The sequence below is a fragment of the Bacillus cereus group sp. MYBK95-2 genome, from assembly GCF_051915225.1.
Lineage (GTDB): Bacteria > Bacillota > Bacilli > Bacillales > Bacillaceae_G > Bacillus_A > Bacillus_A cereus.
This window is the reverse complement of the sequence record NZ_JBQAEH010000008.1, coordinates 1-115,343: the sequence shown is the minus strand read 5'-3', so window position 1 is coordinate 115,343 and position 115,343 is coordinate 1. Positions and strand designations below refer to the sequence as shown.

The window sequence follows — 115,343 nt, the reverse complement described above, 5'->3', positions numbered from 1 at the left end:
TATACTAAATCAATATTTACATCACTACACCTTTTATATTGAATCATAATATAATTATGCCTCCAATTACTTATGTTAAAACCCTCTAACTATCTATTATTTACTACATTAATCTCATAAACACGTAAAAAAGCAATTAAATGCTCACATGCTCTTTCGCATGCTAGCATTTTAAAGATTTTTTGTTCTTCTTTCGTTTTATCATTTGCTTGATCTGAAGCAGCTTTTAAACAGAGAAATGGTTTTTTATTTATTTGACACACATAGGCGAAAGCTGCTACTTCTTGATCAACTGCCAATGCTCCATATACGGTATGGAGTAAATATCTCATTTCTGAACTACGAATACGTTGATCTCCGGATAAAAATGTACCGAAATGTATTGGATCATATGATCGTATTTTTTTTATTCTTCTTACAAGTGATTTTGTTGTTTCAATAGGTGCTGTTCTACCGTTATATAAATTAAAAACATCTTCCCCTGAGCCAGCTGCAGTAACATCGTGTTGTATTGCGTTTAGTGCCACTACAATATGACCGTTTTTCACCTTGTTTGATAAACTTCCGCATATTCCTGTCATAAACAACTCATCTGGCTGAAACTCACTAATTAACAATTGTACACAACTAGCGCAGCTTACTTTACCGACACCAGTAACAACTGATATAATTTCCAGCTCATTAATAGTATGAAAATGAAATTCCCAAGCTGCTCTTTTTTCAACACGTTCACTCGGATAATGTTGATGCAAATACGTCAGTTCTGGTTCCCATGCAGATACAATTGCAATACGTTTCATTACACGCTTCACTTCCCCTATTGTCATTTAAATAAGTTATCTATACTTTCTCGTTCATAATCTGGAATCCATTCTTTGTATTTCTTATATGAATCTCGTATTATTTCTTTATTCTTCGCAATTACTTCACATCCTCTATCATCATACATAAACATCACAATATCTTTCTTTGCATTTATGAGAAATACATCTGGATAAGAGATTTCTTTTTTTCGTCCAAATCGAAGATACAGATCAGAAAAATCCTCATGATTAGCAGCTTGTATCAGCGGTTCATATTTAATATCTTCCGCAAGACATTTAAAAGAAAATTGATATGTACAATATAAAGTGAAACTTTAATCAGTGGGGGGTCTTACTGCCAGGCAAATAGCGGGATAAATCTGCTTCTTCATCTTCAAATAAAAACGGTAACGTTTCTTATCTTATATGAAATCTTAAATCTCTTTTCTTAATATATTTATTGTATATATTTATTTTCTGTGAAGTTTTTATGTTTTCCTTTTTAAATCTATAAACATTTGTCACTACAAACACTACATCTTCTTTTGAAAATATGTCTTCAAAGTTGAGAAAAGTATTCCATATTTAAATCGTCGGTTCCTTCTACAATTTGATATTTATCTTTTCCGAAATCAAAATGTAAATGATTTTCCCACTGAGAATATAAGTAGGGTCCTAATGTAACTCCTGGAAATGTTTGATTCATATATTCTTTTAATTGCATTTCCTTGTCCTTTCTACTGTACAATTCTTTTTAAATCCCAATATGCTTCTTCTAGCCACGGATGTATAACTTTCAATGTATCTTTCCTTTCCCACAAATATGACATATATACAAAAGCTGCTTTTTCCAAAGATTTTCCCAATTCTTTTTTTATTTCTATTAAATATGGTGGTGTCCCTTTTTGATCCCATTCTATTTTATCTGCAACAAATAATACTAAATCCATCTTCGTTGCATGTTTACGCAACGTTGTATGGCAACAAATTGCATTTAAAATCTCTTCATCTTCGACTTTAAATATTGCTTTTGCGATTACCCTCGATAATTTTTGATGAATAATCATAGGAAACTTTCTTTCCGCTTCCACTATTTCTACACCAAATTCTTCAGCAACTGCAATCCGCTCCTCGTTTGGAAAAATGCCACTAATATCATGTAAATATCCTGCAATTGCTGCTTTTTCTTTATCTACGTGAAACTTTTCTGCAATCTTTTTTGCCTCATTTTCCACACGAATTGAATGTTTATATGTAAACTCTTTATTATATTTTAGTAGAAAAGCTTTAATATCATTGTCTATTTTTCCAGTTGGAGTAAATGAATATATATCATTACATAACATAGAAAATCCCCCTTATAACTAACTTTCATTATAATGTAGAATCTAAATATCCTTGTTATTTTATATTCGTTATTAATCTTTTTACTCCTTTTTAATACGTTACATGAAATTTTATACAGAATCATCGCTACAAGTACATAAATGTTTGATATTATAGTAATGTTGATGATTTGTAAGGAAAGGAACTACACAATGAATAAAAATATATTAATTATTGATGATGATAAAGAAATTGTTGAATTACTTGCTGTTTATTTGCGAAATGAAGGCTATAACATTTATAAAGCTTATGATGGCGATGAAGCATTGCAAAAGGTTTCTACATATGAAGTTGACCTTATGATTTTGGATATTATGATGCCAAAACGAAACGGATTAGAAGTTTGTCAGGAAGTGCGTGAAAATAATACTGTACCAATTCTAATGCTTAGTGCAAAAGCAGAAGATATGGATAAAATATTAGGCCTTATGACAGGTGCTGATGATTATATGATCAAACCATTCAATCCATTAGAATTAGTAGCTAGAGTGAAAGCTTTATTACGAAGATCCTCTTTCCAAAATGCTACTTCGCAAAAGAATGAAGATGGTATTATTCGTATTCGCTCTGTTGAAATACACAAACATAATCATACAGTTAAAGTAAATGGAGAGTACATTAAACTAACCTCTATTGAATTCGATATTTTATATTTACTTGCGAGTAATACAGGAAGAGTATTTAGTTCAGAAGAAATTTTCGAACGCGTTTGGAATGAAGATGGTTATGGTTCAAATAAGACGGTAATGGTCCATATTAGCAACTTACGAGATAAACTTGAAACAGTAATAAATGGAGAAAAATTTATTCATACTGTTTGGGGAGTTGGCTATAAAATTGAGAAATGAAGCATTTGATATATTAAAAGATATTCCTAAATGGAAACTTATTTTTTGGCTTTTATTAGCTATCACACTCACTCCTATTACTGAACTAATTATTTATCGCCTCGTTACGAGTGTAATTGAAAGTTCACTTACTCTAACCGAACTCGGTAAAGAATTCATTCGAATTTTTGGTTATGAAAAGTATAAAGGGATTAAAGAGTCTTTATGGATGATGATTGTATCTTATTTGTTTTTATTTTCTATTTTTTCATCCTATCTTTACATTTTTTATCGTCACGAGAAAAAACTTTATTATGAAACTTGTATAAAAAAAATGATAGAAGAAATTCGTTATATTGCAAATGGAAACTTCAATCATAAAGTTTCTATTGTAAATCATAATTATCTAGAAGAATTAGCAATCGGGGTCAATGAAATTGTTGAACAATTAAAAGTCTCAATTGATGAAGAAAGACAAGCGGAACAAGCAAAAAGTGAACTTATTACAAATGTATCACATGACTTACGCACTCCCCTTACTTCTATAGTTGGATACGTAAATTTAATCCATCATGATAATTATAGAGATGAAGTGGAATTGCGATACTATATTCAAGTCATTTACGATAAAGTAACTCGTCTTAATGCATTAATGAATGACTTGTTCGAATATACACGTGTTCAAAATAAAGAATTAAGCTTGTATTCTGTTCCTATTGATATTGTAGAGTTACTTGGACAATTAACTGTTCAATTCCGCATACAGGTTCAAGAAGCTAATATAGAATGTCGGCCTTCTTTCCCGTCTCAAAAGCTCATGGTATTAGCTGATGGTGACAAATTAGTGCGTGTGTTTGAAAATCTTATTATAAACGCTATCGCTTATGGAAGCGAAGGTCGCTATATTGACCTTACTGCTTATGAAAGTAATAATATGATTACAATTGATATAACAAATTACGGACAACCTATTCCTAGTACGGATTTACCTCATATTTTTGAACGTTTTTATCGCGTTGAGAAATCTCGCTCTACAAACACTGGTGGATCTGGACTTGGATTAGCAATTGCAAAAAGTATAGTCGAATTGCATAAAGGAACAATTGAAGTATATAGTGATGACGAAAAAACAACATTCACTGTAAAACTACTCCCATACAAATGTTAATATTACAAATAAAAAGTTCAATTTCTTACCATATAAGAAATTGAACTTTTTCCATAATTACCCTAAATTTAATAATCCTTTATAATTCTTTAGAAATTCTTTACCTTTTCTTTCTTCCTAATTAAGCATTCCTTTTTACAATACTATTATTGATGTCATAATAGGAGGATCGCTTATGCAATTCTTAAAGAAATTCGCTATTTTATTATTATCTTTTTTTATTACTGCACTTATCGTTTTATATTTTTATCTTTATGTAAATGGTCCGATTATTCAAGCTAAATCAGCTATTTTAATAAATGCTAATTCAGGTGAAATTGTTTATAAAAAAAATGAAGAAACCCCAGTACAATCAGCTGCTTTATCTAAATTAATGACAGAATATATCGTATTGGAGCAACTAAATGATAAAAAGATACAGTTAGATGACTTCGTACAAATAAGTAACGAAGTTTTCCGAGTAGAAACAAGCCCTATACAAGTAACATCGAATGATAAAACAACGGTTCGTGATTTACTTCATGCATTGCTACTGGCAGGGAATAATCGTTCTGCACTCGCTCTAGCAGAACACATTGCTGGAAATGAAGATAACTTTACAGTATTAATGAATAAAAAAGCAAAAGAACTAAAGTTATTACAACCATCTCCATTTCTAAACTCTACTGGAATTAATAATAATACAAATAAACAATCAACTACAACAGCGATAGACGCAGCTAAACTAGCAGCTAAATTAGTAAAAGATTTTCCAGATGTATTGAATATTACGAAACTAACCTCTTACCAATTTACCTTCAAAGATTCCCAGGTTTTCAATACGAATAAAATGATATATTCCCTTAATGAAAACATTAAACTTCAAGGTGTTGATGGCTTACAAACTAGTTTTTCAACTAACGGTAATTATAGTTTTGTCAGTACAGCAAAACTTGGAGATACTAGACTAATTTCAGTAATATTAGATGCAGATGAAGAAAACATTTCATTTATTGAAACAAAAAAGTTGCTACAGTATGGTTTTGATCCTTCCTCGTACTCTGCACTCCAAGCTTTTAAAGACGCCCTTACATCTTGGACAATATTGCTTCAGTTTAAAAATTTAATTATACAAACTATAATGATTTTTTTAATCATTACCACCTTAATGTTTTTACATATACGTCAGAAAAAATCCGAGGATTTCAATTAAGAAATCTTCTTATATATAGAACCGACTTGCGCTTGAGATGCAAGTCGGTTTTTAATTCTATCATCCTCTTCCAATCAAATTTGCTGAAACAGGTTGCAAGTTTAACTCCCTCGCCCATATAGATAACTGACCAATATGATAAATTTAATATCCCATTACATGTCTTAAAACCTATGTTTTTTGAGGCATACATCCATCTCTGTTTCCTTTCGTTGTGTTCGTTTGTTTAGTTTAAATGGGTTAATCTATTAATTCTATTAATTCTATTAAATCCAACAATTGAACTATTACACTTTAAAGTTCTACTCATATACTATAGTAGATTACTAGAAAGGAGGCTTAACTATGGATAGTTGCGTTGTATTTGTAAACGGACAACCTTTTTTAGTTCTTTCAGTAGCTGGTATTGAAATTGCTAGATTAGAGATTTCCCTTCAAGTAGCATTAGCTCTAAGAGTGCTTGGGATACCAATCTGTGATTAATTACCAAATTAATAAAAAAAGAGGGCATTAGCCCTCTTTTTTTATTTTCTTCTCACCTTTTCTTAAAAACAAACAAAATTTAAATTTTATTTTTTATATTGTAATGAAAATCCGAAAAATTAACCCATTTTATTCAATAAAAAAGAGCTCCACCCATACCTCATTATCCGTTTCTAAAAAATTAGAATTCGATTAATTACAAGAAAATTTAAATATACGAACGTTACATAAAATACTTGTTAGAATAGCTGTCCCTCACACTATTTATTTCGCCGACGTTATATAATCAAAGCACACAATGATTAACTTTTTATACGGCTTATTTTAAGTGTGCTAGCATTCTAGGCTAGATGATCATGACTGCAAAAAAAACTTCAAGTTCTCGTTTATATAAATCAGATAACGCTTTCACTTTTTGAATCGATTGATAATCTTTAAATTGCGGTTCTCTATCTTCTTATCCTTGAAGAGCACTAATCCAACTATACTCTACATCTACAATATGAAATAATGTTTCTAACATACCCCCAGTTTGCAAAGTAAATCTTCCTCTGAAAGTTGTTCACACCACTTAAACCAATCATCTCTTACTTGCCAATTATATTGAAATAAAGTGTACACATTTATCTCTCTCTTACTTCAATTATCCACCTAACAGCATCTGTTATACATTTAACCATTGACAATCACTTCTCTTCGGCCAAGTTCCTCTACAGCGTGATTAATTATTTCACTTACAGATAAAGAACCATCCAATATGATATCTGAATTCGGCTTAACAGTATGAATTGCCTCTAAATAAGCTTTTCTCGCATATGTCATGTAATGTTCCAAATCATTATGTATTTCATCTATTGTACCTTCCTTAAAATCTCGCAAAATCCTTCTAGCCATCGCAATATCTAAAGGCGTATCAATAAATATAGTTACATCAATGAATTTTCGCATCTCACTATTTAAGTATGCAAAAGGATAATCTACAATAATATAGTCTAAGGTATTATTTTGTATAAGTTGCTCAATATCATGAATTAATGGTGTTAATACCCACTCGTCGTAATTCGCCCCATCATCAATCCATTTACAAATATCAGCAGGAGAGTTATCAAATGTATAACTATCAAAATATAGAGCTTTTGAGTTTTTAAACTTATGCTTTAATCTTTCTGTAATTGTAGTTTTACCTCCTCCCGAAACAGCTGCAATTGAAATTATTTTTGTTTTATTATCCACTATACCCACCAAACCCCTTTATTAACATAACATAATTATAAATTACTATCGTTGCTACTTCTTCCATTCATATTCTAACATACTCATTTCCCATAAATTCCAATACGTTTCTCCTACTCTTTTTGACTCTCTTAATAAGCCTTCTTTTACAAACCCTATTTTTTCGTAACATGAAATGGCCGATGTATTAAAATCATACACACCAAGAGTTACTCTATGTAGTTTTAATTCGTCAAAAGCAATATGAAGTACTGCTTTCATCATATGTTTTCCTATAGAATGTCCTCTCATCTTCGTATTACCAACTAATACTTTTCCAATTCTAGCGGACTTATTAATATTATCTATTTGGCCAAGCGAAATATGTCCAATAACGTCTGAAGTCTCTTCATCTACCACTTTGAAAGCGAGTGTATTTGCACTTTCTATATACTTCTCTAATTGCTGTTCATCTAAAGGAAATGTGAATGCATTTCCTGACCATTGTATTAGAAATTCTTCGGAATTAATCCAATTTATTAATTGTTTAAAATCAGATTTCTTAAAGCTTTCTAGTTTAATCACTTCCTTGCTCCTTTCGTACATCATGCTTTATAACCTCAAACTTATTTCTATATAAAGAATATATTCTCCTTTTATATAAAATTAAAATAAAGCCATTCATGTGAATGGCTTTACAAAAAAGCAGCATAATTATGCTTTGTTTGCTACATCAATACCATTAAAATCAAAGTCAGCAGTAACCGTTGTAACCGGTGGGAAAATTGCTTCAATTTTGCAAATGGAAATAATTACTCCAACCGATCCAGGAATAGCCGCAAGCCTAACTACATCACAACTTACAGACGAAACAGTACCTACATAAGTACGTCCCTCTGTATTAATTTGAACTGTTCGATTAATTAATTTCTTAAGTTCATCTCTAATTCCTTGTACACAAGAATTATCACATTTCTCATGCTGTTCTTTTTTACACTCTTCGAATACTTCCCAACAATCATCTTGTTTACATGTACACTTCTTTTTACAATTATTAAATCGAGAACCCAATACCTCACCCCCTAATCCTTTCTATTAGTAAAGTATGTCCACTAGCTTAAAAGGGTACGAGGCAAACACATAAAAAGAAAAAAACAAACAATTGTACCAAACTTTCTTTTCATTATTCATTATAAAAACAGACTTCTCCTAATTAAAAGCTTTTTAATGAGCGGCCGTGAATTTAGTCCTACTCCATTTAATGTTTAGACACCACTTTCTAAAACAAACCTTTTTTCTTTTAAATAAGACGCCCCTTAAAAACACACTAGATTTCCCCATTAACTCACATATACATAGACTTTATTTGTGGATTTCCCATTTTTCATTGTGAAATATACATTTAAAAAGCGTACTCGAAAATAAGATATTATTTGTAATCAGAACATTTTCTTCAACAAGTGTTTATTGAAAAATACCATAACTAGTAGTAGTTCTCTCCACTTTCTCTTAAAAATTAGCATAGTTTGTATGAATTCTATATCGAGTAGAAGACACTCTATCATATAAAGATAAAATAGTAGGTTAATAAACAAGCCATTTTTTTATTAAAACATAGAATAATATGAACACTATTGAAAGGAGGTAGAAATAAATGTCCTGGAAAAATGATTGCTGGAGTTCTCAGAAAAAGCATTGTTGTGATGATTGGTGGAAATCTAAAGAAAAGCATCATTGTGATGATAATTGGAGTTCTCAGAAAAAGCATTGTAATGATGATTGGTGGAAATCTAAAGAAAAGTGTCATTGTGATGACGATTGGAGTTCTCAGGAAAAACATTGTAATGATGATTGGTGGAAATCTAAAGAAAAGTGTCATCGTGATGATGATTGGAGTTCTAAACGAAATAAGTGTCGTTGTAAATGTTTCTTTATTTGTTGCCTTTGTAAAAGAAAAAATTGGTAATATTTTTAATGTCAACGTAAAGGAAAGAATATGTCTTTTGGAACCAATCGGGCTTTTCCGGAAAGTTGATCCCTCACCTACTTCCTTGCTTTTGCTGAATTTTTAGATGGGGGCATTACTGCCCGGCAAATACTAGAATGTAATATATAAAAAGCTGACTGCTTATAGTCAGCTTTTTATATATTAACACGTAAAGGTTTAAACAGACATATAAGCAGTCACGCTTTGTCATCACCTTGTTGTTGTAAATTAGTATTTCTACATTGAATAGACATTCCATAATATCGTATTTTGATTAAAACTAAAAAACATACTTAACACTAATAGTAAAATTTTTCTTCTTCATCAAATTCACTTCTTTTCTTTTTATAAACATAAAAAAAAGGATCTCTATTTATATAGAGATCCTTTCTAACTTTATAATTTACTAGACTGTAACCCCTGAATAAACGGAACTACTTCAGGATTTACAAGCGATGATAAATCACCTAATTCTTTTCCTAAGTAAGCTGCTTTAATAACACGGCGCATTACTTTAGAATTACGTGTTTTCGGTAAATCTTCTACAACGTGGATGTCTTTAGGACACAACGCTTTTCCAATATGAGAGTTTACTAAACTCATTAATTCTTTCTTTAATTCTCCTGTGAATGTTACATGATCTCTTAACACTACAAAACAATGACAAACTTCACCTTTTACTTCGTCAGGTACACCAATTGCAGCAGCTTCGATTACATCGTTATGTTTCACAAGAATAGATTCATATTCAGCAGGTCCAATACGTTTACCTGCAATATTTAACGTATCGTCTGAACGCCCTGTGATGATATATTGTTCACCATCGTAAATGACCCAGTCACCGTGGACCCATTTATTTTCAAAACGCGACCAATATGTGTTTACGTAACGTTCATCATCTTCCCAGAAGCTTTTCGTCATACCTACCCAAGGTTTCTCTAAGCATAATTCTCCGACTTCATCTCGAATTGGTTTACCTTGATCATCCAGTACGACAGCTGCCATTCCTGGTAAAGATGCGTTAAAACTAATCGGTGCTATTGGCTTAATAAGAACATTACCGAAAATCCCACCAGAGATTTCAGTTCCACCTGAGTAGTTACAGATTGGGACATTTCCTTTTCCAACTGTTTCAAACAGCCACATCCATGGATCAGGATTCCAAGGTTCTCCTGTTGATGCGAATACTTCCAAACTCTTTAAAGAATGTTTATTGACATACTCATCACCTTTTGCCATCAATGCTCGGATTAACGTTGGCGAAATACCTAGATGAGTAATCTCATATTTATCAACTGTCTCCCATAACCGGTCTGCTTCTGGGAAGTCTGGAACACCTTCGTACATAACCATCGTTGCTCCATTAATGAGTGAACCGAATAATAGAAACGGCCCCATCATCCAGCCCATATCAGTTACCCATAATACACGATCACCTTGTTTAATATTCATTCCAAATCCTGCATCAAAAGCTGCTTTCAAAGGAAATCCTGCATGCGTGTGTACTGTTCCTTTCGGCTTACCAGTCGTTCCTGATGTATAAATGAGCATTAATGGATCATCACTTTGCATTTCCTCGGCATGTATGAATGGTTTTTCTTTTTCTAGCGTACTCCACGAAAAATCATAGTTATGTGGTGTAAAATCATTTCCTGCATGACGAACGATAACAACTTTTTCAACAGTTGGGCAATACTCACAAGCTTTATCTACTTCATCTTTTAAAGAAACAATTTTACCGCGGCGTGAAAATCCATCTGCGGTAATAATCATTTTTGAACCTGCCGCTTGCACACGTGTCATGACTGCATCAGACGCAAAGCCTGAGAATATTGGTGAAATAATTGCTCCGATTTTCATTACAGCTAGCATCGCAACAACTGTTTCTGGAATCATCGGCATATAAATTGTTACACGGTCACCTTTCTCAATACCCGCGTGTTTCAAACCATTTGCAACACGACTTACCCAGTTGTCAAGCTCTTCATATGTAAATGATTTTGAAGTTCCATTTTCCCCTTCGTACTGAAGTGCTGGCTGTATTCTCGTGTCTTCATCCGCAAGCCAGCGGGATAAAGCTGATTCTACAACGTTACATGTTCCGCCATTATACCACTGTGCAAACGGTGTACCATTTTCTAAATCTAACACGTCTGTATAAGGTTTCATCCATTGATAGCCTACTGCCTTTTCTGCCTCTCCCCAAAACCAAGCTGTTTCCTCGATAGATTTATTATAAAAAGTTTCATAATCTTCATATCCCAATGATTTCATCCAACCATATAAACGTGTTTTTTCCTTGTACTCTTCTGTTGGAAACCAAACTGCTTGTTTCAATGTTTTCCCCTCCTTAACTTTTTGAGCAAGAAAGCCCTAAATAGGGCTTTTAAACTGGATATACAGGATGTTTACGATCCGTGAATACTTGATATTTACTCATATACATTTCGAAACGTCCTTTTAATTCTTCACGTAAATTGTTTGGATGAACAATACCATCAATCACCATCTCTGATGCTAAATGATAAATATCAATATCTTTCTTATACTCTTCACGTTTTTCAGCAATGAAGCTAGCACGCTCTTCTTCTGGTAAAGCTGCAATTTTATTTGCATATACAGCATTAACCGCAGCTTCTGGACCCATTACCGCAATAGAGGCTGTCGGTAATGCCAGGCAACAATCTGGTTCAAATGCTGGACCTGCCATCGCATATAAACCAGCACCATATGCTTTACGAACAACGATAGAAATCTTCGGTACAGTTGCTTCACTCATTGCAGAAATCATTTTTGCACCATGGCGAATAATACCAGCACGCTCTACTTTTGTTCCAATCATAAATCCTGGTACATCCGCAAGGAATAATAATGGAATATGATATGCATCACATAAATTAATAAACTTAGCAGCTTTATCAGCTGAATCATGGAATAATACGCCGCCCTTCATACGCGGCTGATTTGCAATAATACCAACAGGCTTACCATCAATACGTGCTAAGCCTGTAATTAGCTCTTGAGCAAATAATTTTTTTACTTCATAGAATGAACCTTCATCAATAACTCTATTAATGAGATCTTTCATATTGAAAGGAGCATTTTGATTTTCTGGAATGATTTGTTCTAACGTTTTATCGAATTGTTTCGGTTCTTGAGGTGTAACCAATGGAGTCTTTTCTAAGTAGTTATTTGGAAAATATGAAATGTATTGTCTTGCTTGTGTAATCGCATCTTCTTCTGTCTTGCATAAAACATCTCCGCATCCTGATACAGAGCAATGCATACGAGCTCCGCCCATCTCTTCTAAAGTTACCTTCTCACCGATAACCATCTCAGCCATACGAGGAGATCCTAAATACATAGATGCATTTCCTTCTACCATCATTACAACGTCGCAAAAGGCTGGAATATAGGCACCACCAGCTGCAGAAGGTCCAAATAATAAGCATACTTGAGGAACTTTACCTGATAATTTCACTTGATTATAGAAGATTCTTCCTGCACCACGGCGCCCTGGGAACATTTCTACTTGATCTGTAATGCGCGCTCCAGCAGAGTCGACTAAATAAAATAACGGAACACGTAGTTTTTCAGCTGTTTCTTGAATACGTAAAATCTTTTCAACTGTGCGTGATCCCCATGATCCAGCTTTTACAGTAGAATCATTGGCCATTACACATGCAGTACGACCATGTATTTTACCCGTTGCCGTTACAACGCCGTCCGCAGGTAAGCCTGTTTGTTCACAGTTAGCAAATAATGCATCTTCTACATATTCGCCATTATCAAATAGAAGCGCTAAACGATCTCGAACAAATAATTTTCCTTTTGCTTTATTTTGTTCATGATACTTTGGTGCGCCGCCTTGTTTAATCGTTTCAACTCGTTCTTCAAATGAATTAGATTGTTGTTTTTGATCTAACATATTTACTCCCCCTTATACGTTGGTGTGCGTTTTTCCTTGAATGCTTGTAATCCTTCTAATCTATCTTTCGTATGGATTACACCTTCATACGCTTGTTTTTCCATTTGTAATCCGGTATGTAAATCAACTTGAATACCATTTGAAATTGCCTCTTTTGCTAATCGAACAGCAATAGGTCCATTACTAGCAATTTTCTCTGCTATTTCAATCGCTTTCTCTTCAAGTAAATTAGCTGGTACAACAAATTCTACTAAACCATATTCTTTTGCTTCTTGCGCTGAAATACGTCTACCTGTATAAATTAATTCTTTCGCTCTACCAACACCAATTAATCTCGGTAAGCGCTGTGTACCACCCGCTCCTGGTATAATTGCAAGTGTCGTTTCAGTAAGACCAAGACTTGCAGATTCAGCAGCAATTCTAAAATCACAAGCTAAACTTAATTCCGTACCACCACCAAGTGCGATTCCATTTATAGCAGCAATAACTGGCTGTGGTAATTGTTCAACCATCTCCATAGTCGTGCGAATCATACTAACAGCATGGCGAACTTGTTCCTCATTCATACCAGCACGTTCTTTTAAATCAGCACCAGCACAAAATGCTTTTTCACCAGCACCTGTTAGAATAACTACACGCGTATTGGACTCTTCACTTATTTGAGTTAATATGTTTTGTAACTCTTCTAATAACGCTAAAGATAATGAGTTTGCTTGTCTTTCACGATATAACGAAATCTTTACAACGTGAGGTGTTACATAATCAACTGAAATGTTTTGTAATTGTAGCATCTTCTCACCTACTTATCGTTTTATGTTGAAGCGCTCTATACACATGACTCGGTAATTGGATATTTAGCTTACTTTGAATAAATTGACTAGCTCGCAATAACTTTTCTTCGTCTATATTCGTTTGAACTCCTAATTTATGGAGCATATGTACTAGGTCATCAGTAGCAACATTACCTGATGCTCCTGGTGCATAAGGGCAGCCCCCGAGTCCACCACAAGAACTATCAAATGTTGTAATACCGTATTCTAATGATTTAACTACATTTGCTAGAGCCATTCCATACGTATTATGAAAATGCATGGCAAACTGCGAAGCATCATACTTCTTTAATAGATGTTCTAATACTTGTTCTACTTGTAATGGATTCGCTACACCGATTGTATCCCCAAGAGAAACTTCATAAATGCCGTATGAAAATAGTTGATTACATAATTCGTCAACTGCTGTGACACTTATATCCCCTTCATAAGGACATCCAAATACAGTAGAAACATAACCTCTTACCTTTTTCCCTTCGAATAATGCCTGTTTTGTTATATCTTCGATTACAACTAACGCTTCTTTAATCGATTTATTAATATTACTTTTATTATGAGATTCACTTGCTGATAAAAAAACATTCACCTCATCTACATTTTGCAAAAAAGCTCGTTCCAAACCATTTTGGTTCGGAACAAGCGCAGCATATGTAACATTTGGATCCCTTTTCAGCTCAGAAAACACATCATTTGCATCCGCTAATGCTGGGACCCATTTTGGGTGAACGAATGAGGAAACTTCAACATACGACAATCCTGCTTCTGTAAGTAGTTGAATCCATTTTACTTTATCTTTTGTGCCAACAATCTTTTTTTCATTTTGTAAACCATCACGTGGTCCTACTTCTTTAATGACAGCAAAATTAGGTAGTTTCAATTCGCTTCCCCCTATATCTCCCTATTCAATTTCTAATAATACATCTCCTTCATTTACAAAATCGCCTTCTTGCACATTAATTTTCATAACTGTGCCGGCTTCTTCTGAAATGATTGGAATTTCCATTTTCATAGATTCTAAAATGACGACATCCTGCTCTTCCTCTACTGTATCTCCTACTCCTACAACAATCTTCCAAACGTTTCCTGCCATCGATGCGTATACTTTCGTCATCATTTTTTCCCCCTTAATATTGTTAGATCTTATTTTTTAACGAGTTGTTTCGTTACAAAACCCGTTGTATAAATACCCGCTTTGAACACTTCGTCTTCCAAAACTTGCAGTAGCATTGGCGTGTTCGTTTTAATACCTTCTACTTTTAATTCTTCTAGAGCATCATGTAATTTCGAAATTGCTTCTTCACGAGTCTCGCCATGTGCAATGACTTTCGCAATCATTGGATCATAGAAAGGTGTAATCGTTACATGATTTTCTAAGAAGTGATCAATTCGTACATTTGACGGTAATGTTAAATCTGTAATTTTCCCAGGTGACGGGAAGAATGTTTTCGGATCCTCTGCATAAATACGAGCTTCAATGGCATGACCACTACGTTTTACATCATCCTGAGTAAATGATAGTTTCTCTCCACTTGCGATAAGGAGTTGCTGTTCTACAAGGTCTAATCCCGTAATTTCTTCTGTCACTGGATGCTCTACTTGTAATCTCGTATTCATTTCTAAGAAATAGAAATTTTTCTGATTATCTACAAGAAACTCAACTGTACCTGCATTTGTATAGCCAAGTGCTTTGGCAGCTTGTACAGCAACTTCTCCCATCGCCTTTCGTGTACCTTCATCTAAAAATGGTGAAGGTGCTTCTTCGATTACTTTTTGATTTCGGCGCTGTACCGAACATTCACGCTCCCATAAATACACTGTGTTACCATGTGTATCTGCTAAAAGCTGAATTTCAATATGATGCGCATCTGCTATATATCGCTCTAAATACATTTCCCCGTTACCGAAGAAGTTTTGCGCTCTTGTTTTATTACTTTCAAACGCTTTGGTGAGCGTTTGCTCAGTTTCCATCAACTGCATACCAATGCCTCCGCCGCCTGCGGATGCCTTAAGCATTAATGGATAACCAATTTGTTTTGCAATTTCAATTGCTTCTTCAGCAGTTTCAATATTTGTAGTAATACCTGGGACTACTGGGACATCTGCTGCTTGCATTGCGATACGTGATTCAATTTTACTTCCCATCTTCGTAATGATTTCTTCTGAAGGACCGATAAATACGATTCCTTCTTCTTTGCAGCGAACCGGAAAAGACGGATTCTCTGATAATAAACCATAACCCGGATGAATGGCTTCTGCATTTGTCTTCTTAGCTATTTCAATAATTTTTTCAAGGTTTAAATAGCTTTCTTGAACACGCGGTCCACCTACTAAGTAAGCTTCATTTGCCATTTTCACATGAAGGGCATTTTCATCTGCTTCAGAATAAATAGCAACAGTGCGAATGCCAAGTTTTTGACAAGTTTTCATAATACGAACAGCGATTTCCCCGCGATTCGCAATTAATATTTTTTGAAACATAGTGATTCCTCCCTTTTATCTACATCCTAAATGTCTAGCAATTACGAGACGTTGAATTTCAGAAGTTCCTTCACCAATTTCTAATAGTTTCGCATCACGAATATGTCGTTCAACTTCATATTCACGCATATAACCATATCCACCATGAATCTGTACTGCTTGATTCGCAATACGGCTTGCTGCTTCCGATGCAAATAGTTTTGCCATTGCCGCTTCTTTGCCGAAAGGTTTATCGTTATCTTTTAACCAAGCTGCTTTATGTACTAAATTGCGTGCTAGCTCTACTTCAGTCGCCATATCAGCTAATTTAAATTGAATCGCTTGGAAATTAGAGATTGACTTTCCAAATTGTTGACGTTCTTTCGCATATTGTAATGCACGTTCAAAGGCTGATTGCGCAATACCAACTGCCAATGCTGCGATTGAAATACGCCCTCCATCAAGTGTATATAAAAATTGTTTAAAGCCTTTATTTACATCACCAAGAATATTTTCTTTCGGTACACGAACGCCATCAAGTACGATTTCACAAGTATTAGAAGCGCGAACACCCATCTTATCGTAAGGACTTGAAATCGTTAATCCTTCACTCGTAGTAGGCACGATAAATGCAGAAATACGTTTTCTACCATTCTCTTCAATACCGTTGACAGCGGTTACAATAATTGTATTTGCATACTCTGCGTTTGTAATCCAACACTTCTCACCACTGATTACATACTCATCACCATCTAATACCGCTTTCGTTTGAGTACCACCTGCATCTGATCCAGCATTCGGCTCCGTTAATCCGAAGGCACCTAATGTTTTACCTGACGCCATCGGAACTAAATACTTTTGTTTTTGTTCTTCTGTACCGAAATAATAAATTGGAGAAGCACCTAATGAAATTGTTGCAGCATAGCTTAAACCGGTGCCACCACAAGCGCGACCAATTTCTTCAACTGCTAACGCATACGATACCGTATCGCCACCTGAACCTCCATACTCTTCTGGGAATGGGATGCCTAATAATCCTAGTTCGCCCATTTTTTGAAATGTTTCATATGGAAACTCTGCAGTTTTGTCATAATATACAGCTTTCGGTGCGATTTCCTTTTCAGCAAAGTCACGTACCATTTCTTTAATCATTTGTTTTTCGCGAGTTAGAGTAAATTCCATTCCGCTACACACCCCTTATCGAATATTGAGTTTCGACAGCGTGCGAGTTTCTACTACAAACATAACAACTTAAAAGACAAGAATATTAGTTAGACAATTGCTACAATTCTGTCATAACTTAATTTTAAAACAGATTCTGTACTAATGCACAAAAAAATTCCTACATTGTTCTACAACAACATAGGAGATTTTGTGTCGAATTATGTAATTTATTGTTTAATAATCTCTACCTTTTCCCGAATCAGAAATTTCTACTAATGCTTCAGGGTATGGTTCGAAATACGTTTGTCTTAATAAATACTTTTCATCAAATCGAATAGCCCATGATTTTAATATTGTAAGTAAACTACTAAGTGGTATTTTCTTTTCTGCATACTTTTGTAACAGTTCTATAAAATGATCTTTTTCTTGTTTTTTTAACTTTGTTTTAAAATATCCAAAAATGTGCTCGCATACATTTACATTCGATGTATAACGGGGCGCACGCATAAATAATTCATATAAAGTCTTCTCATAGTTTTCAAATACCACTTCAATCTTTTCATTTTTTTGATTTGCAATTATACGACCTAATTCCTTTTGTTTCACCTGATTATATGCCATAAATAAATATTTATTGTCCGACTGAAACGATACAAGTTCTTTCATATTTTTATTGTGTTTAATCATTTTGTAATATGCGATTGTAAATAACCTTGTAAAGAAATGCTCTCTAATAATAAAATTCGACAATCTACCTTCCTCTTCAATAGGAAGATGCGAAAATTTTTTTACTACTGCTCCGCCGAATAAGCCAGCTCCTTTTCCCTTTGCTGGCGCTTTTTCAAAACCAGAATAAATTTTCACATCACGCGTACCACAACTTGGTGAACGATTCTTTAAAATAAAACCATCCACATCCGGTATCGTTTGTAAAAAGTCATTTGAAAACTGCTCCATTTTTTCAGTTACATCTTCTCGTGTCGACGGTTGCACAAGTCTATTCTCACCATTTTCTTCTACAATTCGTATCGTTTCACGAGGAGTCCCCAATCCAATCTCCACTTCTGGACAAACAGGTATAAATGTAACAAATGGCTGCAAATTTCGTATTGTTACATCTGGAATCATCTCTCCATTATAACGACAAGCATCAAATTCTAAACATTTACTTACGACGATTGTAGGTTTTGCAAATTGTCGCATCTTATTACCTCCTTATTGCTAGCCCGTATAATATAAATTGTACTAAGATTAACATTTTAAGCAAAGTTTGATTCAGTTATTTTTATGAGAAATATATATCCAATGATATATTAACAATCATTCAACTCTATTTTCTATAAATGTGCGCCCTATTAATGAGGGTTTAGATATTGTGAAATGAATAATACACACATGCTTCGGAGAAATTAATGATTAAGAAAGGAGGGATTGTTATGAAAAAGAAATTATCATCTATCTTAAGTGTTTTAGCACTATCTATTATGTTTTTAGGTACATCTACGCAAGCTGAATACGATGGAAATAATATGAATAGAGTTAATAACACTGATATTTCAACTCGAGTAAATGACAATAACTTAGACAGAGTTAATAATGATGTAAGAACTCGAAATGTAAATACAACAAATGATTTAAATGATAATCGTGATAAAAATAATAATTGGGCTTGGCTTGGTTTATTAGGACTAGCAGGATTATTAGGTCTTAGAAGAAGAGACAAAGAAACACGCTGATTTAGAATGTTTTTAGTAAACAAGTACTTATTTATCAAAAATATATAATGAAAATAAATCGCCTTTTTAAAGGCGATTTATTTTTACTTAAAAGTAATGTATGTAATTCACATTTCAACGCTTAAATTCGTGGAGTTAATCCATACAATATAAATTGAATCGTATTTTCAATTTCCGCTTCATCATCCCATTTTTCTTCAGGCAATAATAAAAATCGTGTTAATAATAAACCTAATACAGCTGATAAAGTAAGACGTAATACGGAAGATGATGGTATTTCAATAATCTCTCCTTCTTCTTGAAATTTCACAATCAATTTTTTGAAATGTGAAAACAGTTCTGTTTCTATTAATTGCTGTATTTCATTTTTTAGTTCTGGTTGAAATGGTACTTCTTGAATTAATATTTTTATCATAGGAAAGTGTTTTTGAGCAAATTTAAATCTATTATGAATTACAACCCTTAAAAGACCTTCATATGATTCATACTCTGATTTAAATATTTCTTTTGCAAAGGTTTGTACGAAAAATGGTGCAGCGAACTTAGTTAAAGTTGGCATTACGACCGCTAGTAATAAATCTTTTTTCGTCTTATAGTAGCGGAAGATGGTTCCTTCCGCTACACCAGCACGCTTTGCAATTTCACTTGTTGAAGTTGAAGCGTATCCTTTTTCTCCAAACATATCAACAGCCACCTCTAATATTCGCATTTGACGTTCATTTCGTTTATCCGTATTAGTTGCAGCTATTAATTCCTCCAGCCAATCCTTCTGCATTTATAAAGCTCCTTTTTGTCATTATTATATTTTGCGATGTTTCTTTAAAGCAAATACATTTCCTACTGCAAATAATAGTGAAAAAAGTAATAATACAGTAAGATCTAATGCAATCTCTGTAAACCTTTGATTCCGAATCATCACTTGTCTCATTGCGTCAGCGCCGTATGTGAGTGGAAATACTTTCCCTAATATTTGTAGCCACTTATTCATAGATTCCATTGGAAACAATCCAGAAAAGAAGATTTGTGGCACAATAACAAGCGGTATAAATTGAATCATTTGAAATTCATTATTTGCGTATGCCGATAAAAACGTACCTAATGTTAGTGCAGTTAAAGAGAGCATACATGTAATAAGTAGCGTTAGCCATATGGAGCCAGCTACGTATAAATCTAAAATATAAACGGAAAAGCTTACGATAATAATGGATTGTATAAAGGCAAAGATTCCAAAACCAATAATATAACCTGCGACTATTTCCCATCTTCTTACTGGGGTGGATAATAACCTTTCTAGCGTACCACTTAAACGTTCTCTTACGAAAGATACACCTGATAATATAAATACAAAGAAAAATGTAAAGAAACCAATTAATACAGGACCAAGCCCATCAAACATCGTAAAGTCTTTAGAGCCATGTAAATAATTTACTTCAGGTTTCATAATCGATACATCATTCTTCTCTGTGCTTTTTTGCAATACTTGAAGTACAGCACGATTTTTTGACGAATCACTACCTTCCAACAGAAGTTTCATTTTTCCATTCTCTATACGAAATACTGCATCTACCTTTTGTTTTTCCAACTCAGAAATCGCCTTTTCCTTACTGTATTCATAAATTGACGCTTCTTGATTTTTCATCATTTTTACTATTTGAGCGGGCATATCAACAACAGCAATTTGCGGTATATAGTCTTTCTGTGTAAACACTAGTGACAAAAGCCAAAGTAATAACATCGGTGCTCCAAACATCATTGCTAACGAACGCTTATCTCGAAAAAATTGACGAATAATACGTATAATTACACCAGTAACTCTCATGATGGCACCACCTCTTCTAGCAAAAAGACATCTTCAATCCGTCCAGATGACACGCGTTTTTTCAATTCTTCAGTTGTTCCAACCGCAACTAGTTTCCCTTCTCTAATTAACCCTAGACGCTCACAAAATTCAGCTTCATCCATAATGTGCGTCGTTACAATAATCGTTGTGCCTTTCTTTTTAAGATCATAAAATTTTTCCCAAATCGTTTTTCTAAGAAGCGGATCTATCCCCACTGTAGGCTCATCTAAAATTAATATTTCTGGTTCGTGAAGGAGCGCTATTGCTAATGATAAGCGTTTTTTCATTCCACCTGAAAATTGTTGTACTTGCTTTTTCATATACTGAGACAATTGTACAAGTTCAAAAACCTCTGCAATTCTTGTCTTTTTACGTTTTCCCTTTAGTCCATACATCGTTGCTATAAAATCTGCATTTTCATATGCTGACAATTCTTCGTATAATGCATCCGCCTGAGCCATATAACCAATTCTTTTCATTTCATTTAAATTAGGCATATTAGTATTATTAACAAGCACTTCACCTTTCGTTGCCTCATTAATACCTGCAATCATTTTAATGAGCGTTGTTTTCCCCGATCCAGAAGGTCCAACAAAACCAAAAATTTCTGCTTTTTCAACTTGCAATGAAAGATTGTGTAACACTTCTTTTTTTCCAAAACTTTTTGATACAGTCCGTAAAATAATTGAAGGTTGTTGCACGTTTCATCCTCCTTTTCCAATAAAATGAGTGAGTACTCACTTTTATTTTACCCTTGCTTAATTATATGTCAAACTTCATTGATTAGTATGTATGTTTAATCAACGATATTAAACAATGAAACAGAGTCGACATTAGAATTTCATTTCCTAAAGTCGACTCTGTTTCATTTAAACTATAAATTTCACTTTACGTTTTTAAATTCATATACTTCCGAATTCTAGCAACATCTAAAGAATATTCAATAACTAATTGCTGTAACGGTAAAATAACTGTGTCAGGATATAAATGTGCATATTGTAATGTTTCTGCATATTTTTCTAACCTTTTTTCTAAATACTTTATTATTTGATCAGGATGACTTACTAATAAACATTTACAATAATAATGTATTTGTTCCTCAATCGCCGTGTATTCTTCAATTTCATATTCTTTATGCATGTGTACACCCCTTTAAGTTTTTTACATGAATTACTTATCACAATTTTCACTCGACAAATTTTAAGTTTTTTGATTATTTACACTATAACAAACAATCAGGGTCAAATTTTGTTACTTTATGTAACGTAGAAAATTTTTAACAAAATTGTAATGTTAACTCCTGCAAAATACATAAAATCTCTTTACTCACTTTTGTATAAAAAAATCGTACAGCTTAATTTAACTGCACGACTACAATCTCTGGCCTATTCAAAATTCTTTGCGGAATGATACTATTTCCTAATCCTCTACTCACTACCATTGATGTATTTTGTTCTACATATAAACCTGCTGTATATTTAGGTAAAACACCTTGATTTGGAGCAACTAATCCACCGATAAATGGCAATCTAACTTGTCCTCCATGAGCATGTCCCGATAAAACCAAATCCAACCTCTCATTCGTATATTCCTTTATAAATTCAGGCCTATGGGATAATAATACATTATATCTATCTGGCTGCATTTCAATTTTTGCTTTTTTAATTTCATCTATTATAATATTTCCTTCATCACGGTTTCCAGTACCAAACTCTGGATCATCAATACCTAGCAAGTTTATCTCTTGCTCACCCTTTCGAATGCCTACATGTTCATTTCTTAAAATATTGACACCATATTTCTTCAACTCTTTTTCTAAACTGTTATACTTTCCAGACCATTGTTCATGGTTTCCTGTCACAAAATATACAGGATACTTCTTTACCATTTCTCGTATTAATTGCATACTAACTTCTGCATCGTATGATTTACTGTCAATTAAATCACCCGTAATCGTAATAATATCTGGGTCTATACTTTTTATTTTTTGAATTAACACATCTTGATTATCGCCAAATTTTTTATTGTGTAAGTCTGAAATTTGTAGAATTTTATACCCTTTAAAAGAGGAGGGGATTTTACTAGAAGTTATTTTAACCTCGGTTATACTTATTAAATTGTTCTGTAAATATAAAAAGATTGTAAAACCTACTAATATACAAATAATCATTACAATTCTATTAATTTTCTTTTTCATATTTTCTCCTTTACATTCTCATCAAACACTTCTATATGCTAACTGAATAATATTATACTTTCTTGAAATTTATTTAAGTTAATAAAATAATGCAGTACATGAAATTTCGTATGAGATATGTCATATATATTCGTTATATTTTTACTTTTACCTTTTTAATAATAAGAATACAAAAACGACTCTTATCACAAGAAAAGAGTCGTTTTCTAACTTTATACTTTTAATAATTTTATGTTAAAAATGCGAAAACTAAAATACTATTACCTAAGAGCCTTAACTATAACTTTAGTTGCCTCTGCAATGAGTTGATTATCATAGGTAGCCTCTTTCTCATTTTTACTAGATAAAATTGCGATGATAATTGGTGCCCTATTTGGAGGCCAAACGATAGCAATATCATTTCTTGTCCCGTAACTGCCAGCACCTGATTTATCTCCAACTACCCAGTCAGTTGGTACGCCTGCACGAATAAGTTTGTCCCCTGTAGCATTTCCTTTCATCCACTCTGTAAGAATTTTACGTTTTTCAGCTGGAAGTACATTTCCGACCGTAAAAGCTTTAAGATTCGTAGCAATTGCTTTCGCTGTACTAGTGTCACGAATGTCTCCTGGAATAGCTTCGTTTAATTCTGTTTCAAAGCGATCAGACATAGTGATCCGATCCCCAATCTGCCTAAGCGCTTTTTCATATCCTTTAGGTCCGCCTATTTTATTAAATAAAATGTTCCCTGCAGTATTATCACTTGAACGAACAGCAGCCTCAGCAATTTCTCCTAGTTTCATTCCAGTATCTACATGTTTCTCTGTAACAGGTGAATAATCCACTAAGTCTTCTTTCGTAAATGTGATTACTTCATTTAATGTATCAATTGAGTTTTGCTGTAGTAATACTCCTGCTGCTAAAGCCTTGTAGGTTGATGCGAAGGCAAATCTTTCGTTAGATCGATAAGAGATTGTTTGATTTGTACCAGTATCAATCGCATATACACCTACTCGAGCATCAAATTTTTTCTCAAGTTGTGAGAACTCTTTATGCGTCGCCTGATTTTTATGTTTCACTTGTCCAGTCTTTTCTTTCGCTTCAACTTGCAGTGCCCCTCCTGTAAAAGCTTCTAGGCTTGTAATACTTAAACCTAATATACCAACGCATATTCCTATTTTTAGCATCCTCTTATTTTTCAAAATCATCATTCCTTCCAAATTTTTAGCACCTTTTTATACGTACACATAATAGACAATCACCGAACCAAATTTGTTCCATAAACTGAAAAAATTTATAGCTAGTATGAGAGTTATTAACAAAATAAGAGATAGTAGCTACGACGCCTCTATCTCTTATTTCATATTTCATTTTTTTACTTATAAATGGCTTTATATGAACAGGGTCTCTTCCCTGAGAAAAGTACTCTAATTTTGCTTAGAACTACCTGTACTAGTAGCTTCACCATGTATACGTTGCTGTTTTAAATCAAAGTATACATCTAATACTTCCTTTCCAATTATAGAATTAATTCCATTTTTATCATCATGAAGCCATGGAACTACTACGGAAAATGCTACTTCTGGATTATCATATGGAGCATATCCAACTAACGTTAAGTTGTAACATTCCATACGTTCTCCTTTTGCATTTCTACCAATCGGGTCATCTCCACCATATACAGTTTGGGCTGTTCCTGTCTTTCCTGCTGGTTTATATGGCGCGTTTTTGAAATATTTCACGCCAGTTCCATCACCTTCTTGGAATACCCATCTAAACCCTTCTTTTATCCGATCAATATGTTCTTTCTTCATATCAATTCGATTTAATACGACAGGCTCTATGGAACGTATAACTTTGCCAACCTCTTCTTTTATTGATTGTTCTCGTATTTCTTGTACAATTTGAGGTTGCATTCTATAACCACCATTCGCAATCGTTGAAATATATTGCGCTAATTGCAACGGCGTATACGTATCATACTGACCGATAGAAAAATCTAGTAAAAACCCAGGTTGACTATCTACTTTTCTCGTTTGCCCAATTATTTCATTCGGTAAATCAATACCTGTTGGGACACCTAAACCAAATTGCTTGAAATAATAGCGCATCGTATCAAATGCTCCTTGTTTAATATCCAATGAGCCATTTGGTACGTAATTGACTCCCGCAATTTTTAAAGCTGTCTGGAACATGTATACATTCGAAGATACTTGTAAAGCCCGTAAATCATTAATATTACCAAATCCGGATACATTCCACGATTTCTTAGCTTGTGTACCTTTAAATTTCATCGGCGCGTCATAAAATTGATCTCCTGGATGTATTGCCCCTGTCTCATATCCAGTTAATAAAGTAGCACCTTTTACAGCTGACCCTAGCTCATACGAAGTTGTCATGTTACCTAATGCCAAATCCTCAACCTCTCTTCTTCCTTCTTTTTCTACAATCTTTTTGCCTGCCATTGATAAAATTTGTCCGTTATTTGGATTCGTCATGACAACAAAAGCTCGATCGAGCAGTGGCTCTGAACTCTTAAAAGCTCTCAAGTTTTTCTCTATACTTTCTTCCACTTTCTTTTGTAATTCCATATCAATCGTTAATGTTAAACTATTACCACTTTTTCCTTTAGAGATTATTTCTGTGCTAACAATGTTTCCTGATTTATCAGTAATATTTTTCACTTCTTCTTTTGTGCCGTGTAATACATCTTCATATCGTTGTTCAATATAACTTTTTCCAACACGATCATTACGGTTATATCCACGTACTAAATAAGAATCTAAATTTTCTTTCGGTAATCCTTCTTCACTACTCGTAATATTTCCTAATACAGAACGAAATAAATTACCATTTACATAATTACGTTCCCAATCAACAGTTGCATCTACTCCTGGAAAATTCGCAAGGTTTTCACTTATCCGCGCATACTCTTCATCTGTTACATCTTTTTTAATAATTTGTGGTGTTAGTTGATAACCTGAACTCATTTTACTTTTAATAGCTAACACCTTTAAATCTTGTGCTGTTAATTCTGCTAATTCTACCTCTGTAACGCGACCTCTTCTTAAGTCTTCTATTTTTTTATCTAACTCTTTCCCCTCTATACCCTTTTCTTTAAACTTTTCTATATCTTTCTTAGTAATCTTTGTCTCCGCACGTTTCGAATTCAACTGCATCCAAAAATCTTTTTTATCGATATCTGTTAATTTATTTATATCTTGTTCAGGCATTTCAAGTACTTTCGCCAAGTCATTTGCTGTTTTTAAAATATCTTCACTCGTAATTCCCTTCACCCTTGTATACGTAATTGTGCGAAGAGATTTATTATTAACAACTGTTTTCCCTTCTCGATCTAAAATTTGTCCACGTGGAACTGGAATACTAGTTATTGCATTTTGACTACTTTCCACTTGGTTCTTATAAGCCTCTCCCTCAACGATTTGTACCTTTCCTAGCTGCATAATAATAGCTGAGAATAGTACAAATATGCAAAGGAACATTATATTTAATCGAATAGATATATATGTCTTCTGCTTCTTGCCTTTTTGTTCTTTCATAAATCCTCCATTTAACCCTTTCAGGAATTGCTACAAATACTAAAAGCATTCCTTATATATTAGATACCGATAATCGGTTATAAATATCGCCTCAATTTTTTGCTTAACCCTTGTACGCAACCATTCCTTTTCGTTTAGCTACGGAATTAATAACTCCCCCTTCTTGTTTTCTCTCTATTTTTTTTGCCACTTGCATTAGAAGTGCTAAACTGTATAATGACTCTTATTAATCTTACATATAAACTTGCTAGTAAATTTTCATGCTAATTATTCCTTTCTTCATGCTGTAATACTTAATAGACAACCTAAACAATAAAGTTGTTCCACATTTACAAAAAAAATAATTAAATATAAGATGAAATAGGCTACATAAGGGAGGGTTATATGTTACATACAAGAAGATGGAGATTTTTTGCGGTTCTTTCTATTGTAGGTTTGATTTTACTAATTTTATTAAAAATCAACTTCATTTCAATTACTATCGCAACTTCTTCAGCTGAAAGAGGAAAGATTTTTGATAAAAATGGTGTAATGCTAGCTACAAATAAGAAAGTTAAGTCTCTATATTGCACTTCTAATGAGGAAAAGCTATCGAAACAAGATACATCAAACACATTAGCTTTTTTCAACCAATTTTCAAGCGAGTTTCAACACGATATTTCTACAGAGAACATAAAATCTCAATTACAACAATCTTGTAAAAAGAAGACTATGAATGATATACCGTTATACTCTGATATAAATGAGAATGAACTTGCATTCATAAACAAAAACAAACCCAATAATGTAATAATTAAAGATGAATGGATTCGATATTACCCTAAACACGAAATTGGTTCACAAGTAATTGGGTATGTAGAAAATGACCTTAATTCAAAGCATATGGCTGTTGGAAAAAGCGGGATTGAGCTGCAATATGAAAATGATTTAAAAGGAAAACCAGGCAAAACTCTTATTTTTAAATTGAATAATAAAAAGTTCTTATGGAACATTCAAAAAGTACAAAAAGGAAAAGACGTGCGGCTAGCTTTAGACTCTGAGTTGCAGCAAAAGGCAGAAGAAGCATTAAAATCTCAAATTAAGAAAACACCTGATGCTAAAGCTGGTTATGCTGTAGTGAGCGATGCGAAAACCGGCGCAATTTTAACTATGGCCAACTCGGTAGTTTTTGATCCAAATATATTAAATACACATGTATCTTCTAGAAAAGAAAACATTAAATCTCTTTCGCAAAATAAAGCAATTCAAAAATTAAAGTATGGTGAATCTTATGTAAATATGGCTTCTACTATAAAACCACTCACTATTTTAATTGGATTAAACGAAAAGCTATTCCAACCCGAAGATACTTATTTAGATAAAGGTACTTTTCAGTATGATAATCAAAATAACATTACGAATGCGCCTGGAACACCAACAGGGGAGATTACACCGCGGCAGGCTATCATTAATTCATCTAACACATTTATGACAGCAAAAGTAGCTCTGCCCTTATTCAACCAAAATAATGGAAATATAGAAAAAGTGGCACATATATGGACAGATTATTTAATGCAATTCGGCCTACGTTCTAAAACTGGGATTGATTTACCCTTTGAAGAAGACGGACAATATGAATTCCATCCATCTAATAAATTTGAAAATGGGATTTCAGCTTTATTAAATGCCTCTTGGGGAGGAAATGAAGTGCATACTCCTCTTCAACTCGCTCAATATGCAGCAACTTTGGCAAGTAAAGGCGACAAATATAAACCTCAAATCGTAAGTGCGATTATTGGTCAAGATGGTAAGGAAACCAAAAAGTTTAAACCCATTTTAGAAAGTTCAAATCGTTACCCGATGAACTTTTGGAGTGTCGTGCAAGGTGGGATGAGTCAAAATATAGAGGAAATTAAAAAGTTGCCCTTTGACGTCGCAGGTAAAACAGGTATTACAGGTTTTCCAAATGAACAAGCAAGAATGATAAATCACTCTCTTTTCATTGCGTATGCTCCTACGGAAGATCCACAAATTGCCGTTTCTGTCGTTATCCCTGGTAGTAATTCAGAAAAAAACATTGCCGCTCTCGTTACATCAGAAATTTTAGAGTACTGGAATACTCTTCAAAAAGAAAATAAAAATAAAGAGGAAGGTTCACTTTAATGAACCTTCCTCTTTTACCATATAGAATCTATATTTATTATTTTCCATATACCTTCATTATTCTTTTCGAACATAAATGAATATTTAATATCAGTTAAAACATACTCTTTCTGTACATATCCAGTATTACCGTTAATTGTCGAAACTTTTATATATCCATTATTCTGTACTTTTTCTGGAATCCAAGCTTTTACCATTTCATTAGATACTTCATATAAAACTTGTGATTCTCGTTTTGGTTCAGCTAAAATTTTCGTTTTATTTCCAGTAACAGTTGCATATATAAAATGCGCTTGGTTTGGTTGGTTACTTTCTGTCAATCCACTTGGTACTTTATATACTTGCTTTGTATCTTTTGCAAACTCTCCTCCCATTGTAAGGGCGACTTGCAACTCATGAAAGATATCTTCATCAAACTTCAGTTCATCCTTCTTATAACTCTTCCCTTTAAATAGAACTTCATCATTTAACGCTTTGTACAAGTCATTTTCATTTTTGGAGTTCGTACTTTGATATAGTTCATTCATAAATTGTTTTAATGATGGATCTTGAGCAGACTCATCTTTTGTTTTAGGCTTAATTTGAGTACTACTTTGTACCGGTGATTTATTATCATCAAGCCAAGGTTGTTGAACAATGAAAAATAACATCGTACAAACCAAAACAACTACAATAGGTAATGCTTTTTTACGAAATGGTTTTTTATGTTTTACAAAATCCACTTCATTATTTTCGTATATAGACTGCTTTATTTTAGAAATAAATTCTTCTTCATCTTTACGATTCTCCATTGGGCCTTTTTTTATTTTTCTATACCAGTCAGGATTTTGTTTATTGTTCATCACTACTACCCTCCCCTATTAATTTTGAAACCTTACTTCTCGCTCTACTTAATCTTGATTTTACAGTTCCAACGGATACTCCTAATGTTTCAGCCATTTCTTCATAAGATAATTCATATTTTGCGTCCAATATAATTATTTCACGGTGCTTTTTAGGTAGTTTTAATACAACCTTCCACACATCATTCATTTCTTCTTGCTTAAAAAATTCTTGTTCTGCTGACAAGGATTGCTTATCGTCACTAAAAAATCCTATTAAAGATATCCTTTTAAAATAGGAGGATTTCAAATAGTTTATTGCCGTATTTCTTGTGATTTTTAATATCCACGTTTTAACAGATGACTCCTTTCGAAATGAATTCCAATTTTTAAACACCTTTATAAATACATCTTGCGTGATATCATCTGATAAGTGTGGATCTTTCGTAATAATAAATGAATAATTCCATACATCTTGCCAATAGTCTTTTATAACATAGTCCAGCTCATCATGATTACACTTTTCAATAAACGTCTGTTCCATTTCCACACCTCAAACTTATTTGAATAAACATAAAACTGCCCTCACTTTTATTATGGTTTCAATATATAGACAAGATACAAGTTTCATTTGTTCCATTGTTTATCTTTTTTCAGGCAGAATAATACTACTAAAAAACCAGTAAAGCATACAATGATAAAAATCCACTTACAGTAATCTATTTTTTAAATTTAACGTAACACTCCACTTATCCATTTCAATTTGCTATACTCTTCTATTTACCATTAGCAATGCCAACTTTTCAGAAATGAAAATTAAGATAAGGTATTAACTTTCTAGAGTCGCAGCAAAAAAGCATTCTCGACTAGAAAGAATGCTTTTTTGAAATTTAATTGTTCTATATTTCCCCGAATTTATATCTTTGAGTGAAGCAAACATATAATAAATGTAGTGAAAAAATTCACCTTATAATTAAGTATTATTTCTGAAATACATGTTTTATTTTTTCACCTGGAACGTTACTTCCTCCTCTTCCTTTTACATCTTCAATCATCATTGTAACAATCATGTCTGGCGCATTTGCATCGAAAGCTGCGAACCATCCCAGTTCTTTTCCGTCTGCTTCTTTCGACTCTTTCAGTTCTGCTGTACCAGTTTTACCAGCAAGTGTCACACCATCAACCTGTGCAATTCTCCCTGCGCCATCAGGGTCATTAATGACTTTAATTAATGCACTCTTTAATATCTCTTGATTCTTTTTAGAAATCACATTTTCTTTCCAATTCCCCGCTACTTTTGCTTCTTTTAAAAGGTGTGACGACGGAATATTCCCTTCATTCACAATCGGTGCATATGTTAATGCTAAATGAAGTGGCGTCATTAATACTTGTCCTTGTCCATAACCCGTGTCTGCTAGTTGAATATCATTTTTTATCCCATCTTTTGCAATGATTGAAATAGGAAGTTCGTATTCAATTGGTAATTTTTCATGAAATCCGTACTTTTTAAATTCATTTACATACTGATCTTTTCCCATTTTCAAAGCTTGTTGAGCAAAATAAATATTATCAGAGTACTTCATTGCCTTATCAAAATCAATTGGACTTGCATCCTTCACACGCGTTACATAGTAATTTCCCCAAGATGAATCTTTTGTCCACTTCAATCCTTGAATTTTAAATTCTTCCTTCGGATTTATTGTGTTTGTTTCCAAACCAATTGCACCTGTAATCGTTTTAAATACGGAACCTGGTACAAATGCTTGTGTGAAGCGATTCATCATTGGTAGTTTCGAGTCGTTACTCCATACTTCTCGTTGGGCTTTCGATGCTCCTCTAACTATAATATTTGGATTATAAGCAGGGCTACTTACAAGTGCGATTGTTTCACCCGTTTTAGGATTGACCGCTGCACTAGATCCTGCTTCAGTTTTCATCTCATTAAAGATTTTTTCTTGAATTGCAGCATCAATTGTTAACGTAACATTTTCTCCTTCTTTTGCTTCTTTTTTTGCTACGTTTTTAATCTCTTTCCCCTTCTCATCTTCTATAAATACGCGTCCACCCTTTTCACCACGCAATTTATTTTCTAACACTTTCTCTAAACCGGTCTTACCTACTAAATCATCTGCTTGATAACCTTGTTTTTGAAGTGATTTTAACTCCTCCGCATTCACCTTTCCTATATATCCAGTTAAGTGTGCCGCTGCTTCACCTAATGGATACGTACGAATATTTACTGGGCGAGATGAAACTCCTTCTAATTCAATATAATCATTCTGTCTGGTTCCCTCTTTTAAAATGCCAATTGGTACAAAGGAGTCTGGTTTTATCCATTTCGCTGTGAGCTTTTGTTCGACCTCTTCTATAGACATATCAAGTAATTGTGCTACTATTTCTTTCGTTTGCGCTGCTGTTTCGCCTAGTTTCTCTGGAATAATTCCAACCTCAGTCGCTTTACCATTCGTTGCAAGCCCTTTTCCATTTCGATCATATATTTCCCCGCGTTTTCCTTGCTCTACTTGCATACGTACTTTGTAATCTTTTTTCATACCTGGGAAGATGAAGTCTGGCGTCCAATCTATTTTCCAAGACTCTTTATCTTTCACAAGTTTTGCCTCATGGATGAATGAAACTGGTCCTACATCCGTATCCATCTTAACTTCAAAAAGAAAAAGCTCTTTATCTTTCGTATTCTCTCCTTTCATTTTAACTTTTAAATTATTAGCTCCAATCCCCTCATAGATTTTTTGATATTTTTCTGTGAATTCTTTTTTAGAAATCGATTTTTTTGCATGATCTGATAAATGCTCATACATATTTGCAAATTTTTTATCATTCCATAAATTGATATATTCTTCAAATGCTTGTTTTGGCGGTTCGTTTTTATTACAGCCTACCAACATAACCGCGAAACAAACGAAAAGCAGCATCCATAATTTTTTCAATTCAATCTTCTCCCTTAGTTAAAAATGATGATTTCTTTCTTAATTTATTTAATAAAAAATGTTTTAACGCTTAATAGACAGTGAAAGTAATGATATTGTTCCATATTTACAAAAAACTAAAAAAGAGTGATAAGAATTCCGTAAATTTGGAATCCTCATCACTCTCGTTTGATATTGTGCAAATCATGAATATGAAATAAGAATTTCTAGTTTTTAAAAATAATTTCAATTTTCTAACTAACGGGATAAAAATCATGTATTTGTTCTATTTTTAATAATTCATAAATTCGTTGAAATGTTCGCATCAAATTCATCTGATGTTTTGGTATCTATTTTTCTCCCATCAATTGTCATCTTTATTTTTTGTTTTTGGTTTGCTGTTACCACCCAAGCGTTCGGTAAATAACGATCTTCATGGGATAATGTAGACGGTGAATTTATAACCTTTCCTCCTAAATATAGCGTAGCAGAAGAACCTCCATCCATTGCCATTGCATTTATAGCTCCTTTTTCATATAGAATATCTTGACACTCTTTCAACGTAGCTCCTATACTATGTGTCTGTCTACCGTCAATAACTAGAAACATAATTGTACCATCTTCTTTTTGGGCCATAATACTTCTTGGAGCCGACCCCCAACCGCCATCTCCTTCTGTAATCATTTTTTCTCCATTTACAATTAACTGTGGCATAAATCCAGCTGCGGAAACGACTTGTTTATCCAACAGTTGATGGGTAGAATAATTTCCTGTTATCATTTGACCAAACTTTGTTAATCACGTAATAATTGTAGGGGCATTTCTATCCATATTTGTATCAATAGCTTTCCCATTTTCTATCACAATTCCAGTAGCAACATTTCCTCCACCCCTTCCTGTTTCATCAGCAAATCCACTTGCATTCACAGCAACAAGTGCATGATTACGTTTTGCCATTACACTAATTTTTTCTCCCCTGTTAGCACCCTGTGTTCCTTGATGGCTAACAAGTTTAACATTGAAAGGATTACTAATTGTGACTAACTTTCCTTCGAAAAGAAAGCGACTATCTTTATTACTTTTAATCGTTTCTACATCAATTTCTAATGGCTGATTTTTTAATTCTTCTAATCTTTTTCCTACTATTTTTTTATAAATATGCTCATCACTGTTTGACCATTTTGGATGATTAATTCTATCTTGCAGTTTATCTAGTTCCTTTTGGGATAGGAATGTATATTTCGCATATTGTGGATGCTGAGAAGTTAATATACTCCCAGCGATTGTTATACGAAGCTCTCGGCCATAGCTAGTTCCAAATAGTATTCCTACGCCAATAATCATTAAAATAGAAAATAGAAGCAAAATTCGTTTGAAGATTTTTCTTAGATGTTTCATAGTTTTATCCTCCAGCATTCATTACATTCAATAAATCCATTAAAATATTATTTATCTAAAGACAAAAGTGTTTGATTTCCTCATGCCTGAATTCCCCACTATGTTTTAGCAATTAAGGCAACATACTTATTCCAGATTTCGTTTTTTCAGTGTATATTTATAAATTTAATAACGTTTTTGCAACCATGAAGTAAATTATTAATCCTGTTCCGTCAACAAATGTTGTAATAAATGGACCTGAAACAACTGCAGGATCTAGTTTTAATTTTCTTAGAATTAAAGGTAAAACAGCTGCTACAAGAGAAGCCCAAATAACAATAAATAATAAAGTAATTGCTACAACTTGCGCAACTTCTGTTCCAACTCCTAACATATAAGCACGAATGAGCCCAGCTATCCCAAGTGCAAGTCCTAGAAGCATACCAATTGCAAATTCTTTTTTCATTACACGGAAAATGTCTTTAAATTTCAACTCTCCAATACCAATTGCACGAGTAATTGTTGCTACAACCTGTGTTCCTGTATTCCCTCCAGTACCTACTAATAATGGAACAAAGAAAGCAAGGGCAACTACAGTTTCAATTTCGTCTTCAAAATACTTTAATACTGTACCTGTATATGCCTCAGCAACAAAAAGAAGTAATAACCATGGTAGACGTTTTAGGAAAATGCTCCAAATACTAGCTTCAAAGTAAGATTGATTCAATGGTTCACTTCCGCCTAACTTTTGAATATCTTCTGTAGCTTCTGCTTCCATAACATTCATTACGTCATCAAATGTTATAATACCAATCATTTTATTATTTGCTGTTGTGACAGGTATTGCTGCTAAATTATAATTCAGTAGCTTTTTTACAACTTCTTGTTGGTCAACTTCAGCGTGTACTGAAATTACCTCTTGCATCATGATAGTAGATAATATCTCTTCATCTGCTGCTAGTAATAACTCATGTATGGAAACGATTCCCTCAAGATAACCATAACTATCAAGAACATAACTATAAGATATTGATTCTACATTTTCAGAGTGTTCCCTAATATACTTCAATGTCATTTTTACTGACCAATTTCCTCTAACTGCAACAAAATCACTTGTAACAAGACTTCCTGCCGTTTCAGGTTTGAAAGTCATTAATTTTTTTACGTTATGTTTTGTAATTTTATCTAGATACGCCATTAATTTAGCCTGTTTTTCCGGATGAACCGCTAGAAGTAAATCTACTAATTCATCAATCGGTTGTAAATTTAGTAACTTTTTAGCTTTATTTTCAGATAAGTGAATTAAGATATTATACTTTTCTTCTGCACTCATATATTGAAGAACTTTAGAGCTTTTTAATACAGGAATCGTATTTAGTAATATGACTTGATCTTCAATTGAAAACTGTTTTACTTCTTGCGCAATATCATACGACGGAAGACGTAAAACTTTCTCTGCATCCAAGTTATTTTTGGTTATAAGTAATTCCTTTAATAATTTCTTCATGTTAACTCCTCCTCATATTGCTAAGAGAGACTCTAGAGTTTCATGAGTGGTTTTGTTTTATTTTATCTGTCTTAAATTTTTTATTAGAGCAATAATAGTTACATTGCAATCAATTCATTAGTTAGAATTACCTCCTTTTTGAATATAGACAAGATAAAAATAAATAACATTAAACAGAAAAACCTTTACTCAAAAAGGAGTAAAGGTTTTTTCACAATACAAATAAATGATTATTAAGACAGCTCTGCCGAAATCACAGAGGTGCCTTTCTATCAAATCGTATACCACTCCCTCGTTGAGTTTTAGCACTGTATAGCATAGGTTTTTATAACCAGCTACATTAAGAAGGGCCTTAATCCGACCGTTCCTGTTGACCCATTGGCGTCTCTCGACATTTTTGGGCAGCAGCGTTTCTCTATACAGGAGCCTCACCTAACAAAGTTTATTGAATTACTTCAAAATTTAAACCAGAATTTAATATTTGTCAACTGACTTTCAATTCCATTCATAAAAAAATCTTTTATAGAAAATGAAATTATATTTTATTATAAATTTAAAATCCCCCTTAAAAAACATAGAATTCAAATAGATTTAATTCGAAGAAACGTAATAAAACATATGAAACTTATTGTTTTTAATCAAATTCCAACTTTATAACAAAAGATGAATAATTAGTCATTCTGTATATCAAAAGAACATTCACAAAAAAATCTTCTTTTATGATTAAAATCTTCTTTACTGTTTATCAAATTTATATGGTTAAACTACTTAATCAAACGATACACTACAAGTCAAAAATATGTACTTATACAGAATGATTACAGACATTTTTTTATATCATTTCTCAAAGGACTATAAAGCAATAAAACAAATAAAATTAGCAATATGGTTGCTTGACAAGCAAAAAAAATATATTTATGCTTGCTACACGAAACAAACACATAAAATTTATATTGCTTAACCTGTTAGGTGAGGCTCCTATGCAAACACAGGCTATTGCCCAAAAATGTCGAAAGACGCCAATGGGTAGAACAGGAATTGTCGGATTAAGGCTCTTCTTAAGATAGCTAAGTAATGAATTTTCATTACTTTACGTTGTATAGTGCCAAAGCTCTACTAGAGGGAAAAAAGCCTTATTTAGTCATGCCATTTTGAATCCCTCTAGTTACATACTAGGGGGATTTTTGCGTAAAAAACAGGGAATAAGCGATAGAATCTTCCTAAACAAAAGTCATATTTAGTAATTAACGAGAACAAGATTTTATTCATTAGCAAATGTAATATTATGTTTTGTTTTAAATCAGGAGGATATTAAAATGAAAAAAATATTAAAACTCGATTATCTATTGCTCCTTCCTCTATTCATAACATGTACTTTAGGTATTATCATGATGTATAGTGCAAGCTCCATTGTCGCTGTTCAACATTACGGTTATAACAGTAGACATTTTGTTGATTCTCAATTAACAAAGCTACTTTTAGGAACAATAGGATTAATAATTTGTGCTTTACTCCCATATGAAATATGGAAAAAACGAATAGTCTCAATCTGTATTATGGTTGGGGGGATTTTTTTATTAATTATGGTTTTATGGAAAGGAAAAGTGGTAAATAATGCTCAATCATGGATCTTTGGAATACAGCCAGCTGAATTTCTTAAGTTAGGAACAATCCTTGTAACAGCCCGTTTTTTTGCATTGCGACAAGAACAAGCTAAAAATAACTGGAGTGGTATCGGAAAACTTTTATTTTTTTTAGCTACAATTTTTTTTCTTATCTTTAAACAACCAAATTTAGGATCTGCACTTTTAATATTAGGTATAAGTTTTAGCATATTTCTTTGTTCAGGAATAAATATAAATCTACTAATCAAAAGAACTACCATCGGTTCTATTTTATGGTTACCTATTTTATATTATTTGATTCAATATAGTTTATCAGAAGTTCAAAAGACACGTATTACTACGATTTTCAATCCCTTTCTTGATGCGCGAGGAAATGGATACCAGCTTGTAAACTCTTTTATTGCCATGGGCTCTGGAGGAATCACTGGTCGTGGATTTGGAAATAGCATACAAAAAACAGGTTATCTTCCAGAACCACACACTGATTTTATAATGGCAATAGTTTCTGAAGAACTAGGATTTATTGGTGTATTTATTCTATTGGTTGGAGTTTTGACTATAGTACTTCGCTCCTTAAAAATTGCACAATTATGTGTAGATCCATTCGGCAGTTTTATAGCAATTGGTATAGGATGTATGATTGGTATGCAATCAGTTGTAAATTTAGGTGGTATTACGGGACTATTTCCTCTTACAGGTACTCCATTTCCATTTGTAAGTTTTGGTGGAAGTTCTTTAATGGTGAATTTAATAGCAATAGGAATATTGCTTAATATCTCAATTTTCAATAAAATAAGACTTTCTCCTTTTTAAAATCTATTGTACTATAGTCATTTTTGTTACATTTAGAGAGATTATACAGGCTTTCATAATGATTTGATCAAACTGTAGATTTATTAATTTTAAACGAACATTTAAAATATTTTATAGCATAGAATAGACAGTATACAGTAGACACCACTAATATCTACTAGGTGAATAAAAAGAAGGAGAAAATAAATGACTCTAAATATAAATAGAGTATTCCCACGTAATTGGTATGCTGTGAGTTATGTAAAAGATATAAAAAAGATTCCAGTAAAAAAAAGAGTTGCTGGCAAAGATTTTGTATTATATCGGGATGAAAAAGGCGAAGTTCAGGCTCTATCACCTTACTGCCCTCATCGTGGCGCTGACTTATCACTGGGACAAGTAGTAAATGGTAAACTAGTCTGTCCCTACCATGGTTGGGAGTTCGATAGTTGCGGTACTTGTGTAAGAATTCCATCCCAACCCAATAAACCTATCCCGAAATTTGCTCATACCTTCTCATACCCTGTAAAAGAAAAGATTGGGTTGATTTGGATATACCCTGATAGTGAGGAAACTCCACCTGAATGGCAAACTTTTCATGTAATGGAGAACACTCCTTTTAAACTCTCTTTCTTCCACGCCACTTGGAATGCACACCTTACTCGATCAATCGAATCTGTGCTGGATATTGCTCATCTTGCTTATGTACATAAAAAAACGATTGGTAGAAAAACAAAAACCGAATCAACCAATTATAAGCTGGAGGGAACACTGGATCAGTTTATATTCTCAAATGGTGATGCTTACCTTGAATACAAATTCCCACATCAGTGGATGCTTCACAGTGGCAAACAGGAGAATGAGTCATTTATTCAGTATATTACGTTTACACCAATTGATGAAGAAGAGACATTAATTATGGGATATACCGGAAGGACATTTTTAAAGTACTTCCCTTTACTAGACCAAATTTTAGCTAAATTTAGTTTAAGAGTACTAAAAGAGGATCAAATTATTGTAGAAAGTCAACATCCTAGACCTATACCAGAAGCTTTAAAAATGGAGGCCCATGTTCATGCAGATATGGCTCAAGTTCAGTTTAGAAAACGTTGGTTTCAGTTTTTACAAAATGGGTCTTGTTTTTCACTTGATTAAAGGCACGTAACGCAGTATTAAATATAGGTGTAGTGATGTTGATAGACGGTGGATGCTACCCCATCGCCATCAAGCTAAAATTTTATAGTACCCCCTGAACCCAATTTTGTACTAACTCGTAACAAAAAATCCCTTCAAAAAAGAAAGGCGCCTATGCACCTTTCTTTTGTAATGCATTCTCACTCTCTTAGCATTCAGAATCCCTTATGAATCACTTTAATGCATCATTGTACGAACCTAATTACCCTTTAGAAAAGTAATAATTTGTCTCCTTACTTTTCAGTAACATATTTCCTCTTATTATTAAAAATAAGTCGTTTCTACTTAATATTTTTACTATAACTCTAACTAGTGCTAACCAAAGGATCATAATAAGCCAAATATAATTTATTAATCACGTTTAAAGTACATAAGTCTGCACTGATTGAAAATGCAGAACCAGCATTAATATCGTTTAGCGTATTTGTAATCCGCTAACGACTTAAATCACCTTATTTCACTCTCTTCGGTAAAGCTGAGCCTGAATGTTCAATTACTGGATGAACATAAACATTAATGTCAGCATTACTAAAATAATTTTCACCTTGATCCCAATTCTTACTTATTTTCTTTCATTCTTTATAATTATTCCGCTTATATACTTCTCCTAATGCTAATACATCCACCTTATATTTTTTTTGAACAAGCTTTATTGATTTTTGAATCCTTTGCTCCATCTCTTTTGAAATATCCTTCGTTAAGCGTTTTTCATCCATAACTTGTTTATAATCGCTAAAATGCAACTCCGCCAAAGTACCTTCGAGAAACAAATGAATATCAAACTTCGGTTTTGTAGTATTTTCAGTAAAAACCTTTATTTTTCGGTGTAATTTATGAATTTCATATGTAATAAGCTGATTCTTTTCACGTATGGTAAAATAGCCCCCTAATTTCTCACCAATTACAAAGTTCATTCCAGTGTTTGTTCTCCGTTTAACATTCCAACACACTTGTTATCTTTCCCATGAAACAATGCAGCCCCATCCATTTCTATCCCTTGTTTTGTTGGCCTTAAGATAGGTAGTACAAAACTGCGTTTTGAAATTATCTTTTCCTGCACATCACCAATTCTTGCCGCCTCCACCATTTGAGCGTTTTTGGGAGGATGTTCAGCTAGCATATCAATATACTGTGCCGGTAAATTTTCTGGTTTTGCACTTTGTTTCAAGATAGCTTCTGCATTTTTTTTCAGAAACAAATAGACGGATGTTTCTTCTCATTTCATGATCACGAATATATACATCTAGCGTATTCTGTAAAGCATTAGGATTCGAGAGTAATTTTTCAGAAAAAATAATTCACGACTAATTTTTTTTAGCAATAATTCGTATTTGTTCAAATACACTATCTGCTTTTGCACTCACATTAATATAATTATTCCCTGCCCCTTTTCCACCTTGCTGCGCTAACTTACTGGGAAGTACCATCTGATACGTCCCTTTCATAATTGGATTTGATTTCTTTTCCTTAACAATATCGTAAGACGCACCTACTACAAATCCTCTTTCTTCTATCTCCACTAACTCAGAGCAACCACTGTATTTTTCTGTTTAACTGTTGGGAGTCAGCTCATAATGAAACATATTTTTACATAAAAGACTTTCGTATATAAATTTTTCAAATGATTTATTAGCGAATTGTTGACTAATATCACTTTTTTGAGTGAGTAATTTTTCAGATTGATGATGTAATGAATTTTGTTCGTTTCTTTTATGTAAAATATTCTAGTTTTGCATTAGGAAAGAACTGTTTCATATAGGAATACAGATAGTTTTTTATATCCTCTTCTTCTTCTTTTTGATAAATGTATTTTCCGATTCCATATTTCCCCCATTTATACCTTCTTTTCTCTTCATCTAATTCTAGTTTTGTCATCGGGTAGTTTTTTTCAATTACTCTCTTAGCTGGCTTTGTAAAACGATGTTGAATAAATTCAAATGTAATATCATCCCGTGCATCAAGAGGTAATTCAGCATTTAGGCGTTCAAACATATGATAGTATCCTTCCTTCCAGCCTTCATGCAGGTAAATAGGAGCTACAATGAAACCAAGAGGATATCCAGCTCTAGCTACTTTTCCTGCTGCCTCAATTCGTTTAGCTAAGGGAGAAGTTCCTGGTTCAAAGTTTTTAATCACATAATCAGCGTTTACACTAAAGCGCAATCTTGTTTTTCCATTATGTTTAGCATCAAGTAAATGATCTACATGGTGGAATTTCGTAACAAATCTCAATTTCCCATATTCAGATTCTCCAAAATGCTCAATGGCCCGTTTAAGGGTATGCGTTAAATAATCGATTCCTACAATATCTGAAGTACACGACGCTTCAAATCTTGTTACTTCAGGTGCACGCTCTTTCATGTATTTATCAGCAGCATCTAAAATTTCTTCAACATTTACATACGTTCGTATATAAGGCTTACTTCCCATCGTTGTTTGTAAATAACAATAATGACAATGCCCCATACATCCCGTTGCAAAAGGAATTGCATACTCTGCTGAAGGCTTGGAAGTATCAAATTTCAGTGTTTTTCTAACACCAACAACCAGCGTGGATTTTGCTACTCGATACTTTTGAAAATCGTTATCCCCTGGCAAATCTCTTACTTGATTATGGGAAGTAGTATGTCGAATTTCAACATCCATCTTTGAAAACTTCTCAAACAGCTCTTTTCCCAAAGGATAATCTAATGCTTTCGGTTCAAAATATACGAGCTTAGGCATAAATGGCTTATTCATTCAAACATCCCCTCTGAAATATCACCATAATAGTAAGTGTAAGCTTGGTTTGCCTCATCTTCGGTAGCATATATAGCCATCTCATTTGTTAGTGGATAATACGTTTCGTAAAGAAATAGTGCTAATTCATTAGGTCTTTCAGGATTATTTACAACTGCTGCAGCTTGTATGTTAGCTACGTCTTGAGTATGAGGATTTCGGTAAAAAATATAAACAATGTCACCAGCATGATACGTATTACTTTCAGAAGAAAATTCCATTCCATCACCATCTCATTTCATAAAATTCAATGCTCACAGTTTTACTTTCTAATTTCCTTGTAGTGTAACTATTTAATTACATTGATAATGATTACGCCATACAAACATATTTTGAAAAATGAATAATAAATGTATTCCCAAAAAGGCAAGCATATATCAATGCTTGCCTTTCGTTCTAACGACGATGTTCAACAAGATCGATTACACCTAAAACGACGTGTGCTAAACCAAAACCAAATACTGTATTTGCAATCATTTTATTAGTTCCACGAGTTTGTTTAAGAGCATAACCTGCTGCTGTCACTGCTGTACCTAAAGCTGTTGGAATTAATCCTTCACGAATGTCCACAGTGATGCCTCCTTGTTTCGTAGTTAGTAAATTTGTTTTAATGACTCGAAGTAAAGTATTAAAACAAGTATTAGTATTTTTCTTTTTAATAAAATTATGTGAAATTCTTATGAATAATATTTTAAATCCATAACAGCTATAAAGATTGAAAAAATTATTAATTAACAAATAAGAAAATATCTTCAAAACGTATTTTTATATGAAAATTTTATACCTCAGACAAAAAAATCTTTGCGAAAATTCTCTCCATAAAAAGTGCTCCTAAATTTATATATATAGGAGCACTTTTTATGAAACACTATTCTTTATTTGCTTATGAACCACTTTATTATAATAACCATGCTTTACAACTTGCCTAAAATCATCTACCTCGATATCCATTCTTTCCGCAATATCTACAACAATTGTATTTTGTAAAACATTCACCACAAATCCCATTAATTTCAAATTATGTTTTTTACGATATGAAAATTCAACGTAATCCCCAAGTGTTACTTCTTTATTATGTTTCATTTGGCGCCCCCTAAATTATCGATAATTATACAATAGTTTCCCCCTTTTTTACTTCTACATACGGGGTCACCAGTTTATCATTTTAGCCAATTCATCTCCCACCTACTTATTTTGCGTTCCTTGAGGAAGGGGTCTTCTTGGCTAAAATGATAAAAAAAGACAAACTCTCCAATGTGAGGAGTTTGTCCAAAACCATGATTTCTTTAGTTTAACAATATAGAATTCAGTTCCGATAAGAATCTTTCTTTTTTCCATATCCCACGGTTTTTGCATCGATACTAACAATAGTGGATTAGAATAATGACTTAATACTTGCTAGGACAGTAAGAATACCTATAATAATGACAAATACATTGCTAGATTTCCCTTTGTATTTAGCAAGTACTGATACTTTATGGATTGCATACATTGGTAGTATACATAAGATAGCAGCAACTAGCGGACCGCTAAGGGCATCAATGATTCCAAGAATACTTGGATTTGTATAAGCAACATACCAGCATGTTAATACGACAAAAGTAAGAATTATTGTCTTAACTGTTTTTTCTCCTATATCTTTCCCACGTTTTTTACTGGACTTGATAATCATGTCACGCATTACCTCATACGCTCCTATATAATGACCAAGGAACGACTTTGTAATAGCCACAAATGCAATGATAGGAGCTGCAATAGTGATTACTGGCGAATTAAGCTCATTAGCAAGATATGATAGGATTGACAAGTTCTGTTCTTTTGCCACCTTAAGATCATTTGGAGTTAAACTTAAGGTACTGCTCCAAACAAAGAACATAACAACTGCGAATGTCATAATATAACAAACTTTTTGTATTTGAGCACATTTAGCATCAGTAGCATCTATTCCATACGTAGCTCTCTGTTTCATAACAAATGACGAAATCATAGGCGAATGATTAAACGAGAATACTATGATTGGAAGTATCATCCATATTGTTCCTAAATATCCTGTTCCTGTTGAAGCAGTAGAAACAGCTGAAAAACTAAGCATTGACGTATTCCACTGTGGAATCAAAGATATTGCGATAAAAAGTAGAGAAGCTATAAAAGGATACACTAGCATGCTCATGATCTTTACAGTTATATCTTGACCAAAATTTAGTATAGCGATAAGACCGAGTACTAAAACAAGCGATAAAATGGACCTTGGAGGCTCCGACATGTGCAATTGATGCACGATAAAGCTACTAGCGGTATTTGTAAGTGCGACCGAGTACATCAGCACGATCGTATAAATGGAGACAAAATATACAATATTAAAAATGATACTTGCCTTATTTCCAAAATACTCTCTTATTGTACCTGTAATCCCCTCATCGGCAGAGTTCGAAGCGTAAATCATTTTAGCAAGCGCCCTATGTGAATAATACATAACAGGATATGCAAGTATGGTAATTAACAGCAATGATAATAAACCACCTGAACCTGCATTAATCGGTAAAAAGAGTACTCCTGCTCCAATTGCTGTTCCAAAAAGGCTCAATGCCCAGGTAGTATCCTGTTTATGCCACTTTTTAGGGTCTAGATATTTCTCATTTTTTACTGCAGTGTTATCAGCTTGAAATTCTATGTTTTTTGCAGTATTCCCATCCATATAATAATTCCTCCTTGTGTCCTATTCTTAATTCTCTTTTTAAGATATAGGAATATAGACCGTTCTTGAAAAATGAATAGCTTATATAGTGCCCCACAACGAATATCCCCCTTCTAAGTTAATAAAAATCAAAAAATTAGCGAAGCATCAACCTGAAGGGTTTCTTACCACTTATAAAATATTTTAATTATATAGTAGTATATTTTATTGATAACTCCCCCAATATACAGACATCCTTAGGCGAACAATAGAGTAAATATTGTTAAAAACTTCACAATATACTCGATAACTTATTGATTTGATTGTTTCTCCCCAAAGATTTTATTTTTAATGGCAATTCCTGTAGGTGTAGCTGCAATACCACCTAAACCTGTCTCTCTTAATTCGCGAGGCATCTGTCTTCCAACTCTATACATGGCTTCAATCACTTCGTCAGCATTGATGAGATTGTTTACGCCGGCTAATGCGATGTCCGCTGCTGCTAAAGCATTTGCCGTTCCAATGGCGTTTCTCTTTACACAAGGAATTTCTACCAAACCAGCGACCGGATCACAAACTAAACCGAGTAAATTTTGTAATGCAATCGAAAAAGCTTCAGAAGATTGCTGTGGCGTTCCACCCGCAGCTTCTACTGCAGCTGCAGCCGCCATCGCTGAGGCACTTCCTACTTCAGCTTGACATCCTCCATACGCTCCTGAAATACAAGCGTTGTTTGCGACTATCGTTCCAAATAACGCTGAAGTGAATAGAAAATGAATCATATCTTCATGACTTAACTGCAACGTATCTTTAATACTAAATAGGACTCCCGGAATCGTCCCACTCGCACCTGCTGTTGGAGTTGCACAAATAGCTCCTAATGCAGCATTTACTTCATTAACACCGATAGCACTTTGAATCCCTAACACCATCAAATCTCCAGAAAGAGTTTTCCTATTTTCTCGATAGTTTTTAATTTTTACAGCATCCCCTCCGGTCAAACCTGTTGGAGAAAATACACCGTCGCCCTCGATACTTTTATTTATTGCATGTTGCATAGTCGCTAAATTTCGTTCCATTTTACTCCATACTTCTTCATAAGAAGTTTTAGTTTGTTTGATTTCCTGTTCGATTGCTAATTCATAAATTTGCTTTTGGCTTTTATTAACTGCATCCACAATTTCTTTTATGGCCATATACATATTTTTCACTCCTTAATGTGACTAAAGAATAATAAGATTAGCTATATTGCTTAAATCTCCTAATTCCTTCTGAGCATTACCTGGCAATATCGAATCCAAAGCGAATGCATATAAATATTTTGTTTTATCTTCCAAACTATGAAAGTTGTTAATTTCCACATCATATTGTTTAAAGATCCTGCGTAAAACAAATTCAAAGTCAGCTCTTTCTGAAATCGCAATAACAACTGGCAATGGCCCCTGCAGATTTAAGCTAAATCCATCAATTTCAACATTTTTGACTTCAATCAACCCACCACCGACCGAAATACCCATTACTCTAATACTTCGACTTTCATCCTCTGCATATACATCTGCCGTATTTGGATGACCAGCAGGACTATTACCCAATTGTTCAATAAAGGTAATGTCAATTCCCTTAGACTCTGCTATTTTAATAGCATCTGGCACTTTGCTGTCATCAGCAGCTAAGCCTAATATACCAGCAATAATTGCAAAATCAGTTCCGTGACCTTTATGGGTTTCAGCAAATGATTCATAATACTTTACCACAACTTTTTTGGGAAGACCTTGAAATAATTTATTAGCAACTGTTCCAATAGCCAAAGCACCTGCAGTATGTGAACTTGAAGGGCCTATCATTATGGGCCCAATCACATCAAAACAACTTTTGTATTTAACAATCTTTTTTTCTTTAATAGATGCTACATTCATGTTCATATAAGCACCCCCATAATTTATTATTTTTAGCTGTAGTTGAATCTAAGTTATTAGAATGATCGATTCAAAACAAGTTTTGTTTGATAACGCTTTCTTTATTGAGTTGAATAAACTTCCCTTCTAATCCGCTATCCTCCGTATAGTAATCATATCAGTATGTCCAATTTTAAAAAATTACTGGCAAGTTCTTTAGAATTTTTAATCCAAAACGAGGTTTGATATTTTCTCTAGAGGTAATAAATTGTGTCTCGACGCCCTCATTATAACTTGTATATTTATAAGTTTAATCTTTTTTTATTTTTAGAAAGATTGAATAGACAGAATTTTGAATAGGTAATAAATTACACTTAGCATGTAGCAATTGTGTCCTTTGTTTGAAGCTGTATTAGTTAGTAAAAAAGCAAAAATAACACAGAGTTCCTTTCATAAACACATTGATTATATTGAAAAATCATTATAAAGATACTTATATTGTCTTTTGTTTGAACATCTTATTTTGAAAGGGAAACCTGTTGCAATAAATAATTCATTCATATGAAAAGAAATACATTAATAAAATTTAAAAACGTTTTAGTATATTAATTATACATTTTGCATAAATATTAATTATCAAAAAAAACTAACTTCTTATTAGGATCTTAACATAAAGGATACATTCCAAATAACAATGGAGATTCTGCTTTATCAATTTCTTTATACGTTATATTTCCCTCTTTACCTGCAACAGCAACTTGTACTTTTTCATTTGTTTTCACATCTTCTGCACCTATTGCACCACCCGCCAATAATCCTGTACTTAACAGACTATCGTGAACGAAAGTTAGAGAGTTATGGAACAAAATATAATGTGTATGTACATACATTTCTTTTAAAAGAAGTTTTGTAGTATGCAGCTGAATTAAAAAAATATAGATTTTTATGACTCTTTTTAGGGGATATAGCAAAGTGAAATCTTTTATATGCACATTGCTATACCGAACTAGATTTCAGCATAGTATTTTTTTGCAACTCATTGATTTTTACCAAACACGTATAAAAACCAACAATATGAAATTAAACGACGACGTAAAGAATGTATTAATAAATACAGTGCGGGCAGCATCTTCTTTGGTGGTTTTTCCGCTCTCATGACCTTTGATCATGGTTTGAGACAAATTCCATGCAAAATGAATAAGAGAATGGCCAATATGATGTTCTGTTGAGGTTGCGATATGTTTTAACATGGCAACCTCCGCCTGAGATTCTAAACGGAAACCAAGTGTTTCTTTGTTGTAGACAATTTCATCTGTAGGATCAAAGAAAGATGCATTGTATTTCGTGTGTAAGCTTCTTAGTGTAGAATAATCCTCTATATTGCTTATCAGTTTATTAACCTCGTCAATCGTATCTGTGGTCGTGAAGTGTTCTTCTTTATTCACAAAACTTTTCCGATCAAATAAACGAATTGGGTAGTTATCGAGTACACCTCCGTCTACATAATAATCTTTATCCCATTCCACAGATTTAAAAAAGAATGGGATGGACATCGAAATCCGCACAGCAACTACTAACGGGACATCAGGTGTCGTTTCGCGAGAAAACGTACGAAGCTGGTGTGTAGAAACGTTCGTTCCTTGGAAAAACACGTCTTTTCCTGTTTTGTCATACAACTGCTGAAAAGTTGTGTCCTTACTCCCTGTCCACTTTTCAACGATCTTTCCTACCCACTCAGTGAAGAAATCCCCTTTATAGATACCAAAACCATCAAAAAATAAACGAATGTTATCTTGTACAATCGAAAAATCATCATCTTTAAACGCTTTGAAATTCATGTCTTTGTGGATTTTTACAAGATCTGCGAATGGAATGGAATGGAAAGACCTAAAAGTAATGCAGTAATCGCTCCTGCTGAAGTCCCTCCAAATCGTTGTATTTCTGGTAAAATCCCTTCTTCATTTAGTGCACGGATGGCACCTATATAAGTGCTTCCCTTTACCCCGCCACCTTCAAATACTAAGTTACGAAATGGATATGCCATTATATACCTCCAATAAAGAAATTTTCGATCTGTTATAGTATCGGAAGTATATTGAAATATATTCCAAATGGTATTAAGAAAGTTTCATGTCCTCCGATACGTATGGCCGAATTATCTTGATTCAATGGATGAATTGTTTGAAAGAGAAGAAATTTGCTTGGAATGGTAATTTAGTAGGATAGGAAACAGGAAACGGAGCGCATCTTTGGATGCACTGAATAATATCCCCTTTTGAAATCGTATATAACGTAACTTCTTTTCCGATGTCCAAGTAAAATCACGAGTAAGAAATCAAGGAATAATCTACATTTCATAAATCCCTCACTCTCTTTAACATACAATTCAGTGAAATAATTTGTTTCAAATACGTAGAAATATGGTTTAACCAGCAATCAATGATCAGGTCTTCTTACCCTAAGTAAACCTAAATCTATTTGTCTCCATACAGAAAGGAATAAATAGTTTTGTTCCTATTCATGAAATAGTACAATATATGCAAAATTGCATATCTAATTAATTGCTTTTAATGTTATATTTTAATAGCGATGAATGCTATTATTTCATAAGTTGTCAACAAGCGTTATGTATGTATGAGAAAAAGGAAGGAGCCAAATAGGCCCCTTCCTTTTTCTACTAATTAACTAAATTACTCTCTGGTAAAAATTTAAATAGTAATGCTCATTTACAGGCGTCTGATTATGCATTAAACATGCTAACTTTGCTTGCTGTCGGAAAAATTAAAAACGATAGCATTAAGCTATTAAGAGACAAAAATTCATCAACACGAAGACAGATTTGTCTTGGCTAGATAAATTTGGTGATAAATACAGGAAATAACTCTTACGATTCAATGATTCTTTTTCCTGCCTTCTACCCTTGCCACTTCTGTTTCATGACTTGTAAATAGAGATCTTCAAACTCGTTAAAATGGATGCGAAAAACATCTAATGTATCGATATAAGCAGAAATCACATCTTTTTCATTAAAATGGATACCTTCCTGTGCTAAGTCATAGCTATCATTAAGGCTGTATAAATCAAAATATTCTTCTTCCCAATACAGGCCTCTATTTACTAGTAATCGAGTAGAGCAAGTAATCGCTTGTTTAATATTCCATTTCTGAGCTACTAACTTTTCATTTAAGACTGAAAGAAGGATGTTTACCAAGGGTTTTTCATCAACTATGCGGCTATATGACAGTAAAGCCGATTCTATATATATCAGCTTTGCTTTAGACATTAAAGATATCTCCATAATTTCATATGGCGGGTGATCACTTGCTTCAATCAACCTATCGCACCATGAAATAACCTCCTCTCTATTCCAAAGTCCGCAACCTAGTCCTAATGCATACAAGTGGGCTAAAGTTTGATAAGATTTCAATATGTTTCACCTTCAATTTAACTGTATAGTGGTATTGCATTCATTTTGGAAATAATCACGCTTAGTAATAAATATAATAAGCTGCCCAAACGGACAGCTTATTTGCATTAAAAACACTATACATGAACTTTTGCTTTTTTTCGACGCACAAGCCACCAAACTAAAGATAGCAGTACTAGGGGAAACGGAAATACCTGAATAAAGAAAAATACTTCCCAAAAATCGTGCATCGTACTACCAGGGGAATCTGTTGCCATCCCGCCAATAAAAAAAGACAATGGAATGACAAGTATATTTATACCTAAACTAATCATTAGGAATGATAGATTCTTCTTCCAGATTACTGGTAATGCAGCCACGATTAATAAAACCAATGCAGTACCCAGTATAAGAAACAGTGCTCCAAATAAAAATACAAAGTATAAAATAGCATTGATTAAAGGTTCCACAATAGCCCTCCTAAGGATTCATTCTATAGAAACACTCATGTTATTTAGAAAGTCAGGATGCTATATCTCTTAGTTGTCTTTCAATTTCTTCATCGCTATAGTCTTCATTTATCTGCTTAGAATACTTAATCTACTTGCTTATATTCTGGACTGCGTTAGGACATATGTTTCTATTGTACAACCAGCTAGCAAGAAACCCACACTTATCCCTGCTAATACGGTACCTTTAAAGGCTCTGTTCATATTCATTTGCCCCTTTTATCTTTTCGTATTTTTTCTTCATCCATAGACAGTCCATTATGAACGTTTTCATTATAAGTATTGTCTGCTGTTACTGTTTTACTTTCCTTACTATCTGTTTCGGCACTGATTGTTCTCGTTTACCGTTTCAGTATTACGCTTCAATTCACATTATCATCACATAAAAAGGACATACCTATTCATATATACCCCTTTATTATTTTATATTGAAATAAATAATGGTTCAAAGTTATTTTGTGAAAATCATACAAAAATTAATAATTCATCGATTACCCAACAATAGATAATATGGATAAAGAAAAAATACTAGAGAATATCACATTGTAGTAGTCTCTAGTATCTTTTCATAGTATTTTAGCGGCTATGCAATACGGAGGGATAAAAAAGGACCTCTTATGGAAAGATAAGAGGTCATCAAGAAGATAAAAATGTTGTATTTGAAACACGCGAGTTTCTAATTCACATCATAACACAATATATTCATATATTCAATATATACATTTAAGATAAGGGATATTACATCATTAAAGATTACGGTGAACCAGGAGATAGTGCTGAAAATGAACCTACTTTGCGCAACATTTTGAATAATCTTTGCAGCTGCTACATCAACGGGTAATTTACTGTATTTCCAATCTAGAGAATCAATTGTCCAATCCCATACTTTTAAAACTAGTGCAATAGATCTTTTTAATTACATACTTAATTTATTTTTTAATGTCCAATATTTTTCTCCATTAGCTTCAAAAGAGAATTCTACCCATCCATTTGGATCTTCACGATAAATAAAGATGGTTGTTCCAGGGGTTACTGTACCAACTTTATTCTCCTCGACAGCTACATCTGGTCTACTTTTAATTTTTAAATTAAATGGATAAGGTACCTGGTAGTAAGCAGCTGATGATACAACATTTGAGCTTGAACCGTCTGCATACATTTTATATGGAATTTCATTCGATAACGCGTCGACATCTAATGTTTCAGGATTCTTTGGTAATTTTTTTGCATATGTATAGTCTTCTACATGAAACGGTTTAATACGTTCCATAATACCCGCAATTTTCTTAGCCCAGCCTTTATCTGATGCATATTTCACATTCATGCCAGTTAATGTTGGGCCGTTATAATACATACCACTTTCTTCTAAATATCTTTCTCGTACATAATTAGCGTTATAAGCAATGCTATCCCCGTAGCTTGGTAAATATTTTGCATATTTAAACGGATCTCCATCATATGCACGTAGACCGAATAGATTATGTTTTTGATATGCGATTTCTGATTTTCCGTATCCAGATTCTAAAATCGCATGCGCTGCTAAATAATGAGCACTCACGCCATATTGATTTTGCGCATTGATAAAATCTTGCCCATGTCCAACTAAAGGACTATCCGAGTGATATTTCGCAATAAAACTATCAATCTCTTGAGCTGTAATTTTCGAAGCCACTGTTAAATTTAAATCTTCATATGAGGTAGCAGTAATAACCTCTTTTTCATCGTTTAAATTTTGTTGTAACATATCTGTTTTTGCAGTAAGTTGAGCAGCTTCAGCACGTGTTATAAATCTATTTGGTTGCCAACCGTTCTCGGTACCATTAGAAATTTTTAAATCTATTAAAATATTGGCATGTTTTTCTCCCCAATGCCCTTTTAAATCTTCAAATCTAACCTGCTCGTTATGATTTGCTGTGCTTTGTAGTTTATATGCATTTACTAGCATGGTAGCCATAGCAGCACGAGTTACTTTTCCGGATGGATTAAAGATTCCATTCCCTTCACCTTTAACAATACCAGCTTTTTCAGCAGCAGCAATATAAGGAGTAGCCCAGTGATTTTGTGAATCTGTAAAAGATGGTTTTGCATTAGGATCAATTTGTATCCCTAAAACTTTTGTCATAATTTTTGTAGCCGAAGCTCTGTCTAAGGAGTCATTTGAACCAAAAGTTCCATCTGGATAACCATTTAATACCTGTTTATCAACTAAATAGTTAACGGATTTATCAGCCCATGTAGGAACATCTGGGAATTTATGAGTATCTGCTAAAATATTAGAAGAATAGGATAATATAGCTCCTGCAAGGATACCTGTTGCAATTAATTTGTGCTTCATTAAAATAAACACCTCTACCATTGTATTTATCAAATTGAAATTTTCTATTTTTATATTTACATGTTTGTAATAATAATAAAATCGTATTATCACGCATTCAATTTGATGTAACGAGTATAGTTACTTATATACACAAGTGTCAATGAATTTATTTTACAAAAACGCATAATTTTTACATTGTTTTGTAATTGAATTATGTATAAATTTTGTAGAGGACCTTTTGATAGATTTTACCTGAATAAATCTCTTTAGTTGTTAATTTGCCAATCTTTCTTGTTTACTATTAATCAATTAAAAAAAGAATTTTTTTTGTTTAAGAGCTACTTTAAAATCTTAAGTTGATGGATGTGTGAACGTACCGCTACTAAAATTCTTGCTTTTAAATCATTATTACTGTATTATATTTACGTATCAATATAAGGATTATATTATATAAAAAGGAATCAAATCTATAAGTAAGATTTAAATCCTTTTCGAAATCAAAAAGACTTTGTCAAAATCTAATATAATTTATGCTTGTCTTTTTAATATGTATCTAGTAAAAACATATTTTTTATCCATAGAATTCTGTTTTCAATGATAGGAATTAGTGTTCTAAACAAGAAACCGTACAAAGTGATCTGAAAAACCTGAGAGATATTGTATGTAGTTTGCTCATCTCCAGATACTACAATAAAAGAGCCTTACCTTTCTAGGCAAGACTCTACTAGTTTAGTTGTATACTATTTACATGATAACTAAGAAACAGAAAACATATAATACCAAATAACAGCACCCTATTACTCCTCCTACAGCTAATACCTGTTTAACCCAACTCTTAAATTTTTGATTACTGTAAATCGCTTGCACTCTTTCCATATTTCCTCCTATTAAGCAGAACCCTTAAAGACTCTCACCTCGCTATAGTACCATTAAAAAATGAATAATAGAGATCTAATGTATAAATATGCAATATTGCATACGAAAATGTATTGTTATAATTGTAAGCGCTTACTATAATAAGATTATAAAGATTTATTACATCTTAATACGAAAAAGAGGAGAGAATAATATGGAAATCGCAATGGCAGTTTTAAAATTTATAGGTGGAGCAATCCCATTAATTCAAGAACTACTAAAAGCATTTATGTAAATTCACTATTTAGCAATTATTTATAAAAATTATTATACAAATGATCTGTATATCAAAAATGAATTGGTTTACAGATCATTTGCGTGATCAAGGTCCCTTTAACATGACTAAGGGGCCTTTTTAAAATTTTTAAATAATTAAGGTTACGTCACATCACCATCAAGTTAGCAAAATAAAACGAAACTTTAACTTGATGGTGATGGGGTAACAGTTGTGATTTAGAGATAAGATCAGATTATACAAAGTTTTGCACGTCAGCGATACTGAAAATAAACTTCGCCTTTAGTAGCAAGAATCCCCAATAAAGATAGTCAACTTGCCTATTTAGGAATAAGAGTGTCAATTTAAATGATGCATTCTGAAACACTACTCTTCTTCTAAAATAGCGTAATAATATTCATCCCACCATTCATTCCCATGTGGTATACACTTCCTGAAATAGCCTTCTCTTCTCATTCCAATCTTCTCCATCACTCGATATGATGGGGTATTTTGTGGTTGACATGTAGCTATAATCCTATGTAATTTCATTTCCTTAAAGCCATATTCCAATGTAGCTTGTGCTGCTTCAGAAGCATATCCTTTATTGAAATATTTAGGATTGAACACCCAACCAATCTCATATGTATGCTCACCAAAATATTTATGAAAAACTATATGACCAATCAGAATATCTTTATCAATTAATACTACAGGAAAGTTCTTAGCGTTTTCACCAATGTTTTCATTCACAAAGTTTCTTGTATTTTCTTCAGTAAAAACCCCTTCAGGTATGTATTTCATAACATTGATATCTGATGTATACTCATGAACAGCTTGCCAATCTTTGAACTCAAATTTCCGTATTAATAACCTTTCTGTTTTTATAAACATTTACTTTTCCCCCTCAAAAAATTACAACTATATTTGAAATCCACATTTAACCCTTAAAACAAAAAGAACTTGTAGGACTCTCTACAAGTTCTTTTTAGTTTAAGGTGAATATACGAGCCAAACAAACTATCTTACAGATTGACTGTAGAAACTTTAGGGGTAATGCTTTGACAAATATATTATATAACAAATATTAACATCCACAGGATTTATTTTTGAAAATTATGTGAATTAAGAAAGGAAGTAGTTTTTTCTTAGATATTATTGTTAATAACTGGGTATCATTATATTTCATTCTGCAACTTATTTAGAAGAGCTATGTACATTTCGAAGAAGTTCTTCAATAAGTTTTGTTTTTTCATTTACCTTTGTGGCATATGTGAAATCACCATAACAATATGGATACCTAAAATTATTTTTATTTCCACCACAAGTATACATCGCTGGATTTTGATCAACTTTCATCTTAGAAAACTTTTTGGCTGAATCCTCCGAGTGTTGTTTAACTTCTTGACTAGCAACAAAATCAATATAACCTGGCCCCATATTATAGCTTTGAATAATTGTATCCATGCTAACATCCTTGTCCGTTCCATATTTGTACATTTTAGCAAAGTGTTTTACCCCTTGTTCAATGCTCAAGCTTGTCTCTTGAATTTCATTTGGCTTTAATCCAAGTGATTCGGATGACTGCATAGGATCGTTTCCCTCACCTCTACTCTCTTGGTACATAATTCCTAATAAAAATGCTGTTTTCTCTCCTAAATTATATTTTTCTAATTCTTTCTTCAAGGTAGATTCATATTGCAATACACGTTTTTCGGTGGCTAGCGCTTTATTTTTTTGAATATTGGTTTTATGATTAAAATATAGCATTCCAAGTATTATTCCTAAGCCTAAAATACTAATAAGGAACACTTTTATAATTTGTTTTTTACTTGTATCCTTCATATATTCCTCCTCGTATAAAAAATTTAATTTTTCAAAGGTAATTGGTTATTTACAAACTATGTAATGAACATCTATCTCCCGCCCTTTTTAGACTCAAACATCAATACTTTAAGGTTTTAAGTTTAATATAAAAATTTAAAGATAAGGTAAAGATAAGATAAAGATAAGATAAAGGGCATTTTTTATACGTACTTTAAAAGATATTGGTACAAAGGGGTATGTGGGGAAATTTGTTGATATAAATGGATTTAGTAATAATGGAAAGGTTAACGTACAAATTATTAATTATGGAGGTATCATTCCAGAAGATTTACCCTATCTTTTCAATATGCTTTATATAAAAACTACAACATAACATATAATAAAAAACGGCGAACCCTCCACCTAGGAGAATCCACCATCACAAATAACTGATTATTTCACACCTAGTTTTTTTGCTTTCTTAGGGATCCCGTCTTCCAGCACTTCCTCCCAAGCTGTTACACCTTTTTATCTAAATGATATACACGTAGGAATGCTTCTTTACGAAGATTCTTTTGTGCGATAAATTCTAACTCTTTTTCTTTACCTTCCTTATCAAAACCCGATAATGTATATTCATACTCCTTTCCCATCACTTTACCATCCATAGATTTTGAAACTCCTCCTTTTCCATCCATATTAATTTGAACGTAATATTCATCTTTACCCATACGGTTGATATCACACCCTACTAAAACACTTGCAAATACAACTTCCTTATTTTTTACGTACCTGTATATTTTTATCTTGTTACTCACTTTTATTTTTCTTTCTTAACTAACTTATTTAAGATAATCTCATATAAATTACTTAACGAATTAATGCTATTTGCGACATAAAAAAAGAGAGGCGTCTGCCCCCTCTTAGAAGTGAAATTCAACTTGCTGTTCTTTTGTAATTGTCTCATCCCCCTCAGGATTAACTGTGTCGCTAAAGAGTAACTTAGCTGATATAATCTCCTCAAGCTTACTCTTAATGAATAGACCTACGCTACCTTCTTTCTTCACCTTCCCATAGAATTTGTTAGCATTCTCATCTTTCTCCTAACTAAGATCTTTTACTTTTACTAATTTCATATGAGAAATTCCCTCCAAATGTACACACTAAGAATGAGATTTGATAGAAGATACTTGTCTACATTTTGACTTTTCCTATTAAAACTGGAATATTTGGTCAAATGTATTAAACACGCAAATAACTTGATATCGTATCTCATGATTTTAATAATGATTCTGTTTTTCATTGTAGTAAGGTTGTTTATCTCATATTGAATTACCTTTCATTTTTCTTACAAGTTCGCAATATTTTTGAAAATACAGTTTATAAAGCCGAGAATTATTATTTTTTGAGAGATAGCATTGAGGAGTTTTTCATATGCACTGTACTATACGGTACTAGATTCCCGTACAGATTTCATTTACAATTCATTGTATTTTCTTTACCATTTACCAAGTTAAAATGGAACAAATTTATTACTTAGAGTGTCTATTATGTGTACCCCTAAAAATATGAAAGGACTTATTATTCCCCAAAGTAAAGTGATGTAAAAAAGTGTGTATTGAGATACTTCATTTAAATGTTACGAGTTTAATACTTTCACAGGTAAACTATAAAAAAAGAAACACCCTAAACAGCAACTGTTCATTCATATAAACGCTTTGGTTCTGCTTAGCCTGTTAAAATTCAACTTCAGAAGTATCGGTATCCAACACCCGCTTTAATTAACATCGGTATTTAAAATACCAAAACAAAATCCATATATCGTTGAAAGAGGTTGAAAATTCATGTACGTTTTAAACAAGTTCTTTACCTACAAAAAGATTGTACCTGTCGTATTACTTTCATGTGTAACACTAATAGGGTGTTCTAATAGTAATACTCCATCTGGACCACCTAAGCAAACAAAACAAATAAAGCAAATTAAACAAGAAAATACAGGTCATGATTCTTTTGCTAAGCTTGAAAAAGAATATAATGCTAAGCTTGGTATTTATGCTCTGGATACAGGTACAAATCAAACTATTGCTTATCATTCAAATGATCGTTTTGCATTTGCCTCTACATCTAAATCATTAGCAGCGGGAGCTCTTTTACGTCAGAACTCAATAGAAGCTCTTGATGAAGGGATTACGTATACGCGTGAAGACCTTTCTAATTATAATCCAATTACAGAAAAGCATGTGTATACAGGAATGACGTTAAAAGAACTTGCAGATGCTTCTGTTCGATATAGTGACAGTACGGCACATAATTTAATTCTTAAAAAGTTAGGTGGTCCATCCGCATTTGAAAAAATCTTGAGAGAAACGGGAGATACGGTTACTAAATCTGAACGATTTGAACCTGAATTAAATGAAGTACATCCTGGAGAAACGCGCGATACCAGTACACCAGAAGCGATCGCTAAGACACTTCAATCATTTACATTAGGATCTGCACTTCCAACAGAGAAACGTGAATTATTAGTAGATTGGATGAAGAGAAATACGACTGGAGATAAGTTGATTCGTGCGGGCGTACCAAAAGGATGGGAAGTAGCTGATAAAACAGGCGCAGGATCTTATGGAACAAGGAATGATATTGCAATTATTTGGCCACCAAATAAAAAGCCAATTGTTCTTGCCATCCTTTCTAATCATGATAAAGAAGATGCAGAATATGATGATAAGCTTATTGCAGACACAACTAAAGTCGTATTAGATACTTTAAAAGTTACGAATAAAAACTAATAAATTAATAGTTTTCCGTGGTTAGGGGACATATTCTCTAATAAGAGTAACCATACATGAACGTCAAATGATGCTAAAAAAAGAAAAAACACGCAGTTCCATTTGGAATTGCGTGTTTTTATTTTGCTAATTTATTTTGGATAACCGCTTGTGTCATCCAGTGCTGATTGGTTTGCACATGGTCTTTTCGAACAAATGCCCCTATGGATTTTGAAAAATCATTATAGTGAAACGCATCCGTTAATCTAAGTACATACCCCTCCTGAATCCCTCCAAAGAGTGAAGTACCGTTGTAGCACAAACGAATTACCTTTTCATTATAGGGGCCACGATATAACACTGGAACGTGTGCAAGGCCTAACTTTTTACACCATGCAACTGCTGCATCCCACGATAAACATTCATTTTTCTCATTCTATATTGAAAAGACATAAAAATAGGACGTCAGTGCTGTGTAGTGAATGCCATGACAAGCATACACATTTTCACCACATATCCTCCAGCCTTCTGGAATTCTATCCCCCCATACTTCCTTGTAACGTTTTTACCCATGTTCTCGATGGGTTATGACCACTTGATAACGACCTTGCATGAATAGCATCTTTATAAAGAGATGTATTTTCACCATCTAACTTCGTACGATTAATTACTTCCTGTAGTAGCCTTTCTACTGTATCTATTTTTATCTCATTTGGTTTTCTCAATATTCTTTACTTCTATTTTTTGATTGTTATAACTGGCACTTTCTTGGTATCAGAAATTTCACTGTAACCATAATAAAGCAGAAAAAACAATAAAATAATTGTCCAAATAAATATAAACACTTTATAACTATACTTCATATGAAAAACCTCATTTTCCCTATATAAGTGAATGTACATACACCTTATAAATCCTATTACATAAATTATTGGATATTGCAGTAGTAGAGAATCATTAAGTATTAGAAATTGTTATTCATAAACACATCCAAGAAATCTTCAAAAAATATCATCTAGACATTTTAACATTTCATAAAAATGCCCAGATAATATTTTTACGTTTAGCTAAGTAATGCTTATTATGTAATAAATCCTTATCTCTATTTCACCTTAATGTTTATATGTACAAGAGTCTGTGTAGCAACTAGGCTGTACTTTAAATATGTACTCAATTGTGTGTGGGAAAGGAAGCACATTTTATTTAAAGTTGTTACTTTGAACCCTTTAATTAGTTGGTAGTCTTCTTCATTCAGACAGAAAGGAAATTTAAAGTGTGCACGTATTTTCAACTCAGACTCTTTACTACACACACTCCTATACACATAAAACATCTATACCTTTCGTAACATTAAGGAAACAAAAGGAAATGATATAGAAATAATTATAACATTTCGTAACAAACTTGTAACACAAATGTAACACAATACATTTAATCGTACAATACTTTTTTAGCTAATTATCAACAAAGCATTGTTAATATCGTTCAAATTTAATAATGTTCCCATAAAGTAATACATATTGTTTGTGAAGTGTTTTTTCAAAATATAACGAAACCTACCATGACGGAGGAATGTTAATTCAATTTAAGAATAAATGGATTGATACCTTTCTAGCTTTTGTATCCCAATCATAGTATAGAGAGGATTATGGTTATCCAATAAATATATGTGAACATATACAAGCTAAGCCTTCTAAATAATTACTGTAACTAAAAAAACAAGTAATTATACTTGTTTTTTAGTTTACTTTCCAATATCGCAACAGTTTTATGTGCTCTCTTTTCCTGTCTACATTATTGGATGCATATCTTACTAAAGATAGCTTCTTTTTTTATGATTCTATTGAAGTAATTAATTGCTGACGTTCTTTATCTCTATAAATTTTCATTTCATGTTTAAACTCGTAATTTCCTACTTCAAATCTAGCCCATTCCTTACTTGTCCAATATACTACACCTACATTTTCTCTTAAGATTGCAAAACACACATCCACTAATTCATCTTCGTAAAATGGAGCTTCTTTTGCTAATTCAAAAGCAAGCACTTTTGGATCCTTAGTTTTAATTTGAAGTTCCCTAGAGGTTTGCCCTAAATACTGCCATGGTGATGGTATTGATTGAACTTGGGCATTTCCCCTATCTTGAAACTGTGATGGAGAATCATTTGTTGAAGCAAATGTAGGTTTACTTACTCCTATTGCTGTTCCTAAAACAACAGAACCAATAATAAGTTTTTTAATCATTTTTTCAGCTCCTTTAATAATTTTGGATATGCTTCATTTTTATACCACGTTCATGGTCATGTAAATGAAGAAAATTTGACATAATTATACATTTTTCTCGAAAAATGTATATTAATTACGCACCTTAAATTTACCCAAAACAAAATTATTGGTTTAACAAAACTTTTTTGTCATAAGTATACACTTTTTGTATAAAAATTAGTTTTTAAAATATTTGCATACTTATTGATAAAGCTTCCTGCTATCCGTTATTCGAAGCCAGTTTATCTCCACCTACTCACTTCACATTCCTTGAAGAAGGAATCCTCTTGACTAAAATGATAAAAAAAGTTTGGGATTCCCCCAACTTTTTAATACGTCTATTGTCTGATTAAACCTGTAGATGTAACCCGATATGTTCTTTTCTTTCCTATATATTCCTGTTTTCCATTCTCAAGGTTAGTTAAAGTCGCTCGTGTTTTTTCCTTCGCCACTTCCCCTTCTATATGAGTAAATTCTATATAATCTCCCTCTTTTACAGGTACTGTTTGGGTTTCAGCATTTTGTTGTCTATTTCCCATAATTTCCTTATTGTACAAAACGCTACCAGATGAATTCTGGACTTTAATACTTGCATATGTGCTATTGAAATAAGAATGCGGCACACCAGCTTCTAATTTGATTTTCAGCTCTTCTGCTGTTTTATTATAATCTACTTTTGCAATTTCTCGATCACTATATCCTTTTAGGGACCATGCAAATTGGTTCCCTACTAAAATATCAGAATTTCCATTTGTAATTTCTACTTTTTTCTCTACAGTTCGATCAAGTATGTCTGTTAATGTAATTTTAGCAAAAGCCGTTTGAGGCAATTGCATAGTTTGACTTACCTCAGTTTTGTAAGACTTAATATTATCGATTACTTTCAAAGGTTGTCCCATTAACTTTTCATTGTCATAGATTTCAATTTTCCCTTTAAACTGTGGAGTACTTTGTTCTTTCAATTTCCATGAAACATTTAATTTTCCATCTTCAAAGCGAGTATTTTGAATATCAAAATCTAAATTTCCCATTTCTGGTTGACTAGGCTGATTTATATTAAAGGTTTTTCCAGTACCAATAGTTGATTGAGTATTTCCTCCTGCCCTAACCCATAGATATTCTGAAGTTGCTCCTCCATCGTATTGATAGGACGTATCATGTTGCCCAGAGATACGCTGATTATTCCAAGAATTCCATTGTTTATCTGAAACTTTTCTACTGTATCCATTTTTAAGACGTGCTTCTCTTACATCTTGTCCATTACCAGCCCAGTCCTCTTGAAACATCGATAAACCAGAGTTAAATGCCACATTTGCAACTGGATGATCCATAATAGCAACTAACTTCCATTGATTTAATTTATTATCTTTTATCCACTGGCCAAACTTTGTATGGCCATCTTCTTGCCAAGAACGTAGAGTCATTCGATACCATTCACTATCTTTCCAATTATAAGTTGTTTGTACCTTTAGACCTGTTCCTTCTCCACCAAATCTACTGGCTTCTGAAGTCGGCGATAAATACTCAGCTTTTATTGCTTGGTTTGATGCTATTGGATCCCAAAGCGCAAAGTGAAGGGTACGTTTACCGAATTGATCAAAACCACTTTGTTGTTGGAAGCCCGCATAACCACCACCTTCTCCTCCCTGATTCCAGTTATGCACAGCCCAATATGTATAAGGTGCTGTTTGGACTGGTGACCAGTCTATGCTAATAATATCTGAAGCAGCAGTATTCTGTGGTGTTACATAAACTGATGGGGCATGAGATCGGGTTGCTGCCTCTGTACTAGAAATTGGTGCTCCATACATTGACAACATGGTACAAGCCGTTGAAACCATAACAATTTCTTTTATTTTTCCCCTTGTTTTTACTTTAAACATAACTTCCTATCTCCTTTTAAATTATTTTAGTTACATTGAATAATAACCCTATATATCCCTTTAAACAAATTACGTAATAAAGTAACATTAGCTTTAAAATCTAGATATATTTAATGTTTTTTTCACTGCTATTACTAATCAAATTATAGTATTTTGTATTAAAATCGTATGATTTAGGACTAAATATAAAGTGAAAATTTTATAAAATTTCATAAATATGTAGTTTTAGATATTTATGATGAAAGACCCACTAAATAACTTAATTGATTTTATGAAAGATTTCCTTACTTTATTGATTACACTATTAAACCTAGAATTGTTTACCAGAAAAATGTTATGTAAACTTTTAATTTGTCGATTAGAAAAAATAGTTTATCTATTTGCTGATATCTTATCATTAGTTAGAAAGAGCCTACTTAAAAACGTAGACTCCTTTAGGTATCCAAACGTTACATATATAACAAACATAAAAAAATAACATCGAATTCTTCTGTTAGTTTATTTAATATTTAATGACGTAGATAATGTATTCCAAGGTGCATTTGTAGATGTATTTTGATATTTAAATTGCCCATTTTGCTGTCCTGAAGCATCCCATTTATATTCCCATCCATCCACTGTTCTATCCCCATTTATATCAATCATCTTAGAATCTACTTTTTTTAGTTTTTGACCACTCATTTGAGCAATTGGATTTCTACCATATCCCATTTCATTTGTATAAATGTATAAATAGCTCCCTCCGTGATCTTTAGCTGTACTTAAATTATTAGGACCAATAAATTCAACCCCGCCTAATTGAGATTCAACTTTTACCACATTTAATGATGTTAATGGTGGTGCAGGTGCTGCGGATACATCAGTCGCTAAGCCAACTGTTGCTCCCACTAATAATGATGAAACTCCTATAATCATTCTTTTTAGCATACTCTCATCCCCTTTCAATTTAATACAAATTGATTCTATCATAATAATTTCATACATTTCCTTCCCTTTAAAAGAGTTAACAAAAAGTACCTATTTACATATGAAATTGTGCATATTCATTGCTTTTTACCATTTATACTTATCATAAATCATACTAAAGCATAATTAGTTCTCTCCCCTAATTGACTTACTACATTTGGCCCCATCTCAAGGTGACTATTCTAAGAACTAAAAAATGGTACATAGTTCACTGGTTTAACAAACAAATAATAGAATTGCAAAGTCAACTTAATTTAAGTTGGCTTTTCCTCTAATATTATAAGCAAGATCCACCACTTGCATCAATTAACTCACCAGTTATCCAACGACTGTCTGATGATGAAAGAAAACCTACAATATCAGCTATATCATTAGGTTCTCCCCACCTATTAAAGGTCGATAAACCTGCAGCATATTTTTGTCCATCTTGGTTGCCCAATGTCTCAGCATTCATTTCTGTGTTAATTATGCCTGGGAGAATTGCATTTACTGTAATACCACGAACACCAAGTTGTTGAGCTAAAGTATGAGTGAGTGTATTTATTGCCCCCTTAGATATACTGTAGGCAAAAACACTTGGGGAGGCTACCCTTGTGACAAAAGACGAAATATTTATAATCCGTCCCCCATCTTTTAAACGTGGCAAAGCCTTCTGAATAATGAAAAATGGAGCTTTCACATTAATATTCATAACCTCATCAAAAGACTCCTCTGTAGATTCCTCTAATGTTAAAACCTGCCCAATTCCAGCGTTGTTTACAAGGATATCAAATGTAGTATTGCCTATATATTTTTGAAGAGATTGATCCATCATTGCATACAAGTTATTAATGCCATTAAAAGTACTTAAGTCTGCACGAATCGCAAATGCGGAACCGCCATCTTGTTTAATTTTATCCACTACACTTTCTGCTTCTTCGTTTCTTTTACTATAGTGAACAACGACTAACGCACCAGCATGTGCCAAATGTAATGCAATACTTCGGCCTATTCCTCTACTAGCCCCTGTTACTAATGCAATTTTCCCCTTCAATTTATTCATCTCATCATCCCCTTGTTTAAAAAATTCTACTTAGTTATATCACAAGATACCCTTTGAAATGTTGCTCACTAATTTGATATCCATAAAACCAAAAGGCCCACTCATAATTATAAGAGTCGGCCTTTTCACTTCACATATTCATTTGCTTTACATACAGCCTCTCTAACTGTTGTGTACTTTGTACTAAGTATAATAAAGACTCTAAATGGTATTATAGGTAAAGCCAACTTAAACTAAAGTTAATTCATATACATTTTGCTTAGAGTCTCTGCCTTTAAACAGTTCGTTTAGGATTCTATGCATATATTCAATAAAATTTCAGCAATGCCTGTATTTTTCATCTTTCATATTTTTCTTTGTTAGCTATGAGCATACTTATAAAACTCTAAAAACTATTTGATAATCTTTTAGAATCTAACTTTCTTTTAATACTATTTGCTATTTCTTCAATATTTTCATTTAGAAAGAAATGATTACCTTCAAAAGAATGAAAAGTACACGTTTTACTTGTGTATCGTTCCCATTTTATTACTTGATCATATGTAGTAAATTCATCATTTTCCCCATTAAATATAAGAAAATCAATATCACATGGTTGTGTATTTTTGTCATGAATATACGTCTCAACGATTTTAAAATCTGCTCTTAGAATAGGGAGAAAAATCTCCATTAATTCTTCTGATTGCAGTACCCCAGATGGTGTACCTCCCATTGCAATAACTTCTCTTTTAAATTGCTCATTAGAAAGATTATGTCGGATATTTTTTATTTTACTATTTGGATGATTTCTACCGGACAAAACAAGAAATTCAGGCGATACGTTTTTAGAATCTTTTATTTTTCTGGCTAATTCATAGGCAATCAAACTTCCCATGCTATGCCCGAATAGAATGTAGGGCGAATCATCTATCTGCATAACTATTTTATTGTAGACATCATTTACTGCCTCTTCCATACTTTGGTACAAGTTTTCTTCAATTCTATATCCTCTACCAGCTAACTCTATCGGAACTACCTCAATATATGGATTAAAGTGATTTTTCCATTTTGCGTAACTAAACGCAGATCCCCCAGCATGTGGAAAGCAAAAAAGTTTAGTCTTCTGCATTGATTTTCTCCTTACTTTCAAATTTGTATATATTTTGGCAAATTGCATAAATGTCTTTAATTATTATCTCTTGCGGAAATTCATCCCTTGTTGCACAAGCAGATAACTTATAATTTGGATCAATGTTATACTGTTTAAAGTAAAAATTCTTAGGTATATTCTTGTATAAAATTAAAGTTCGTGATTCTTTTTTTATAGAGAATGAATTTAATTGGGTATAAAGCCCTTTTCCAATCGTTTTTATATAGCTTTCTTTTAATGTCCATAAATCATAAAAATAGTTAATTTGTTCATCAGAATTCATATTAGATATATCATAAAATTCATCCGCTGAAAAAAATTCTTTTGCTAATTTAAGCGCCTCTATCTCTGAAACCTTTTCTATATCAATACCCACATTAAAATTAGCAGTAGTACAAACCACCCATTCTCCTGAATGTGACAGATTAAAATGAAAGTCAGAAAAATTTTCAACAAAAGGTTTTCCATACTCATTATATTTAAATCTAATTTCTTCATTATTAATTTTATACTTTTGGCAGATTAGAGATCGGATTAGTAAATCCCCTATCAGTGTCCTATTAACGTCGCATGAGTTTAATAAACGCTTCATTCGTTCTTTCTTCTCATTTGAAACCAAGTTACTAAGTTGCTTAAACAAATGACTTTCAATATTCTTTGGTATTTTCACAGCTTGAATGTGTATGATAAATCACTTCCTTTTTTTAAAGATGGCTTCATATATGTGCGTTACATAAATTCAAATTAACTTTATTAAATTGCAAATACAATAGAAAAGGTGCATATTTACATATCAATGAAAATATACACCTTTTCTCAATAATATCATCAAAGCATTAGTTTCTATTACAAAAAATAGAGAGGATTTACATCATTCTATGAGCAACTCATATAGGTTTCTATGTCTCTATCAAGTAAATTTTCCATTATCCTCTTAAAAATTAATACTCTTGATATATTCATTATTGCCTACACTTTATTTGCAGTTATTGGGCTGCCCTTTTCATTCATAGCGTTGCATCTTTTGCACTCTCTACTTTTCAGTTAATGAAAGGGATGTTTCTTTTATCCCTTCAAACTCATTTAATAGGTACTTAGCTATCTTTTCAACTGCGGGGAAGTCTACTATTTCCTCATGTGATCCAGGGACAGAATACTTATTTACTCTTCCTTTTAATAAAGGTCCCCAATCTGTAAACAACTCTTTTCCTTCCTCAGCACTAAAGTAGAGAACTTCTCCAGAGTATGGGATTAAATCATGATCTGCCATTATGTTCAGGCATTTCCTATGAGCATTGATAACTTGCTTCAAATTCATAAGATCTGCATCAGGCGGGAGTACTCCTTCCATAATTAATCGCTCTACAAGCATATCTTGTTCATGGAAGAGGCCTTCCCCCTGCTCAGTAAAATCTCTAGAAATGAAATGCTCATATATATATGAGAGCATATCCTCCGTTGTTTTATAGTCCTGCTCTGAAGGTACTTTAGTATCCATTAGTATCAACAACTCAACTTCCTCACCTTGATTCTTTAGTACAGTTGCGATTTCATAAGCAATCGCACCGCCTAAAGACCATCCTCCAAGACGATATGGACCTTCTGGCTGAACACGTTTGATTTCTTCAATGTAAAGTTGAATTACTTCCGGCAAGGTCAATTCATCAATTTCTCCCTTTTCTATAAGAGGATTCTGTAAACCATAAAATGAACAATGGTTCTTAAGTAATCTTGCTAGTTGAATGTAACAGAATACATTCCCCATAAACGGATGAACACAGAAGAAAGGTCTTTTCTCTGATTCTTGTAGTGGAACCAGCGCTGATACAGATTTTGTCATATCATGCTTATCACGAATAAGGCATGCGATTCCTTCCAATGTTGGATTCTTAATCAATGTAGACACCTTAATCTCTTTTCCAAACTTCTCCCTAATTTTTGAAACTAATTTAATTACAAGGAGAGAGTGTCCTCCTCTATTAAAGAAATCATCATTTACATAGACATCTTCTATCTGTAACACATCCTGCCAGATTTTAATCAACTGATATTCAATTTCATCCCTTGGAATGATTGGTGTAGAGAAGTTATTTTCTCTATGAATAGTTAAATTGTTCAATGCCTTTCGATCAACTTTGCCATTTGTTGTAAGAGGAATCTCGTCTACCTTAATAAAGTGTGCGGGAACCATATAATTTGGTACTTGTGTCTTGAGATACTCACGCCACTCATGCATACTACCATCTCCAACTACATAAGCAACCAATCTCTGCTCTCCTAATTTATCCTCTGTTGCCAAAACTACTGCTTCTTTTACCAATGGATGCCTCTCTATACTCGCTTCAATCTCTTCAAGTTCAATACGAAAGCCCCTAATTTTCACTTGATTATCAATTCTTCTCAAGTAATCTAAATTACCATCAGGTAAATAACGAACCAAATCTCCCGTACGATATAAACGCTCTTCTTCATTAAATGGATGACGGATGAATCGCTCTGCTGTTAATTCTGGGCGATTCAAGTATCCTCTCGCTATACCTGCACCCCCAATATATAGCTCACCTGTTACACCAACTGGAACAGGTAACAAATTTTTATCCAATACATAAGTTTGAACGTTCGGCAACGGACGTCCAATTGTTACTCTCTTACTATCTTTTTTGATATGATAGCATGTTGCATCAACCGTACATTCTGTAGGACCGTATACGTTATAAAAATCAATTTTTTCGGTCTCTACTAGCTGTTCCCATAATGACGGCATAATTGCTTCACCACCGACTAATATCTTACTTGGTACATGAACATCAGCACTTATTTCTAGCAATCCTCCATCTATAAGTAATTGAAGTAATGAAGGTGTCATATCAAACATTTCCAATTTATTCTCCCTAATATAAGACACAAATCGTTCCGGATTAGTGCGAACTTCACTTGGGATAATATATAAACTTGAACCATACAGCAGCATTTGTAATTGCTGAATAGATACATCAAAGGCAATTGACGCATTCAAACCGACGCACATATTACTAGGTATCTCATGTGAGAAAACTTCTTTTTGTAAACCATATGATAGGTTTATTACAGAATGATGCTGTACTAAAGCCCCCTTTGGATTCCCTGTCGAACCAGAAGTGTAGATAACATACGCTAAGTTTTCCCCTGTTACCTCACATATTGGTGAAAGTTTGCTTTCTTGAGAAAGCATCGCTTGGTCCCTATCTAGGCAAACTGTCTTAATGTCTTTAGGTATCCAGCCTAGTAATACTTCATTTGTAACTAACACTTTAATTCCTGTGTCTTCTAAAATATATTGTAGGCGGCTTTCCGGATTCGATGGATCTAATGGAACATAGGCTGCTCCAGCCTTCCAAATTCCCATGAGACCAACAACCATCTCAACTGAACGCTCAAAGCAAAGGCCAACTAATGACTCTGTCCCAATTCCACATTTCTGTAAATGATGGGCTAATTGATTAGCTCTTTCATTCAGCTCTCGATATGTTAGTTGCTGTTTTTCATCTACCACTGCCAACGCGTCAGGCGTACGATTTACTTGCTCTTCGAATAGTTGATGGATTGCATTCTCACGTGGATAGGATATAGTATTATTATTCCATTCTTCCAATAGCTTTCTTTGTTCAGCTTCCGTAATATATACTAGCTCCGATAGATTTTGATCAATGTTTTTGAGCATTTGCATTAACACTTGGTGTAAATGACCCAGCATTCGTTCAATGGTTACTCTATTAAACTTACTACGGTCATACATTAACTTTAACGATAACTGGATTCCTGGAACTACAGCTAACCCTAATGGGTAGTGGGTTTGTTCTACCCCTTCCAATTCACCAATTTCCAGATTTTCTGAAGACTCCTCTTTCACTGGATAATTTTCAAACACATATAAACTATTGAACAGCGGTATTCCTCTAGGAACTTCACTCCACCCCTGAATCTCTGTCAAAGAAGCATACTCATATTGTCTTCTTTCTATCTCTTCCTCTTGTATCTTCTGCAACCAATCTATTAATTTTATATCATCCACCAATTGAATTCGCGTCGGTGACGTTGTAATGAAAGGACCTACGATGTTTTCAACATCAATAATCTCCGTAGAACGCCCTGAGCTTGTTACACCAAAAACAATGTCATTTTCCCCACTATATCGGCTCATGAGATATGCCCATGCACCTTGAATTACTGTACTCAAAGTAAGTTTATTGCGTTTCGCCCATCCTTGTAACGCTTGAGTCTGCTCTTCTGATAAATACGTAACCTTCTCTGTGTAACCTTTTTCTTCCTCTTTACTTTCTAAGCCCAGCAAAGTTGGCGCAGTAAAACCTTTTAGCTTCTCTCTCCAGAATTGTTCCGCCTGCTCCTTATCTTGCTCTCTTAACCATTGGATATATTTCTTATATGGTGAGGACTTAGGTAACTTCACAGCTTCTCCATTCATTCTCTTCTGATAGACTGTAAGTAATTCATTAAATACTAATGGTAAACTCCATCCATCCAGTAAAATATGGTGATGGGTCCAAACAATCCGATATTCTTCCTCACCTTCTTGAATGACTGTTACCCGCATCAATGGTGCTTCATCAAATTGGAAGGCTTGTTTTCGATCTAATGCCAAAAAGACTTTTCTTTTTTCCTCTATCTCTTCACTTGTCATTGTACGCCAGTCTTCTTTGTTCACTTTAAATGGGATATTTTCATACACCACTTGTACAGGTTCTTCAATTTCGTCCCATACAAATGCTGTACGAAAAATTTCATGCCGCTGAATTACAGATTTCCACGCCTGCTCAAATGTAGGAATATTCATTTTTCCTCGAATCATAAAACTCAATTGCACTATATACGGTGCAACATGTTCATCCCCTTGGTCATGCAATGTGTGGAAAATCATACCTTCTTGCAAAGGTGATAGTGGATATAAATCAGTAATCTGATTGTTCTTTCCGCGATGCATTTTGTTTAGTACATTTGTCAAACCTTCTTGGCTAAGATTAGCCATTGCAAAATCCGAAATGGTCAGTGCAGATTCTCTATCTGAAAATTGAATCAATGTACTCAGTTGATATAGCATATTCTGTGCAATACTTTGAATCGTTGATTTGGCAAATTGTCCAACATTGTATACCCAAGTGAACTGAAGTTTTCCATCGGTTACAACCCCAATTACATCAATTACATGCGATCGCTTGGAACCGGCAGCATGATCTAAACGCTTAAATTCATTCTCCGGAATAAACATTGCATCGCTAGAAAACATTTGGTCAAATTGTCCAAGATAGTTAAAACTAATAGACGGTGTATATTGGGAGCTTAATTGCTCACACATTGTTGCGTTCATGTAACGCAACACCCCATAATCAACACCCTTATTAGGAATTTTGCGAACTTGTTCTTTAACTGCTTTTAATGCTGCAATTGGCGTATGAGCACTAGTAATATTTAAATGAACTGGGTAAATACTTGTAAACCATCCCACAGTTCTCGATAAATCAACATCTTCAATAATCTCTTCTCGACCATGTCCCTCTAAATCTACGCTCAATATCGGCTGCCCCGTACATGCTGCCGTAGCTTGGACTAATGCTGCTAATAATACTTCATTGATTTGGACACGGTGAGTGCTTAAAGTCTCTTGCAATAACATACGGGTCTCATTCTCATTTAACACCACAGTAATTTCCTCAGTTACTGCGCTTACTGGATTACTTATAGTACCATCTACCGGCAATTTAACTACGTCTTGTTCAGCCTGCCCCTCCCAGTAATGTAGCACTTCTTTTGATAGTCCAGTTTCAGCGTAATGATGTAATTTCTCCGACCATTCTTTAAAAGATGTACTCTTCATAGGTAATTGAATTTTCTGCCCTTGGACTACTTGCGTATATGCTGTTTGCAAATCTTCCAATAAAATTCGCCAAGAAACACCATCCACGGCTAAATGATGAATTGTCCAAAATAATCGGCCAGCGTGCTCACCTTCATCAAAATACACCATTCTCATTAGCGGACCATCATGTAAATTCAAACTTTCTTGTGCAACATTAATCTCTTTTTGAATAACCTGATGCCAATCCGCTTCCGGCACTTCGTCTAATGAAATGACAGTAAGCATCAATTGTTCTTCTATTCCTTCATTCCACTGTTTCCAAGCCCCATTAGGTAAACGTTCATATCTTAAACGCAGAGCATCATGATGAAGTAGAAGGTTACCTGCCGCCTTTTCCAGTGATTCTATGTCCAATTTCTCTTTCGTTCTAAAGAACATGGATTGATTCCAATGATGTGGGTTAGGATGATTTTGTGCAAAAAACCTTTGCTGAATAGGTGTAAGTATCGTCTCTCCAGTTATAATTCCCTGTTCAGCTTGTACACCTTGTTCTTCTTTGACTACTTGCGCCAACTCAGCAATCGTTTGGTGTTCAAATATTTGTTTTGGTGTCAATTGTAAACCAGCTTGCTTCGCGCGCGCGACAATCTGAATGCTAAGAATTGAATCTCCACCAATTTCAAAGAAGTTATCATTCATACCAATACGTTTTGAACCTAGCACACGTTCCCAAATGATAGAAAGCTTATGTTCACGTTCATTTCTTGAGGCCACGTATCCTTCTTGTGTTCCTTGATAATCTGGTATAGGTAACGATTTCCGATCAATCTTTCCATTTATGGTTAGCGGTAATTCTTTCATTTCGACAAAGTAGGAAGGTATCATATGGATTGGCAGTTTTGTTTTAAGATACTCTCGCCATTCTTCTAAACTGCCTTCGCCCACTACATAAGCTACCAGCCTCTTATCTCCCGACTGATTTTCCCTAACCATTACAACTGCCTCTTTTACCAAGTCATGCTCTTGTAAAGTCGACTCAATCTCTCCAAGTTCAATTCGAAATCCTCTAATCTTCACTTGATTATCCATTCTTCCTAAGTAGTCTATATTACCATCAGGAAGATATCTCACAAGATCACCCGTTCTATATAACCTCTCGCCTTCTTTGAATGGATGAGAAATAAATCGTTCGGATGTTAACTCTGGACGATTCAAGTACCCCCTTGCTAGACCTGCTCCTCCGATATAAAGTTCCCCCATTACACCAACTGGAACTGGCAACCTATTTCTATCTAATACATAAGTTTGGATGTTAGGCAATGGACGCCCAATTGTTACTCTCTTACTATCTTTTTTGATATGATAGCATGTTGCATCAACCGTACATTCTGTAGGACCATATACATTATAAAACTGGATTTTATCAGTCTCTACTAGCTGTTCCCATAATGACGGCATAATCGCTTCACCACCAACCAGTACCTTACTTGGAACATAAACGCCATCGCACGTTTCTAACAATCCGACATCTATAAGTAATTGAAGCAATGAAGGTGTTATATCAAAGATTTCTAACTTATTCTCCCTAATATAAGCTACAAACTGCTCCGGATCACTTCGTACTTCGCTTGGAATAATATACAAACTTGAACCATAAAGCAGCATTTGTAATTGCTGGATAGATGCATCAAAGGCAATTGACGCATTTAAACCGACATGCATGTTAGATGGTATCTCATGTTCGAAAACCTCTTTTTGTAAACCATGCGACAAGTTTATTACAGAATGATGCTGTATCAAGACACCCTTTGGATTCCCCGTCGATCCCGAAGTATAGATAACATACGCTAGGTTTTCTCCTGTTACTTCACATTTTGGTGAAAAAATGCTTTCTTTTGAAATCATTGCCTGATCCCTATCTAGACAAACTATCTTGATTTCTTTAGGTATCCAATCTTCCAATGACTCGTTCGTAACTAATACTTGAATTCCAGTGTCCTCCAAAATATATCGTAGGCGACTTTCTGGATATGATGGATCCAATGGAACATATGCTGCCCCAGCCTTCCAGATCCCCATAATACTAACAATCATCTCAACTGAACGCTCAAAGCAAATTCCAACTAATGATTCAGTCCCAATCCCACATTGCTGAAGATAGTGGCCCAATTGATTAGCTTTTTCATTTAGCTCTCGATATGTTAACTGCTGTTTTTCATCTACCACTGCTACCGCATCAGGTGTACGATTTACTTGCTCTTCAAACAGCTGATGAATCGTACTTTCCTGTGGATATGCTACAGTATTATTATTCCACTCCTCCAACTGTTTTTGCTGTAATCCTGATAATATAGGCAACTTAGCTAATGATTTATCAGGATTCTCCACGATTACATTCAACCAGTTCCCAAAATGTTCAGCCATGGATTCAATAGTTAAGCTGTCAAATAAATCAGTTCTATAAACAAAAGTAAGTAATAAACCCTCTTCCACTTCTGCAGCAGTTAAACTTAAATCAAACTTAGCGATTGGAGCATTACTTTCCATTACTTCTATATTTCTTCCATGTAGTTCTGGTAGCTTCTGTCCCGTATTTTGCAAAGTAAACATGGTTTGGAAAATCGGAGAATGGCTTGTATTTCGTTCAGGTTGGATAACCTCTACAATTTTCTCAAACGGAACATCTTGATACTCATACGCTTTCAATGCTTTTATCCGTACTTGAGATAACAACTCTTGAAATGCCGGTGCATTACTTAAATCAGCTCGATAAACCAAAGTGTTGACAAAGAAACCAATTAGCCCCTCAATTTCTCGATAATTTCGATTTGCAATTGGGCTGCCGACAATAATATCCGTTTGTCCCGTATAACGAGCAAGGAAACTTTGATACGATGCCAATAAGGTCATGAAAAGTGTGGCCCCTTCTTGACGACTTAGTTCGTTTAATTTATCCAGTAATGAGCGTGACAACAAAACATTATGAGTTAATCCATGGTGGGTTTGCACTGGCGGACGCGGACGATCCATTGGCAACATTAAGACTGGTAACTCACCAGATAATTCTTCCTTCCAATATGCAAGTTGTTGATATAGTACTTCATCTTTCAACCAGTCTCTTTGCCACTGAGCAAAATCGGCATATTGAACTGGTAGTGGTTCCAGCTCTGCTTGTTTTTCACCAATCGCATTCTCATAAAATGCCATCCATTCTTGAAGCAAGATTTCCATCGACCACCCATCCGAGATAATATGATGCATATTACACAGAAGAATCCATTCTTCTTCTGAAATTCTTATGAGTTTCCCACGGAATAATGGCCCTTGTTCTAAATCAAATGGAGATTCGACTTCAGTTTGAATCCATTGCTCCAACTTTCTTTCTCGCTCCTCTAATGAAAGCTTAGTTAAGTCCATTTGCAGAAGCGGACGGAAAACGTACGGTTGAATCTGCTGCACAGGATGGCCATCCTCTTCATAAAATACAGTCCGCAAAGATTCATGACGCTCTATCAACTGATTCCATCCCAACTCCAATGCCTCAGGTAACCAATTTCCTGTAAGACGGCATACCATTGGCATATTATAAAGTGCACTATTAGGTGCAAATTGATCAATAAACCATAAGCGCTGTTGGGCATAAGATAGTGGAATATTTTCCCCTCGTTCCATCGGCATCAATGGTGGAATTTCTCGTTTTTCGCTCCCCTTACGTAACTGATCTATTCGTTTCGATAATGCCTCGACCGTTGAATATTCGAACAGTTCACGTACTGGCAATTTGAGTTGAAAGACTTCCTGTAAGCGTGAGACCACTTGTGTAGCAAGTAGAGAGTGACCACCGAGCTCAAAGAAAGAATCCTGAACATCAATGTCTCTTATTCCTAGCACTTGACTCCACACTGAAGCAATAAGTTCTTCCAGCGGAGTTCTTGGGTATACAGTATTTTCAGCGAATTGTTCACTAAGTATAGGCAATGCCTTCAAATCAAGTTTTCCATTCGGTGTAAGTGGTAAAAATTCCATCTCAATAAAGTTTGTTGGAACCATGTAATTAGGTAAATGTGTTTGTAGATGTTCTCGCCATTCATGGACACTTCCTTCACCAACTACATAAGCTACTAATCTCTTATCACCTTGATTATCCTCTCGCACCAATACAACTGCTTCTTTCACAGAAGAATGCGCCTGCAAAACAGCTTCTATTTCTCCCAATTCAATTCGGAAACCACGAATTTTCACTTGGTCATCTATACGTCCATGGAACTGGAGATTACCATCAGAAAGATAACTTGCTTTGTCTCCTGTGTAATAGAGACGTTCTCCTGACTTGAAAGGATGTGGAATAAATTTTTCCTTTGTAAGATCCGGACGATTAGCATATCCACGTGCAAGACTCTTCCCTCCAATATAGAGATCTCCAATTACGCCAATTGGTACTAGCTGAAGATGAGAATCTAACACATAAACTTCTGTATTTGCAATCGGTCGACCAATCGATGGCGTACCTGTTGTCACTCCTACAGGTACATAACAATCTGTGGTAACAACGGTATTTTCCGATGGACCATACTGATTAATTACCACAAAAGGAATATCGTTAGATGGGTACTGCGTTAATTGATCCCCACCAGTAATGATAAAACGAAGATCCGTTTTATCTGGCCAAGATAATTTCAAGAGCCTTTCCAGAATAGGCGTAGGTGCAAAGCTAGCTGTTATTCGTGAATCAATGAGCCAGTCCCTTAGTGCTTCTGGATTAATTCTCAGTTCCTCTGTTGACAAGTAGAGTGCTGCGCCAGCAGTTAGATACGGCCAAATCTCCTGCACAGCCGAATCAAAAGCAACCCCTGCAATCTGAGTCGCACGATCCTCTGCTGAAATATGATAAACTTCCTGATGCCAAGAAACCATATTCATTAATGAGCGATATTCAACCATGACACCCTTCGGTTTTCCTGTAGAACCAGAGGTATAAACAATATAGGCTAAGTTCTCTGGATTTATTTGACGTGTAGGTGCGATTACGCTTTCCACCGTTAATTCTTCTAACCTCACCATTTCGACGTGTGCGAAATGGCCTTCTTGTCCTTCCGCCGTCACTACAAATTGAATCCCTGCATCTTCAATCATGTATTCTAACCTTGATTTTGGATACAACGGATCTAAAACGACATAAGCTCCACCAGCTTTTAAAATGCCTAGTAAACTTACCATTAGCTCAGCTGACCTCGGAAGATAAACCCCTACCACTGACTCTGGGGCTACTCCCTTTCGCTGTAAAACATTTGCCAACTGATTTGCTTGTGTATCCAGTTCACCATAAGTCCACTGTTTTGTTTGATCAACTATCGCAATCGCATCAGGACGCCTTGCTACTTGCTCCTCAAATTTGTCGCAAATAAGACCCTGATAAGACATTTCCATTACTGTGTCATTCCATGTTTCTAATAACAAAGTACGCTCGGTTTCTGATAGCATGCTCAGGTCATGCAACGGATTTTGTGGGCGATGAGAAACTTCATGTAGCCATTTCTCAAAGTGTCCTGCCATCCGTTCAATAGTAGTAGCATTGAATAAATCCTTATTGTACTCAAAAGTAAAAAGTAATCCCTCTTCCGTCTCAGCTGCCATTACACTTAAATCAAACTTTGCAATTGGACTATGGCTTTCTATCATTTCAATACTTCTACTAGATAACATCGGAAACTCTTGTTTCATATTTTGCAAGATGAACATAGTCTGGAAGATTGGCGAATGACTTGTACTTCGTTCCGGTTGCACAACTTCTACAATTTTTTCAAATGGAATATCTTGATATTCATACGCCTTCAATGCCTTTTGACGAACCTGATATAGTACATCTTGAAATGTCGGCCTACCACTCAAATTAGCTCGATAAACCAGCGTGTTAACGAAGAAACCAATTAGTCCTTCAATTTCTCTATAATTCCGATTCGCAATTGGGCTTCCGACCAGAATATCTTCTTGTCCCGTATAACGAGATAGAAAACTTTGATATGCAGCTAAAAGCGTCATGAAGAGTGTAGCCCCTTCTTTTCGACTAAGTTCATTCAATTTATCATGTAGCCTGCTTGGCAGAACCATAGTGTATGTCGACCCGTGATGAGTTTGTATTGCGGGACGCGGGCGATCCATAGGAAGTTGGAGTACAGGAAGCTCCCCAGACAATTCTTCCCTCCAATATTGAAGTTGTTGATTAAGCACCTCCTCCTTTAGCCATCCTTTTTGCCACTGAGCAAAGTCTGCATATTGAACCGGTAATGGTTCAAGTTCCGCTACCTTTCCATCCGTTGCTTTCTCATAAAATGCCATCCATTCTTCAAGTAGGATTCCCATTGACCATCCATCTGAAATGATATGATGTAGAGTACAAAGGAGTATCCATTCTTCCTCTCCCACATGCAAAATACTTGTCCTGATTAATGGACCCTCTGTTAAATCAAATGGCACTTCTGTTTCTTGTTGAATTAAACGTTTAACTTCTTCTTCTTGATCTTCAGAAGAAAGCATAGTTAAATCCGTTTTCGGAATTGATTGAAAAGCATACGGTTCAATTTGCTGTACGGGTTGACCGTTCACTTCGTGAAAGACCGTCCGCAGTGATTCATGACGTTCTATTAGTTGATTCCATCCCGTTTCCAATGCTTCAAGTAGCCAATTCCCTGTAAGGCGACATACCATTGGCATATTGTAAAGGGCACTATTAGGTGTAAATTGATCAATGAACCATAAGCGTTGTTGGGCATAAGATAGTGGGATAGCTTCTCCTCGTTCCATTGGTATTAGCGGCGGAATCTCTCGTTTTTTATCTCCTTTACGTAACTGATCTAATCGCTTTGCCAGTGACTCCACCGTTGTATATTCAAATAGTTCACGTACTGGTAATTCAATTTGAAAAATTCCCTGTAAACGTGACACTACTTGAGTAGCTAGTAGTGAATGACCACCGATTTCAAAAAAGGAATCCTGAACACTAATATTTTTTATTCCTAACACTTGACTCCAAACGGAAACGATAAGCTCCTCCACTGGTGTTCGTGATGAAGTAATATCTTCACTTATGAACTGTTCTTCTAATTCCAGTAAGGCTTTCCGATTCACCTTACCATTTGGAGTGAGTGGCATACCTTCAATTTTGAAAAAGTATGCCGGAACCATATAATGTGGCAGTTGCTTCTTGAGATATTCACGCCACTCTCCAGTATCCCCTTCACCCACTACATAAGCTACTAACTGCTTATCTCCTGGTCGATCTTCCTTCACCAACACGACTGCCTCTTTTACAGATGAGTGATCATGTAAAGCTGCTTCAATTTCTCCCAATTCAATTCGGAATCCTCTAATTTTAACTTGGTTATCTATTCTTCCAATATATTCTAAGTTACGATCATTCATATATCTCACCAAGTCACCCGTTCGATATAATCGTTCCCCGTCCTTAAAAGGATGCGGAATAAAACGTTCAGTAGTTAAATCCGGTCGATTGAAGTAGCCACGTGCCAATCCTACTCCTCCAAGGTAAAGTTCCCCTGCCACACCAATCGGGACCACTTGTTGATATTGATCTAACACATACAACTCTGTATTATCAATCGGACGACCAATCGGAATAAGCATTGGTTCTTTTTCTAAATCACAATCGTAATAAGTCACATCCACAGTTGCTTCAGTAGGACCATACAAGTTAATTAACTTTGTTTGCTGAACATTGTAAAAGATCCCCTTAAACCGGCGAACCTGCTCAGTGTTTAACGCTTCTCCACTAGTAAAAACTTGAATTAAAGACGATACATCCCTTTTCGAATTATATAGTTCCATATAATCTAAGAAAGTAGATAACATCGACGGAACAAAGTGCATGGTGGACACGCGATATCGTTCAATATACCCCTCAATCACCGCAGGATCTTTCTCTCCTCCTGGTGGAAGTAAACAAACACGTGCTCCTACAAATGACCACCAAAATAATTCCCATACAGAAACATCAAATGAAAACGGTGTCTTTTGTAGGATTGTATCCTCCCCGGACAATGGGTATTTTTTCTGCATCCACTGTAGGCGGTTGATAACGGAATGATGTTCAATCATTACCCCCTTTGGATTTCCCGTCGAACCCGAAGTGTATATAATATAGGCTAAGTTATTTGCTGTTACTCCACTTACCGGAGCTAAATTACTCTCTTTAGAAATCATCACTTGATCCCGGTCTAAACAAATTGCTTGAATATCTTTAGGTAACCAGTCCTGTAGTGCCTCTTTTGTTAACAGCACTTGAATTTGTGAATTCTCCAAAATATATCTCAGGCGGTTTTCAGGATAACTTGGGTCCAGTGGGACATAAGCCCCACCTGCCTTCAAAATCCCAAAGAGACCGATAATCATATCAGGAGAACGTTCAATACATATACCAACCAATGATTCAGGTCCGATACCTCGTTTTTGTAGAAAATGTGCCAATTGATTCGATTTTTCATTTAGTTCTTGATACGTTAGCTTTCCACCCTCATAAACTACCGCCACTGCATCAGGTGTCCGTGCAACTTGTTGCTCAAATAGCTCATGAATCATACAATCATGACCATAAACTACGTCCGTATCATTCCATTCTTCTAAGAGTTGTTTTTGCTCAGTATCCGATAACATTGACAGCTTTGTATATGATTCATCTGGATGATACGTGATTTCATTTAGCCAGTTCTCAAAATGTCCTGCCATACGTGCAATGGTACTACTATCAAATAAATCCGTGTTGTATTCAAATGAGACGAATAGACCTTCTTCCACTTCATAGGCAGTTAAGCTCAAATCAAATTTAGCAATAGACATATTACTTTCTACCATTTCAATACTTCTATCAGGCAAATCTAGTCGTTCTTGTTTTATATTCTGTAGCGTAAACATGGTCTGAAATATAGGGGAATGACTCATGCTTCGTTCAGGTTGCACAGCTTCTACCATTTTTTCAAATGGTATATCTTGATATTCGTAAGCTTTTAACGCCTTTTTCTTTGTTTGGTTCAAAATCTCCCGAAAAGTAGGGGTGCCACTCAAATCTGATCGATAAACCAATGTATTAACAAAGAAACCAATTAATCCTTCTACTCCCTTATGGTTCCGATTTGCAATCGGGCTACCAACTAGAATATCTTTTTGTCCCGTATAACGAGCGAGAAAGCTCTGGTATGCGGCCATTAAAGTCATAAATAAAGTGGATCCTTCTTGTCGACTTATATCCTTCAATTGACTGAGCAATTTATAAGGAAAAATCACATGATGCGCAGCCCCAGAGTAAGTCTGCTTAACCGGTCGAGGTCGATCCACTGGCAGTTGTAAGATAGGAAGCTCACCAGACAATTCTTCCTGCCAATACGTAAGCTGACGATTTAGTACATCACCTTGCAACCACTCCTTTTGCCACTTCGCAAAGTCTGCATATTGAATAGATAATGAACTTAATTTAGCAGGATTTCCGCCTGTTTCTTCTTCATAGAAAGCGAGGCATTCATTCATGAATATACCAATGGACCAAGCATCAGAAATAATATGATGCATCGTACACAGTAATAACCATTCATCCTTCTCTAATTGAACAAGCTGATTACGAATTAAAGGACCATTCATTAAATCAAATGGTTCTTGCGCTTCTCTCGCAATTAAACTATCTACCTCTTTTTCTTTTACTTCTAGAGGAAGTTGAGAGTAATCCCTTACAGGTAATGCTCTAGGAAGGAATTCGACAATTTGTTGCACAGGCTGTTCTCCTATTTCTTTAAAAACAGTTCGTAATGATTCATGACGTTCAATGAGTCGATTGAATCCCTTCTCTAATGCTTCAGGTATCCAATTTCCTTTTAGATGCCATACTGTTGGAATATTATATAAAGAACTGTTTGGGTTAAATCTGTCCATAAACCACAAACGTTGTTGTGCATAAGACAACGGGAGTGCTTCTTTATTCTCCTTTTTTTGCATTTGCTTCTGAAGCCATGCTCTCTTCTCAGGAGAAAGTGAACTCAGCTTTGCAAGTAAATCACTTCTCATTTTTTTACCCCTTCCTCAATCAAATTACTCTCGAATATCCCATATGCTTCTTCCTCTGATAGCTCTTCTAATTGCTTAAGCAGTTCTAATAATTCTTCATCATTACTGACTTCTGCTTCTTTTTGAATATAGTCTTGAAGACTTACATTCTCCTTACTATCATTCTGCATTTCTTGATTTTTGTTATAGAGCAATTGATCAATCTGTTCTGCCAATTGCTGCACCGTATGAAATATAAATAAATCATGCAATGGTATCTCGATTCCAAAAGCCTCTTTAAGATTGGAAACAGCTTGCGTAGCAAGTAATGAATGTCCACCAATTTCAAAAAACGAATCCTGAATTCCGATGTTTTCCATACCTAAAACTTCATGCCATATCGAAACAATTGTTTTTTCCGTAGACGTACGAGGGGCAATATAACAACTCGCTATCTCCTGCTTCTCTGGTGCTGGTAAAGCCTTCCTATCAATTTTCCCATTAGGAGTGAGTGGAAATGCATTTAATCCAACAAAATAGGATGGAATCATATAATTTGGTAGTTGATCCTTGAGATAATCACGCCACTTTTGAGCATCCCCGTCTCCTACAACATAGGCGATCAAACGTGGATCGCCAGGATAATCTTCCCGCACCATTACAATAGCTTCGTTAACTAATATATGCCTTTGTAATGCCGCTTCAATTTCTCTTAGTTCAATCCGGAACCCACGAATTTTTACTTGATGATCAATTCGTCCAACATACTCCAAATTTCCATCTGGTAAATACCTTACTAGATCTCCAGTCCGGTATACTCGCTCTCCTTCTTTAAACGGATGCGATATAAAAAGATTTTGCGTTAAGTCAGGGCGGTTTAAATATCCACGTGCTAACCCTGATCCACCAATGTATAGCTCACCAACTACACCAATTGGAACCATTTTTTGTTCGGCACTTAGTACATATACTTCTGTATTGAATATTGGTTTACCAATTGGTGGTACCCTATGCATGACACCCTTTTCTAATTCCATATACGTGGAATACGTAGTATCTTCGGACGGTCCATATAGGTTGTACACCTTTTCGATTGTACTTCTCTCGTATAAATCTTGAACAAGCGAATATGGCAATGGTTCTCCAGCCAAATTCATCACCTTTACCGAAGAAGGGATTGTTTTTGCTCGAACCAGTTCCTTCGCTACCGATGGCACAGTATTAACCAAAGTTACACCTTTGGTAGACAACTTCTCTAGATGTAGAGCATTTTCAGTGACAATCACCTTACCACCCATCGTTAAGGGAACAAATAATTCAAAAACGGATAAATCAAAAGATAGCGAAGTTGAAGCTAACACTCCCGCTAATTCCTTTCGGGAATACGTGCGATGCGCCCAATGAATCATTGTTACTGTATTCCTGTGCTCAATCATTACTCCCTTTGGATTTCCAGTGGAACCTGAAGTATAGATAATATAGGCTAAGTTATCGCCCGTCACTTCACTCGTACATACTGTAGTTACTTCTTGTTCTATTTCTGCTCGATTACGATCAATACAAATCACGTTGACGAATTTAGGTATAACCATTTTTTGTTGTAACTTTTCCTGTGTCACCAGTACCTTTATTTGAGCATCTTCTAAAATGTACTGCAGTCGACTTTCCGGATACGCTGGATCAATTGGGACATATGCTCCTCCCGCCTTCATAATTCCTAAGAGACCGACAATCATCTCAGATGAACGTGTAACGCAAATCCCAACTAATGATTCGCATGTTACACCATTTTTTTGTAAATAATGTGCCAACTGATTCGAGCGTTCGTCCAACTCTCGATATGTTAGTTCTTCATCTTCGCACACTACTGCAATTGCTTCTGGTGTTTTTTTCACCTGTTCTTCAAACATTGTATGAATCGTACTTTCTTCCATATCTATAAAACGCGATTTATTCCATCCCTCTAGTAGTTGCTTATATTCTACTTTCGATAACATATTCAGTTCTGATAATACACATTTTGGATGAGAGACAATTTGATTTAACCAATTTTTAAAATGACTTGCCATACGTTCAATAGTTGTATCATTAAACAAATCAGTATTATATTCAAAGGTTAGTGATAATCCTTCTTCCGTCTCAGAAGCAAATAAACTCAAATCAAATTTGGCAACAGAAGCATGGCTTTCCATGAGTTCCATTTGTCTTTCAGATAGCTGAAGAAATTCTTGTTTCGTATTCTGTAAAGTAAACATAGTTTGGAATATTGGTGAATGACTTGTATTCCGTTCAGGTTTTACGAATTCTACCACTTTCTCAAATGGGATGTCCTGATACTCGTATGCTTTTAGCGCTTTTTTTCTTACCTGCGACAATAATTCTTGGAACGTCGGATTTCCACTGAAATCAGCTCGATAAACCAACGTGTTTGCAAAGAATCCTATTAATCCCTCAATCTCTTTCACATTTCGATTAGCGATTGGGCTTCCAACTATAATGTCGTCCTGTCCTGTATAACGAGAAAGGAAGCTTTGATACGCTGCCATCAATGTCATAAATAAAGTGCATCCTTCTTGCAAACTTAAATCTTTGAGCTTTTCCTGTAGGGAATTCGCCACTATTAAGGACTGACTTGCACCACGATGGGTTTGAACTGCAGGTCGAGGACGATCCATCGGTAATTGTAAAACCGGTAGTTCCCCAGATAATTCTTCCTTCCAATATTGAAGGTGCTGATTCAAATTCTCCTCTTTTTGCCATTCCTTCTGCCACATGACAAAATCTGCATATTGGATAGATAACTCCTTCAATTCCACTGGTTTTCCGGTTAGTGCTCCTTCATAAAAAGCCATCCATTCTTCAAGTAAGATTCCCATTGACCATCCATCTGAAATAATATGATGCATCGTACAAATGAGAACCCATTCTTCCCTGTCCACTTTCAATATTCGTGTTCGAATCAGAGGATCTTGTCCAAAATGAAATGGTTCCTCCGCCTCGTTTTGAATAAGGCGTTTCATTTCTCTTTCCCTATCTTCCAAAGAAAGATCTGTTAGATTCGTTTGAGGAATATGTCTGAACACATGAGATTGAACCTGTTGAAAAGGTTCACCCTCTTGTTCTAGAATTGTCGTCCTTAATGATTCATGACGCTCCAACAATTGATTCCATCCGACCTCCAATGCTTCAATTGACCATTTACCTGTTAAGCGACACGCTGCATGAATATTGTACATAGCACTATTTGGCATTAATTGATCAATAAACCATAGACGTTTCTGCGCATAGGAAAGTGGGATAACTCCTTCTCGTTTCATAGGTACAAGAGGAGCAACCTCTCGTTTTTTATCTTCTTTTCGTAACTGATTCACTCGTTTCGCCAATGCTTCCACTGTATCGTGCTTGAAAAGTTCACGTAATGGAATTTTAATTTGGAACAGTTCTTGCAATCTAGAGACGATTTGAGTAGCAAGTAGTGAGTGCCCACCACGTTCAAAGAAGGAATCCTGAATACCAATATTTTCTGTTCCTAACACTTGACTCCAAACCGAGGCAATAAGCTCTTCCGATGGCGTCCGGGGTAGCACATTTAAATCTTCAATAGCTTGCTCATCAGGTGCTGGCAAGGCCTTTCGGTCAATTTTCCCATTTGGAGTAAGCGGGAAATGTTCTAACTCTATAAAGTGCGCTGGAATCATATGATTCGGTAATTGTTTTTGTAAATACTCTCTCCACTCTTGGGTATTTCCATCGCTTATTACATATGCAACCAATCGTTGATCATCTGGACGATCTTCTCTAACTAATACGACAGCCTCTTTAATAAACGAACATTTTTCTAAAGTGGCTTCAATTTCACCTAATTCAATCCTAAAACCACGCATTTTGACTTGATGATCCATTCTACCTATAAATTCTATATTTCCATCAGTTAGATATCTTACTGAATCTCCTGTTCGATATAGTCGTTCCCCCAATCGAAATGGGTGCGAAACGAATTTTTCAGCAGTAAGATTCGGACGATTTAAGTATCCACGTGCTAAACCAGCACCACCAATATATAACTCACCCTCAATTCCTATTGATTGCAAGCGTTGATTTTGGTCTAATACATATAATTGCGTGTTCTGTATTGGCTGCCCAATAGAAACAAATTCTTGATTAGGCTGAATATCAAATGCATTGACATAAATAGTGGCTTCAGTTGGCCCATAAAAGTTGGTTAATTTCACTTGTCCACTATAATCCCATTTCTGTTGAAAACGTCTAACTAACCCTGAACTTAGTTCTTCTCCACCAGAAAATACATGGCGTACGGACGAACAATTCATGTTCAATTCAATATGATTGAAGTAATCTAAGAAAACAGATAACATCGAAGGTACAAATTGAACTATAGTAACCTGATGTTGTTTAATCACTTCAGCTATAATAGAAGGATCTTTTTCTCCACCTGGAGGTAGGAAAGATACACTTGCACCAACATGAATGCCCCAAAACAATTCCCAAACAGAGACATCAAATGAGAATGGCGTTTTCTGCAAGACCACATCTTTTTCAGAAAGCGGATATTTATGTTGCATCCATTCTAGATAATTAATTACTGAATGATGCTCAATCATTACTCCCTTTGGATTCCCTGTAGATCCTGAAGTATACATAACATACGCTAAATTTTCTCCTGTTACACCACTTATACATGGGGTTGTTTCTTCTTTTTCAATTGCAGTGTAATCTTTATTCATACAAATCGTTTCTATATTTTCAGATACAAACAAATTTTTAGAATTTTCTTCCGTCACTAGTACTTCGATTCCAGCATCCTCTAATATATATCGAAGTCGACTCTCTGGATAAGTAGGGTCAAGTGGAACATACGCTGCTCCTGATTTTAGAATACCTAATAACGCTATCATCATTTGTAATGAACGTTCCATATATACCCCAACTAGAGACTCTGGGCCTACACCATGCTTTTGTAAATAATGAGCTAACTGATTTGCACGCTTCTCCAACTCTTTATAGGTAATTTGTTCATTTTCGTAACTAGCCGCGATTGCTTCCGGTGTTTTTTTTACTTGCTCCTCAAACATCGTATGAATCATGCCTTCAGCCGAATAATTAACTTGAGTATAATTCCATTCCTCTAGTAACTGTATTTGTTCTTCTTCTGTTAAATGAGTAATTTCAAATAGTTTTGAATCTAGGCTCTTCGTCATCTGAATTAATATTTGCAATAAGTGATTCTGAATCAGATTTATTGTTTCTTCATTAAAATAGCTTCGATCATACATCAACTTTAAAGTAATTTTCTTACCGGGCATTACAATGAGTGTTAAAGGATAATTTGTTTGTTCCGTGCTTTTAACATCTAGTAATCTTAAATCATCATTTCTCTCACCTTGAATTGGATAATTTTCAAACACATACAAGGTATGAAATAAGGAGCAATTTCGCGGAACCTCACTCCAGCCTTGAATATCTATCAACGAATTATACTCATACTGTCTTCGTTCCATTTCTTTCATTTGTATTTTACGAAGCCAATCTACTACTGATGCACTATCCGTTAATCGAATTCTGGTAGGTAATGTGTTAATAAATAGCCCCACCATATTCTCTGCTCCTATTAAATCAGTAGGACGTCCAGCACTAGTTACGCCAAATACGACGTCACTGTCACCGCTATACCTACTCAGCAAATAAGCCCATGCACCTTGTACTAACGTATTCAACGTTAATCGACTATTTCGTACCCACTTTTGTAAACTCTCAGTAAGTTCCTCAGATACTTGATAAGCAAACTCTCCATAACCCTTCTCTTGTCCTTGATCCTTTCTTTCCATTGCTAATGGAGTAGGTGCATAGAATCCTTTTAATTCTTCTTTCCAAAATTCCTCTGCTTGACTTTGATCTTGTTTATTTATCCATTGGATATATTTTTTATAAGGAAGAGATTTAGGAAGATTCAACAATTCTCCCTTTATCATCTTGAGATAAACTTCCATCACTTCACTAAAGACCAATGACACACTCCATCCATCTAGCAAAATATGATGATGTGTCCAGATAATTCTCGTTTCCTCTTTTGCTTCTTTAATCGCAGTGACTCTCATCAATGGTGCTTCATCCAATAAAAATCCTTTCCTACGATCTGCAGTCAAAAACTGTTGTAATTTCTTCTCCTTCTCCTCATGCGAATAGGTACTCCAATCCTCTTGATGAATAGTAAAAGGAAGACGTTCGTAAACTGCTTGTAGAGGTTTTTCTACTTCTTCCCAAACAAATACTGAGCGCAGAACCTCATGTCGTTGAATAACATATTCCCAAGCTTTTTCAAAAGTAGCAACATCCAATTGCCCCCCGAGCAAGAAACCTACTTGTACAATATAGGAAAAAGAATGTTCATCATCTTGATCGTATAAAGTATGAAACAGTATTCCTTTTTGCAAAGGTGATAAACCATATATATCAATAACGTCTCCCATTTTTACACCCTCTTCTTTGTTAATTTAAGTAATACTTTGCTTAAGCTTTCTTCCGTAAGATCCTCTGCATCAGCAAAATCTGATACCGTAAAAGCAGACTCTGTTGTTGGTTTATTTATAAGTTGACGGAGATGCCTTAACATACCATCTGCTATCACTTGAATTTTTAATTTAGAAAACTGTTCCCTACTATACATCCAAATAAAATGTAACTTTTCATCTTTCACCATTCCGATAACTTCAATTAGATGAGATGGTTTGGAATCTGGAGCATGATCTAAAAATGTAAATCCTGTCTCTTGCATAAACAAAGAGTCCCTTGAAAACACCTGATCAAATTGGCCCAAATAGTTAAAGCTTATTGAAGGCTTTTGCTGATAAAACGGAAGTAATCCTTTATTCAAGTAACGTAAAATACCATAGTCAACTCCGCGATTTGGAATTCGACGTAATTGTTCTTTGACAGCCTTTAACCCTTCAATAGGTGTCTGAGTTCCTTGAAAATTGAGATGAACGGGATAAATACTCGTGAACCAGCCCACTGTCCTTGATAAATCAATACCTTCAATCATCTCTTCTCTTCCGTGTCCTTCTAGATGAATAGAAACGGTTTGCTGATTTATACAATCAACGATAGCTTGTCCTAATGCCGTTAATAGTACCTCATCAATCCTTGTCTTATGAGTGACTAGAACTTCGTGTAACAATGTTTGTGTTTCTTCTATTCCTAAAGTCCTCTTCACTTGATCAATCGATTCTTCTGTTGTTTCTTGTATTGGATAGTCCATTGGAATTTTCATCGTTTCTTTTTCTACTTGTTCATTCCAATAATTTTGTACTTCTTTTGAAATCCCCGAATCACTGTATGTCTGGAGTCGTTCAGACCACTCTTTAAAAGATGTACTTTTCGCAGGTAAGCGAACTTCTTGACCTTGTTTCATCTGGTTATATACCACCTGTAAATCTTCCAATAGAATCCTCCATGACACTCCATCTACTACTAAATGATGAATCACCCAGAATATTCGATCATTTCCAGTCAAGTTATCTTCAAAGTACACTACTCTCATTAACGGACCAGTAACTAAATTGAAACTAGCTTGATTAATGTTCATCTCTTCTTGTATTATTTTATTCCACTCTTTTTCATTAACTTGATTACGTTTTACAACATGGAGTACTGACAGCTCATCAGTCCCTTCATTTCTCTGCCTCCACGTTCCGTTTGGTAACTGTTCGTACCGGAAACGTAAAGCATCATGATGTTTCAGTAAATTTAATATCGCTCCCTCTAGTAATTTCACATTCAATCTTTCTTTTACTCTTAAAAGCATTGATTGATTCCAATGCTCTGTATGTGGATGTTCTTGCTCGAAGAACCAGCACTGAATTGGAGTAAGAGGCACATCACCTATCACAATTCCCTGCTCCGCTTGTACTCCCTGCGTTTCTATAGCCACTTGTGCCAGCTCAGCGATAGTTGGGCATTCAAACATTTGCTTTGGAGTAAGTTTTAACCCCACTTGACTTGCTTGAGATATGATTTGAATACTGAGAATCGAGTCGCCACCAATTTCAAAGAAATTATCATAGATTCCCACCTTTTTAACACCTAATACTCGCTTCCAAATAGTAGTCAGTATCTGTTCGTTACTATTCCGAGGGCCAACACATTCACTATTAATCTGCTTTTCCTCTGGCATAGGTAAGGCCTCACGATCAACTTTACCGTTAGCTGTAAGTGGAATAGCTTCCATCGCCACAAATCCCGAAGGAACCATATAACTTGGTAGTTTCGCTTTAAGATACTCTCTCCACGCATCTACATTTCCATCTCCTACAACATATGCTACTAATCTTTTATCGCCCGGCTGATCTTCTCTTACAATTACAACTGCCTCTGTTACAGATGCATATGTATTTAAAGTAGACTCAATTTCCCCAATCTCAATTCTGAAACCACGTATTTTAACCTGATGATCAATTCTTCCACGATAATCTAGATTCCCATCTGGCAAATACCTAGCTAAGTCTCCTGTCCGGTATAATCTTGCTTTCGGATTACTACTAAATGGATGAGATATAAAACGCTCTGCTGTTAATTCAGGTCTATTTAAATATCCACGTGCCAATCCTGCTCCACCAATATAAAGTTCACCATCAACACCTATAGGAACAGGTTGTTGATAAGCGTCTAGTATATACACTTCTAAATCGGGAATCCGCTTTCCAATATTACTTCTTGAAGCATGCTGCACATCATCTAGAGTAATTGGATAATATGTAACATGAACTGTAGTTTCTGTAATTCCATACATATTAATTAACTGTGGTTTTTTCTCCCCATACCTTTGAAACCACGGTAACAAGCCAATAGGTTCTAACGCTTCTCCGCCAAATATCACGTAACGCAGCTGCAAATTTTTATTCTTATCTTCTTGTTCACACACTCGTATTAATTGGCGGAATGCGGAAGGTGTCTGATTTAGAACTGTGACTTCTTCCTCCACCAATAATTGATAAAAATCCTTAGGTGATCGACTAATCCAGTACGGAACAACAACTAATTTTCCACCATATAATAACGCTCCCCAAATTTCCCATACTGAGAAATCAAATGCATACGAATGAAAAAGCGTCCAAGTATCTTTTTCATTAAACTGATACAAACAATCCGTCGATTTAAATAACCGTATAACATTGTGATGCTCTATCATAACACCTTTTGGATTTCCTGTTGATCCCGAAGTATAGATCACATATGCCAGATTTTGGGGACCGACACTAGAAACCGGAAAAGTCTTACTTTCTTTCCCAATCTCATCTTGATCACAATCCAGGCAAATCGACTCAACATTTTCTGGTAACCAGTTCAATTCTTTTAAACTTTCTTGCGTTACGAATAACTGAATGCTAGCATCTTCTAAAATATATTGAAGTCGCTGCTCTGGATATGTTGGATCAAGTGGAACATAAGCCCCACCAGCCTTCAAAATTCCTAAAATACCTACAATCATTTCGAGGGAACGTTCAACGCACAGTCCAACTAAAGTATCAGGCCCTACTCCCTTTTTCTGCAGATAATGAGCTAACTGGTTTGCACGTTCATTAAGCTCCTTATAAGTAATTTTTTCTTTTTCATACGTAACTGCAATAGCATTTGGATAAATCATCGCTTGCCGTTCGAACATTTCATGAATAGTTACTTGAGGTGGGACATCCAGTTTAGGATTGTTGAACTCAACTAAACTTTTTCTTTTATCTTCCTCAGAAATGATTTCTATTTCAGCCACCTTCTGCTTTGGGTTTTCAAAAATATTTTCCAGTATCACTAGCATAACGTTAAAGAATCGTTCTATCTCTTCCTTAGAAAATAGCTCCTCACGATAATCAATATGTACATGTAAAGAGTCTATATCAATTAGATTTTCAATATGAACTGCAAAATCTTGTACTTCTTCACGGTTTGGAATCCATAGTGAGTCACCACTTTCATCACGATCCCTATAATCAATCGTAGTTCCGAAAAGTCTCACATTACTGTTATTCTCTTTATTAATCTGCTTTAATAACAAATCAAATGGATATTTCTGGTGTCTTAATGATTTACTTTGTTTTCTGGACACTCTACTAATAAATGAAAGTACTTCTTCTTCTGGATCAATATCCATTCTTAAAGGAACTGTACTCACCATCATTCCAATCAATTTTCGTTCCATTTTAGTCATACGGTTGCCGTAAGCCATTCCTAAACCAATATCAAGCGATGAGGTCCACCGATACATGGACAACGAAAAAGCAGCAACAAAAAGAGTATATAAACTATTTTTGTAATCTTCAGAAAATTTTTCTATCTTTCTCTTCAAATGTTCCGTTAATATAAACGTCTCACGTGATGCTTTTGTACTAACTTGGTACGTATTATAAGGCTTCAATCCAGTCACAGATGGCAGTGTTTTAAATTCCTCTAACCAAAATTTTTGATCTTTTTGAAAGCGACTACTATTCAAGTATGTTTGTTCGTTGGTCAGAAATTGAACATATGAATTTTTAATTTCGCCTTCCTCATTCTCGTTATGCATGTCATGATAATATTTTGCAATCTGCTCAGTAAATATTTGAATTGATAAACCATCCATAATAATATGATGAACATTTCCAAAGACTGCACATTCATTATCGTTTAATTTTATTAAAGCGAAATAGTATAAATTTGAATTAAATAATGTAAACGTTTCTTTTGTTTTCTGCTCAATCCATTCCTCAAGCAAATTTGTATTCTCCACATTACTGAAATCAAAAAACTCAAATTCTTGTTCTTCATGTTTAGTAAAATATTGTTTCGGTTCCTGATGCCCATTTTCTTTTAACCTAATGCACAGACCGTCATTTTCACTGATAACGCGATTCACAACTTGGTTTAATTTTGAATAATTCATTTTTCGATGAAGTTTAAATAAAAATCTTAAATTACATATTCCTTTATCAGAATGAACGACTTCTGTATACCATATTCTTCGCTGCGGGTGGCTTAATGGATAGCATTCCTCATTGGTCATAAAAATCTTCCCTTCAAAAATTATTTGCTCTTATAGGTTCGTGTTTATGTTTAGCCCATAAATATTTCTGCAGTGAAACTCCAATTACTCCAATAATAACAAGCCCAATCCCTCCATAAACATAGAGTTGAGTTACTCCAAACAAATGCACTAATGGACCACTCATAGCAGGAGAAATAATTAGAACTGCGTTTGTTAAACTGCTTTGTATACCAAATACTCTTCCTACTTGATCTTGATCGGATTCTATTTGTAAAATGACTTGATTAGATACAAGCATCAGCCCACTTCCGATACCAGCGATAAAACTAATTAAATAAGCTAAAACGAAGACCGTACCGGGCGTTATCAAACCAATCCCCCCAAAACCAATTCCCATTAAAACCATACCTCCACATACTACCCAGCCATATTGAAATTGTTTTAATTTCTGAGTTAGTAATGCACCAAGTATTCCGCCAAGACCAATAATAGAAATGATATATCCCATTTTACTTTTATCATGTGGGAATAAGCTCTTAAATAAAGTTGGGAATTGTGAGTCTACTAATTGTAATACCGCCATGGCTATTGTAACGAAAATCATGGTTGATAATATTATCCGATTAGATAACACATAACCCCACCCTTGTACCCAAGCGGTCCAAGTACTTTGTTTTTGCTGTTCAACAAATTCTTTCGATATAGTTTCTTTAAATTTTATTGTGGGTATGAGAACTAAGGTAGCTAATAAACAACTTATAGCTCTTATAATGAGGCAGAACTCTGGTTGAAACCAGCTCAACAACATGCCCCCTATAAGGGGGCCTACTATCTTGGTACCCTGCTCTACTATTCCGTTGATACTTACTGCTTTAGTAAGCAAGTCCGGGGATACAATCTGTCTTGTTAGTGTTTGCTGTGCAGGATAATAGAAAACAATAAAAATGGAACGAATCATTAATGCCACTAAGAGCCAGTGGATATCTTGTACAAATAAAAGAGCAATTGTTATTAGACCAACCATTAGATTACAGAACATCATAATTGGAATTTTTCTAAAACGATCTGCAATAACACCTGCCCATGAGCCAAAAATAATTCCAGGAAGTGCATATGCAACAGGAATCAATCCAATCATAGTAGGATCTACTTCCCATTCAAACCCAACTATAGTCATAATCGCTAACATATCAATAAAAACACCAAGCATAAGCAATGAATAGGCAGAGAAAACTTGTAAATAAACCCTATTTCCTAATAGGCCTTTTGAATCAGTAGTTTTCATAAAAGCAAGCTCCTTAGGTTACTAATATAAACGCTTTTGCGTATAAGGTACCTCTTTATTAAACCTAATTAATCATTATTGACATCTCACCTAGAATTTAACTTCGCCAAAACTCAAACCGGTCTTATTTTTCATATATTTAAAATAGTCAGACAAACGAAAGCGTACCTATTTCTTCATTTTTATATCAACTGTTACAAAATATATCTTTACCTTACACTAATAACAGCTAAACGTTGCCTTAATATAACCCTTTACAGTCGTTTACACATTCAATTCACATCCTTTTTAAAGTTGGCTTTTTTCTATCTCAAATACTATCACACAAATATTTCACCTACTATATTCATAAAGTTGAAATATTTGAATCAGAAAATTCGGATAAAAAACCAAATCCACAAATCATAACAAACTATTATTTATTTATATTTTCATTTTATAGATAGCTTTAACCATAAGGGTATCAAGAATTAAGTTTTTTAATTTTATTAACATAATAGTTTAAAGAGACCGTAAATCCTACTAAACAAAAAAAATATACAATAAAGTATATTTTTTTCTTATCCTACATATTTTCTATGCAAATTAATCCCAATAACTAAAGTTGATAATAAAAATATAATATTACCAATCACTAATGTACTCATAACAAGAATTGAATAATATAGTATTAATACTTCTGCACCTACTACCTATTTTATTTATTGGATATTTATACTTCAAAAAATTACACATCATTCACAATTAAGATACATACCCAAAATATGATTTGAACGTTTTATTATATTTTAAGATAATATAAAATCAGTTTTTCTATAAGAGAACTTAATTTTTATGTAGTACGAAACTGTTAGTAATACAGTATATACTAATTTAGTTATAAAAACATTTAAAGACCACCTATTTCCATAAGTGATCTTTCTTTGTGATTCTGTATTTGTGCACTACTGTAGAAATATATCGTAGAAACGCTTTGTTTGCTAAATGTTTAGTTCTTTCTATTTACTAAAAAACATAGCTTCATACAATTAATATCATATTCGTTAAATTGCAAACTATTATTTTGTCTTCTGTACAGGCAAACTACTAAAAATTAATTCAGCAACTTTTACATATCCTTTTGAGTTTGGATGAATTAAATCCTTAGACCAAAGCGTATTATCATTAACTAAATGATGATTCCAAAAATCAACATGATGAAGCTTATACTCTCTGCTCAGTGAATGTATAACTTCATTTGCCTCTAATAATTGTTCTTTTATTACTTGTTTTTTTTCAGAAGCAAAAGGAAGCCTAACTGTAAAATCTGGAAGGTTTGCTATAATAATATCAGCCCCTGCTTTACTTAATGTATCTATCATAAATTCCATATCGTTCTTATATGCATCGTGATTCCAACGTCCTTTTAAAACATCGTTTGCCCCTGCAATGAGACTAACCAAATCTGGATTAAAAGTTAGCGCTTTTTCCAATTGCTGCGAGCGAATTTCTTTAGTTACTAACCCACGCTTTGCAAAATTGGCATATTCTATATCGTTTTCACACAGTTGAACAAAATAATCTACCCAGCTTTTTAATGCAATTCCCTCAACTTCATCCCCTATCCCCTCTGTAAAACTATCGCCAATTGCTACAAATCGCTTCCACATATGTATTCCCCCTTTATTATTAACCATATCTATACTATACAATAGCTCACACCGTAATTGTTATTTCTAAGTGGTTTTCGATTTCAATTATATTCCACTTTACTATATTTATATTTAGAATCCAAAATTGACCGATTCCTAAGTATACTTAAGAATCGGTCATATTCATATATTTACTAAAGAGATAAAATCTATCTAGAAATTATACTTTTTTCAAAAAATTTATTGTTCTTTGTTTTGCCCAGTTGATACATTTCTTTTCGATTAAATGATATGAAACTATAGAAAAAAGTAGTGTCATTGCAATGCACAAAGTAAGAAGGAATAAGATAGGTATCTTTGTATACAATAGTTTAAATAGTACCATCATGATTGGAAAATGACACAAATAGATACTGTATGAAATTTCTCCTAAATATACAAATACACTCTTATTTAGAAATGCTTTTACTTTTAGGTTACTCATAGCCATTATAATAAATATACTAACCCCCATTACGACACCCCAATCTTTTAATAAGAAAGTTGTATCATTACGGGAAAAACCATAAATTAAAATGGAATATAAATATAGGATAACCCCTAATGCAATAAGAAATCCTTTTTTAAATTTTTTCATATTCCTATATGAGTAGATAAGTTTTTCCTGATACTTAAAAAGTAACATTCCAACAATAAACATAGATGTAAAATGCAGTGTATCAGCATAACCATTATAAAATCCTTCAGCTTTCCCAATATGCAACATATTAAGAACAACACTAATTAACGAAAAGCTCAAAGCAAATAGTATCGTTTTCTTCCAATTCAGTTTATAAAAAAGAAGGAATAACAAAGGAAACACAATAGATATACGCATTTCTTGAGCCAATGACCAAATAACTGGATTATAATTTTCCGTAAAAAAGTTATTAAGAAGCACAAAGTGGTTTAGAATATCTAATTTTGTTATAGACCCTTGCCACCTATCATAGAACCAATCCCGTAATCCTACCACTTCATACGACGAAAATAAAATAAATAAAACAAAGGTAACGATTATCCAAAAATAATAAGGAATATAGATTCTTACAAATCTCTTAATTAAATATCCCCAATAATTTGTTTTTGAATGATAAAGTGCCATAGATAACACAAAACCACTTAGTACATAAAAAACGATAACAGCTTCCCCACCCGCCCATAAAAACCTAAGCGGGGAAAATTTAATAGAATTAGGCAACGATGGTAGCATTAAACAAAAATGTCCAAATACCACAGTAAGTGCCGCTAACCCTCGTATGGAATCTAATTCTTTTATTCTCTTACTCATAAAATGTTCTCCTTGTAAATTGTAAATTTTGCTGTTCATAAAGGCCACTATAAGAATGTAGTGGGAGAATTGTACATATTCTTTCTTTAAATTCCTAATATAAGCAGTACAAAGTTAATTTGACCTCCATTTCTTTATATACATAATTTAAAACAAAATATTTAATACAAAGAAAAGATTTTATTAAATTTTTATAAAGTGAAACATTTAGTTGTATCCTATAAAATTAGCTTTTTACTATATCAATCGCACTATCCCACATACCACTAAAAAAAGATCCTGTTTTACGTATAAAACGTGTAAACCAATTTGCTTGTTCCACATCAGATTTTGTTACAAGGTCTATTTGTAATGATTTACCTGATAAAAACCCAGGATCTGTATTATCTTTAGGCAAGATAATCATTTTACTAATTGTTACACCTTTTTTAATAGGCACTTCTTGTTTTTTATTCAATACTTTAAATTCTTTTTTATAAATGTCTTTATTGCCCTTCGGCATTGGAAGTGAAACAGCTTGCTTCGTTTGAACTACTACATCTTTGTCTTTTGCATTTACTACTCGCACTGTTTCATGCCCTTTTACTACTGAATCTTTTCTGTAGACATTCTTCACTTCAAAATTCGCAAATCCATAATCGTATAATTTCTTTGTTTCATCAAAACGTGCCGTATGAGATTTTGCTTTTATCACTACAGAAATTAGGCGCATACCATTTCTTTCTACTGTACCAGTGAAACAATCTCCCGCTTCTGGAGTCGTTCCTGTTTTCAAACCATCTACACCTTCATATTGCTTAATTAAACCTTTTAACATCCAGTTAAAGTTCGCCATATCAATTGGATATTTACCACCCTCTTGGAATGTTTTTTTAGGAATTTTTGCTGTATTTAATATTTGGGGGAAATCTTGAATAAGACGTTGTGCTAAAATTGCACAATCCCTTGCAGACATTTTATTTTTCTCGTCTAGAGTTGTCCCTTCTGGATGATATCCTTTTAAATCGTGATTTGTTAAGCCTGTAGAGTTTACAAATTTATAATCTTTCATTCCAAACTCTTTCGACTTATCGTTCATCATTTTTACAAAGTTGACTTCTTTACCAGCAATCTCTTCAACTAAAGCAATTGTTGCACCGTTTGCAGAGTAAATTGCCATTGCCTCATATAACTCTTTTACCGTATAAGAGCCACCATTTTCTAATGGAACGTTTGATAATGAACGATCTTGCGAAATCTTATGTGCATATTCAGAGATTTTAACTTTTTGATCCCATTTAAGTTTTCCTTTATCCACCGCTTCATGAACTAAGTATTCGCTCATCATTTTTGTCATACTAGCAATTGCCAATGATTCATCTGCATTTTTTTCATATAAAATTTTCCCGGAATTTGCTTCTATTAAAATTGCTGATCCTGCTTCAACCTCTATAGCAGAAACTGTTTCCGCTGCTGCTCTTCCAAATGTAACGAACATGCTAAAAAATAGTGTAAGCACTGTTACTATTGCAATAAATCTCTTGCAAAACATACCTTTCACTTCTGTTACCTCCAATATTTTTATACTCAAAAAAAGCGTTATTCTAACATAATCTCAAAAAAACAGACAGTGTTCTCAAATTGTATATACATATTAGACGTTAGGATCGCTTTCATATAGACCATCTCATCCGACACTTTTAGGTGCCCTACTACTTTGTATTCCCACACATATCACTATTTTTAATCCCCTTATATTTTTCAAAATGATTCGCACTTTCATATTTTTTAGGATTACAATTAATAGACAATCTAAATAATACATTTGTTCCACATTTACAAAAAATAAAGTGAAACTTTAATCAGTTGGGGTCTTACTGCCCGTTAATGCTTTATTAGCTATCAAGGATTTTAATTACTCAATTCAGCTATTTGCTAGACTTATATTAGAGATGAATTTTCTTTAGTCTAAACTATTAGTTTTTTGTAATAAAAAAACTACACCCTATACTGGATGTAGTTTTTCTAACTGATTTATTTATTTTTCACTTCATTTTTATAAAAAGCAAATAATGGTTCGATGGATGGACTGGATAACAGCGGAATTGCCTTCTCAATCAATTTCCTATCCCAATCAAACCAACGCATTTCCATTAACATATTTATCTCTATATCAGTGAATCGTTTCTTTATTTCCTTAGCAGGATTTCCACCAACTATTGTATACGGCGGAACATCTTTACTTACGACAGATCCTGCAGCAACAATTGCCCCTTCACCAATAGTAACGCCAGGCATTATTATAGCATTCATTCCAATCCAAGCATCACTTTGAATGACTGTATCGCCCTTTGGTTCATATGATTGTTTGATTTGCTCAGCGAATGGATATACTGTAATCCATTCTGAGTGATGATTATGATTACCACCCATTAAAATGACTACCCCACTTGCAATGCAAACATAATTCCCAATAATGAGTTTATCAAGATGCCATCCCATCTGTTCAATTGGATTGAAAAGTGCTTGAGACTTAGCATCTCCCCACAAATACCTTACACAGCCATCTTCAAAATTTTGATGGCTATAATAGCCTGAATAATAGGAGTACTCTCCTACTTCAATGAGTGGATTTGTTACTATATCTTTTATATACTTTGTTTCTGACCAATGATTAAATAATGGATACTTCATAACTTTATTCCTCGCTTCTAAGTATTATATATTTTGCTATTTACTTAGAAGCTTACTACGACTGCTACATTTTTTAGCTTTCTCAAACGACGAATCATTATCTTCAAGCCTTTCTTTTATACTATAAAAAAGCATAACGTAATATATTACACTAGTCAAATTGTGTAATTTTGAACACATCTTAAACAGCGTAATACTGCAATAAGAACATGAAAACACTCTAACTTTGATCCAAATAATATATTGATTACATTTAGTTTATATTTTGTAAAAAAATTTTAATTGCCATGACAAAGCAAACAATAACCACTATTGGTCGTATTAATGACGTCCCTTTTGTAAGCACCATCTTCGCTCCAATATACGATCCTATAATTTGACCAAGCATCATAATCAACCCAATTGTCCAATCGATTTGGCCAAAAATAATAAAATATAACAAAGCAGCGAAATTACTTGTAAAATTCAAGATTTTAGCATTTGCAGTTGCTCTCGTAGCACTATATCCACATAAAAGAATGAACGCTAAAGCAATTAAACTACCTGTTCCTGGGCCGAAGAAACCATCATAAAATCCAAGGAATGGAGCCACTGTTAACGCAAACAACAACATACTTATTTTTCTCGGTCGATCTTCGTTTGCTATATTTGGAGATAATAGAAAATAAAGACCAATAATAATAAGTAAAAAAGGTAATATCATGATTAAATATTCTGCTCGTATCTGTAAAACAAGCCATCCACCGAAAACGGATCCCAAAAAGGTCATTAAGATGGACAAACGCATTTCTTTAAGATTAATTTCTTTCTTCTTAATAAAAAACACTGTTGCCATGAGAGTTCCGCTACTCCCTTGTAGTTTATTAGTTGCTATCGCTACAGAAGGAGACATACCTACTAATAACATTATCGGGATAGTTATCATACCACCGCCCCCAGCAATCGTATCTATCCATCCTGCTAATACAGCTACTAAAAATAGTAGTATAAGTAATTCAATAGTAAAATCCATACAAAGAATATGGGAAGGCTTGAGCTATTATAACCCAAACCTCCCCATCGTCCCTCCTCTCTTTAAACTAGTTAATTAAATCTGTAAAGTAACTTTCTTTTCGATCACGTAATCGACTGGAAACGTATTGTCTGCAAACAATTCTTCTTCCATATTTATTATTTCCAATCGGGATTTTATATTCTTCCTCAGATAACCTTTCCCTACCATGAGTTACATTTGTTTGTTTACCATAGTATGAATTTGGTATAAGTAATAAATCTTCAGATGTAAGTGGAACCTTATAAGTAGGCGTTGTTCGTAAGAGTTCTAAAAACATGTCAAATTTCAATTTTTCTTCTTCACTTTCTCCCACATAAATTAATCTATTTTCCGCTCCATTCAAACAAGTTGCAATAATATCACCATTATCATCCAAAAATATGATTTGGTTTATTTCCCCTACAAATCCCGATATTTCACCATCCGCCATTCCTGCGATATGAGCAATAGGCATTTTACTTATCGCCAATATGTCATCTTTACTGAAGTGATTTTCTTCAAGATGCTTTTGCAGTAATTTTGGCGTTCCAATATGAGTTTGAGTTTTTAAATTTAACACTCCTTTTAATAAAAGAGCATCAACTCTAGTAAATTTTCCACAAGTAATTTCAGACACTATTCGTTCCACGGATTTATTAAGTCTATTTGATACAATTTCTAAATTCGTATTGAATGTTTTCAATCTTGCTTCAATATCTGATTGGTCTTTCATATCTGTATACACTGTGGCATCGTTATGTTGATAAAAGTTCCCGCCACCGGTGCTTGCACCGACATTTCGCAAAACTTCATCGTTGTTTAAAGGTGAAATAAGATGAAATCTATTTTTCCCTGCATGTTCGGATGGGTGAATTAAAGCATCATAATTAAAAAGTGTGGCAAAAAGCCATGTGACCCATTCTGCATAAAAATATTTTTTCATTCTATCGTGTTCGTCTTCGCCATAATTAAAACCTCTGCGATTTTCCCCAGGTAATAGTGTTTCCATAGGATCACATGGAGTATTTTTAATAAGAGTAGGTGGTACGTTTCCGCCACAATTCGCTATTTTTATTATATTTAGTAGGTTTTTCATATCTGAATTCGGATTTTTCTTTGAATAGTCAATCAAACAATTAAGCCACTCTTTTGAAAAATATGCTGCTATTTCTTAATCACAAGTATAAGGATTATGAGTTTTCAATTCATTTTCTATCAGATTCTTCATTTTATCCTTCAATACATTAGGAATGCTAATTTCTTCAATTTCTGTAATCTGCAGTATTCCTTTATTCATTATAAAACCTCCGTTGTTTTATTTTTTATACCCTATCTTCTATTAAACAAACTATCCATTTCTTTTTTGCTCCTTCGCTTTTCGTCAGAGCTATTAGAACTACCGATTTACAAATAAAAAACGTGGATTATAAGAGATTTCTTCTTAGGTACATTTCCCCGACGAACCTCTATTGAATTGGTAAATTTAATTTAAAAATCTCTTTCATTTTCTAAAGTTTTCCTAATTTTAAAATCAGAATTTTCAATACAACTATGTTAACATTAAAAATATAACACGAAACCAAAAAATGTAAATGAATAGTTTTTTTATAAAAAATAGTCAGACTATTTATGAAGTAATTCGTATTCCATTGAACGAACTACGGCCCCTCAATTTTATTGATAACAATAAAAAACCCCCCTAAATTGATAGAGGAATTTTTTTCAAGTATATTCTATTTTAAAGTTCTTACTTACCTTTTACCCCGCTATTTGCCGGGCAGTAAGACCCCTACCTTAAAATACAGCGGAAGCAAAGAAGTTAGGTGGGGGTTCGGGCTGCCCATAAAAGCAAGATTGGTGAGGGCTGATAATCAGTGGGGATGAACAAAACTCCCCCTGATTAAAGTTTCACTTTATTTTAAAAGATATTGCTGTAACTTCTTTATTAACAGTTCCATCCCGTTTGGACTTACAATAATCTTCCCATTCGCTAACGAAATATTGCTGTCTGAAATATCCCCTGTAAGTGCACAAGCTCTTGGAGATTGATATTTTCGTAAAATAATCTGGTCCTCTTCTATAAACATTTCAAGAGAATCTTTTTCTACAATTCCTAAACTCCGTCTTATTTCCATTGGAATAACAATACGCCCCATGCTATCTGCTTTACGAGTAATTCCTCTTGATTTCATAAAATGCCACCCTTTATATTTATCTAATATTACGGTATTTATTTTAGCAATAAACAACAATTAGGAATAGTTCGTATTACAGTACTTTTTTTAGAAAAAAATAACAATTAGGAATAGTTTATGTTAGAATTCTTTCTTGTTTATTCTTGATTTTTAATATATTTTTCCTTGATCATTTTTATATATTGTTTTCTTTCAGTTAGTTCAAATATAAATAATGCTTTTTTTATGTCTGTTAAACCAACTTCATTAGAGTGCTGAACTTTCAATAAAATTGCACCTTTTTCAAAAAATAATTCACCTAATAAGTATAAAGTATTCATATTTATCGCTAATTTTATACCTATTTCACTATACTTTATTGCTTCTTCATATTGATTTGCAAGGTGTAAACATTTTGTTAACGTATGAATGAGTCTTAATTTGATTTCTTTTTCTCTAGGAAATTCTATCTTATTAAAATTAATTAAACTTTGTTTTAATATATTTATACTTTTCTCATACTCTTCATTTTCTGCATGTATTATAGCAATTGAATTCATTATGCTTATTTCTTTTTCTGATAAAAAGTTACTACTACTTAAGGTTTGTTTTAGTGCTCTATTTAAAATGTCAAACGCATTACTTGTTGCTCCATTTACATAATATATAGCAATCGCTTCATGCCATAATAGAAATTGTTTATCTTCTTTTGATTGAAAATTATTCTCATCTTTCTCTTTTTTTACTATTTCGTAAAGCTCATTATATTGTTTTTGTTTCACACAATCTCTCATTACACATTTTACATTTTCAATATATTTTATTTTTTTATTTTTGGTTAGTGCGAATATATAATTTGGATCAATACCAAGTCTTTCAGATAATTGATACAACAATATGCTAGATGGATAAATAATACCTTTTTCTATCTTACTAATTTGACTTTGTGAACATATTCCATGACATAATTCAGATTGTGACATGTTTTTTTTCTTTCTAAGTTCTTTAATAATAATACCAAGATTGTAGAATTCCATCTTTCCTCCCTCAAATGTAACACTTTATGAGTATAAGAATATTTCCCAACTTTTAATGTAATGTAAAATTAATATAGTTACAATTACTAATTATATGGATTTATAGTTTCTTTTACAAACTTGTATTACAATACGAGAAATTATTAAAATATGGTTCACTAATAATTAATGGGAGTTTTATCCCCCCACTGATTATTAGTCCACTCCAGGCAGGCTTTTACAGGGAGTTGGACTTCTTTGCCACATCTAAATTTTGAGGTGGGAGTCTTACTATCCGCAAATAGCCTGATTAAAATAAATATGATTTTTCACCTTTATTTCTTTTAATAGTTTCTTTTGATTTTTATATAAATAATTTCGAAGGAGCGTATTTTATGAAAAGAATGTTGACCGAAAGAGAGTTAGAAGTAGCTATTTATGTAGCAAAAGGATATACAGATGCAGAAATTTCCCAAAAAATATATGTTACCCCTCGAAGAATTTCAACGATAATTAATCATATTAAAGAAAAATGGCATATTAATTCTAGAGTGGAATTAGGTATTTTAGTTTATCATTATGGTTTTATAGATGCACCCTTATTTTCAAATAAAAAAATTCAGCTATGTAAAAAGGTTGTACAATAGATAGCGGAATATAACGAGTTTAAATTGCAAATAAAAATAGAAGAGCAGACAAATTTTTATTATTTGGTTTACTCCATCACTTTTTAAATTTCATACATTAATATAAAAAGGTTAGAGAATTAACTTCTCTAACCTTTTTATATACACTATTAGGTTTCAAACAGTAAAGATGCCCTAATGCTACCATTGATCCTGTTCCCTATTCAACCTTGTATAAACACAAAAAAGAATCAGACATTACCACTATTCAAAACCAGTTACAATTCTCTCTTTCATTTTCTGTAATACTTCACTGCTCAATACTTTTTGACCAGTAGGAAGTTTTAATATGGCAGCGGCACCTTTACTAAGGTATATTTCTTGATCATTATTTTGATTTACTACCAATATTCCTTGCCCTTCAAATTCGAAATAACTAATATCTTTTGTTTCATTTGTATTATTCTTTATTGCTGTATATAATCCATATAAATCTTTACTTCTATTTTCTCCGCCCGTTCGAATCGGTTCAATATCATTCGCAACAATTAGTCCTTCTGGCTGCTCACCCTTCATAATAAACCACAGCTTTTCATTTGTTGGTAATAGTAAATTCTTAAATTCAGAGCTATTTAAAATTTGCTGCGCTGGAATTGTTGCATAGATTGGTAACGAAAATGGAGATGTTGTTATTTTTTCAAAACTTAAATTTTCAGAAGAACTTCCCTTACTATATTGATAATCTTTTAATGCGATCGATTGTACTGATTCACTTTTATTTTTTGATGCATAACTAATTTTACTAGCGAAAATAATAACGGTCATTAAGCACATGCACGGTATCACAAGCTTAAGTAGTTTTCCCATTTATGAACCCCCGCTTTTAATATTATTAGTTTGCATGGATATTATAAACAGTTTCACTCCACCAAAAATTATTATTGTTATGGAACGTACTGAAATTATGATTATAATGATCACCATACCAAGGGTCCATGTACGTTATATAATCTGTTCCATTTGTCCCTTTATAAAATCCATCAAGTACTAGAAAGTGTCCGATGTTAGCTCCATTTTGCCACATAATGAGTGCAATCATCGGCTGATTACTATTAATTTGTCTTTTGAACCAATCATATGATTTTGCTCCAGAACTTATAGCTGAGCTAACACCATATCCTGATAATCCATATTGTATTTCACGTGAAGTTGCAGGATTATTATATGATCCACCCTTAACATACCTAACGTACTGATCTTGTGAAGGAGTTTTCCCAAAATAATTTAGAACTGAAACCGAAGTGCCTGCCCAACACCAATTTGATCTTTCTTGTAATATGTTAGGTACAGATAATTTACGATCTATTGATGTATTTGGAGGATTTCCATTAATATACGCTGACGTTACATATACTTTTTTTCCATCTTTAAAATAATAAAACCAACGATTATCTAAATTTCCTGTCCAGTAATCTTTAACCGCTTCACCATACTCCCATCCTTTAAAAGATACTGTTGTATTTCCGGGAATCACATCTACAATATTTGCATTCAAACTTTTTGCCTCTCTAACATTTACATTCAATGGAGCTGTTGTTCCTGTAAATTCAACTTCCTCTGCTATTATTTTCTGAACACCAGTAAAACTAAATGTGAAGAACAATAAAAACATACAAACAATAAAATGCTTTCTTCCCTTCATTTCTCCACCCCTTCATCAGTACTAAAAAACATCAACAATTCATCCTTATTAATTGTTCAAGCTTAATATTACATACTAACGAAAAATGACTTCTCATAAAGTGAAACTTTGATCAGTAGTGGTTTTATTCATCCCCCACTGATTGTTAGTTAAACCAATCGGGCTGCTCTGCAAATAGCGGGATAAATTCCAATACAAAAAAGGAGCCTATAAATTTTTATAGGCTCCTTTTTATTTCGTCGTTATTACTTAGCTAATTCTTTTGTACCCTTCATTACATCAATGAAGAATCCCCAGTTATTCACTACAGAAGAGATACTGATATGTTCATCTGGAGTGTGGACGTTAAAAATGTCTGGTCCGAATGAAATTGCATCTAATTCAGGCATTTTTTGAACGAATACGCTACACTCAATCCCCGCATGCACAGCGAAGATTTCAATTTCTTTATTGTATTTTTCTTGATGCACTTTTTCAAATAAATTACGAATTTGTGAGTTTGGATTGTATGGCCATTCTGGATACTCTGACTCTATTTCAAATGTAGCACCAACTAATTCAGCAATATATTTGATTTCTTCTGCAACATGTTGTTTTAAACTACTTACAGAACTTCGCACTTCGTTACGTAATTTAATTTCATCTTGCAACGTTTCAATAACGCCTAAATTTGTTGAGCTTTCTACAAGACCTTTAATATCCATGCTCATACTTTGAATGCCATTTGGAATTAAGAATAATGATGAAATAAGCTGCTTTTGTGTCTCTTTAGCAAATACTTTTTCAACTTTTTCATCCAATTTTGTCAGTGTAACATGAACATCTGGATCAACAGCACGCATTTCTTCTTGTAATACACGTGTCCATGATTCTAGTTTTTCTTCTACTTGTCCTACATCTTCTGTACGAATTAAAAGTGTAGCTACACTTTCACGCGGAATTGCATTCGTTTTTAATCCGCCGTGAACTTCACTTATGTTAAACTCCGTATGTGCCGATAAATCACGTAATACTCGTCCTAATACTTTGTTCGCATTACCGCGTTGTTTATCAATTTCCATACCAGAATGTCCGCCTTTTAGACCACCAACATATAGACGGTATGCATCCATATTCGCTGGCGTTTCATCCCAAATTACGGGAATTGTTTCAACAGCTTTCGCACCACCTGCACTACTTACAAGTAATTTATGATCTTCTTCAGAATCAATATTTATAAATATCTTTCCTTCAAAATGATTTGGATCAATAGCAAAAGCCCCACCCATTGTCGTTTCTTCTTCAGTAGTGATAACGACTTCAAGTGCTGGATGCGGAATTTCTTTCGAATCTAATAAAGCTAATGCATACGCAACTGCAATACCATTATCAGCACCTAGAGTTGTTTGATTTGCATATAACATGTCCCCAATGATTCGTAATTCAATTGGATCTTTTTCAAAATCATGTACTGTTGCTTGATTTTTTTCGCAAACCATATCCATATGACCTTGAATAATAATAGCTGGTACATTTTCATAACCAGCTGTTGCTTCTTTTTTAATAACGACATTTAATGCTTCATCTTGAATGACTTCTAAGTTACGCTCTTTTGCAAAGCCTACTAAATAATCACTAATTTCCTTTTCATTACCTGATCCTCTAGGAATCTTTGAAATTTCTGCAAAATGATAAAATACAGGGTGCTTTGTTAATTGTTCTAAGGTAAAATACATTTTTCAAGCTCCTCTCCAAATGACAAAATAATATGTAAGTCTCATATCATTATACCATGATTCATTATTTTACCTTTGTTTTAACTTTTATTGTTCATTTTATGTACAACAATCTTACAATATTGTAAGGGCGTTGTAATCTATATCGATTTTTCTCATTTAATAATAATCGTATACTTTTTAAAGAAACACATTCAAGGAGATAAAGAAAATGAAAAAGTTTTTAGCAATTATTACACTATGTTTATTATTTTTAGTTTTACTATTGGCTGTGAGAGAGCGTCACTAAATAGAATTGGTAAAGATGTATATTACATGCAGATAAAAGGCGAAGGAACTATCGAAAAAGTAGATGGTAGAAACTTACGAAACTATACGCTGCCCGCATATGATGAAGATGGTGTCAAAAAACAAATTACATTTAGAAGTACAAAAAAAGAAAACGACCATAAATTAAATAAAGACGCGTTTTTACGCCTTTATGTAGATCAAGATGATAATAGCAAAAATGAAATATCATCAATTGAAGTAAAGTCCTATGAAGAGATTCAGAAAGCAGATTTACCTGAAAAAGTAAAAGATAAGTTTACTATTAAATAAAAAAACAAAAGAAAATGCTCTATGCATTTTCTTTTGTTCTTTTCACCTGTATATATTTTGAACTACTATTATTCATTAGTTTCTCTAACCGATTTATATTCTCCGTTAATGCACCTTTCACAAGAGAGAAATCTGTATTGGATTCTTCTTTTTTTTCTTTAAAAAACGAAGACTTTTGCACATTGACTTCAGCCATCTCTTCTCCCCCTTTTCAAAAAGATACAACCTTTTATTTATATTATATAGCAAATGTAGAAAGAGTGTACACTTATGATTTTCTTTTTAATTCTTCTTCTAATTCTTCTACTTGCTGCAACGTATCCCCTTTTATTAAAGAGAAATCTGTTGTATCTTCGTTACCTTCTTTAAAAAAATCATTGTCATAATCTTTTACCACTACAATCACCTCTACATGCTAGTGTAGGAATGATTGTCCAATTTTATTCAACTTTGTCGGATTTTGTTTTTAATTTATGTATAGAAGAAAAGGACAGAAAAAGATTCTGTCCTTATTTACTAAAATAACTATGATGTATTGTTAAATTATATACATTTTCAAAATCCCGATCTTGCAGGTTATTTTTCTTTCCATCAATAACAATGAAAACGTCACTTACTATTTTTGCTGGTATAATCCCGACATTTTCTACTTGCACCGCTTTCTGCTCATTCAATTGCTCGATATGTTCTAACGGAACGATAATACTAAATTGCGAGCGAATACCACGAAAGTTTGTATTTAACTCTTTCGCGGCTTCAAAAACAACAATTTTCGCGCCAATCTTTTCCCCATATGAATCTAAAAATGCATTTAAGCTCTTTGTATATTCCTCTTCCGTATGCCATTCCATCGTACCGAATACTGCTGGATTAACATTTTGAATAATTGTCGTGTATATTTCTCCTCTCGCTTTAGATGCAATTAATGATCGTTTTATTGATTGAACTGTCTTGCCAATATCGCTAAATTTCGCACCCCATATTTCAGAAATATTAGGTGTTAAAATAAACGCAATATCAACAAAAATAGCCATTGCAGTAAACATTAAAAGATTTTTCCAGAGGGTTAAATCAATTCCTTTTATCATGAAATACACAGTGACAGATATGATAAACAAACCATACCAAGTCTTTCTAATACGTTGCTTTTTCTCCTCGTACAAATCCTCATTTTTCCAATAAAAGAAAACAAGGACTACAAAGACAATTGCTAAAACAAATAAGCCAATTCGAATGTTAGAGATCATTAATCACATCACCCTCCATTCAAAAACTACTCACGATATCATTACATGCGCAAGCTGCTCTCTTTATGACAAAAGACGTGGACAAGCTTCTAAAATTAGCTACATCGCATATATATTAGAAAGTACCACGTCTTTTATCCTGTTATTTGTGGGAAATAACAACCCCACTGATTAAAATTCCACTTTACCATGAGTCTATATTGTATATGTAGACAAGCATTCATTTCAAATTTTCGTATTAAAAAGAAATATGTTTCGGAATTTCCCCTTCAGGTACTTCTCCATCCATACTTAAATAATAATGACGAATCGGACGTAAGTTTTCGTCTAATTCATAAACAAGCGGAATGCTAGTGGGAATATTTAATGAAACTACACCATCACTTGAAAGGTTGTCTAAATATTTTACTAGCGAGCGAATTGTGTTACCGTGTGATGAAATAATTACTTTATTACCACTTTTTAATGTCGGCGCAATTTCTGAATGCCAATAAGCAAGTACTCTCTTCTCCGTATCCTCTAAACATTCAGTTAATGGAAATTCACCTTTTTTGAGTGTTTTATATCTTGGATCGGTCGCTTCATATCGAGGATCGTCTTCAGTGAGAGCCGGTGGTCTTACATCAACACTTCTTCTCCAAATATGAACTTGCTCCTCACCATATTTTTGTGCAGTTTCATCTTTATTCAGCCCTTGCAATGCACCATAATGTCTTTCATTTAGCTTCCAAGATTTATGTATTGGAACCCAAGTAAGATCCATCTCATGAAGTACAATCCATAACGTCCGAATTGCGCGTTTTAATACTGATGTATAAGCCACATCAAAAGTATATCCGTTTTTCTTTAATATTGCTCCTGCTTCTCTCGCTTCACTTAATCCATTCTCTGATAGATCAACATCTGTCCATCCAGTAAAGCGATTTTCAAGATTCCATAAGCTTTGTCCGTGACGAATAAGTACAAGTTTTATCATTATAATTCCCCTTTCGGAAATGTGAATTTTATTGTTCCATTGCGTACACGTATAAAATATCTAGTAATGTATCTTTTTATCCATTCACTCTATGACCAAATCATAGTTGCCAAATGTATGGATAAAATTTGTTCTTTTTCAAACGATAAAAACAGAAGTTTTTTCATTATTTTTGATCGACTGGTATTTCACGTTTGGATATCCAAGCATCAAAACCTGATCGGCTATTTGCCATTTCATTCATAACTTGGTGCCAATTGTCCTCACATGATTCACCAAATTTTGAAAAAATAGCACCCATTTGTTGTCTTTGTACATCACTCAGTTTTTTCTCTAAATCTGTACCTTTTTCTGTTAAAGACAACTGTTTCACACGTCGATCATGCATAGCTTCATTACTCTCAATTAAGCCCTTTTCCACAAGTTGACGTAGCGGTCCGTGGAGAGCTTGTTTACTTATTTCTAATAGTGATAATAACTCATTTACACTTATCCCTGGAAAACGTGCGATAAAAAATAAAATTCGATGATGTACTCGTTGAATGCCATATTCTTTTATAATTTCATCTGGCTTTTCAGTAAATGTTTTATATGCAAAATAAAATAATGCTAATGCCTCATTCATCTGTTCTTCTTTATGTTGTGTCATCTACTTTCCCCCTGTATGTAAATTATACCACAATCTAGTAATGAATATTTTAATCAACGCATTAGAACTTATTTAGTCTATTGAAACATTCATTGCACAATTAGGAGATGATTCATTTGAAAAAACAATATACTGTAAGTACATATTTATTGGATAGACTACATGAATTAGGAATTGAACATATATTTGGGGTTCCTGGTGATTATAATCTTGCCTTTTTAGATGATGTGGTAGCACATGAAAATTTAAAGTGGATTGGCAATTGTAACGAATTAAATGCTGCATATGCAGCAGATGGGTACGCTCGCATAAAAGGAATCGCTGCTCTTATTACTACTTTCGGTGTTGGAGAATTAAGCGCTATTAACGGTATTGCTGGCTCATATGCGGAAAACGTGCCAGTTATAAAAATTACAGGTACGCCACCAACAAAAGTAATGGAAAATGGTGCAATCGTCCATCATACGTTAGGAGATGGAAAGTTCGATCACTTTTCCAATATGTATCGAGAAATCACTATAGCACAAACAAATGTAACACCTGAGCATGCTGCTGAGGAAATTGACCGTGTTTTACGTGCATGTTGGAATGAAAAACGCCCGGTTCATATTAATTTGCCAATTGATGTGTATAATAAACCAATTAATAAACCGACAGAACCTATTATAAATAAACCTATTTTAAGTAATAAAGAAGCATTAAATAAAATGCTTCTACATGCCATTTCAAAAATAAATAGTGCCAAAAAACCTGTTATTTTAGCTGATTTTGAAGTAGATCGATTTCACGCTAAAGAAAATGTACATCAATTCGTAGAAAAAACTGGGTTTCCCATCGCGACGTTAAGTATGGGAAAAGGAATATTCCCAGAAAAACAGCCTCAATTTATAGGGATTTATACTGGTGATGTAAGTTCTCCGTACTTGCGAAAAAGAATTGATGAATCTGATTGTATTATTAGTATTGGTGTGAAGTTAACTGATACTATTACAGGCGGCTTCACACAAGGTTTTACAAAAGAACAAGTTATAGAAATCCATCCCTACACTGTGAAAATTATAGATAAAAAATACGGTCCAGTTGTAATGCAGGATGTTTTACAACATTTAAGTGATTCAATTGAGCATCGTAATAAAGATACCCTTGACGTTAAGCCATTTATTTTAGAATCCTCACCTTTTACTGAAGAGTTCATTCCAAAAGCACAAATGGTCACACAAAAACGTTTTTGGCAGCAAATGTACCATTTCTTACAAGAAAACGACGTCTTAATTGTAGAGCAAGGAACACCTTTCTTTGGTAGTGCTGCTATCCCTCTACCTAATAACACTGCATATGTAGGACAACCGTTATGGGGATCTATCGGATATACACTGCCCGCTCTACTTGGTACACAGCTCGCCAATTTATCACGGCGCAACATTTTAATTATTGGTGATGGTTCTTTCCAAGTAACTGCCCAAGAGTTATCAACTATATTACGTCAAAATTTAAAACCAATTATATTTTTAATCAATAACAACGGATACACTGTTGAACGTGCCATTCACGGCCAAAACCAACCTTATAATGATATACAAATGTGGGATTACAATAAACTATCAATGGTATTTGGGGCAGAAGAAAAAAGTCTAACATTTAAAGTAGAAAATGAATCAGAATTAGCAGAAGTCTTAACAAATATAACTTTTAATAAGAATCAACTTATCTTTATTGAAGTTATAATGAGCCAAAGCGATCAACCTGAATTGTTAGCTAAACTCGGGAAAAGATTTGGTCAGCAAAATTCTTAATATAAAAGCATAACCTAATTATACAATTGGTAGTGTAAAACTTGTTTTGAGAATAGTTTCGACACTCAAAATACGTAAGGAAAAGGATGGAAAGTACCATCCTTTTCTATTTTAAGAGCGTTCTTCGACTAACGCCCCGTGCGACAAGCAAAAATTCTTAATCCATCTTTAACTTTATAGCTTTTGTCGCAATAAATGTTTTAATATGCTTATCTAATATCCTTGTTCCACCAAAATCATCCTCATAAAAACCTGTTATAGCAAAACCAGCTTCAATTTGGCCTTGGATTTGGTCTTCTAAAGTATGCGCATATTCTATTGTTTGATTTGAATCGATGTAATCTTGAACTTCATCCTCTGGTAAATAATCCAATGTTGATGAAGGAATTGAATGTTTAACATCAAGAATACCTTTTTGCTCTTGGTTATCATCAAAAATCCATAGTAACGGATTTGTAAATCCAGCAATAAGAATACCTTTATTCTTTAAAACCCTAGAAACTTCATTCCATACAAGATGAACATCTTTTACAAACAAAAATAAGCTACGCTTTTTCTTTTTTATTCAGCAAGAGTTAACTGCCAAGATACACCATACTTATCATTTAACCAGCCAAACTTTTTACTAAACGGATAAGAACCTAAAGGCATGAGAATTGCTCCATCCTGCGCTAGTTTATGAAAGACCGTATCAATTTCTTCTTCTGTCTCACAAGTTACATAAAGAGACATAGCTGGAGTGAATGTAAAATTATGATTTACATAACTATCAATACACATAAACTCTTGGCCATTTAGCGTAAAAGTTGCATGAATTACAGTTCCCTCTTTACCAGGTCCATTTTCATCGTAGCGAGAAATACTTACAATTTCTGATTGATCAAATAGCGACGTATAAAAATTCATCGCTTCCTCAGCTTTGCCCTCAAACATTAAAAACGTAGTAATTTTTTGATTTGCGTTACTCATATGGAGACAGCCCCTTGTTATATATTTATGTAAAACATACGTCACCCAAAAACCGAACGTATATTCCTATGCGCATATTGTCTATAAAAACGATGAGTTTGTCAATTATCTACTTTATTATTTCTTCTTAAATAACGCTGTCCAAAGAAATGATTCTCCAAACATTTCATTCGGTTGTTTTATTTGTTTCATCCTTCTAATCTCAATTACCTCAAATTCTTTAAATATATCTCTTAACTTTTCTTCCGAGTATGCAAGACCACCTTGTAGACTCCATTCTCTATATACATCCCAATCTGTTATTTCTGATCCATTTCGTTCATCTAAATCGCCTGCCGCAAAACATGTTAATCCGAAATAACCACCCGATTTTAATGAGTTTTTAATTAAATCCACATAATTTATTCTTCTATGCGGTGGAATGTGATGCAAACAGCCCGAATCGTATACAAAATCAAATTCGTTTTGAACCTCTAAATTAAAAATCGAATCACAAATAAAATGAATTTCTACCTCTTTTGCCAATGCCCTTTCTTTAGCCCAATTAATGCCTTCTACAGATAAATCCACTGCTGTTACATCAAATCCTTGAGTCGCTAAATAAATGGCATTTCTACCTGGACCACATCCAAGTTCTAATACCTTCCCTTTTGAAACTCTCTCTTTTTGTATATACGAAACTAGATTCTCATCTGGAACATTTTCAAAAAACGGAACATCCTTTTCTCTATTCTCATAAAACTCATTCCAAAATGGTTCTGCAGGTCTTAATAATGAATCAAGCATTTTTAAAATGTCTTCTTGTGTGTGTAACGTTTCAGTTTTCATTAATACCCCTCCATAAATTAATAGTCAGAAAATTATTATATATCTTTTCGAACTTTCAAACAAAGAAAAAACTCCTATATTCAATAGGAGTTTTTGTCTTTAAAATCCGAGTACAGCTAACCATTTTAACAATTTCTCTTCTCGCGCTTTTAAATCATCATTCCTAAACTTGCCTAGTTGTATTTCACTAACAACTTCTCCGTCCTCCATAAAAAGAACTCTTTCTGTTTTCTCTGCTACCTATACAACATGAGTCACTTAAGAAGGTTACTTTGCTGAAAAATAAAGCCGATTTCGTTAAGGGATATTTTTGCTAACGCCTCTTCTTTCATACATGTTATTTCATACAATCATACTTTTCTAATAGTTGCGATAGGTAAGACTTTGAAGTTATCTCCATCTTTTCCCCCGCTTAACACTGTACGTGCGACTTTCATCGCATACAGCGTCCCATCTTATTCTTTTATACTAA

The 115,343-nt window shown here is 33.9% G+C and carries 82 protein-coding genes, 16 pseudogenes and 2 riboswitches (1 of these 100 running past the window's edge); of the genes and pseudogenes, 16 read left to right on the top strand and 82 right to left on the bottom strand.

What is annotated here, in order from left to right:
* From ACTFN4_RS23160 to yqeK, 4 genes and pseudogenes are all read right to left on the bottom strand, one after another.
* Positions 1-47: the 5' end (the start) of a GNAT family N-acetyltransferase gene (locus ACTFN4_RS23160; protein WP_439962846.1), read on the bottom strand. Its footprint begins 802 nt before the window's first position; the window shows 47 of its 849 coding nt (coding positions 1-47); its start codon is at positions 45-47; its stop codon lies beyond the left edge, outside the window.
* A 42-nt stretch (positions 48-89) separates the two neighbouring features.
* Entirely contained in the window at positions 90-827 is a 738-nt protein-coding gene (gene mtnN / locus ACTFN4_RS23155) for a 5'-methylthioadenosine/S-adenosylhomocysteine nucleosidase (RefSeq protein WP_000151939.1), read from the bottom strand.
* Positions 824-1,527 (bottom strand): annotated as a pseudogene (locus ACTFN4_RS23150) (DUF3885 domain-containing protein). The gene mtnN and the pseudogene ACTFN4_RS23150 overlap by 4 nt, the downstream one beginning before the upstream one ends.
* Before the next feature lie 13 nt (positions 1,528-1,540).
* Positions 1,541-2,149, bottom strand: a complete 609-nt coding sequence (gene yqeK / locus ACTFN4_RS23145; RefSeq protein ID WP_439962845.1) for a bis(5'-nucleosyl)-tetraphosphatase (symmetrical) YqeK — start codon at positions 2,147-2,149, stop codon at positions 1,541-1,543.
* Between the two features lie 192 nt (positions 2,150-2,341).
* Here yqeK and ACTFN4_RS23140 point away from each other — a divergent pair, with 192 nt between their 5' ends.
* The 3 genes from ACTFN4_RS23140 (at position 2,342) to ACTFN4_RS23130 (ending at position 5,376) form a co-directional block, all read left to right on the top strand.
* Positions 2,342-3,037, top strand: coding sequence for a response regulator transcription factor (locus tag ACTFN4_RS23140; RefSeq protein WP_001038807.1), 696 nt, complete (start codon positions 2,342-2,344; stop codon positions 3,035-3,037).
* The gene (locus tag ACTFN4_RS23135) at positions 3,027-4,184 is read left to right on the top strand and encodes a sensor histidine kinase (RefSeq protein WP_001243312.1); all 1,158 of its coding nucleotides are present in this window, start codon (positions 3,027-3,029) and stop codon (positions 4,182-4,184) included. The genes ACTFN4_RS23140 and ACTFN4_RS23135 overlap by 11 nt, the downstream gene beginning before the upstream one ends.
* Positions 4,185-4,359: 175 nt before the next feature.
* Positions 4,360-5,376 carry a D-alanyl-D-alanine carboxypeptidase family protein gene (locus ACTFN4_RS23130; RefSeq protein WP_063245762.1) on the top strand — a complete coding sequence of 339 codons (1,017 nt, stop codon included), beginning with the start codon at positions 4,360-4,362 and terminating at the stop codon, positions 5,374-5,376.
* A 60-nt stretch (positions 5,377-5,436) separates the two neighbouring features.
* On the opposite strand, the pseudogene ACTFN4_RS23125 reads toward ACTFN4_RS23130, so the two are convergent.
* Positions 5,437-5,520 (bottom strand): annotated as a pseudogene (locus ACTFN4_RS23125) (DinB family protein); the annotation flags it as partial.
* A gap of 201 nt (positions 5,521-5,721) precedes the next feature.
* Between ACTFN4_RS23125 and ACTFN4_RS23120 the strand changes: the two are divergent.
* Positions 5,722-5,859 (top strand): DUF3956 domain-containing protein, encoded by a 138-nt coding sequence (locus tag ACTFN4_RS23120; protein ID WP_000376554.1) that lies wholly within the window; start codon positions 5,722-5,724, stop codon positions 5,857-5,859.
* 358 nt (positions 5,860-6,217) lie between these two features.
* Here the strand turns inward: ACTFN4_RS23120 and ACTFN4_RS23115 are convergent.
* The 4 genes and pseudogenes from ACTFN4_RS23115 to ACTFN4_RS23100 all read right to left on the bottom strand — a co-directional run.
* Positions 6,218-6,480 (bottom strand): annotated as a pseudogene (locus ACTFN4_RS23115) (DinB family protein); the annotation flags it as partial.
* Positions 6,481-6,531: 51 nt separating this feature from the next.
* Positions 6,532-7,101: an AAA family ATPase gene (locus tag ACTFN4_RS23110; RefSeq protein ID WP_000513268.1), complete on the bottom strand. Its 570-nt coding sequence runs from the start codon at positions 7,099-7,101 to the stop codon at positions 6,532-6,534.
* Positions 7,102-7,146: 45 nt separating this feature from the next.
* Positions 7,147-7,680 (bottom strand): GNAT family N-acetyltransferase, encoded by a 534-nt coding sequence (locus ACTFN4_RS23105; RefSeq protein WP_439962844.1) that lies wholly within the window; start codon positions 7,678-7,680, stop codon positions 7,147-7,149.
* Positions 7,681-7,785: 105 nt separating this feature from the next.
* Positions 7,786-8,142, bottom strand: a complete 357-nt coding sequence (locus ACTFN4_RS23100) for a hypothetical protein (protein WP_000535577.1) — start codon at positions 8,140-8,142, stop codon at positions 7,786-7,788.
* A gap of 563 nt (positions 8,143-8,705) precedes the next feature.
* Between ACTFN4_RS23100 and ACTFN4_RS23095 the strand changes: the two genes are divergently transcribed.
* Positions 8,706-9,143: a hypothetical protein gene (locus tag ACTFN4_RS23095; protein WP_439962843.1), complete on the top strand. Its 438-nt coding sequence runs from the start codon at positions 8,706-8,708 to the stop codon at positions 9,141-9,143.
* Positions 9,144-9,454: 311 nt separating this feature from the next.
* Here ACTFN4_RS23095 and ACTFN4_RS23090 read toward each other — a convergent pair whose 3' ends face one another.
* From ACTFN4_RS23090 to ACTFN4_RS23055, 8 genes are all read right to left on the bottom strand, one after another.
* Positions 9,455-11,395 carry an AMP-binding protein gene (locus ACTFN4_RS23090; RefSeq protein ID WP_211478126.1) on the bottom strand — a complete coding sequence of 647 codons (1,941 nt, stop codon included), beginning with the start codon at positions 11,393-11,395 and terminating at the stop codon, positions 9,455-9,457.
* 49 nt (positions 11,396-11,444) lie between these two features.
* The gene (locus ACTFN4_RS23085) at positions 11,445-12,986 is read right to left on the bottom strand and encodes an acyl-CoA carboxylase subunit beta (RefSeq protein ID WP_000886744.1); all 1,542 of its coding nucleotides are present in this window, start codon (positions 12,984-12,986) and stop codon (positions 11,445-11,447) included.
* A gap of 2 nt (positions 12,987-12,988) precedes the next feature.
* On the bottom strand, positions 12,989-13,777 hold the full coding sequence (locus ACTFN4_RS23080) for an enoyl-CoA hydratase (protein ID WP_000939818.1): 789 nt from the start codon (positions 13,775-13,777) through the stop codon (positions 12,989-12,991).
* A 4-nt stretch (positions 13,778-13,781) separates the two neighbouring features.
* Positions 13,782-14,693, bottom strand: a complete 912-nt coding sequence (gene mvaB / locus ACTFN4_RS23075) for a hydroxymethylglutaryl-CoA lyase (protein ID WP_000775436.1) — start codon at positions 14,691-14,693, stop codon at positions 13,782-13,784.
* A 21-nt stretch (positions 14,694-14,714) separates the two neighbouring features.
* Positions 14,715-14,930, bottom strand: coding sequence for an acetyl-CoA carboxylase biotin carboxyl carrier protein subunit (locus ACTFN4_RS23070; protein WP_001987345.1), 216 nt, complete (start codon positions 14,928-14,930; stop codon positions 14,715-14,717).
* Between the two features lie 26 nt (positions 14,931-14,956).
* Complete coding sequence (locus tag ACTFN4_RS23065) at positions 14,957-16,294, bottom strand: acetyl-CoA carboxylase biotin carboxylase subunit (RefSeq protein ID WP_000486749.1); 1,338 nt, start codon at positions 16,292-16,294, stop codon at positions 14,957-14,959.
* Between the two features lie 15 nt (positions 16,295-16,309).
* Positions 16,310-17,455, bottom strand: a complete 1,146-nt coding sequence (locus ACTFN4_RS23060) for an acyl-CoA dehydrogenase (protein WP_000397279.1) — start codon at positions 17,453-17,455, stop codon at positions 16,310-16,312.
* 216 nt (positions 17,456-17,671) lie between these two features.
* A complete protein-coding gene (locus ACTFN4_RS23055; protein WP_001248638.1) occupies positions 17,672-18,640 on the bottom strand; it encodes a YbgA family protein in 969 nt (322 codons plus the stop codon).
* Between the two features lie 233 nt (positions 18,641-18,873).
* On the opposite strand from ACTFN4_RS23055, the gene ACTFN4_RS23050 reads away from it, so the two are divergent.
* Positions 18,874-19,173, top strand: a complete 300-nt coding sequence (locus ACTFN4_RS23050) for a WGxxGxxG family protein (protein WP_000728157.1) — start codon at positions 18,874-18,876, stop codon at positions 19,171-19,173.
* A 121-nt stretch (positions 19,174-19,294) separates the two neighbouring features.
* Here the strand turns inward: ACTFN4_RS23050 and ACTFN4_RS23045 are convergent, their stop codons facing one another.
* The 7 genes from ACTFN4_RS23045 to ACTFN4_RS23015 all read right to left on the bottom strand — a co-directional run bounded on the left by ACTFN4_RS23045 (position 19,295) and on the right by ACTFN4_RS23015 (position 26,749).
* Complete coding sequence (locus ACTFN4_RS23045) at positions 19,295-19,948, bottom strand: TetR/AcrR family transcriptional regulator (protein ID WP_439962842.1); 654 nt, start codon at positions 19,946-19,948, stop codon at positions 19,295-19,297.
* Between the two features lie 24 nt (positions 19,949-19,972).
* Positions 19,973-20,992 carry an ABC transporter permease gene (locus tag ACTFN4_RS23040; RefSeq protein WP_439962841.1) on the bottom strand — a complete coding sequence of 340 codons (1,020 nt, stop codon included), beginning with the start codon at positions 20,990-20,992 and terminating at the stop codon, positions 19,973-19,975.
* Positions 20,989-21,714, bottom strand: a complete 726-nt coding sequence (locus ACTFN4_RS23035; RefSeq protein WP_001187071.1) for an ABC transporter ATP-binding protein — start codon at positions 21,712-21,714, stop codon at positions 20,989-20,991. Before ACTFN4_RS23035 ends, ACTFN4_RS23040 begins: the two co-directional genes overlap by 4 nt.
* A 187-nt stretch (positions 21,715-21,901) precedes the next feature.
* Positions 21,902-22,153 carry a hypothetical protein gene (locus ACTFN4_RS23030; protein ID WP_000548621.1) on the bottom strand — a complete coding sequence of 84 codons (252 nt, stop codon included), beginning with the start codon at positions 22,151-22,153 and terminating at the stop codon, positions 21,902-21,904.
* 214 nt (positions 22,154-22,367) lie between these two features.
* The gene (locus ACTFN4_RS23025; RefSeq protein WP_000727194.1) at positions 22,368-23,210 is read right to left on the bottom strand and encodes a metallophosphoesterase; all 843 of its coding nucleotides are present in this window, start codon (positions 23,208-23,210) and stop codon (positions 22,368-22,370) included.
* Positions 23,211-23,470: 260 nt separating this feature from the next.
* On the bottom strand, positions 23,471-24,397 hold the full coding sequence (bla, locus tag ACTFN4_RS23020; RefSeq protein ID WP_439962911.1) for a class A beta-lactamase Bla1: 927 nt from the start codon (positions 24,395-24,397) through the stop codon (positions 23,471-23,473).
* Positions 24,398-24,616: 219 nt separating this feature from the next.
* A complete protein-coding gene (locus ACTFN4_RS23015; RefSeq protein ID WP_439962840.1) occupies positions 24,617-26,749 on the bottom strand; it encodes a peptidoglycan D,D-transpeptidase FtsI family protein in 2,133 nt (710 codons plus the stop codon).
* A 384-nt stretch (positions 26,750-27,133) separates the two neighbouring features.
* On the opposite strand from ACTFN4_RS23015, the gene ACTFN4_RS23010 reads away from it, so the two are divergent.
* Positions 27,134-28,891 carry a peptidoglycan D,D-transpeptidase FtsI family protein gene (locus ACTFN4_RS23010; protein WP_439962839.1) on the top strand — a complete coding sequence of 586 codons (1,758 nt, stop codon included), beginning with the start codon at positions 27,134-27,136 and terminating at the stop codon, positions 28,889-28,891.
* Between the two features lie 14 nt (positions 28,892-28,905).
* Here ACTFN4_RS23010 and ACTFN4_RS23005 read toward each other — a convergent pair whose 3' ends face one another.
* The 5 genes and pseudogenes from ACTFN4_RS23005 to mgtE all read right to left on the bottom strand — a co-directional run bounded on the left by ACTFN4_RS23005 (position 28,906) and on the right by mgtE (position 35,523).
* Positions 28,906-29,733, bottom strand: coding sequence for an SH3 domain-containing protein (locus ACTFN4_RS23005; protein WP_439962838.1), 828 nt, complete (start codon positions 29,731-29,733; stop codon positions 28,906-28,908).
* Positions 29,723-30,256: an RNA polymerase sigma factor gene (locus ACTFN4_RS23000; RefSeq protein ID WP_142345292.1), complete on the bottom strand. Its 534-nt coding sequence runs from the start codon at positions 30,254-30,256 to the stop codon at positions 29,723-29,725. The genes ACTFN4_RS23005 and ACTFN4_RS23000 overlap by 11 nt, the downstream gene beginning before the upstream one ends.
* Before the next feature lie 436 nt (positions 30,257-30,692).
* Positions 30,693-32,660, bottom strand: coding sequence for a penicillin-binding transpeptidase domain-containing protein (locus tag ACTFN4_RS22995; protein ID WP_439962837.1), 1,968 nt, complete (start codon positions 32,658-32,660; stop codon positions 30,693-30,695).
* Between the two features lie 279 nt (positions 32,661-32,939).
* Positions 32,940-34,037 (bottom strand): annotated as a pseudogene (locus tag ACTFN4_RS22990) (phosphodiester glycosidase family protein).
* A 157-nt stretch (positions 34,038-34,194) separates the two neighbouring features.
* A complete protein-coding gene (gene mgtE, locus ACTFN4_RS22985; RefSeq protein ID WP_439962836.1) occupies positions 34,195-35,523 on the bottom strand; it encodes a magnesium transporter in 1,329 nt (442 codons plus the stop codon).
* Between the two features lie 281 nt (positions 35,524-35,804).
* A riboswitch (M-box (ykoK) riboswitch) is annotated at positions 35,805-35,970 on the bottom strand.
* Between the two features lie 507 nt (positions 35,971-36,477).
* Positions 36,478-36,654, top strand: a riboswitch (M-box (ykoK) riboswitch).
* Positions 36,655-36,839: 185 nt separating this feature from the next.
* Between mgtE and ACTFN4_RS22980 the strand changes: the two genes are divergently transcribed.
* Positions 36,840-37,961, top strand: a complete 1,122-nt coding sequence (locus ACTFN4_RS22980; protein WP_439962835.1) for an FtsW/RodA/SpoVE family cell cycle protein — start codon at positions 36,840-36,842, stop codon at positions 37,959-37,961.
* A gap of 186 nt (positions 37,962-38,147) precedes the next feature.
* Positions 38,148-39,095, top strand: coding sequence for a Rieske 2Fe-2S domain-containing protein (locus tag ACTFN4_RS22975; RefSeq protein ID WP_439962834.1), 948 nt, complete (start codon positions 38,148-38,150; stop codon positions 39,093-39,095).
* Positions 39,096-39,336: 241 nt separating this feature from the next.
* Here ACTFN4_RS22975 and ACTFN4_RS22970 read toward each other — a convergent pair.
* The 17 genes and pseudogenes from ACTFN4_RS22970 to ACTFN4_RS22890 all read right to left on the bottom strand — a co-directional run.
* Positions 39,337-39,405 (bottom strand): annotated as a pseudogene (locus ACTFN4_RS22970) (HXXEE domain-containing protein); the annotation flags it as partial.
* A 301-nt stretch (positions 39,406-39,706) separates the two neighbouring features.
* Positions 39,707-40,048 carry a Ger(x)C family spore germination C-terminal domain-containing protein gene (locus ACTFN4_RS22965; RefSeq protein WP_439962833.1) on the bottom strand — a complete coding sequence of 114 codons (342 nt, stop codon included), beginning with the start codon at positions 40,046-40,048 and terminating at the stop codon, positions 39,707-39,709.
* On the bottom strand, positions 40,045-40,332 hold the full coding sequence (locus ACTFN4_RS22960) for a hypothetical protein (RefSeq protein ID WP_439962914.1): 288 nt from the start codon (positions 40,330-40,332) through the stop codon (positions 40,045-40,047). Before ACTFN4_RS22960 ends, ACTFN4_RS22965 begins: the two co-directional genes overlap by 4 nt.
* Positions 40,256-40,654: pseudogene (locus ACTFN4_RS22955) on the bottom strand (Ger(x)C family spore germination protein). The gene ACTFN4_RS22960 and the pseudogene ACTFN4_RS22955 overlap by 77 nt, the downstream one beginning before the upstream one ends.
* Before the next feature lie 190 nt (positions 40,655-40,844).
* On the bottom strand, positions 40,845-41,873 hold the full coding sequence (gene splB / locus ACTFN4_RS22950; protein WP_439962832.1) for a spore photoproduct lyase: 1,029 nt from the start codon (positions 41,871-41,873) through the stop codon (positions 40,845-40,847).
* Positions 41,870-42,133: a transcriptional regulator SplA gene (locus tag ACTFN4_RS22945; protein ID WP_000396090.1), complete on the bottom strand. Its 264-nt coding sequence runs from the start codon at positions 42,131-42,133 to the stop codon at positions 41,870-41,872. The genes splB and ACTFN4_RS22945 overlap by 4 nt, the downstream gene beginning before the upstream one ends.
* 175 nt (positions 42,134-42,308) lie before the next feature.
* The gene (locus ACTFN4_RS22940) at positions 42,309-42,482 is read right to left on the bottom strand and encodes a hypothetical protein (RefSeq protein WP_000354585.1); all 174 of its coding nucleotides are present in this window, start codon (positions 42,480-42,482) and stop codon (positions 42,309-42,311) included.
* Between the two features lie 288 nt (positions 42,483-42,770).
* Positions 42,771-42,995 (bottom strand): DUF2187 domain-containing protein, encoded by a 225-nt coding sequence (locus ACTFN4_RS22935; protein WP_439962831.1) that lies wholly within the window; start codon positions 42,993-42,995, stop codon positions 42,771-42,773.
* A 292-nt stretch (positions 42,996-43,287) separates the two neighbouring features.
* Positions 43,288-44,607, bottom strand: coding sequence for an aromatic amino acid transport family protein (locus tag ACTFN4_RS22930; protein WP_086409166.1), 1,320 nt, complete (start codon positions 44,605-44,607; stop codon positions 43,288-43,290).
* A 290-nt stretch (positions 44,608-44,897) separates the two neighbouring features.
* A complete protein-coding gene (gene sdaAA / locus ACTFN4_RS22925) occupies positions 44,898-45,788 on the bottom strand; it encodes an L-serine ammonia-lyase, iron-sulfur-dependent, subunit alpha (RefSeq protein WP_439962830.1) in 891 nt (296 codons plus the stop codon).
* A 21-nt stretch (positions 45,789-45,809) separates the two neighbouring features.
* On the bottom strand, positions 45,810-46,508 hold the full coding sequence (locus tag ACTFN4_RS22920; RefSeq protein ID WP_001056999.1) for a serine dehydratase beta chain: 699 nt from the start codon (positions 46,506-46,508) through the stop codon (positions 45,810-45,812).
* A 638-nt stretch (positions 46,509-47,146) separates the two neighbouring features.
* Complete coding sequence (locus tag ACTFN4_RS22915) at positions 47,147-47,371, bottom strand: hypothetical protein (protein ID WP_098878368.1); 225 nt, start codon at positions 47,369-47,371, stop codon at positions 47,147-47,149.
* Between the two features lie 186 nt (positions 47,372-47,557).
* Positions 47,558-48,525: pseudogene (locus ACTFN4_RS22910) on the bottom strand (patatin-like phospholipase family protein); the annotation flags it as partial.
* An 870-nt stretch (positions 48,526-49,395) separates the two neighbouring features.
* Positions 49,396-49,908, bottom strand: a complete 513-nt coding sequence (locus tag ACTFN4_RS22905) for a hypothetical protein (RefSeq protein WP_033689675.1) — start codon at positions 49,906-49,908, stop codon at positions 49,396-49,398.
* Positions 49,909-50,024: 116 nt separating this feature from the next.
* On the bottom strand, positions 50,025-50,357 hold the full coding sequence (locus ACTFN4_RS22900; RefSeq protein ID WP_044797405.1) for a hypothetical protein: 333 nt from the start codon (positions 50,355-50,357) through the stop codon (positions 50,025-50,027).
* Between the two features lie 838 nt (positions 50,358-51,195).
* Positions 51,196-51,288 (bottom strand): annotated as a pseudogene (locus ACTFN4_RS22895) (polysaccharide deacetylase); the annotation flags it as partial.
* 24 nt (positions 51,289-51,312) lie between these two features.
* Positions 51,313-52,731: an S-layer homology domain-containing protein gene (locus tag ACTFN4_RS22890; protein ID WP_439962829.1), complete on the bottom strand. Its 1,419-nt coding sequence runs from the start codon at positions 52,729-52,731 to the stop codon at positions 51,313-51,315.
* A 946-nt stretch (positions 52,732-53,677) separates the two neighbouring features.
* Here ACTFN4_RS22890 and ACTFN4_RS22885 point away from each other — a divergent pair.
* On the top strand, positions 53,678-53,863 hold the full coding sequence (locus tag ACTFN4_RS22885) for a hypothetical protein (RefSeq protein ID WP_074593642.1): 186 nt from the start codon (positions 53,678-53,680) through the stop codon (positions 53,861-53,863).
* A gap of 366 nt (positions 53,864-54,229) precedes the next feature.
* On the opposite strand, the gene ACTFN4_RS22880 is transcribed toward ACTFN4_RS22885, so the two are convergent.
* The gene (locus tag ACTFN4_RS22880; RefSeq protein ID WP_000470144.1) at positions 54,230-54,736 is read right to left on the bottom strand and encodes a GNAT family N-acetyltransferase; all 507 of its coding nucleotides are present in this window, start codon (positions 54,734-54,736) and stop codon (positions 54,230-54,232) included.
* Positions 54,737-55,039: 303 nt separating this feature from the next.
* Positions 55,040-55,687: a lysozyme family protein gene (locus ACTFN4_RS22875; RefSeq protein ID WP_074593641.1), complete on the bottom strand. Its 648-nt coding sequence runs from the start codon at positions 55,685-55,687 to the stop codon at positions 55,040-55,042.
* 214 nt (positions 55,688-55,901) lie between these two features.
* On the opposite strand from ACTFN4_RS22875, the pseudogene ACTFN4_RS22870 reads away from it, so the two are divergent.
* A pseudogene (locus tag ACTFN4_RS22870) lies at positions 55,902-56,024 on the top strand (histidine kinase); the annotation flags it as partial.
* Positions 56,025-56,101: 77 nt separating this feature from the next.
* Here ACTFN4_RS22870 and ACTFN4_RS22865 read toward each other — a convergent pair.
* Positions 56,102-56,454: pseudogene (locus ACTFN4_RS22865) on the bottom strand (YxeA family protein).
* A gap of 117 nt (positions 56,455-56,571) precedes the next feature.
* Positions 56,572-56,715 (bottom strand): hypothetical protein, encoded by a 144-nt coding sequence (locus tag ACTFN4_RS22860; protein WP_002196501.1) that lies wholly within the window; start codon positions 56,713-56,715, stop codon positions 56,572-56,574.
* A gap of 777 nt (positions 56,716-57,492) precedes the next feature.
* On the opposite strand from ACTFN4_RS22860, the gene blaIII reads away from it, so the two are divergent.
* Positions 57,493-58,437: a class A beta-lactamase BlaIII gene (gene blaIII, locus ACTFN4_RS22855; protein WP_000289423.1), complete on the top strand. Its 945-nt coding sequence runs from the start codon at positions 57,493-57,495 to the stop codon at positions 58,435-58,437.
* A 118-nt stretch (positions 58,438-58,555) separates the two neighbouring features.
* On the opposite strand, the pseudogene ACTFN4_RS22850 reads toward blaIII, so the two are convergent.
* Positions 58,556-58,918 (bottom strand): annotated as a pseudogene (locus ACTFN4_RS22850) (RNA ligase family protein).
* Between the two features lie 34 nt (positions 58,919-58,952).
* Positions 58,953-59,141, bottom strand: coding sequence for an RNA ligase family protein (locus ACTFN4_RS22845; protein WP_255262012.1), 189 nt, complete (start codon positions 59,139-59,141; stop codon positions 58,953-58,955).
* A gap of 823 nt (positions 59,142-59,964) precedes the next feature.
* On the opposite strand from ACTFN4_RS22845, the pseudogene ACTFN4_RS22840 reads away from it, so the two are divergent.
* Positions 59,965-60,051 (top strand): annotated as a pseudogene (locus ACTFN4_RS22840) (DUF2278 family protein); the annotation flags it as partial.
* A gap of 197 nt (positions 60,052-60,248) precedes the next feature.
* Here ACTFN4_RS22840 and ACTFN4_RS22835 read toward each other — a convergent pair.
* From ACTFN4_RS22835 to ACTFN4_RS22750, 18 genes and pseudogenes are all read right to left on the bottom strand, one after another.
* Entirely contained in the window at positions 60,249-60,659 is a 411-nt protein-coding gene (locus ACTFN4_RS22835; protein WP_439962828.1) for a hypothetical protein, read from the bottom strand.
* A gap of 359 nt (positions 60,660-61,018) precedes the next feature.
* Positions 61,019-62,563: a DUF3472 domain-containing protein gene (locus ACTFN4_RS22830; RefSeq protein WP_439962827.1), complete on the bottom strand. Its 1,545-nt coding sequence runs from the start codon at positions 62,561-62,563 to the stop codon at positions 61,019-61,021.
* A gap of 498 nt (positions 62,564-63,061) precedes the next feature.
* The gene (locus ACTFN4_RS22825) at positions 63,062-63,547 is read right to left on the bottom strand and encodes a DUF4879 domain-containing protein (protein WP_048535311.1); all 486 of its coding nucleotides are present in this window, start codon (positions 63,545-63,547) and stop codon (positions 63,062-63,064) included.
* Between the two features lie 259 nt (positions 63,548-63,806).
* Positions 63,807-64,571, bottom strand: coding sequence for an SDR family oxidoreductase (locus ACTFN4_RS22820; protein ID WP_001037510.1), 765 nt, complete (start codon positions 64,569-64,571; stop codon positions 63,807-63,809).
* A gap of 385 nt (positions 64,572-64,956) precedes the next feature.
* The gene (locus tag ACTFN4_RS22815; protein ID WP_001172935.1) at positions 64,957-65,679 is read right to left on the bottom strand and encodes a thioesterase II family protein; all 723 of its coding nucleotides are present in this window, start codon (positions 65,677-65,679) and stop codon (positions 64,957-64,959) included.
* Complete coding sequence (locus ACTFN4_RS22810) at positions 65,666-66,370, bottom strand: 4'-phosphopantetheinyl transferase family protein (protein ID WP_439962826.1); 705 nt, start codon at positions 66,368-66,370, stop codon at positions 65,666-65,668. The genes ACTFN4_RS22815 and ACTFN4_RS22810 overlap by 14 nt, the downstream gene beginning before the upstream one ends.
* Positions 66,371-66,733: 363 nt before the next feature.
* Positions 66,734-81,616: a non-ribosomal peptide synthase/polyketide synthase gene (locus ACTFN4_RS22805; RefSeq protein WP_439962825.1), complete on the bottom strand. Its 14,883-nt coding sequence runs from the start codon at positions 81,614-81,616 to the stop codon at positions 66,734-66,736.
* Complete coding sequence (locus ACTFN4_RS22800; protein WP_439962824.1) at positions 81,613-88,083, bottom strand: amino acid adenylation domain-containing protein; 6,471 nt, start codon at positions 88,081-88,083, stop codon at positions 81,613-81,615. Before ACTFN4_RS22800 ends, ACTFN4_RS22805 begins: the two co-directional genes overlap by 4 nt.
* Before the next feature lie 2 nt (positions 88,084-88,085).
* On the bottom strand, positions 88,086-92,642 hold the full coding sequence (locus tag ACTFN4_RS22795; protein WP_439962823.1) for an amino acid adenylation domain-containing protein: 4,557 nt from the start codon (positions 92,640-92,642) through the stop codon (positions 88,086-88,088).
* A gap of 13 nt (positions 92,643-92,655) precedes the next feature.
* Positions 92,656-93,909 (bottom strand): MFS transporter, encoded by a 1,254-nt coding sequence (locus ACTFN4_RS22790; protein WP_000858621.1) that lies wholly within the window; start codon positions 93,907-93,909, stop codon positions 92,656-92,658.
* A gap of 1,058 nt (positions 93,910-94,967) precedes the next feature.
* Complete coding sequence (locus ACTFN4_RS22785; protein WP_000265900.1) at positions 94,968-95,558, bottom strand: SGNH/GDSL hydrolase family protein; 591 nt, start codon at positions 95,556-95,558, stop codon at positions 94,968-94,970.
* A gap of 202 nt (positions 95,559-95,760) precedes the next feature.
* Positions 95,761-96,909: an acyltransferase family protein gene (locus ACTFN4_RS22780; protein ID WP_439962822.1), complete on the bottom strand. Its 1,149-nt coding sequence runs from the start codon at positions 96,907-96,909 to the stop codon at positions 95,761-95,763.
* Positions 96,910-97,096: 187 nt separating this feature from the next.
* Positions 97,097-98,410: a D-alanyl-D-alanine carboxypeptidase family protein gene (locus ACTFN4_RS22775; RefSeq protein ID WP_439962821.1), complete on the bottom strand. Its 1,314-nt coding sequence runs from the start codon at positions 98,408-98,410 to the stop codon at positions 97,097-97,099.
* A gap of 473 nt (positions 98,411-98,883) precedes the next feature.
* Positions 98,884-99,543, bottom strand: coding sequence for a CatB-related O-acetyltransferase (locus tag ACTFN4_RS22770; protein WP_000876937.1), 660 nt, complete (start codon positions 99,541-99,543; stop codon positions 98,884-98,886).
* Between the two features lie 253 nt (positions 99,544-99,796).
* The gene (locus ACTFN4_RS22765; RefSeq protein WP_000347993.1) at positions 99,797-100,555 is read right to left on the bottom strand and encodes a TSUP family transporter; all 759 of its coding nucleotides are present in this window, start codon (positions 100,553-100,555) and stop codon (positions 99,797-99,799) included.
* A 67-nt stretch (positions 100,556-100,622) separates the two neighbouring features.
* Positions 100,623-101,873, bottom strand: a pseudogene (locus ACTFN4_RS22760) (hypothetical protein).
* 616 nt (positions 101,874-102,489) lie between these two features.
* Entirely contained in the window at positions 102,490-102,768 is a 279-nt protein-coding gene (locus tag ACTFN4_RS22755) for an AbrB/MazE/SpoVT family DNA-binding domain-containing protein (RefSeq protein WP_000842216.1), read from the bottom strand.
* A gap of 140 nt (positions 102,769-102,908) precedes the next feature.
* Positions 102,909-103,787 carry a helix-turn-helix domain-containing protein gene (locus ACTFN4_RS22750; protein WP_000397979.1) on the bottom strand — a complete coding sequence of 293 codons (879 nt, stop codon included), beginning with the start codon at positions 103,785-103,787 and terminating at the stop codon, positions 102,909-102,911.
* 374 nt (positions 103,788-104,161) lie between these two features.
* Here ACTFN4_RS22750 and ACTFN4_RS22745 point away from each other — a divergent pair, with 374 nt between their 5' ends.
* Positions 104,162-104,413: a response regulator transcription factor gene (locus tag ACTFN4_RS22745; RefSeq protein ID WP_086423239.1), complete on the top strand. Its 252-nt coding sequence runs from the start codon at positions 104,162-104,164 to the stop codon at positions 104,411-104,413.
* A gap of 243 nt (positions 104,414-104,656) precedes the next feature.
* Here the strand turns inward: ACTFN4_RS22745 and ACTFN4_RS22740 are convergent, their stop codons facing one another.
* The 3 genes from ACTFN4_RS22740 to pepD all read right to left on the bottom strand — a co-directional run bounded on the left by ACTFN4_RS22740 (position 104,657) and on the right by pepD (position 107,809).
* Entirely contained in the window at positions 104,657-105,259 is a 603-nt protein-coding gene (locus ACTFN4_RS22740; RefSeq protein WP_000517271.1) for a hypothetical protein, read from the bottom strand.
* A 25-nt stretch (positions 105,260-105,284) separates the two neighbouring features.
* Positions 105,285-106,094, bottom strand: coding sequence for a papain-like cysteine protease family protein (locus ACTFN4_RS22735; RefSeq protein ID WP_439962820.1), 810 nt, complete (start codon positions 106,092-106,094; stop codon positions 105,285-105,287).
* Positions 106,095-106,339: 245 nt separating this feature from the next.
* Positions 106,340-107,809: a beta-Ala-His dipeptidase gene (gene pepD, locus ACTFN4_RS22730; RefSeq protein ID WP_439962819.1), complete on the bottom strand. Its 1,470-nt coding sequence runs from the start codon at positions 107,807-107,809 to the stop codon at positions 106,340-106,342.
* 211 nt (positions 107,810-108,020) lie between these two features.
* Here pepD and ACTFN4_RS22725 point away from each other — a divergent pair.
* Positions 108,021-108,409, top strand: a pseudogene (locus ACTFN4_RS22725) (YxeA family protein).
* 19 nt (positions 108,410-108,428) lie between these two features.
* Here ACTFN4_RS22725 and spoIISB read toward each other — a convergent pair.
* From spoIISB to ACTFN4_RS22700, 5 genes are all read right to left on the bottom strand, one after another.
* On the bottom strand, positions 108,429-108,605 hold the full coding sequence (gene spoIISB, locus ACTFN4_RS22720; protein WP_000852629.1) for a stage II sporulation protein SB: 177 nt from the start codon (positions 108,603-108,605) through the stop codon (positions 108,429-108,431).
* A gap of 72 nt (positions 108,606-108,677) precedes the next feature.
* A complete protein-coding gene (locus ACTFN4_RS22715) occupies positions 108,678-108,806 on the bottom strand; it encodes a hypothetical protein (RefSeq protein ID WP_000237819.1) in 129 nt (42 codons plus the stop codon).
* Between the two features lie 112 nt (positions 108,807-108,918).
* A complete protein-coding gene (locus ACTFN4_RS22710; protein WP_439962818.1) occupies positions 108,919-109,656 on the bottom strand; it encodes a type II toxin-antitoxin system SpoIISA family toxin in 738 nt (245 codons plus the stop codon).
* 238 nt (positions 109,657-109,894) lie between these two features.
* A complete protein-coding gene (gpmA, locus tag ACTFN4_RS22705; protein WP_000594152.1) occupies positions 109,895-110,632 on the bottom strand; it encodes a 2,3-diphosphoglycerate-dependent phosphoglycerate mutase in 738 nt (245 codons plus the stop codon).
* Between the two features lie 166 nt (positions 110,633-110,798).
* The gene (locus tag ACTFN4_RS22700; RefSeq protein WP_000191888.1) at positions 110,799-111,281 is read right to left on the bottom strand and encodes a MarR family winged helix-turn-helix transcriptional regulator; all 483 of its coding nucleotides are present in this window, start codon (positions 111,279-111,281) and stop codon (positions 110,799-110,801) included.
* Positions 111,282-111,388: 107 nt separating this feature from the next.
* On the opposite strand from ACTFN4_RS22700, the gene ACTFN4_RS22695 reads away from it, so the two are divergent.
* Complete coding sequence (locus ACTFN4_RS22695) at positions 111,389-113,074, top strand: alpha-keto acid decarboxylase family protein (protein ID WP_439962817.1); 1,686 nt, start codon at positions 111,389-111,391, stop codon at positions 113,072-113,074.
* Positions 113,075-113,231: 157 nt separating this feature from the next.
* On the opposite strand, the pseudogene ACTFN4_RS22690 reads toward ACTFN4_RS22695, so the two are convergent.
* The 4 genes and pseudogenes from ACTFN4_RS22690 to ACTFN4_RS22675 form a co-directional block, all read right to left on the bottom strand.
* Positions 113,232-113,612, bottom strand: a pseudogene (locus ACTFN4_RS22690) (SAM-dependent methyltransferase); the annotation flags it as partial.
* Positions 113,613-113,635: 23 nt separating this feature from the next.
* Entirely contained in the window at positions 113,636-114,043 is a 408-nt protein-coding gene (locus ACTFN4_RS22685; RefSeq protein ID WP_000063587.1) for a VOC family protein, read from the bottom strand.
* A gap of 117 nt (positions 114,044-114,160) precedes the next feature.
* Positions 114,161-114,871 carry a class I SAM-dependent methyltransferase gene (locus ACTFN4_RS22680; protein WP_439962816.1) on the bottom strand — a complete coding sequence of 237 codons (711 nt, stop codon included), beginning with the start codon at positions 114,869-114,871 and terminating at the stop codon, positions 114,161-114,163.
* 99 nt (positions 114,872-114,970) lie between these two features.
* Positions 114,971-115,111: pseudogene (locus ACTFN4_RS22675) on the bottom strand (ABC transporter ATP-binding protein); the annotation flags it as partial.
* Positions 115,112-115,343 lie beyond the last annotated feature (232 nt).

Coding starts and splice junctions, on each gene's coding strand:
- mtnN (WP_000151939.1), bottom strand. CDS start 827: ATGACAATAGGGGAAGTGAAGCGTGTAATGAAACGTATTGCAATTGTA.
- yqeK (WP_439962845.1), bottom strand. CDS start 2,149: ATGTTATGTAATGATATATATTCATTTACTCCAACTGGAAAAATAGAC.
- ACTFN4_RS23140 (WP_001038807.1), top strand. CDS start 2,342: ATGAATAAAAATATATTAATTATTGATGATGATAAAGAAATTGTTGAA.
- ACTFN4_RS23130 (WP_063245762.1), top strand. CDS start 4,360: ATGCAATTCTTAAAGAAATTCGCTATTTTATTATTATCTTTTTTTATT.
- ACTFN4_RS23120 (WP_000376554.1), top strand. CDS start 5,722: ATGGATAGTTGCGTTGTATTTGTAAACGGACAACCTTTTTTAGTTCTT.
- ACTFN4_RS23105 (WP_439962844.1), bottom strand. CDS start 7,680: ATGATGTACGAAAGGAGCAAGGAAGTGATTAAACTAGAAAGCTTTAAG.
- ACTFN4_RS23085 (WP_000886744.1), bottom strand. CDS start 12,986: ATGTTAGATCAAAAACAACAATCTAATTCATTTGAAGAACGAGTTGAA.
- ACTFN4_RS23080 (WP_000939818.1), bottom strand. CDS start 13,777: ATGCTACAATTACAAAACATTTCAGTTGATTATGTAACACCTCACGTT.
- ACTFN4_RS23070 (WP_001987345.1), bottom strand. CDS start 14,930: ATGATGACGAAAGTATACGCATCGATGGCAGGAAACGTTTGGAAGATT.
- ACTFN4_RS23065 (WP_000486749.1), bottom strand. CDS start 16,294: ATGTTTCAAAAAATATTAATTGCGAATCGCGGGGAAATCGCTGTTCGT.
- ACTFN4_RS23060 (WP_000397279.1), bottom strand. CDS start 17,455: ATGGAATTTACTCTAACTCGCGAAAAACAAATGATTAAAGAAATGGTA.
- ACTFN4_RS23055 (WP_001248638.1), bottom strand. CDS start 18,640: ATGCGACAATTTGCAAAACCTACAATCGTCGTAAGTAAATGTTTAGAA.
- ACTFN4_RS23050 (WP_000728157.1), top strand. CDS start 18,874: ATGAAAAAGAAATTATCATCTATCTTAAGTGTTTTAGCACTATCTATT.
- ACTFN4_RS23045 (WP_439962842.1), bottom strand. CDS start 19,948: ATGCAGAAGGATTGGCTGGAGGAATTAATAGCTGCAACTAATACGGAT.
- ACTFN4_RS23040 (WP_439962841.1), bottom strand. CDS start 20,992: ATGAGAGTTACTGGTGTAATTATACGTATTATTCGTCAATTTTTTCGA.
- ACTFN4_RS23030 (WP_000548621.1), bottom strand. CDS start 22,153: ATGCATAAAGAATATGAAATTGAAGAATACACGGCGATTGAGGAACAA.
- ACTFN4_RS23025 (WP_000727194.1), bottom strand. CDS start 23,210: ATGAAAAAGAAAATTAATAGAATTGTAATGATTATTTGTATATTAGTA.
- bla (WP_439962911.1), bottom strand. CDS start 24,397: ATGATTTTGAAAAATAAGAGGATGCTAAAAATAGGAATATGCGTTGGT.
- ACTFN4_RS23015 (WP_439962840.1), bottom strand. CDS start 26,749: ATGAAAGAACAAAAAGGCAAGAAGCAGAAGACATATATATCTATTCGA.
- ACTFN4_RS23010 (WP_439962839.1), top strand. CDS start 27,134: ATGTTACATACAAGAAGATGGAGATTTTTTGCGGTTCTTTCTATTGTA.
- ACTFN4_RS23005 (WP_439962838.1), bottom strand. CDS start 29,733: ATGAACAATAAACAAAATCCTGACTGGTATAGAAAAATAAAAAAAGGC.
- ACTFN4_RS23000 (WP_142345292.1), bottom strand. CDS start 30,256: ATGGAACAGACGTTTATTGAAAAGTGTAATCATGATGAGCTGGACTAT.
- mgtE (WP_439962836.1), bottom strand. CDS start 35,523: ATGAAGAAATTATTAAAGGAATTACTTATAACCAAAAATAACTTGGAT.
- ACTFN4_RS22980 (WP_439962835.1), top strand. CDS start 36,840: ATGAAAAAAATATTAAAACTCGATTATCTATTGCTCCTTCCTCTATTC.
- ACTFN4_RS22975 (WP_439962834.1), top strand. CDS start 38,148: ATGACTCTAAATATAAATAGAGTATTCCCACGTAATTGGTATGCTGTG.
- ACTFN4_RS22965 (WP_439962833.1), bottom strand. CDS start 40,048: ATGAACTTTGTAATTGGTGAGAAATTAGGGGGCTATTTTACCATACGT.
- splB (WP_439962832.1), bottom strand. CDS start 41,873: ATGAATAAGCCATTTATGCCTAAGCTCGTATATTTTGAACCGAAAGCA.
- ACTFN4_RS22945 (WP_000396090.1), bottom strand. CDS start 42,133: ATGGAATTTTCTTCTGAAAGTAATACGTATCATGCTGGTGACATTGTT.
- ACTFN4_RS22935 (WP_439962831.1), bottom strand. CDS start 42,995: ATGAAACATAATAAAGAAGTAACACTTGGGGATTACGTTGAATTTTCA.
- ACTFN4_RS22930 (WP_086409166.1), bottom strand. CDS start 44,607: ATGGATGGGAATACTGCAAAAAACATAGAATTTCAAGCTGATAACACT.
- sdaAA (WP_439962830.1), bottom strand. CDS start 45,788: ATGTATATGGCCATAAAAGAAATTGTGGATGCAGTTAATAAAAGCCAA.
- ACTFN4_RS22920 (WP_001056999.1), bottom strand. CDS start 46,508: ATGAACATGAATGTAGCATCTATTAAAGAAAAAAAGATTGTTAAATAC.
- ACTFN4_RS22915 (WP_098878368.1), bottom strand. CDS start 47,371: ATGTATGTACATACACATTATATTTTGTTCCATAACTCTCTAACTTTC.
- ACTFN4_RS22890 (WP_439962829.1), bottom strand. CDS start 52,731: ATGAAGCACAAATTAATTGCAACAGGTATCCTTGCAGGAGCTATATTA.
- ACTFN4_RS22885 (WP_074593642.1), top strand. CDS start 53,678: ATGCAATATTGCATACGAAAATGTATTGTTATAATTGTAAGCGCTTAC.
- ACTFN4_RS22880 (WP_000470144.1), bottom strand. CDS start 54,736: ATGTTTATAAAAACAGAAAGGTTATTAATACGGAAATTTGAGTTCAAA.
- ACTFN4_RS22875 (WP_074593641.1), bottom strand. CDS start 55,687: ATGAAGGATACAAGTAAAAAACAAATTATAAAAGTGTTCCTTATTAGT.
- blaIII (WP_000289423.1), top strand. CDS start 57,493: ATGTACGTTTTAAACAAGTTCTTTACCTACAAAAAGATTGTACCTGTC.
- ACTFN4_RS22835 (WP_439962828.1), bottom strand. CDS start 60,659: ATGATTAAAAAACTTATTATTGGTTCTGTTGTTTTAGGAACAGCAATA.
- ACTFN4_RS22830 (WP_439962827.1), bottom strand. CDS start 62,563: ATGTTTAAAGTAAAAACAAGGGGAAAAATAAAAGAAATTGTTATGGTT.
- ACTFN4_RS22825 (WP_048535311.1), bottom strand. CDS start 63,547: ATGTATGAAATTATTATGATAGAATCAATTTGTATTAAATTGAAAGGG.
- ACTFN4_RS22820 (WP_001037510.1), bottom strand. CDS start 64,571: ATGAATAAATTGAAGGGGAAAATTGCATTAGTAACAGGGGCTAGTAGA.
- ACTFN4_RS22815 (WP_001172935.1), bottom strand. CDS start 65,679: ATGCAGAAGACTAAACTTTTTTGCTTTCCACATGCTGGGGGATCTGCG.
- ACTFN4_RS22805 (WP_439962825.1), bottom strand. CDS start 81,616: ATGAGAAGTGATTTACTTGCAAAGCTGAGTTCACTTTCTCCTGAGAAG.
- ACTFN4_RS22800 (WP_439962824.1), bottom strand. CDS start 88,083: ATGGGAGACGTTATTGATATATATGGTTTATCACCTTTGCAAAAAGGA.
- ACTFN4_RS22795 (WP_439962823.1), bottom strand. CDS start 92,642: ATGACCAATGAGGAATGCTATCCATTAAGCCACCCGCAGCGAAGAATA.
- ACTFN4_RS22790 (WP_000858621.1), bottom strand. CDS start 93,909: ATGAAAACTACTGATTCAAAAGGCCTATTAGGAAATAGGGTTTATTTA.
- ACTFN4_RS22785 (WP_000265900.1), bottom strand. CDS start 95,558: ATGTGGAAGCGATTTGTAGCAATTGGCGATAGTTTTACAGAGGGGATA.
- ACTFN4_RS22780 (WP_439962822.1), bottom strand. CDS start 96,909: ATGAACAGCAAAATTTACAATTTACAAGGAGAACATTTTATGAGTAAG.
- ACTFN4_RS22770 (WP_000876937.1), bottom strand. CDS start 99,543: ATGAAGTATCCATTATTTAATCATTGGTCAGAAACAAAGTATATAAAA.
- ACTFN4_RS22765 (WP_000347993.1), bottom strand. CDS start 100,555: ATGGATTTTACTATTGAATTACTTATACTACTATTTTTAGTAGCTGTA.
- ACTFN4_RS22755 (WP_000842216.1), bottom strand. CDS start 102,768: ATGAAATCAAGAGGAATTACTCGTAAAGCAGATAGCATGGGGCGTATT.
- ACTFN4_RS22750 (WP_000397979.1), bottom strand. CDS start 103,787: ATGGAATTCTACAATCTTGGTATTATTATTAAAGAACTTAGAAAGAAA.
- ACTFN4_RS22745 (WP_086423239.1), top strand. CDS start 104,162: ATGAAAAGAATGTTGACCGAAAGAGAGTTAGAAGTAGCTATTTATGTA.
- ACTFN4_RS22740 (WP_000517271.1), bottom strand. CDS start 105,259: ATGGGAAAACTACTTAAGCTTGTGATACCGTGCATGTGCTTAATGACC.
- ACTFN4_RS22735 (WP_439962820.1), bottom strand. CDS start 106,094: ATGAAGGGAAGAAAGCATTTTATTGTTTGTATGTTTTTATTGTTCTTC.
- pepD (WP_439962819.1), bottom strand. CDS start 107,809: ATGTATTTTACCTTAGAACAATTAACAAAGCACCCTGTATTTTATCAT.
- spoIISB (WP_000852629.1), bottom strand. CDS start 108,605: ATGGCTGAAGTCAATGTGCAAAAGTCTTCGTTTTTTAAAGAAAAAAAA.
- ACTFN4_RS22710 (WP_439962818.1), bottom strand. CDS start 109,656: ATGATCTCTAACATTCGAATTGGCTTATTTGTTTTAGCAATTGTCTTT.
- gpmA (WP_000594152.1), bottom strand. CDS start 110,632: ATGATAAAACTTGTACTTATTCGTCACGGACAAAGCTTATGGAATCTT.
- ACTFN4_RS22700 (WP_000191888.1), bottom strand. CDS start 111,281: ATGACACAACATAAAGAAGAACAGATGAATGAGGCATTAGCATTATTT.
- ACTFN4_RS22695 (WP_439962817.1), top strand. CDS start 111,389: ATGATTCATTTGAAAAAACAATATACTGTAAGTACATATTTATTGGAT.
- ACTFN4_RS22685 (WP_000063587.1), bottom strand. CDS start 114,043: ATGAGTAACGCAAATCAAAAAATTACTACGTTTTTAATGTTTGAGGGC.
- ACTFN4_RS22680 (WP_439962816.1), bottom strand. CDS start 114,871: ATGAAAACTGAAACGTTACACACACAAGAAGACATTTTAAAAATGCTT.